Source organism: Hamadaea sp. (genome assembly GCF_013362815.1).
Taxonomy (GTDB): domain Bacteria; phylum Actinomycetota; class Actinomycetes; order Mycobacteriales; family Micromonosporaceae; genus Hamadaea.
Genome location: NZ_JABFVK010000026.1, coordinates 1 through 115,343 on the forward strand (window position 1 = coordinate 1; position 115,343 = coordinate 115,343).

90 protein-coding genes and 1 tRNA gene (1 of these 91 running past the window's edge) are annotated in these 115,343 nt (G+C 68.9%); 40 read left to right on the forward strand and 51 right to left on the reverse strand.

All coding sequences use genetic code 11. The annotated features are described in order from the left end of the window. Positions 1-630, forward strand: coding sequence for an alpha/beta family hydrolase (locus HOV77_RS14565; protein WP_290862435.1), 630 nt, complete (start codon positions 1-3; stop codon positions 628-630). On the opposite strand, the gene HOV77_RS14570 is transcribed toward HOV77_RS14565, so the two are convergent. Continuing rightward, positions 627-1,298 (reverse strand): class I SAM-dependent methyltransferase, encoded by a 672-nt coding sequence (locus HOV77_RS14570; protein WP_290862437.1) that lies wholly within the window; start codon positions 1,296-1,298, stop codon positions 627-629. The genes HOV77_RS14565 and HOV77_RS14570 overlap by 4 nt on opposite strands. Before the next feature lie 28 nt (positions 1,299-1,326). Further along, the gene (locus tag HOV77_RS14575; protein ID WP_290862653.1) at positions 1,327-3,279 is read right to left on the reverse strand and encodes an amino acid permease; all 1,953 of its coding nucleotides are present in this window, start codon (positions 3,277-3,279) and stop codon (positions 1,327-1,329) included. A 155-nt stretch (positions 3,280-3,434) separates the two neighbouring features. Here HOV77_RS14575 and HOV77_RS14580 point away from each other — a divergent pair, with 155 nt between their 5' ends. From HOV77_RS14580 to HOV77_RS14590, 3 genes are all read left to right on the forward strand, one after another. Next, a complete protein-coding gene (locus HOV77_RS14580; protein WP_290862439.1) occupies positions 3,435-3,980 on the forward strand; it encodes a hypothetical protein in 546 nt (181 codons plus the stop codon). An 81-nt stretch (positions 3,981-4,061) separates the two neighbouring features. Continuing rightward, positions 4,062-4,730: a hypothetical protein gene (locus HOV77_RS14585; protein ID WP_290862440.1), complete on the forward strand. Its 669-nt coding sequence runs from the start codon at positions 4,062-4,064 to the stop codon at positions 4,728-4,730. Next, positions 4,727-6,391 (forward strand): right-handed parallel beta-helix repeat-containing protein, encoded by a 1,665-nt coding sequence (locus HOV77_RS14590; RefSeq protein WP_290862442.1) that lies wholly within the window; start codon positions 4,727-4,729, stop codon positions 6,389-6,391. Before HOV77_RS14585 ends, HOV77_RS14590 begins: the two co-directional genes overlap by 4 nt. A gap of 3 nt (positions 6,392-6,394) precedes the next feature. Here the strand turns inward: HOV77_RS14590 and HOV77_RS14595 are convergent, their stop codons facing one another. The 5 genes from HOV77_RS14595 to eccCa all read right to left on the reverse strand — a co-directional run bounded on the left by HOV77_RS14595 (position 6,395) and on the right by eccCa (position 17,848). Continuing rightward, the gene (locus tag HOV77_RS14595; protein WP_290862444.1) at positions 6,395-6,937 is read right to left on the reverse strand and encodes a dihydrofolate reductase family protein; all 543 of its coding nucleotides are present in this window, start codon (positions 6,935-6,937) and stop codon (positions 6,395-6,397) included. Between the two features lie 115 nt (positions 6,938-7,052). Further along, positions 7,053-9,335 (reverse strand): WXG100 family type VII secretion target, encoded by a 2,283-nt coding sequence (locus tag HOV77_RS14600; protein WP_290862446.1) that lies wholly within the window; start codon positions 9,333-9,335, stop codon positions 7,053-7,055. A 65-nt stretch (positions 9,336-9,400) separates the two neighbouring features. Next, positions 9,401-11,827, reverse strand: coding sequence for a hypothetical protein (locus HOV77_RS14605; RefSeq protein WP_290862448.1), 2,427 nt, complete (start codon positions 11,825-11,827; stop codon positions 9,401-9,403). Beyond that, the gene (locus tag HOV77_RS14610) at positions 11,820-13,829 is read right to left on the reverse strand and encodes a hypothetical protein (protein ID WP_290862450.1); all 2,010 of its coding nucleotides are present in this window, start codon (positions 13,827-13,829) and stop codon (positions 11,820-11,822) included. Before HOV77_RS14610 ends, HOV77_RS14605 begins: the two co-directional genes overlap by 8 nt. A gap of 29 nt (positions 13,830-13,858) precedes the next feature. Next, positions 13,859-17,848 (reverse strand): type VII secretion protein EccCa, encoded by a 3,990-nt coding sequence (eccCa, locus tag HOV77_RS14615; RefSeq protein WP_290862655.1) that lies wholly within the window; start codon positions 17,846-17,848, stop codon positions 13,859-13,861. Between the two features lie 86 nt (positions 17,849-17,934). On the opposite strand from eccCa, the gene eccD reads away from it, so the two are divergent. The 4 genes from eccD (at position 17,935) to HOV77_RS14635 (ending at position 21,430) form a co-directional block, all read left to right on the forward strand. Then, positions 17,935-19,311: a type VII secretion integral membrane protein EccD gene (gene eccD / locus HOV77_RS14620; protein WP_290862452.1), complete on the forward strand. Its 1,377-nt coding sequence runs from the start codon at positions 17,935-17,937 to the stop codon at positions 19,309-19,311. A gap of 2 nt (positions 19,312-19,313) precedes the next feature. Next, positions 19,314-20,714, forward strand: a complete 1,401-nt coding sequence (gene eccB, locus HOV77_RS14625; RefSeq protein ID WP_290862454.1) for a type VII secretion protein EccB — start codon at positions 19,314-19,316, stop codon at positions 20,712-20,714. Positions 20,715-20,777: 63 nt separating this feature from the next. Next, the gene (locus tag HOV77_RS14630; RefSeq protein WP_290862456.1) at positions 20,778-21,116 is read left to right on the forward strand and encodes a WXG100 family type VII secretion target; all 339 of its coding nucleotides are present in this window, start codon (positions 20,778-20,780) and stop codon (positions 21,114-21,116) included. 11 nt (positions 21,117-21,127) lie between these two features. Further along, positions 21,128-21,430 carry a WXG100 family type VII secretion target gene (locus HOV77_RS14635; RefSeq protein WP_290862459.1) on the forward strand — a complete coding sequence of 101 codons (303 nt, stop codon included), beginning with the start codon at positions 21,128-21,130 and terminating at the stop codon, positions 21,428-21,430. A gap of 35 nt (positions 21,431-21,465) precedes the next feature. On the opposite strand, the gene HOV77_RS14640 is transcribed toward HOV77_RS14635, so the two are convergent. Both HOV77_RS14640 and HOV77_RS14645 read right to left on the reverse strand, forming a co-directional pair. Beyond that, positions 21,466-22,122 carry an SUKH-3 domain-containing protein gene (locus HOV77_RS14640; protein WP_290862461.1) on the reverse strand — a complete coding sequence of 219 codons (657 nt, stop codon included), beginning with the start codon at positions 22,120-22,122 and terminating at the stop codon, positions 21,466-21,468. Continuing rightward, positions 22,119-23,255: a S8 family serine peptidase gene (locus HOV77_RS14645; protein WP_290862463.1), complete on the reverse strand. Its 1,137-nt coding sequence runs from the start codon at positions 23,253-23,255 to the stop codon at positions 22,119-22,121. The genes HOV77_RS14640 and HOV77_RS14645 overlap by 4 nt, the downstream gene beginning before the upstream one ends. A gap of 99 nt (positions 23,256-23,354) precedes the next feature. Here HOV77_RS14645 and HOV77_RS14650 point away from each other — a divergent pair, with 99 nt between their 5' ends. From HOV77_RS14650 to HOV77_RS14665, 4 genes are read left to right on the forward strand one after another with little or no spacing between them, the layout of a single operon-like run. Then, positions 23,355-23,768, forward strand: coding sequence for a YbaB/EbfC family nucleoid-associated protein (locus HOV77_RS14650; RefSeq protein WP_290862465.1), 414 nt, complete (start codon positions 23,355-23,357; stop codon positions 23,766-23,768). 4 nt (positions 23,769-23,772) lie between these two features. Further along, positions 23,773-24,093 (forward strand): hypothetical protein, encoded by a 321-nt coding sequence (locus HOV77_RS14655; RefSeq protein ID WP_290862467.1) that lies wholly within the window; start codon positions 23,773-23,775, stop codon positions 24,091-24,093. Positions 24,094-24,118: 25 nt separating this feature from the next. Beyond that, complete coding sequence (locus HOV77_RS14660; protein ID WP_290862469.1) at positions 24,119-38,167, forward strand: hypothetical protein; 14,049 nt, start codon at positions 24,119-24,121, stop codon at positions 38,165-38,167. Continuing rightward, positions 38,167-38,475, forward strand: a complete 309-nt coding sequence (locus tag HOV77_RS14665; RefSeq protein ID WP_290862471.1) for a hypothetical protein — start codon at positions 38,167-38,169, stop codon at positions 38,473-38,475. Before HOV77_RS14660 ends, HOV77_RS14665 begins: the two co-directional genes overlap by 1 nt. A gap of 4 nt (positions 38,476-38,479) precedes the next feature. Here the strand turns inward: HOV77_RS14665 and HOV77_RS14670 are convergent, their stop codons facing one another. The 5 genes from HOV77_RS14670 to HOV77_RS14690 all read right to left on the reverse strand — a co-directional run bounded on the left by HOV77_RS14670 (position 38,480) and on the right by HOV77_RS14690 (position 46,078). Further along, positions 38,480-40,570 carry a transglutaminase domain-containing protein gene (locus HOV77_RS14670; protein WP_290862473.1) on the reverse strand — a complete coding sequence of 697 codons (2,091 nt, stop codon included), beginning with the start codon at positions 40,568-40,570 and terminating at the stop codon, positions 38,480-38,482. After that, a complete protein-coding gene (locus tag HOV77_RS14675; protein ID WP_290862475.1) occupies positions 40,546-41,706 on the reverse strand; it encodes a DUF58 domain-containing protein in 1,161 nt (386 codons plus the stop codon). Before HOV77_RS14675 ends, HOV77_RS14670 begins: the two co-directional genes overlap by 25 nt. Continuing rightward, entirely contained in the window at positions 41,703-44,372 is a 2,670-nt protein-coding gene (locus tag HOV77_RS14680; RefSeq protein ID WP_290862477.1) for a fibronectin type III domain-containing protein, read from the reverse strand. Before HOV77_RS14680 ends, HOV77_RS14675 begins: the two co-directional genes overlap by 4 nt. A gap of 96 nt (positions 44,373-44,468) precedes the next feature. Further along, positions 44,469-45,068: a hypothetical protein gene (locus HOV77_RS14685; protein WP_290862480.1), complete on the reverse strand. Its 600-nt coding sequence runs from the start codon at positions 45,066-45,068 to the stop codon at positions 44,469-44,471. Continuing rightward, positions 45,065-46,078, reverse strand: a complete 1,014-nt coding sequence (locus tag HOV77_RS14690; protein WP_290862482.1) for a hypothetical protein — start codon at positions 46,076-46,078, stop codon at positions 45,065-45,067. Before HOV77_RS14690 ends, HOV77_RS14685 begins: the two co-directional genes overlap by 4 nt. Before the next feature lie 97 nt (positions 46,079-46,175). Here HOV77_RS14690 and HOV77_RS14695 point away from each other — a divergent pair, with 97 nt between their 5' ends. The 4 genes from HOV77_RS14695 to HOV77_RS14710 all read left to right on the forward strand — a co-directional run bounded on the left by HOV77_RS14695 (position 46,176) and on the right by HOV77_RS14710 (position 49,141). Then, positions 46,176-47,504, forward strand: coding sequence for a hypothetical protein (locus HOV77_RS14695; RefSeq protein ID WP_290862484.1), 1,329 nt, complete (start codon positions 46,176-46,178; stop codon positions 47,502-47,504). Positions 47,505-47,508: 4 nt separating this feature from the next. Continuing rightward, complete coding sequence (locus HOV77_RS14700) at positions 47,509-47,973, forward strand: MarR family transcriptional regulator (protein ID WP_290862486.1); 465 nt, start codon at positions 47,509-47,511, stop codon at positions 47,971-47,973. A 152-nt stretch (positions 47,974-48,125) separates the two neighbouring features. After that, a complete protein-coding gene (locus tag HOV77_RS14705) occupies positions 48,126-48,533 on the forward strand; it encodes a MarR family transcriptional regulator (protein WP_290862488.1) in 408 nt (135 codons plus the stop codon). Then, the gene (locus HOV77_RS14710; protein WP_290862490.1) at positions 48,530-49,141 is read left to right on the forward strand and encodes a PH domain-containing protein; all 612 of its coding nucleotides are present in this window, start codon (positions 48,530-48,532) and stop codon (positions 49,139-49,141) included. Before HOV77_RS14705 ends, HOV77_RS14710 begins: the two co-directional genes overlap by 4 nt. Here the strand turns inward: HOV77_RS14710 and HOV77_RS14715 are convergent. The 4 genes from HOV77_RS14715 to HOV77_RS14730 form a co-directional block, all read right to left on the reverse strand. Beyond that, complete coding sequence (locus tag HOV77_RS14715; RefSeq protein WP_290862492.1) at positions 49,104-50,369, reverse strand: hypothetical protein; 1,266 nt, start codon at positions 50,367-50,369, stop codon at positions 49,104-49,106. The two genes, HOV77_RS14710 and HOV77_RS14715, sit on opposite strands and share 38 nt — an antisense overlap. Positions 50,370-50,391: 22 nt before the next feature. Continuing rightward, entirely contained in the window at positions 50,392-51,033 is a 642-nt protein-coding gene (locus HOV77_RS14720) for a class I SAM-dependent methyltransferase (RefSeq protein ID WP_290862494.1), read from the reverse strand. A 65-nt stretch (positions 51,034-51,098) separates the two neighbouring features. Next, positions 51,099-53,198, reverse strand: coding sequence for an EAL domain-containing protein (locus HOV77_RS14725; protein ID WP_290862496.1), 2,100 nt, complete (start codon positions 53,196-53,198; stop codon positions 51,099-51,101). Between the two features lie 16 nt (positions 53,199-53,214). Further along, positions 53,215-54,021 (reverse strand): SAM-dependent methyltransferase, encoded by an 807-nt coding sequence (locus HOV77_RS14730; RefSeq protein ID WP_290862498.1) that lies wholly within the window; start codon positions 54,019-54,021, stop codon positions 53,215-53,217. A gap of 131 nt (positions 54,022-54,152) precedes the next feature. Between HOV77_RS14730 and HOV77_RS14735 the strand changes: the two genes are divergently transcribed. Continuing rightward, entirely contained in the window at positions 54,153-54,995 is an 843-nt protein-coding gene (locus HOV77_RS14735; RefSeq protein WP_290862501.1) for an LLM class flavin-dependent oxidoreductase, read from the forward strand. A gap of 3 nt (positions 54,996-54,998) precedes the next feature. Here the strand turns inward: HOV77_RS14735 and HOV77_RS14740 are convergent, their stop codons facing one another. Continuing rightward, positions 54,999-56,327 (reverse strand): FAD-dependent oxidoreductase, encoded by a 1,329-nt coding sequence (locus HOV77_RS14740; protein WP_290862503.1) that lies wholly within the window; start codon positions 56,325-56,327, stop codon positions 54,999-55,001. A 339-nt stretch (positions 56,328-56,666) separates the two neighbouring features. Between HOV77_RS14740 and HOV77_RS14745 the strand changes: the two genes are divergently transcribed. Then, a tRNA-Val gene (locus HOV77_RS14745) sits at positions 56,667-56,738 on the forward strand. Between the two features lie 766 nt (positions 56,739-57,504). On the opposite strand, the gene HOV77_RS14750 is transcribed toward HOV77_RS14745, so the two are convergent. Continuing rightward, positions 57,505-59,226 (reverse strand): hypothetical protein, encoded by a 1,722-nt coding sequence (locus tag HOV77_RS14750; RefSeq protein WP_290862505.1) that lies wholly within the window; start codon positions 59,224-59,226, stop codon positions 57,505-57,507. A 278-nt stretch (positions 59,227-59,504) separates the two neighbouring features. After that, complete coding sequence (locus tag HOV77_RS14755; RefSeq protein WP_290862507.1) at positions 59,505-61,955, reverse strand: hypothetical protein; 2,451 nt, start codon at positions 61,953-61,955, stop codon at positions 59,505-59,507. Between the two features lie 412 nt (positions 61,956-62,367). Between HOV77_RS14755 and HOV77_RS14760 the strand changes: the two genes are divergently transcribed. Beyond that, positions 62,368-63,852 carry a hypothetical protein gene (locus tag HOV77_RS14760; RefSeq protein ID WP_290862509.1) on the forward strand — a complete coding sequence of 495 codons (1,485 nt, stop codon included), beginning with the start codon at positions 62,368-62,370 and terminating at the stop codon, positions 63,850-63,852. Positions 63,853-64,094: 242 nt separating this feature from the next. Here the strand turns inward: HOV77_RS14760 and HOV77_RS14765 are convergent, their stop codons facing one another. Further along, on the reverse strand, positions 64,095-64,865 hold the full coding sequence (locus HOV77_RS14765) for an RHS repeat-associated core domain-containing protein (RefSeq protein WP_290862657.1): 771 nt from the start codon (positions 64,863-64,865) through the stop codon (positions 64,095-64,097). Positions 64,866-64,888: 23 nt separating this feature from the next. Here HOV77_RS14765 and HOV77_RS14770 point away from each other — a divergent pair, with 23 nt between their 5' ends. Next, positions 64,889-65,140 (forward strand): hypothetical protein, encoded by a 252-nt coding sequence (locus HOV77_RS14770; protein ID WP_290862510.1) that lies wholly within the window; start codon positions 64,889-64,891, stop codon positions 65,138-65,140. Positions 65,141-65,165: 25 nt separating this feature from the next. On the opposite strand, the gene HOV77_RS14775 is transcribed toward HOV77_RS14770, so the two are convergent. Both HOV77_RS14775 and HOV77_RS14780 read right to left on the reverse strand, forming a co-directional pair. After that, positions 65,166-66,722: a DUF4419 domain-containing protein gene (locus HOV77_RS14775; RefSeq protein WP_290862512.1), complete on the reverse strand. Its 1,557-nt coding sequence runs from the start codon at positions 66,720-66,722 to the stop codon at positions 65,166-65,168. A 460-nt stretch (positions 66,723-67,182) separates the two neighbouring features. Beyond that, on the reverse strand, positions 67,183-68,067 hold the full coding sequence (locus tag HOV77_RS14780) for a hypothetical protein (protein ID WP_290862514.1): 885 nt from the start codon (positions 68,065-68,067) through the stop codon (positions 67,183-67,185). A gap of 54 nt (positions 68,068-68,121) precedes the next feature. Between HOV77_RS14780 and HOV77_RS14785 the strand changes: the two genes are divergently transcribed. Beyond that, positions 68,122-69,324 carry a hypothetical protein gene (locus HOV77_RS14785; RefSeq protein ID WP_290862516.1) on the forward strand — a complete coding sequence of 401 codons (1,203 nt, stop codon included), beginning with the start codon at positions 68,122-68,124 and terminating at the stop codon, positions 69,322-69,324. A 90-nt stretch (positions 69,325-69,414) separates the two neighbouring features. On the opposite strand, the gene HOV77_RS14790 is transcribed toward HOV77_RS14785, so the two are convergent. After that, complete coding sequence (locus HOV77_RS14790; protein ID WP_363260288.1) at positions 69,415-69,879, reverse strand: HAD domain-containing protein; 465 nt, start codon at positions 69,877-69,879, stop codon at positions 69,415-69,417. Positions 69,880-70,502: 623 nt separating this feature from the next. Here HOV77_RS14790 and HOV77_RS14795 point away from each other — a divergent pair. From HOV77_RS14795 to HOV77_RS14815, 5 genes are all read left to right on the forward strand, one after another. Then, positions 70,503-70,718, forward strand: a complete 216-nt coding sequence (locus tag HOV77_RS14795) for a hypothetical protein (RefSeq protein WP_290862518.1) — start codon at positions 70,503-70,505, stop codon at positions 70,716-70,718. A 61-nt stretch (positions 70,719-70,779) separates the two neighbouring features. Then, complete coding sequence (locus HOV77_RS14800; protein WP_290862520.1) at positions 70,780-71,079, forward strand: hypothetical protein; 300 nt, start codon at positions 70,780-70,782, stop codon at positions 71,077-71,079. 279 nt (positions 71,080-71,358) lie between these two features. Continuing rightward, complete coding sequence (locus HOV77_RS14805; RefSeq protein WP_290862522.1) at positions 71,359-71,946, forward strand: hypothetical protein; 588 nt, start codon at positions 71,359-71,361, stop codon at positions 71,944-71,946. Between the two features lie 256 nt (positions 71,947-72,202). Then, positions 72,203-72,904: an SMI1/KNR4 family protein gene (locus tag HOV77_RS14810; protein WP_290862524.1), complete on the forward strand. Its 702-nt coding sequence runs from the start codon at positions 72,203-72,205 to the stop codon at positions 72,902-72,904. 234 nt (positions 72,905-73,138) lie between these two features. Continuing rightward, the gene (locus tag HOV77_RS14815; protein WP_290862526.1) at positions 73,139-73,552 is read left to right on the forward strand and encodes a DUF4240 domain-containing protein; all 414 of its coding nucleotides are present in this window, start codon (positions 73,139-73,141) and stop codon (positions 73,550-73,552) included. A 558-nt stretch (positions 73,553-74,110) separates the two neighbouring features. Here HOV77_RS14815 and HOV77_RS34785 read toward each other — a convergent pair. From HOV77_RS34785 to HOV77_RS14830, 3 genes are all read right to left on the reverse strand, one after another. Then, positions 74,111-75,706 (reverse strand): UTP--glucose-1-phosphate uridylyltransferase, encoded by a 1,596-nt coding sequence (locus HOV77_RS34785; protein WP_363260265.1) that lies wholly within the window; start codon positions 75,704-75,706, stop codon positions 74,111-74,113. Between the two features lie 171 nt (positions 75,707-75,877). Next, positions 75,878-76,336, reverse strand: a complete 459-nt coding sequence (locus tag HOV77_RS14825) for an SMI1/KNR4 family protein (protein ID WP_290862528.1) — start codon at positions 76,334-76,336, stop codon at positions 75,878-75,880. A 276-nt stretch (positions 76,337-76,612) separates the two neighbouring features. Continuing rightward, the gene (locus HOV77_RS14830; RefSeq protein WP_290862530.1) at positions 76,613-77,491 is read right to left on the reverse strand and encodes a LysR substrate-binding domain-containing protein; all 879 of its coding nucleotides are present in this window, start codon (positions 77,489-77,491) and stop codon (positions 76,613-76,615) included. A gap of 109 nt (positions 77,492-77,600) precedes the next feature. On the opposite strand from HOV77_RS14830, the gene HOV77_RS14835 reads away from it, so the two are divergent. Next, positions 77,601-77,945 (forward strand): nuclear transport factor 2 family protein, encoded by a 345-nt coding sequence (locus tag HOV77_RS14835; protein WP_290862662.1) that lies wholly within the window; start codon positions 77,601-77,603, stop codon positions 77,943-77,945. An 8-nt stretch (positions 77,946-77,953) separates the two neighbouring features. On the opposite strand, the gene HOV77_RS14840 is transcribed toward HOV77_RS14835, so the two are convergent. From HOV77_RS14840 to HOV77_RS14860, 5 genes are all read right to left on the reverse strand, one after another. Beyond that, the gene (locus tag HOV77_RS14840; RefSeq protein ID WP_290862532.1) at positions 77,954-80,443 is read right to left on the reverse strand and encodes a hypothetical protein; all 2,490 of its coding nucleotides are present in this window, start codon (positions 80,441-80,443) and stop codon (positions 77,954-77,956) included. Between the two features lie 305 nt (positions 80,444-80,748). Then, a complete protein-coding gene (locus HOV77_RS14845) occupies positions 80,749-83,478 on the reverse strand; it encodes a hypothetical protein (RefSeq protein ID WP_290862534.1) in 2,730 nt (909 codons plus the stop codon). Continuing rightward, complete coding sequence (locus HOV77_RS14850) at positions 83,475-85,991, reverse strand: carboxypeptidase regulatory-like domain-containing protein (RefSeq protein WP_290862536.1); 2,517 nt, start codon at positions 85,989-85,991, stop codon at positions 83,475-83,477. The genes HOV77_RS14845 and HOV77_RS14850 overlap by 4 nt, the downstream gene beginning before the upstream one ends. A gap of 23 nt (positions 85,992-86,014) precedes the next feature. Further along, entirely contained in the window at positions 86,015-86,161 is a 147-nt protein-coding gene (locus HOV77_RS14855) for a hypothetical protein (RefSeq protein ID WP_290862538.1), read from the reverse strand. 95 nt (positions 86,162-86,256) lie between these two features. Beyond that, positions 86,257-89,211, reverse strand: a complete 2,955-nt coding sequence (locus HOV77_RS14860; protein ID WP_290862540.1) for an AAA family ATPase — start codon at positions 89,209-89,211, stop codon at positions 86,257-86,259. 183 nt (positions 89,212-89,394) lie between these two features. Between HOV77_RS14860 and HOV77_RS14865 the strand changes: the two genes are divergently transcribed. Then, positions 89,395-89,826 (forward strand): hypothetical protein, encoded by a 432-nt coding sequence (locus tag HOV77_RS14865; protein WP_290862542.1) that lies wholly within the window; start codon positions 89,395-89,397, stop codon positions 89,824-89,826. Between the two features lie 135 nt (positions 89,827-89,961). Here the strand turns inward: HOV77_RS14865 and HOV77_RS14870 are convergent, their stop codons facing one another. Together HOV77_RS14870 and HOV77_RS14875 are read right to left on the reverse strand one after the other, a co-directional pair. Then, positions 89,962-92,553, reverse strand: a complete 2,592-nt coding sequence (locus tag HOV77_RS14870) for a tetratricopeptide repeat protein (RefSeq protein WP_290862544.1) — start codon at positions 92,551-92,553, stop codon at positions 89,962-89,964. Then, a complete protein-coding gene (locus HOV77_RS14875; protein ID WP_290862546.1) occupies positions 92,546-92,716 on the reverse strand; it encodes a hypothetical protein in 171 nt (56 codons plus the stop codon). Before HOV77_RS14875 ends, HOV77_RS14870 begins: the two co-directional genes overlap by 8 nt. A gap of 81 nt (positions 92,717-92,797) precedes the next feature. Between HOV77_RS14875 and HOV77_RS14880 the strand changes: the two genes are divergently transcribed. Both HOV77_RS14880 and HOV77_RS14885 read left to right on the forward strand, forming a co-directional pair. Beyond that, positions 92,798-93,745: a hypothetical protein gene (locus HOV77_RS14880; RefSeq protein WP_290862548.1), complete on the forward strand. Its 948-nt coding sequence runs from the start codon at positions 92,798-92,800 to the stop codon at positions 93,743-93,745. A 144-nt stretch (positions 93,746-93,889) separates the two neighbouring features. Beyond that, complete coding sequence (locus HOV77_RS14885) at positions 93,890-94,390, forward strand: hypothetical protein (protein ID WP_290862550.1); 501 nt, start codon at positions 93,890-93,892, stop codon at positions 94,388-94,390. Between the two features lie 165 nt (positions 94,391-94,555). Here the strand turns inward: HOV77_RS14885 and HOV77_RS14890 are convergent, their stop codons facing one another. Further along, entirely contained in the window at positions 94,556-95,134 is a 579-nt protein-coding gene (locus HOV77_RS14890; RefSeq protein ID WP_290862552.1) for a TetR family transcriptional regulator, read from the reverse strand. A 95-nt stretch (positions 95,135-95,229) separates the two neighbouring features. Here HOV77_RS14890 and HOV77_RS14895 point away from each other — a divergent pair, with 95 nt between their 5' ends. After that, a complete protein-coding gene (locus tag HOV77_RS14895) occupies positions 95,230-96,273 on the forward strand; it encodes an NAD(P)-dependent alcohol dehydrogenase (RefSeq protein WP_290862554.1) in 1,044 nt (347 codons plus the stop codon). An 85-nt stretch (positions 96,274-96,358) separates the two neighbouring features. Here HOV77_RS14895 and HOV77_RS14900 read toward each other — a convergent pair whose 3' ends face one another. Then, the gene (locus HOV77_RS14900; protein WP_290862556.1) at positions 96,359-98,299 is read right to left on the reverse strand and encodes a M4 family metallopeptidase; all 1,941 of its coding nucleotides are present in this window, start codon (positions 98,297-98,299) and stop codon (positions 96,359-96,361) included. Between the two features lie 111 nt (positions 98,300-98,410). Between HOV77_RS14900 and HOV77_RS14905 the strand changes: the two genes are divergently transcribed. Beyond that, entirely contained in the window at positions 98,411-99,172 is a 762-nt protein-coding gene (locus tag HOV77_RS14905) for a helix-turn-helix transcriptional regulator (RefSeq protein ID WP_290862558.1), read from the forward strand. A 20-nt stretch (positions 99,173-99,192) separates the two neighbouring features. Here the strand turns inward: HOV77_RS14905 and HOV77_RS14910 are convergent, their stop codons facing one another. Continuing rightward, complete coding sequence (locus HOV77_RS14910) at positions 99,193-100,128, reverse strand: hypothetical protein (RefSeq protein WP_290862560.1); 936 nt, start codon at positions 100,126-100,128, stop codon at positions 99,193-99,195. 268 nt (positions 100,129-100,396) lie between these two features. After that, on the reverse strand, positions 100,397-100,813 hold the full coding sequence (locus HOV77_RS14915) for a hypothetical protein (protein WP_290862562.1): 417 nt from the start codon (positions 100,811-100,813) through the stop codon (positions 100,397-100,399). An 80-nt stretch (positions 100,814-100,893) separates the two neighbouring features. Between HOV77_RS14915 and HOV77_RS14920 the strand changes: the two genes are divergently transcribed. Further along, positions 100,894-101,505, forward strand: a complete 612-nt coding sequence (locus HOV77_RS14920; RefSeq protein ID WP_290862564.1) for a TetR family transcriptional regulator — start codon at positions 100,894-100,896, stop codon at positions 101,503-101,505. A gap of 9 nt (positions 101,506-101,514) precedes the next feature. Here HOV77_RS14920 and HOV77_RS14925 read toward each other — a convergent pair whose 3' ends face one another. Both HOV77_RS14925 and HOV77_RS14930 read right to left on the reverse strand, forming a co-directional pair. Continuing rightward, entirely contained in the window at positions 101,515-102,768 is a 1,254-nt protein-coding gene (locus HOV77_RS14925) for a serine hydrolase domain-containing protein (protein ID WP_290862566.1), read from the reverse strand. Positions 102,769-102,784: 16 nt separating this feature from the next. Further along, positions 102,785-103,915, reverse strand: coding sequence for a DUF4185 domain-containing protein (locus HOV77_RS14930; RefSeq protein ID WP_290862568.1), 1,131 nt, complete (start codon positions 103,913-103,915; stop codon positions 102,785-102,787). A 142-nt stretch (positions 103,916-104,057) separates the two neighbouring features. On the opposite strand from HOV77_RS14930, the gene HOV77_RS14935 reads away from it, so the two are divergent. From HOV77_RS14935 to HOV77_RS14955, 5 genes are read left to right on the forward strand one after another with little or no spacing between them, the layout of a single operon-like run. Continuing rightward, the gene (locus tag HOV77_RS14935; protein ID WP_290862570.1) at positions 104,058-105,101 is read left to right on the forward strand and encodes a DNA polymerase IV; all 1,044 of its coding nucleotides are present in this window, start codon (positions 104,058-104,060) and stop codon (positions 105,099-105,101) included. A gap of 32 nt (positions 105,102-105,133) precedes the next feature. Then, positions 105,134-105,970, forward strand: a complete 837-nt coding sequence (locus HOV77_RS14940; protein ID WP_290862572.1) for a helix-turn-helix transcriptional regulator — start codon at positions 105,134-105,136, stop codon at positions 105,968-105,970. 24 nt (positions 105,971-105,994) lie between these two features. Continuing rightward, complete coding sequence (locus HOV77_RS14945; RefSeq protein ID WP_290862574.1) at positions 105,995-107,320, forward strand: FAD-binding oxidoreductase; 1,326 nt, start codon at positions 105,995-105,997, stop codon at positions 107,318-107,320. A 17-nt stretch (positions 107,321-107,337) separates the two neighbouring features. Further along, complete coding sequence (locus HOV77_RS14950) at positions 107,338-107,940, forward strand: dihydrofolate reductase family protein (RefSeq protein ID WP_290862576.1); 603 nt, start codon at positions 107,338-107,340, stop codon at positions 107,938-107,940. Then, a complete protein-coding gene (locus HOV77_RS14955; RefSeq protein WP_290862578.1) occupies positions 107,937-108,320 on the forward strand; it encodes a PPOX class F420-dependent oxidoreductase in 384 nt (127 codons plus the stop codon). The genes HOV77_RS14950 and HOV77_RS14955 overlap by 4 nt, the downstream gene beginning before the upstream one ends. Before the next feature lie 22 nt (positions 108,321-108,342). Here HOV77_RS14955 and HOV77_RS14960 read toward each other — a convergent pair whose 3' ends face one another. Both HOV77_RS14960 and HOV77_RS14965 read right to left on the reverse strand, forming a co-directional pair. Then, a complete protein-coding gene (locus HOV77_RS14960; protein ID WP_290862580.1) occupies positions 108,343-108,717 on the reverse strand; it encodes a hypothetical protein in 375 nt (124 codons plus the stop codon). Between the two features lie 228 nt (positions 108,718-108,945). Further along, positions 108,946-109,359 carry a PPOX class F420-dependent oxidoreductase gene (locus tag HOV77_RS14965; RefSeq protein ID WP_290862582.1) on the reverse strand — a complete coding sequence of 138 codons (414 nt, stop codon included), beginning with the start codon at positions 109,357-109,359 and terminating at the stop codon, positions 108,946-108,948. A 197-nt stretch (positions 109,360-109,556) separates the two neighbouring features. On the opposite strand from HOV77_RS14965, the gene HOV77_RS14970 reads away from it, so the two are divergent. Further along, on the forward strand, positions 109,557-109,709 hold the full coding sequence (locus HOV77_RS14970) for a hypothetical protein (protein WP_290862584.1): 153 nt from the start codon (positions 109,557-109,559) through the stop codon (positions 109,707-109,709). Here the strand turns inward: HOV77_RS14970 and HOV77_RS14975 are convergent. Both HOV77_RS14975 and HOV77_RS14980 read right to left on the reverse strand, forming a co-directional pair. Then, a complete protein-coding gene (locus HOV77_RS14975; protein ID WP_290862586.1) occupies positions 109,696-110,349 on the reverse strand; it encodes a hypothetical protein in 654 nt (217 codons plus the stop codon). The genes HOV77_RS14970 and HOV77_RS14975 overlap by 14 nt on opposite strands. A gap of 131 nt (positions 110,350-110,480) precedes the next feature. Beyond that, positions 110,481-110,825 (reverse strand): YciI family protein, encoded by a 345-nt coding sequence (locus HOV77_RS14980; protein ID WP_290862588.1) that lies wholly within the window; start codon positions 110,823-110,825, stop codon positions 110,481-110,483. A 182-nt stretch (positions 110,826-111,007) separates the two neighbouring features. On the opposite strand from HOV77_RS14980, the gene HOV77_RS14985 reads away from it, so the two are divergent. Further along, complete coding sequence (locus tag HOV77_RS14985) at positions 111,008-111,802, forward strand: DUF899 domain-containing protein (RefSeq protein ID WP_290862590.1); 795 nt, start codon at positions 111,008-111,010, stop codon at positions 111,800-111,802. Between the two features lie 114 nt (positions 111,803-111,916). Here the strand turns inward: HOV77_RS14985 and HOV77_RS14990 are convergent, their stop codons facing one another. From HOV77_RS14990 to HOV77_RS15015, 6 genes are all read right to left on the reverse strand, one after another. After that, entirely contained in the window at positions 111,917-112,243 is a 327-nt protein-coding gene (locus HOV77_RS14990; protein ID WP_290862592.1) for a DUF1048 domain-containing protein, read from the reverse strand. Position 112,244: 1 nt separating this feature from the next. Further along, on the reverse strand, positions 112,245-112,601 hold the full coding sequence (locus tag HOV77_RS14995; RefSeq protein WP_290862594.1) for a DUF1048 domain-containing protein: 357 nt from the start codon (positions 112,599-112,601) through the stop codon (positions 112,245-112,247). Continuing rightward, positions 112,598-112,906 (reverse strand): PadR family transcriptional regulator, encoded by a 309-nt coding sequence (locus HOV77_RS15000; protein WP_290862664.1) that lies wholly within the window; start codon positions 112,904-112,906, stop codon positions 112,598-112,600. The genes HOV77_RS14995 and HOV77_RS15000 overlap by 4 nt, the downstream gene beginning before the upstream one ends. Positions 112,907-113,006: 100 nt before the next feature. Continuing rightward, entirely contained in the window at positions 113,007-113,411 is a 405-nt protein-coding gene (locus tag HOV77_RS15005; RefSeq protein WP_290862596.1) for a hypothetical protein, read from the reverse strand. A gap of 213 nt (positions 113,412-113,624) precedes the next feature. Continuing rightward, positions 113,625-114,305 carry a response regulator gene (locus HOV77_RS15010; RefSeq protein ID WP_290862598.1) on the reverse strand — a complete coding sequence of 227 codons (681 nt, stop codon included), beginning with the start codon at positions 114,303-114,305 and terminating at the stop codon, positions 113,625-113,627. Continuing rightward, positions 114,302-115,343 carry the end of an ATP-binding protein gene (locus HOV77_RS15015; protein ID WP_290862600.1) on the reverse strand. 1,502 nt of this gene lie beyond the right edge of the window, so only the last 1,042 of its 2,544 coding nucleotides appear in the window; its start codon lies off the right edge, out of view; its stop codon occupies positions 114,302-114,304. The genes HOV77_RS15010 and HOV77_RS15015 overlap by 4 nt, the downstream gene beginning before the upstream one ends.

Genomic DNA, 115,343 nt, shown 5'->3' on the forward strand with positions numbered 1-115,343 from the left:
ATGACCGAGGACGTCACGATTCCGCTGCCGACCGGCCAGGGCGAGGTCGCCGCCACCCTCACCGTCCCGGCGCAGCCTCGGGGCCTCGTCGTGTTCGCGCACGGCAGCGGCAGCTCGCGCCACAGCCCGCGCAATCGCCAGGTCGCCGAGCTGCTCCAGGCCCGCGGGCACGCCACGCTGCTGCTCGACCTGCTCACCGTCGAGGAGGAGATCGAGGAGAAGTCCCGCTTCGACATTCCGTTGCTGGCCGCGCGGCTCCAGACCGCTTGTCTATGGATACGCGAAAAGCCCGACCTGGCAGCCGTGCAGCTGGGCTTGTTCGGGGCCAGCACGGGGGCGGCCGCCGCTCTGATCACGGCGACGGAACCCGGGATCGAAGTCGCCGCGGTGGTGTCCCGAGGCGGCCGGCCCGACCTGGCCGGGCCTTATCTGCCGCTGGTGTCGTCGCCGACGTTGCTCGTCGTGGGCGGCGACGACTCGACGGTGCTCGATCTCAACCGGCAGGCGGCTTCGTTACTGTCCCAGTCCCGGCTGGCGATCATCCCCGGTGCGACGCACCTGTTCGAGGAGCCGGGCGCGCTTCGTCAGGTCGCCGAACTGGCCGCCGACTGGTTCGACCAGCACCTCTAGGAACGGTGGAACTCCGCGACCCAGCGGCGTACGGGAGGATCTTCGTCATCCAGCACCTCGTCGACGGCGATCGGACTCAGCCCGTCCGCGGCGAAGGCGTCGATCTCCGCCCGGGTCAGCGGCCAGGGCATCTGCCCGGGGTCGCCGTCTTCGTCGCGGGCGCGGGCCAGCACCAGCAACGTTCCGCCCGGCCCGACGAGCGCGGCGCTGTTCGCGATCGCCGTACGCCGAGCCTCGTCGAGCAGCACCTGGACGGTGTAGACCTCGAGGACGAAATCGAAGGCCCCGATCCAGTCCGGGGGCAGATCCAGCAGGTCGGCGACTCGGTAGTCCACTTCGGACGACGGGAACCGGCGGCGGGCGGCCGCGACCGCGGTCGGGGCGACGTCGAAGGCGACCACGGCGTACCCCAGTCCGGCCAGGTACTCCGCGTCGTCGCCCAGTCCGCAGCCGATGACGATCGCCCGACCATGGCCGGTAGCGCGACCGGCGGCCGCCCAGCGTACGAGGAACGGGTTCGGCTCCAGGTCGGCCCAGGGCACGACGGCTTCGCCCTGCTCGGCGGCGGCGTACAGGGTCTCGAACCAGGCGGTCGGCTCCCCGGCGGCCACTGATTCGGCGGCCAGACGGCGGGCGGTGGTGCGGTCGGTCATGCTGCGTTCGATCATGGTCGCAAACCCTAACCAACCGAGGAAGTCAGCCGCCGACGTGGATGCCCGGACGCTGGGCTGGGTCGGCCTCAAGTTTCCGGATGATCTCGCGGACCACCGGCGGCGTGTCGCCCCGGCCCAGGATGAGGTACCGAAACAGGTGCAACAGCGGCGAACCCTCCGACCACTCGAAATAGCAGTGCGGGCGTACGCCGGTCGCGTCGCGCAGGCTCAGGAGGATCGCTGCGATGGCGTTGGGCGCGGCCGGGCTCTGCGCCCGAAGAATCCGGTGGCCGCCGATCTCGACGCCGTGCACGCGGAGCACGTCGCTGAACTTGGACGGGTCGACGATGTCGATCTCCAGGAACAGCACGTCGGCCCGGCCCGGCACCGGGTTCATCCCGCGCTGTTCGGACTCCTTCGCGGCGTACTCGGCCGGGTCGCCGTCCTGACGGCGGTTGGCGATCAGGTTCAGCGCCCCGTCGTACTCCAGCGACTCGGTGATGAACCGCCGGGCTCGGTCGTCGAACTCGATGCTGTCGGCCCGCAGTTCCGTCGTCCGGCTCACCCGCGAGATGAGCGAGACGGCCACGATTCCGGCGATGAACAGTGCGGAGATGGCGATGCCGTCCGGCTTCTCGCGAATGTTCTCGCCCAAGGCGTACAAGAGGATGAGCGTGAGGAGCGCGAAGCCGGCGGAGGCCCACTTCTGCCGGTAGCGGACGGCCGAGATGGTGACCGCGACCGCGCCCGAGACCATCATGGCCAGGATGCCGGTGGCGTACGCGCCGGCCTGCGCGTTGACGTCGGCGCCGAACGCGATGGTGATGATGATCGAGATGACGGTGTAGACCATGACCACCGGGCGGACCGCGCGCCCCCACTCGGGTGCCATGCCATAAGACGGCAGGTAGCGCGGCACGATGTTGATGAGCCCGGCCATCGCCGACGCCCCCGCGAACCAGAGGATGAGGATCGTGGAGATGTCGTAGAGGGTGCCGAAGCCCTCGCCGAGATACTCGTGCGCGAGGTACGCCAAAGCGCGGCCGTTGGCCTCCCCACCCGGCTGGAACTCGTCGGCCGGGATGAGGATCGTGGTGACGAGGCTGGTCGCGACCAGATAGACCGACATGATGACGGCAGCCGTCGTGAGCAGCTTACGGGTGTTCTTGATCCGCGACCGGAGACGAGCCTTGGGGTCCTCGCCGGAGGCCGCGATGAGCGGCATCATGCTGACCCCGGTCTCGAAGCCGGACAGACCCAGCACCAGCAGCGGGAATGCGAGCACGGCCGGGCCGATCAAGCCGGTCCAGCCGCTGTGGCTCGAGGTGAGCGCGTCGGTCCAGTTCGCCCACGCGCCGCCGGTCGTGAAGATCTTCACGAACCCGACGACGACCACGATCGCGTTCAGGCCGAGGAAGATCGCGACGAGCGGGATCGCCACGCCGACCGCCTCGCTGAACCCGAGCAGGAACACCCCGCCGAGGATGAGCAGCAAGACCACGGTGATCAGGACGGCGTGACCGTGCAGGAAGCCCGGCGCATGCGGGTTCTCCAGCAGGTGGACCGAGGCGTCGGCGGCCGACAAGGTGATCGTGACGATCCACGACGTCGCCACGAAACCGAGCAGGACCAGCACGAACACCTTGCCGCGCCAGAACGGCAGCAGGTCCTCCAGCATCGCGACCGAGCCCTGCCCGTGCGGGCTCTCCTTCGCGACGCGGCGGTACATCGGCAGCATGCCGAGCAGCGTCAGCGCGACGATCAGCAGCGTGGCCAGCGGAGACAGCGCGCCGGCGGCGAGGGCGGCGATGGCCGGCAGATAGGCCAACGTTGAGAAGTAGTCCACGCCGGTCAGGCACATGACCTTCCACCAGGACTGCGGCTTGGCGTGGCCTTCCTCAGCCTCGGGGCCGACGACCGCCTGCACCCGGTGCTGGAGCAGCCAGCGGCCCAGCGATCCCCGCGGGCCGGACCGGGGTCCGGGCGTCTCCACCATCGCGGGGATCGCGAAGTCGTTGGTCGGCTGGCTCTTCGGTTGGGTCTCACGCGGCACTCGATCACGATAGGGGGTTTGCCCAAACCCGCGCAGGGAACCACGGCGTTATGCGTCGACAGTCCCCGTTCGCGAAGTATCTGATTGTTGAGAGTGGCGTGCTGCTGATCGTGGCGGTCCTGGTCGGCGGGCTCGCCGCCGTACGCCTGCCCGCCGCGCATCCCGGCCGGTCGGCGAGCCAATACCTGGTCGCGGCGCTCGTCACCCTCGTCGCGTTCGGACTGTGCGCCGTGGCACATGAGCTTGCTCACGTCGTCACCCGTGGCGAGCTTGCCGGGGCGGCGGCGGGGCCGCTCGTGAGCCTGGGGCTGGGCGGGCTGCTCGGCGTGACGACGGTCGTCCTGACCGTGACCGGCGCGGGTGGGCTGAGCGTCTCGGTGACGGCGTACGTCGGATTGGCCAACCTCGCGCTCGCCGCCGTCACCCTCCTGCCCGGCGAGTCCTCGGACGGTGGGCGGATGCTGCGCGCTTGGATTTGGCGTACGACGGGTGACGCGCGCCGGGCGAGCCGAGGAGCCACCCGGGCCGGCCATGCCATCGGGTACGCCTTCCTGCTCGGTGGCGTCGTGAGTCTCGTCGGCGGCGCGGCCGTGGTGGGGATCTGGCTCGCCCTGACCGGCTGGTTCGTCGCCGCCCAACTGTGACCTCTTGTCTCCCTTCGCTTCGGCTTCGGCGATCTTGTCGCGCCTCGCCCCGGAGCGGGTCGGCGTGACAGAATCAGGCGCATGTCCAAAGTCACCTGTGTCGTGTGTGGGCATACGGAGCACGGCGACAGCTCGTATTGCATGAATCCCACGTGCGGCGAGCTTCTGCCGACTGCGGTGCGTACGCCGTCGCAAGTGGACTTGCTGGAGACGTCTACTGAAGACGCCCCTCCGTCGCCGCCGCCTTCCGAACCTCCGCCCGTTCTGCCGGCTCCGCCCGTTCCGCCGGTTCCCCCGGTACGCCGCCGGAGCGCCGTCGCCGCGGTCTCCAGCGCACGCCGGTGGCTGCTCGGTCTCGGGGCGGCCGTCGTCCTCTTCGCGCTCGCGGTGGCGTTCAGTCGCGGCACGGCCCGTCCCTCCCCCACGACCTCGCCGGAGGCGCTGCCGCGTGCATCGGTGGTCGCCGCGATGGCGCCTCAGGTGACGTTGGGCAAGGACGAACGGGTGGCGGTCACCTTGATGCTGACCGACCACAGCGAAGGCAAGGCCGCGTTCTATGTGGTCGGCGGGCCCATCGGCCGTGATCCGACCACCTTGGCCGACGGCCAGCGCGGGGCGGCAACCATTCGGGTTTACCCGCTCAATCCCGAGGTCGAGTACTGTTTCGTCGTCGTCGCAGTGCTCTCCGTCGACGAATTCGCCCCCTCCGCGCAGGTGTGCACGAACCGATTTGGGACCAAGAAGCCATGAGCGAAACGCTGCACGTCTCGCCGGATCTGCCGGGTGCGTACCCACGGGTTCAGGATGCTCTGACGATGGCGCGCCCCGGTGACCAGATCGTCGTCGCCCCGGGCGAGTACGCCGAGAACGTCCGCCTCGACAACCGGACGGTCAGCATCATCGCCGCCGAGCCGGGCACCGTCACATTGGTGGCCGCTGATCCACTGTGGCCGGTCCTCGAAGTACGCGGTGGCACGGTCGAGCTGCGGCATCTGCGCTTCGTCGGCGCGGAGGCGGCCGCGGTGACCGCCGGGCACGCCACCGTGAAACTGCTGGACTGCGAGATGTCGGCCGCCTCGGGCGCGGGCGTCCACCTCGGCTCCGGCTGCCAGTTCGAGCTGGACCGGTGCCGTGTCGTGGGGGCGCAGCTGGGCGTACAGCTCGACGGGTGCGCGGGGACGATGACGAACTGCACGATCTCGGAGATCGTCTCCGACGGCATCCTGATCCGGTCGGCCGACCCCGTACTGCGCAACTGTGTGGTCACCGACACCGGATACCGCGGCGTCTACATCTACGACTATTCGCGGCCGACCATGGAGAACTGCGGCATCTCGCGTACGGGGGACATCGGGATCGCGGTCGCTCAGCAGAGCAACCCGATCCTGCGCCGTTGCCGGATCACCGAGGCGGGCGGCGTCGGCATCAGCTTCGCGGCGGGCTGCGGTGGCCAGATATCCGGCTGCGTCGCCGAGCAGACCGCCGCACCCGGCATTCTGATCGCGCCCGGCAGTACGGTCGAGATCGTCGAGGCCGGCCGGCCCCCGGCGGCCAAGATCGAACCGGTCCAGGCGGCCGGGCGGCAGGATGTGGCGCGCTCGGAGGACCTGCTCGCCCAGCTGGACGCCCTCGTCGGGCTGCCCGGCGTCAAGGCCGAGGTGCACGGCATCATCGACGAGCTGCAGGTGAACGAGTGGCGGCGCAGCGGCGGGCTCTCCGTCGCCCAGTCCACCAACCACCTGATCTTCGCCGGGTCGCCCGGCACCGGGAAGACGACGGTCGCCCGGATTTACGGTCAGCTGCTGGCGGCCCTCGGCATCCTGCCCCGGGGTGACTTCGTCGAGGTCTCCCGGCGCGACCTCGTCGGGCAGTACCTCGGGCACACCGCCGAGAAGACGTCGGCCGCCTTCGAGAGAGCCCTCGGCGGGGTGCTGTTCATCGACGAGGCGTACACCTTGTCGCGTACCTTCGGGTCGGGCGGCGACTTCGGCCAGGAGGCGATCGACACCCTGGTCAAGCTGATGGAAGACCACCGGCACGAGATCGCCGTGATCGCGGCCGGGTACACCGGGGAGATGAACGACTTCCTGGACGCCAACCCCGGCCTCGCCTCGCGATTCAACAAGACCATCGTCTTCGAGGACTACGAGGCGGACGAACTGGTCGCCATCCTCAACACGATGGCCGAGGCCAACGAGTACACGTTGGACCACCAGTTGCTGGCCGCGATCGGCGGCTACTTCTCGGCCCTGCAGCGCGATCGCAACTTCGGCAATGCACGCGAAGCCCGCAAGTTGTTCGACGGTATGCGGAAAGCCCAAGCCCAGCGACTGCGGCAGCTGCGCCGGGTTCCTTCCGGAGACGAACTCCAGTTGCTCGTCTTCGACGATCTCGCCACCGTTCTGGCCTGATCGTCACCGGCGGGCCGCGAAGACGTGAGCGACGGCTCCCCCTGGGAAGGCGGTCGTGCTCGACGGCTCGATGGCGAGCGGCGCGGGAAAGATCCGCTCGCCCGCGCCGAGCACGGCGGGGTGAACCAGAAGGCGGTATTCGTCGATCAGGCCGGCTTCGACCAGCGCTCGGGCGAACCGCGTACCGCCGTGGGCCAGCAGATATCCGTCGCCGTACTCCCGCTTGAGCCGGTTCACGCCTTCGACGAGGTCTCCGCGTACGATCGTGGTCTCGCTCCAGTCGGCTGACGTGAGCGAGTTCGAGAAGACGGCCTTGGGGATCTCGTTCATCGGTTGGGCGAACGGGCTGGCGTCGCCGGGCCAGTGGCCCGCCATGACTTCGTAGGTGTTGGCCCCCATGAGGTGTACGCGGGCCTTGCTGATCGTTTCGACGGTCCAGGCGAGGGCGTCGTCGGAACCGCCGGTGGCGAGCCAGTCAGTGCTCCCGTCGGCCGAGGCGACGTAGCCGTCGAGCGAAACGGACATCTTCAGAACCAAGGTAGCCATGCTGCTTTCCCCTTCAGGCGGGCGTGTTCGCTTGTCGGGGGGGTAGACCGGCGGTCATCGCGAAACTCATCGGTCTGTCGCATTATCGGTGAAAGATCGATCACCGCGGGCCGAATCAGGCCGAGCCGAGGACGCGGGTGACCGGCTGCTCCTCCTTCTCCGGCTGCGACGGCACGGTCCAGCCGTCGGCCTCGGTCGACACGACCTGCGGTTTGGCTTCGTTGGCATCCTTGCCTCGACCGCTCAACGCGGCGGGACCGTTGCCGACGCCGGGATCCACCAGCTTGGGGCCGCCTCGGCGTACCGGGCGGGGGCCGCCTCCTCCGCCACCACCGCCCGCGCCGCCCATCGGCGGCATCATCGGTGGCAGGTACGGCGTTTGTTCCGCTCCGACGGCTCCGGCGTTCGTCCCGATCGTCGTAGCTGCCGTGCCGGCCGGGCCTGCGTCGCCCGGCGGGATCGGGGTGACCGGCGAACCGCCGCCTCCACCGCCGCCTCCGCCACCTGGATCGGCGTTCCGGCCGTCCAGCGACACCGGCGAGTCCGGCTTGTCCCAGGGGTTGTCGTCCCACCAGTCCGGACGATTGGCGTTGTTGGTGTTCCCGGTACCGCTGCCTGGCGTGATCGGCACGGTCACCGGGGGATTCCCGCCACCGCCGGAGGGGCTCGGCGTCGAGCCGGTACCCGTGCTGGGAATCGTCGGCACCGTGATGCCGCCACCACCGCCTCCACCGCCTCCACCGTTGGTGGATCCGTTGCTCGAGCCGGGGGCGGTCGGGAACGTCGGGATCGTAGGCACCACGATGCCACCTCCCGTGGTCCCGGTGTTGCCGTTGGTGGACCCACCGCCGAGGTTGGGAATGGACGGCGCGGTCACGCCACCGGTGGTGCCGTTGTTCGTGCTGCCGTTGGTGCCGTTGTTCGCTCCGGTGTTGCCGAAGGGGCCACCGGTGTAGGGACTTCCGTCGAGATTCCCGCCGATCTTCGTACCCTCGGCGAATGGATTCCCCTTGCCGGTCCCGTGCTCTATCGCGGTGCCGTCGGTGCTCGGGGCGTTGTTGTTCTTGTTCTTGTCCGGGTTCTTGGCCGCAGCGGCCGCCGCAGCCGCCATGGCAGCCGCCACCGCGGCAGCGACCTCGTTCGGATCGATCGGCGGACCGGGTATCCAACCCTCGCCCGGCACCCACTGAGTGTTGGGCGGCTTCTGGGTCTTCGTGTTCGGTGGCTTGACCCTAGGCCCGGCAGTTGGCCCGGTGTTCGTGGGGCCGTTGGACGGGGGCTTCGTCGGCTTGCGTTCGGTCGGCTTGACGGGCTTCAGCGCCGCCTCCAACATGATGCCGGAGTACGCGTCGGGCAGCGGTCGCCAGACCGAGTTCGCGACGATCCCCTCGCTCATCCCCCGGCCGATCTCCCGCAGTCGCTTGGTGAAGAAGTGCTGGATGCGGTCCACTTCGCTGTGATAGCCGTAGATGAGGTCCTGCTCGGTATGGCCGGATTGGTCGTTGTCTATCCACTGGTTGCCATGCGCTCGGGCATAGGCGATCCGGTTGTTGTATTCGATCGTCAGGTTGTCGATGTCGGTCCGGAACTTGGTGAGCTCGCCTTCGGCGGTCTCCTGCGCGCTGCTGATCGCTTCCGCCGCACGACCGAGCGTCTGCGACAAGGTGTGGAGTTTCGAGCTCCAGTCGGCCATCGACCGGACGGCCTTGTCGGACGCTAGTTCAAAGGCATCAGCGGCGTCGCCCGACCAGATCTTGGGGTTCGTGACCTGACCGACGCGCTTCTGCAATCGTGACGAGTAGGTGAGCAGGTGCTTGCCGATCACGCCGAATCCGGTGGCCAGATGCTTCAAGGGTTCCGGGCGTACGCCGAAGATCGTCCATAGGACCTCCGGATAGCCGATGTCGCCCCAATCGCTGGCGGGTGGCGAATCCGCCGTCGGCAAGGTGCTGCGCTTAGCGACGTCGTCCTCGGCCGCGATGCTGAGATACGTATCGACATACATCCCCGGGTGCAGAAGCTCGACTCCGGTCTTGTGCAGGATCCGTTCGTCGATCTTGTCGAACTCCTTCTGACCGTAGACCTCGTTGTTCCCGTACTCCGCCGCAGCGACCTCGACCATCTTGCGATGTGAGGCCAATCCGTCGCCGACGACACCCAGATAGCCGAGCACGCCCGTCGCCGGCCCGCCGAGGTACGCCGACGCCGTCTGCAGGAGGAAGGCCACCTCCGGGAGGTTCGCGCCACCGGTCCACCCGTTCTTCGCCTGGGCCAGGTATTCGGTGATGTTGTCGTTCGTCCCGTATCGCACATGTTTGCCGGCGCCGGAGACGATGTCGCCGGTGTCGCCGCTGAAGCTCTTCTCGAAGCCGATGAAGTCGTGAACCCAGTCCAGCATGTCGCCACCGTGGACGTGCACCTCGCCTGCCACTGCGTTCCTCGCTTCCGCTGCGTACGAGCCTGCTAGAGGGGCGACTGCCGACGTATCGCCGTTGTGGCGTCGGGCTCCGAGCTGACCACGGGAGTGGTTTCGGCAGCGGCGGTCTGATCCGTCAGCCACGGATCGGTCATCTGCTCGATCTCGACAGTCGTCTCCGGAGCCCGGCGCTTCTTCGCCCGGCCGGAGAGGACCGACTTGTCGATGATGCCTTGGGAGTCGACCAGCCTCGGAGCGCCTCGACGGGTGGCTCTGGGACCGCCGCCCCCACCGCCGCCGCCCATGCCGCCCATGCCCGCGCCGCCCATCGGCGGCATCATCGGCGGGTAGAACGGGCTCGAGGTGCCGTCGCCGCCGCCCCCGCCGATCGCACTGGTCGTCAAGCCGCCTTCGACACCGGGCTGGATCGGGGTGACCGGAGTTCCCGTGAACGGCCCGCCCTCGCCGGACCCCCCGGCTCCGCCCATTCCGCCGCCGAGGCCGGTGCGGCCGTCCAGGGAGACGCCGGGGACGATCGGCTCGGGCGTCCAGGGTTGGTTGCCCCAGGATGAACCGCCGCCCGTGCCACCACCGGTGCCGCCACCAGGCAGGATCGGGACCGTGCCGGGATTGCCGCCGCTGCCCGAGCCCGTCCCTCCGCCGGTGCCGGAGCCGGTCCCGCCACCGGTGCCGGGAATCGAGGGTGGCGTCACGACCGGTCCGCCGCCGTTGTTGTTCCCGGTTCCGCTGCCCGAGCCGGACGACCCGGGCAGCGTCGGCACCGAGGGCACGACGACTCCGCCGGAGCCGGACCCCGTGCCGCCGGTTCCCGAGCCCGTTCCACCGGTCCCGGTGCCCGGGATCGACGGCGGGGTCACGACGGGGGTCGTGCCGCCACCGGTGTCACCGCCGCCAGGGCTGCCGCCGCCGGTATTGCCGCCGCCGCCCGGCACGTCCGGAATATTCGGTGGGGTCACGCCACCGGTGTTGCCGCCACCCGGGTTGCCGCCGTTGCCGGTGGCCGGCGTCGTGGGAATGTTCGGCGGCGTGGTGTTTCCGTTGCCGTTGTTGTTGCCCCCGTTGTTGTTGCCCTTGTTGTTGTTGCCGACGGGCTGCCGCGCGTTGTCCTTCGGGACCGTCGGCTTTTTCACATTGGGCTTGGGCTTGGCACCGCCACCGGGAACCTTGGGACTGTTGACGTTGGGAGCGCCACCCGGACCACCGGGACCTCCACCGGGGCCGGTGCCGCCGATGTTCGGAGCCCCAGGAGTCTTCGGCCCGGTCGGCACGGTGGGCGCGGTTCCGTCTTCGAGCAACATGCCCTGATAGGGCCCGGGCATCTTCCAGGGCGCCTTGGTGTGCACCGTGTCGCTGGTCGCCTTGCCCAGTTTGCGGATCTTCTCCGTGGCCTCCTTGCGGAGCCGGGCGATCTCGTCCGCGGCGTTGTTGGCGTTCTGCTCGATGATCGCCTTCTGGGTGTTGTAGTTGTCCTTGTAGAAGGACTGGTCCACCCGGTCGAGGCTGTTCCACCAGCTCCAGAGCGCGTTGGCGGCCATTCGCATTCCGTCGATCATGCCGAACTGCTTGCCGACGGCCTCGTCGCGTTCGGTCATGATGCGGTCGGCCTCGTCCCAGGCGAGGCTGATCGTCGCGGCGACCTTGTAGAGGGCCTTCGACCGATCGGCCAGCCCGGAGATCCACGGGGTGAACGAGTCGTAGGTCCGCTCGGCCTGCATGGCGTACGCCTGTGATGCGGGTCCTTTCCAGATCGGCCCGTCGCCGTCCGTCGTCGCCAGTTCGCCGACCTCACCCCAGAACGCGGACCGGGCCTTGGTCAGCTCGTCGGCCAGGAGGTCCAGCCGTCGCGCCGCGTCCGAGATCGGCATCCACGGGCCCGACTTCAAGGTGCGCATGGCCTGTTCGAAATCCATGTTGTCCCAGGTGGTACGCCCAGGGTCGGTACCTTTGGTCGGCGTACGCTCAGTGGGGTCCTCAGCCGGGGTGGCGTAGTCCACGCCGAGGTAGTCGCCGTACTGCTCGACCTTCATGCCGAACTGCCCGCCGAGGACCTTGTCCACTGTGGTCAGCTGCTTCTCGGAGTCGATCTCGTGGGACTGATACTGCTGAGCGACCGCATCCGCGGCCGTCGCGTACGACCTGATCCCCTTGGCGGCGGTGCCGAAGAAGCCGATGACGCCACCACTGCCGACTCCGCCGATCTGCAGCTTCATGCTGCTGGTGAAGTAGCGGTATTCACCCCAGTAGCCGACCTCGGGCGCGGGGTTCTCGGGCACCATCGTCTCGGAGATGTCCTCCATCGGCCCGTCGTCGCCGTCCCGATACGGGATCTGGGTCCCTGCGAGCACCCCGCCGAACGACTTCTCGAAGCTGCCGGCACGCTTGCGGATGTTGCCCGCGGCGGTGGTCATCTCCGGAATCGTGTGCTGGACCATGCCCCCGATGCCGTCAGCCATGGCGCTCACCTGCCCGGCGAGCTCGACGCCGCTGGTCCGCCGAGCCGCCGGCAGAGGCGGATCGCGGCGCACTGCCCGGGGTCCCGGACGGTTCGGTCGGCATCGTGGGAACAGGTTCGGTCCAGCGCGGCCCACCCCGGCTGACCGTACGGGTGCGGAGCACATCCGGCCGCGGTTGCGTCTCGACGGCCTCCACGATCGGGCCGGCGAACGCGCGCGACGACGCCGACCAGCGGCCGTCGAGGCGTACGCCGGGCGACGGCCGGCGGCCGAGCGCCATCCCGGGCGGCAGGTCTTCGTCTCCATGCGTGGTCACGTGCGGTCGAGCCGCGCGCCCGGTCACGAGGCCGGAGCGGTCCACAATCGACCCCGGTTGCAGCGACGTGACCCCACCACCCGCGCCCGGCAGACCGCCCAGCCCGGTACGCCCGGCCAGCCCGGGCATCATCGGAAGTGCGCCGTCGTCGAGCCGATGGACGGGCGGCGGCTGAGCCGAGTTCCGGTCGAACGGGTCGAGTGCCTCGACGGATGCGCCCGGAAGCCGGGTGACCGGCGGCCGGGCGCCGGACGGCCGGGCGGTTCCGCGTCCGTTGATGGACGGCGACAGCCCACCCCGCCAGCTGATCGGCAGCCCGCCACCGGTTCCGGGAGCACCGTCGCCTATGGACGGTGGCAGCACCGCGATCGGCGGACGGCCGCTGAGCACCGGCGCGCCCCCGGCCCCGACGCCGGGTACGCCGAAGCCCGGAATCAGCGGTGGCGTCGCCGAGACGGCCGCCCCGCCGACACCTTCTTTCTGCGTACCAGGAAGTGATGGCGGTGAGACGCTCGGACCGGAACCGGTCGGAGCAGAGTCGTCGCCAGGCTTGTCGGGACCGGACGGACCGGGCGGACCTGGAGTAGGCGGACCGGGACTGGGCGGCGTGGGCCCGGGTACGTCAGGCGGGCCGCCGTTAGGACCGGGAACCTTCGGCGGAGTCGCCGTCGGTCCGTCGCCCGGCGTGTCGAGCCCGGCGGTGGGCGGAGCCGGATCGAGACCGAGCAGGCCGCGGTAACGATCGGCCGGATCCCAGACGTCGCCGGTGAGCGCGAGGGCGTTGCCGAGGGTCTTGGCGATGTCGCGCGCCGAGTCGGCCGCCTCGGTCTTGGCGTCGTCGATCTGGTCGAGCACGTTCTGTTGCTTCTTCGGCGTGTCCGCTTGGGCGTAGTCGAGCTTGAGACCGTCCGTTGTGGACTTCAGCGTGTTCGAAACGTTCCGGATGGCGGTCTGGGCGTTGGCGATGCGGATCGCCGTCTGCTCATAAGCTGCGGCGCGTTCGTCTGCGCTCGCGCGCCACCGTTTGGCCGAGGCGATCGTCTTGTCCACATTGCGGTGGAACTCCGTGCCGCCTTCGCCATACCAATGGATGCTCTTGACGTCGGAGCCGAAGCGCTGCTGAGCGGCCGCGATGGCGTCGGCGACGCGACGCCACCCGGCGGCGAGGTCGGTCACGGCGGTCACATCCACGCCGAGGACCAGCGCCTTGATCTGCTCCAGGCTCAGGTTGTCCCAGCCGGTACGCACATCGTCGGGCCGGGCGTAGCCGTAGTCCTTGGGGGCGGCCGGTGGCGCGGCCGGGACGGTCACCTCGTCGCCGTAGTCCGGACCGGGCGCAGTGCCCGCGACCAGGGCATCCTCGATCTTCTGGAGGGTCTTCTTCCCCCGCTGCTCCACCTTGGAGTACCAGCCCGCAGCGAGGTCGGCGGCGTACCCGGTGCTCGACAGGCCGTCGCCGAAGTCGAGGCTGAACGAACGCAGCACCTTCAGGTCGGCGAGCGCGACCCGGCTGAACCGGCCGATCTCCAGGAAACCGGGCGGGTTCCCGATGTCGTATGCGGCCGCTTCGATGTCGGGGAGGGTTTCGCCGGCGACGCCGGTGAAACCGAGGGCCGCCTTGCGGGCATCCCCGCTGAAGGCGCGCAGACCCTCCAGTTCCGCCTGGAGAAGGTCACCGTCCCCCACGATCAGCAGCGTACCGGCTGGAAGAGCTCCTAGGAAGTGCCATGTGGACTGTCCAGCCAGGACGCCTGAATCAGCCGCGCGCCGTCCTTGCGGGTGACGAGCCAGGCTCGACCGGGCGGCATGTGACTGGCCCGGACGTTCGCCAGGATGGGACCGTCGTTCTTGTCGCCGGACATCACGAGTCCGGGCGTCGTCACCTCCTTGAGGCGTACGAGGGTCTGGTCGAACGCGCTCCGGCCGCCCCCGCCACCCCGCTTGGTGATGACGAGGTGCAACCCGACCTCGCGCGCCGACGGCAGCAGGTCCTGGAGGAGGAGCAGCGGATTCTTGTCGCCGGCCACGAGGTCGAAGTCGTCGACGAGCACGAACAACTCCGGTCCGGTCCACCAGTCCCGGGCCCGCAGTTGCTCCGGCGTGATGTCCGGGCCGGGCAGGCGCTTACGGAGCGACGCGTATGCCTCGGTCAGCATCTGCTTACCCTGGTCGGCGCTGGTGGCATAGCCGATCAGGTGGCTCGCCGGGATGGTGCCGAGCAGACTCCGCCGATAGTCCAGCGCGATGATCCGGGCCTGGTCCGGCGTACGCCGATCGGCGATCCCCCGAGCCAGCATGCGCAGGAAGGACGACTTGCCGCACTCGGTCTCGCCGTAGACGAGGAAGTGGGGATCGGCGTCGAGGTCGAGGTAGACCGGGCGGAGGTCGGCCTCCCCCAGTCCGATCGGCACTTCCGGGCGGTCGGCGGCCGCGAGCACCTCGGCGTACTCGATGCGTTCGGGCAGCAGCCGCACCTTCGGCGCGACCCGGCCGGTCCAGGCGGCCCGGATCGCCGTGACCGCCTCGTCGGTCGTAGGCCCGATCGAGCTGAGCGCCTCGTCGGTCGTAGGCCCGATCGAGCTGACCCCCTCGTCGGTCGCGGGCCCGATCGAGCTGAGCGCCGGAAGCGCGCCGAGGAACTGATAGGACTCCGCGGTGATGCCCCGGCCCGGCACGTCCTGGGGGACGTTGGCCGCCGCCCGCCGACCGATGGCCGAGTCGGAGGGGTCGCCGAGCCGAAGCTCGACGCGCGAGCCGAACAAGTCCCGGACCGACGGGCGCAGGTCGAACCAGCGGTTGGCGGCGGCGATCACGTGGATGCCGTAGGTCAGGCCCCGGTTGGCCAGGTCGTGCACCTTCGGCTCGAGGTCTTCGAAGTCGTTGCGCAGGGTCAGCCAGCCGTCGATGACCAGGAAGACGTCGGCGCAGCGCTGGTCGCCGAACTCGCCGTCGGCGGCCCGTCGCCGGAATGCCGCCACCGACTCGATCCGGTGGTCGGCGAAGAACTGCTCCCGTTCGCCGAGCAGCGCCACGAGTTCGGCGATCGTCCGCCGGAGCAGGTCGGGCTCACGCCGGCTGGCGACGCTGCCGACGTGCGGCAGATCCGCCAGTGCGGCCAGGCCGCCGCCACCGAAGTCGACGCAGTAGAACTGCACCTGGTCCGGCGTATGCGTCAAGGCGAGACCCAGGATGATCGAGCGCAGCAGGGTGCTCTTGCCGGTCTGCGGCGCGCCGACGACGACGATATGCCCGGCCGCCCCCGAGAGCTGGAACCGCAACGCCTCGCGACGCTGCTCGAACGGGCGGTCGACGACGCCCGCGAGCGCATCCAGGGTGCCCCGGCGCGTGGGGTCGGCGACGGTCAGGCCGAGCCCCGGCACGGTGGTCACGTCACCGAGGACGGCGTCGATCGGTACCGAGTCGCTCAGCGGCGGCAACCAAACCTGGTGGGCGGGCGAGCCGTGCCCCGTCAGCCGATCGGTCAAGATGTCGAGCAGAGTGTCACCGGTCGCCGACTCCAGATCGTCAGTGTCCACGAGCGACTTCGCCTCCTCCGCGGCCGACTTGGCGACGTATCCGGAGACGAACGGCGTGACCGAGACGGCGGCGTCGGAGACCGCGGCCGTCTGCGTACGCCGATGGACGCCGGACACGTAGGCGGCGCGGAACCTGGTGAACGCCTCGACGCCGAACTTGAGGAACCCGTGGCCGGGCGCCCGGGGCAGCTCGTACGCATCGGTCACCCCCAACACGGCGCGGCTCTCCATCGGCGAGAAGGTCCGCAGGCCGATCCGGTAGGACAGGTGCGTGTCGAGACCACGCAGCCGCCCCTCCTCCAGCCGCTGGCTCGCCAGCAGCAGGTGTACGCCCAGCGACCGCCCCAACCGTCCGATCTGGACGAACATGTCGATGAAGTCGGGCTTGGCCGACAGCAGCTCGGAGAACTCGTCGCAGACGATCAGCAGACTGGGCACGGGCTCCAACGGCACCCCCGCCAGCCGGGCGCGCTCGTAGTCGCGCAGTGAGGCGTAGTTGCCCGCCCTTCTGAGGAGCTCCTGACGGCGTACCAGTTCACCGTTGATCGCATCTGTCATGCGGTCGACCAACGGGAGTTCGTCGGCCAGGTTGGTGATGACCGCGCTCGTGTGCGGCAGCAGATCCAGCTTGGTGAAGGTCGCGCCGCCCTTGAAGTCGACGAGCACGAAGTTGAGGATCTCCGGCGGATGGGTGACGGCCAGCGCCAGCACCATCGTCCGGAGCAGCTCGGACTTGCCCGAGCCGGTTGCGCCGATGAGCAGGCCGTGCGGGCCCATGCCGTCCTGCGCCGATTCCTTCAGATCCAACTCGATGCGCTCGCCGTCCGGGCCGACGCCGATCGGCACCCGCAAACGCTGCCGGTTCGGCCGGGGTTGCCAGGTCACCTCGGGATCGAGTGCGTACGGGTCGGGGATGTCGAGCAGATCGGTCAAGTCATGGGTGAACGTCATCGCCTGCTCGCCGGTGCTCGCGCGAGCCAGCCGCAGCGGCGACAGCTGGTGGGCGAGGCACTCCGCGACCACGACCGGCAGGTCGTCGGCGTACCCGAGCACTTGCGATCCGGCGTGCGTAGTGGCGGTGAGCTTGCCGTCCGAGCCGACCTTCACGACCAGCGTGCTGCGGTCCGGGTGCCGGGGCGGTTCGCCGCCGATCCACACGACCGTCGCGCCCTCGACCCCGCCGTCGGCGGCCAGGTGGTCCGACCCGGCGGTCTCGGCGCCGTCGACGACGACGAGCACATGCGGGCCTTCGATGCTGATCTCGGTGGCGGCGGGGTTGAAGCGCGGCCGGGTCGACAGCGTCTCCTCCAGCATCGCCTCCAGGGCGGCGACCGACGTCGTCACCAGCCGCAACGGGCCGAGCGCGTCGGTGTTCTCCGGATGCGCCGCATGCGGCAGCCACTTGACCCACTCCCAGAGGTAGCGGGACTTGTCGCCGGCGCACGCGCCGACCAGCAGATCGTCGGGTGCGTGGAAGAACGCCGCCTGCGCGACGATCGCCCGGGCCAGATGCCGGGCCTGTTCCAGGTCGCCGTGCAGGTGGATGGCGGCGAACCCGTCGAGCGCCACGACGATGGGCAGCTGATCGACCTGCCGGTAGGTGGTCAGGAAGCGGCGCAGCGCGCCCGCGCTGACCGGCTCGGCCTTCTCCACCGGGACGAACGGCGGGGGGACCAGCGGCGTCGCGAGGTCCCGCGCGCCGAGGCCGAGGCGTACCTGGCCGAAGTCGGGATCGGCCGGGCGGCGCTCCCACAGCCGGGAACTGTCGACAAGCGACCACAACAGACCCGGTTCGGGATGGCGGAAGTACTCCGCCGCGCGCTGCGTGCGGATCGCCGAGCGGACCGTCCGGCGTACGCCCGACAGCTCGAAGAGGTAACCCCGCCGAAGCTTGGTCATCTCACCTTTGCTGCTCCCGGCGAACCGGGAGAACTGCGTACCCACCATGCCCAGCATCGCCACGCCGAGCAGCCCACCGGTGATCATCCGCAGAAGGCCGCCGGAGTTGCCCGCGAACAGCAGCATCATCGCCACCGCTCCGGCCATCATCGGCAGGATCATCATCAGCCGGGAGCCCATCCCGCCTTCGGGCTCGGGGATCTCGGACGGGGGTTCCAGGACGATCTCGCCCGCGGGGAACGGCGGCGCGTTCCGCCGCGGCCGGCGCATCCGGATGGTGGTCGCCACCGGCACATGATAGTGACGAGGAGACCGATCTTGTCTATTGTGAACGCCGTCGTCGGGGAGGACGGTCCATGGTGGAACAGACAGGACTGGCTCGGATCATCGTCATCGCCCCGCATCGCCGGGTCGAGATGGCCGTCCCCGAGCACGTTCCGCTGGCGGGCGTACTGCCGGCGGTGCTCCGGCACGCCGGGCGGACGCTGGCCGAGGACGGCGTCGACCACGGTGGCTGGGTGCTGCGGCGGATCGACGGCGGACGCCTCGACCCCGCCCGATCACTGGCCGCCCAGGAGATCTTCGACGGCGAGACGCTGGTGCTCGCCCCCCGCGACCAGCACTGGCCGGAGCCCGCGTTCGACGACGTAGCGGAGGCGATCGCCGAGCGGGCGGGGCGCCTCGGTCTAGTGTGGAGCGCCGGAGCGACGGTGCGCACCGGCTGGTGGACGGCGGCTGTCGTGCTCGCGGCCGGACTGGTGCTTCTCGCGTCCACTCCGGCGAATTGGCTCACCGGCCTCACCTCTCTTCTGGTGGCGGCGGTCCTGCTGGGCACAGCGGTGATCGACGAGCGGATCGACCCCGGACTCTCCGCCGCCCGGCTCACCGCACCGTTCGCCATGTTCTACGCCGCCCTCGGCGCAGTGCTGATCAGCGCGCCCGCTCCGGGAGAGCTAATGCGGCCGTGGCCGCTGACCGCCGGGCTCGCCGGGTTGCTCCTCGCCGCCGTCGTCGGGCGGGCGCTCGTCCGGGACGACGTCTTCTTCACCGCTGGTGCGACCTTCGGCGCCTGCCTCGCCGTGGTCGCCGTCCTCGCCGCGATCGACTGGGCCACAGTGGAGGGTGCGGCCGCCGTCGTGGGTGGAGTCGCCGCGCTGGCGCTCATGACCCTCCCCCGGTGGGCGATGGCCGCGGGGGGCGTGCCGACGCCGCCGGTGCCGACCCTGACCGGCCAGGCGGAGGCGGCCAATCCGCCCGCCGATCTACTCGGCTCCGCCGTCCGCCGCTCCGATCGGCTGCTCACCGGCCTCCTCGGCGGGGCCTGCGCCACCCTCGCCACCTGCGCGGTCCTCCTGGCCATGCACGCGAGCGGCGCGGGACTCGGGCTCATCGGCGCGATCGGGCTCATCTGCGCGTTGCGGTCACGAGCCTTCGCCACGGTCCGCCACCGCGTCCCGCTCCTGGCCGTCGGGCTCCTGGCCCTCGTCAGTCTCCTCTGGTACGCGTGGAGCAGCCTGAGCGGCTCCGTCGGCGTGACCACGGCGGTGGTGGCCGCGGGGCTGGCCGTGGCCCTCATCGCGCTGGCCGCCGGTCGCCGGTTCGCCCGGCGTACGCCGTCTCCGCAGCTCGGGCGGCTCGGCGACTGGGCGACCTTCCTCGCGACGGCAGCGGTCCCGATCCTGGCGGCGTTGGTGCTGGGACTGTTCGGCTTCATGCGCGGACTGGGTGGCTGACCGTGCTCAGCCGACGCGACCTCATCCAGTCCCGGCAGTACCTGCATCAGCGCCAGATCAAGGCGCTCGTGTCGCATCGACCGGATCCGCTGGACTGGGCGGGCCGGCACGCGGGCGGGACCATCTTCGCCGGAATCATGCTGCTGGCCATCGCGCTGGGCGCGACCGCCGTCATCGGCTTGGTGTTTCCGAGCGGCAGCCGGGCTTGGCAGAGCTGCGAATCGGTGATCGTCGAGAAGGAGTCGGGCGCACCCTACGTGTGCGACGCCACCGCGCGAACGCTGTATCCGACCGCCAACTACACCTCGGCCGCGCTGATCATGGGCGGCACCGCCTCGGTGAAGGTCGCCCGCGCCTCGCTGACCTGGCCGAAGGGTGCCCTGCTCGGGCTGCCGGGTGCGCCGGGCGACCTTGTTCCCGCGAAGAACTACCTGTCCGGGGCGTGGAGCCTGTGCACCGTGCTGCGCCGGGACACCGCCGGGCGGCCCACGCCGGTCACGGTCATCCTCGCCGGAACCCAGCCGGACACACCTACCGAGCTGGCCGAGCGCGCCATCCTGCTGGCCGGGCCGGACGGGACGCGATACGTCCTCTGGTCGGGCCGCCGTTACCCCGTACGCGAGCCGCAGTACGTCCTGCCCGCGCTGGGCTTCTCCGTCCAGCAGGGATTGGCTGTCGGGGACGCGTGGCTGGCCCCGATCCCGCTCGGCGCCACGCTCGGCCCGATCGCCGTGACCGGACTCGGCGAGCCGGCTCCGAAGCTGGACGGCGTCAAGGTCGGGCAGATCGTCCAGGTCGGCGATCGTGCGTACGTCGTCCGGCGGGAGGGCTTGCAGGAGGTCACCCCGCTGCAACGCATCCTCGTCCGCCGTACGCACACCGACCCCGTCACGCTTGATCAGGGCCGGCTCGCCGGCGTCGACATCCTGCCGCCCATGACCTTCGCCGGCAGCGCCCCGCCACCGAACGTGCCCGAGTTCGCCGCCGCGGCCGACGATGGCATCGTCTGTGCCAACATGCTCGCCGATCAGTTGACGATCACCACCGGTGGCGGATTCCCGGCCCGGATCGCGACCGTGGTTCCCCGCCGAGCCTCCGGCCGGGGCGGGATGCCGCTCGCCGACGCAATTCTCGTCGAGCCGGGGCACGCCGTGATGGTCCGGTCGATGGCCAGCTCAGGGGCGACCGGCGGACCATTGATGTTGATCAGCGATCTCGGCGTACGCCACGCGGTCCCCGATGACCGGACGGCCGCCGCCCTCGGGTACGCCGGAACACCCGTCCTCCTCCCGTCGTCCCTATTGGACCGATTGCCCGAAGGAGTGGCGCTGGATCCTCAGGCCGCCCGCCAGGCTGCGGTAACACCAATGTCACCTGTGGACACTTCTCGGCTCCGTCCATAGCAGATATCGTTTACGGCACGATCGAAGCTCTCCACCCAGGAGCGCCCCGAACGGGAGGCAGAGATGTCACACACTCAGTTCGAAGGGCCTCAGCTGGCCGTCGCGGCCACCAAGGTCCATGCCGCCTACGGTGATCTCAACGACATCCAGACGAGGCTCAACTCCACCCTTCAAGGTCTGTACGCCGAAGCGTGGAAGGGCGGGGCGAACAACAAGTTCAACCTGGTCTGGAACGCGTACGACGTCGCCCTCGAGAAGATCTACTACTCGCTTCAGCTGCTGGGTGAGCTGATCCAGCGCTCGGGCGGCACCTACGAGCAGACCGAGCAGGAGCGCCAGGCGCTGGTCGAGCAGTCCCTGAGCGACATCCCGGCTTCGCCCATCACCTCGGCACTGGGCTAAGGAGGCAGACCATGGCTGATCTGGTTCGTTACGAGTTCGGCACCATCGAAGAGGGCGTACGCGCCATCGACAACGCCGCCGGCGAGGTCGAGAACGTGGTGACCGGCCTCCAGCGCGATCTCGCCGGTGTGCTCGCCACCTGGCAGGGCCAGGGCGACGACACCTACCAGGAGATCCAGCAGCAGTGGCAGCAGGCCCACGAGCTGCTGGAATTCGTCCGCCAGTCCATCCAGGGCAGCGTCATCAAGGTCAACAACCACATGCAGGAGACCGAGGCGAACGTCGTCAAGATCCTCGGATCCTGGTCGGCCTGAGCAGCGGACCGTTGCGTTCCCGCCTGGCTGAAGAGTCAGGCGGGATGACCGAGGACTCGGGCCAGTGCCCGGTCGAAGTCGCCGCCGAGCGGCTGGATCGTGTCGCCGTCGCGCCGGTAGACCGCGCCGTTCTCGGCCACGATCAGATCCGCCTTGCCCGCCCGAGCCACCACCAACGCCGTACGCCCGTCGACGTCGAGCAGCCGGACCGGTTCTTCCGCCGACGGGGACTCCGGTTCGAAGACGAGCCCGATCGCGGTCATCCGTAGCGCGGCGAACTCCCGGAGCACTGTCCGAATCGGATCGGGGAGCGGCGTACCGGGCGGGGTGCACCGTGTCCACCATCTGTCCACAGCGGAGGCCGCGTCCCGGCCCGGTCGCCAGCCGGCGAGCCGCAGGAGCGCCAGCGTCTGCGGCGAGAACCGCTCGGCCGCACGGCGTACGGCGCGATAGGCGTCGGCGACCGCCTCCGGTGGCAGCGTCGACCACACCGTAAGCGCTCCGGTATCGCCGTCGACGATCGCCCGCACGTGCGCGTCGAGGACGATCCCGTCCTCCGGCCCGTACTCCGGCGTGTCCCGCCCGACCACATATCCCAGATCGAACGGGTGCAGCCACACCTGCGACTCCGGGTGATGACCGCGGGCCCACTCCTCCGCGATGTCCCGGGCCTGCGCCTCGGTGATCCTCATACCTGCCTCCGCTCGCCCCACGCCATCCGGCGGCGCAGGCGCCGCAGTCCCATCCCGACCATCACCAGAACGGTCGCGGCCACGCACGTCGCTGCCACGATCGGGCCGACGCCGGTCACCCGCCGCGGTTTGGGCTGCGGCGACGGCATCCGCTCGACCGGCCCCGGGGCGGCCTCGGTCAGCGGCTCGCTCAAGGCGCGCACCGCGTTCACGATCCCTTGCCCGTACGCCGAACCACTGCCCATGGCCGGATCGGCGGTCGCCCCCAACCGGGTGGCGACCTGCGCCCCGGATAGGTCCGGCCGCTGGGCCCGGACCAGGGCCGCGACGCCACCGACGACGGCAGCGGCGAGGTCCGAGCCGCCGTCGTACACGGTGTGGCCCCGCGCTGGGGCGGCCGTCGTCATCTTCGCCCCCGGCGCGGCCAAGTCCACTATCGACCCCGTACGCGCCTGGTCGCTCACCGCACCCGCGGAGTCGATGGCGTTGGCCCCGATCACTCCGTCGTACGCGGCCGGAAACCGTCCGGCGTCACCCTCCCCGGCGGCGGCGATCACGACGACGTCCTGCGCCACGGCTCGGGCGACTGCCGCCTGCAACGACGCGCTCTCCTGGCCCACGGAGAACGCGATCACGATGACGCGGGCGCCGTTTGCCACCGCCCAATCCACCCCGGCCCCCACCGTCACCGGGTTGATGTCGGCTTGAATGCGGTCCGTTACGCGTACCGGCAGAATTTGCGCCTGGGGCGCGACTCCGGCGAACCCCACCGCGGCATCGCGCCGGGCTGCGATCAGGGCCGCCACCCCCGTGCCGTGACCGGTGCAGTCGACGCGGCCGTCGGTGCCGTCGACGAAGTCACGGCCGGGCAGCACCGCCGAGGCGAGCTGCGGATGGCGGCGGTCCACCCCGGTGTCCAGGACGGCGACGCGGACGCCGGCGCCCTCGGACGCCAGCGGCCAGGCGTGTTCGAGATCGAGCCAGCGCTGGGCCCAGGGCAGGGCGGTGACGGCCTGAACCCCTTCGGCTCGACCGTTGGCGCAGGGCGCGGCCTGCGCGGCAGCGGGCGTGGCGACTCCCACCGTGATCCCCAGCAGACCGATCGCGGCGACACTGTGGATGGCTCGATGCACGGAAGACCTTCCCTCCGGATTCCACCGTCCATGATGGTCTGGAGCTTGTGGACGATCAAGGTATCGCATTAGAAACAGATCGCGGTTACCTTTGTATGCATGGCGGCCGATCGGGAGATGGTGGAGTCTTTGCGATCCCGCGCTGAACTGTTGCGCGGGCAGGTCGAGCGGGCGACCTCCAGCTTCAGCTCGGTCCTGACGCAGCTGCGGACGATCGAGGTGACCGCGGTGTCGGCCGACCGATTGGTCACCGTGGTGGTGGGCGCCGACGGCAAGCTTCGCTCGCTGCGGCTCGACCCCGGGATCTATCACCAGCCGGACTCGGTCGAGCTGGCGAACACCATCGAGGAGACGATCCGGGTCGCCGCCGACGCCGCCCAGAAACGCATGATCGAGTTGTGCGAGCCGTTGCTCCCACCCGAGCTCGCGGGCCGGCCGGAACTCGCCGGCAGCCCGGAGCAGCTACTGGAATCGATCACCGGCGGGTTCGCCGACATCCTGCGGAAGGGCTGAAGCGATGGCTGACCTGACCAACGTTCCCGACCCCGAAGGCGCCAAGACGGCGGCGCACCGGCTGAACTCCGCGTTGAGCAACCTGGACGACGTCGTCTCCGACGCGTTGGACCTGGTCAAGACGATGGAGGCGCAGTCTCCGTTGTTCGGCGACGATGAGGGCGGGCGGAAGTTTCGCTCCAACTACACCGATTCGTCGACCAAGATCACCGAGTCGACGCGTACCTTGGCCGAGGGACTCGGCACGGTGGGCGCCGCCGTGAACAAGGCGATCAACGGCACCACGACCGCCGAGGACGACAACACCCGCGCGATCCCGGCCTGAGTCCCGGCCGGACCGGGGCAGCGCCGTGATCGAACTCTGGGACTTCGGCGAGCCGTGGAACCGAATCCGCGACGCGCTGATCTGGCTGGGCTCCGGTGGCAGCAACTGGCCCCAGGCCAACGAGGACCAGATCCGCGAGCTCGCGACCGCCTGGCAGGCCGTCGGGGAACGGCTGCAATCCGGGCTGAGCGAGGCCAACAGCGCCGCCGCCGACCTCATGGCCGCTTGGGGCGGCGACGGCGGCACCACCTTCGCCCAGCAGTGGCAGCACCTGGGCCACGAAGCCCCGCAGATGCTGGTCGACATCATCCTCAACGGCTACGACGGAAACCCCCCACTGGTCGGGTCCCTCGAACAGTCTGCCCTCGACATCGAATACGACAAGATCTCGACGCTGATCGAAGTGGCCGTCGTCATCATCGAGATCTTCGTCATCATCGTGACCGCCTGGCTGGCCTTCTGGGCCGCCTGGGGGGCGGCCGCCGCCCGGATCGCGGTCGGCCGCGCCACGATCTGGACGATCATGCGGGAGCTCATCGCCAACGCGATCCGCTCGTTCGGCCAGCGTGGCCTCAGCGAGGGGCTGAAGGAGGAGCTCAAGCGCTGGGCCAAGCACACCATCAAGTTCGAGGTCGCCAAGGAGATCGGCGCGGAGACGGGCGTCGACATCACCGCTCAGCTCGTGCAGAAATACGGCCTGCATACCCGCACCGGCTGGGACACCAAGAAGACCGTCGCGTCGGGCCTCGGCGGCGCGCTCGGCGCCGGCCTGAGCTTCGCCACCCCGATCGGCGAGAAGATCGCCGGAAATGTCGCCAACAAGGTTGGCAAGGGCCTCGTCAACCTCGGAACCCGGGCCGTCGACGAGTTCGTCACCGAGATCGGCGCGGAATTCGGCGCGAACGGGATCGTCTACAACAACTGGCAGCCCAACTTCAGCAACCTCGGCAACCGCATCGGTTCCGGCATGGTCCGCGACTACACCAGCGAGAAGGCGAACCTCTCGGGCTTGGCCCTCGACCTCGGCAAAGCCGCTCTCGGCTTGGAGACCAGCACCCAGGCCACCGCCAACGCCGCCCGCCAGGCCGCCCGGACCGCCGCCACCCAGGCCGAAACCGCTGCCCAACAGGCCCGCCAGCAGGCCACCGCCGCCCAGAACGCCGCCGCCACCGCCACCCAACAGGCCCAAGCCGCCCAACAACGAGCCAACGATGCGAACGCCGCCGCGAACGCCGCCGCCGCCCGCTACGGAGTCGACTTGCCCGAAGCCGCCCAGGCCCGCCAAGCGGCCGAAGCCGCCAACCGCCAGGCCGAGATCGCTCAACGCGGTGCGGTGCAGGCAAACGCCGCCGCCCAAGTGGCCGGCACCTCGGCGACCCAGGCGGAGGAGGCCGCCCGTCAGGCGCGCGCCGACGCCGATCGGATCCCTGCTCCTGCCGGCGCGCCGCCCACCGCTCCGCCCAACGGCGCTCCGCCGGAAGGCGCCCCACCGGAAGGCGCACCACCTGTCGCTCCGCCGCAGGGCGCACCGCCCGAAGGCGCACCACCGCAGGGCGCACCACCTGTCGCACCACCGCAGGGCGCACCACCGCAGGGCGCACCACCGCAGGGCGCACCACCTGTCGCACCACCGCAGGGCGCACCGCCCGAAGGCGCACCACCGCAGGGCGCACCACCGCAGGGTGCACCCCCCGCCGTACCACCGCAGGGCGCACCACCCGCCGCGCCGCCGCAGGGCGCACCACCCGCCGCACCACCGCAGGGCGCACCGCCGACCGGATCGCAGCCGGGCGGCCAGAGTGGACAACCGAGTGCTCCCCCACAGTCGCCCGAGACGGCGCGATCCGAGCCGGGCGGCCAGTCATCGACGGCTCCCGACGACGGGACCGCCGCACGAACCGAAGGTCCTCCTCGGACGGACACCCCGCCGACCGCGGACGTCAACGGTGGCCAGCTGGGCGCTGGACCTAACACCGTCGGCGGTAACGCCAGCACCGTCAGCGCTGCGCCGCAGAACACGGCCGACACTCGCGGCCGACGCCGAGCTGACGAAGCCGGTCGAGACGACGGCGAGAGCACTGAGCCCGACGAGTCGACCCGGCTCAGCCCGGACGACGAAGAAGGCTTGAAGCTAGGTGACGAGCCCGAGGTCAAGCCGCGGAACGAGCTGGACGACACCGGCGAAAATGACCAGCACGAAGGCGACCAGCACGACAATCCCGACGACGAGGGCGAGACGGCTGGGCCGCCCAAGAAGGTCTCCGCCCGGCTGACGATCGCGATCGCGCAGCTCGTGCTCAACGCGTCGGCCGAGGCGCAGGCGGCTGCGCATACGGCGACCCGGGCCAACGCCCTCGCTCAGGCGCTGGCGTCGCCGGACGGACAGGTGCAGATCATCGGCCCGGACTCATTGACGTTGGGCGACGATCTGAACTCCGACGAACCCGACGTGCCGCCCGGCCGGCCTCCGATGGGATCGCTGCCGTTGCAGGGGCTACTCCCGGACGGAGCGATGATCCCGGCCACCATGGCGGATGTTCAGCGGCATCTGCAGGCGTTGGGCGTACGCCCCGGCGAAGCTCCGCCGGTGCATCCGCATCCCGGTGGGACCTGGATCGGTACGAGCAACGACGGCGGCCTCACGGTGCCGGGCCGGAGCATCAACTGTCTATTGTGGGCGCCGAGTGTACACAGTACCTACTACGGTCACCCTTCCGTCGCACCGGCCAACGGGCTGAGCGTGGGGCATCCGGCCGCCGTGCTCCAGGCCTGGGCCGGCGCGCCGTTCGGCACCAGCGACCCGACGCAGGGTTTGGCCGAGGTGGAAGAGCGGCTCCGGCAGGCGTTGACCGGTGACGCCGACGCCGGGCCGATGGCCTTCGTGGCCGTCGTCGATCCACGCGACACGAACGCGGCCCACATGTACGCCGTCTTCGTGCGCCGCGAAGCGCATCCCACGAATCCCGGCGAAACGCAGATCGTCTTCTACTACGCCGATCACGGCAGCACCACCGCCGAGCCGAATCGGCCCGACATCGACCCCAACAGCGAGATCAGCTCGATCATCTTCGACCACACCGGTGCGGTGGTGCAGCCCGACACCGAGACGCGCAAGGACTCTCAGCTGGCGTACACGCTGGTGGCCGGGCGGCCCACCGGCGACGGCAAGGCGAGCCTCCTGGCCCAGGTCACCACATTGCTCGCTCCGGACACCACCGCCATCGGCCGCCGGAAGGCGCTCGACGCCATCGAAGACGGGCTGCGCGCCATGGGCCTGGAGCCCGGCGGTACACCGGTTCGCTGGTCCAATTTCCGCAAGCTGGCGACTTCCGCGAACCCCGACGCCGAGCTCTTCCTCCAGCTGATCCAGGAACCGGATTGGCGAGCGGCGTACGAGCGGGCGCTTGGGGCTTCGGCCGACGTCGCCCAGGCGTTCACCGGCGTCCCCACGCAATCCGCCGCGAGGACGATCGCACTCGCCACGATCTTCGCCACGAACGCCGCACCGACCTACGCGGGGGACCCGGCGACGGTGGCCTTCGTCAGCGCGATCGCGCAGAACGACTTCCAGTTCCAGACCCAGCCGGACGTCTCCTTCGACGGCAACGAGGTGCACATCACCTTCGAGGAGATGTGGCCGCGAACCGTCCGGGTCGAGTACGGGCTGCTGCCCGGAGACACCGAGGTCGAGCTGCTCCTGGACGGCGACGAGTTCCGGCTGGTGCTACGGCACGGTCTGAAGCTGAGCGACGTCGCCGTCCAGGCTCGACTGCGGGTGATGATCGCCCACGAACTCACCCGTGTGCGGCACGGCGAGACCGAGTACCGCTCGAACCGCCCGGATGTCCGTGAGGACTACTACGACGTCCTGCAGGACTTCAGCTACCGGGCCGTGTCGGACATCGGCCAGGCGTTGGCGGCGAACCGGCCGGACGGGGCCAGCACAGTGCGGGCCGATCGAGTGGCGGCTCATCGTCTGGCGGAGGCGGCCCGCGCCGAGAACGACAGGATGATGAGGCTTCTGCTGGCCGCGGTCGCGATCGACCCCGATCTGGCTCCGGTGGTGGCACGTCTCCTCGCGACGGAAGCAACCTCGGGCGCTGCCAGGTCGATCGCCCGGCTGACCGGAGACCTGACGTTCCCGTCCGGCCGCGGCCGGACGGCGCAGCGGCAGCGGACGCGCACCGCCCAGTTGCTGGCCGCTTCCCTGCGCATCGCGGGCGAGCACCTGGCGAACGAGCTCTCCCAGCAGCCCGGTGACAACGAGCTGGCGAGCATCCTCGACGAGGCGGTCGACCGTGCGCTGTTCATCCGCAACGCCGCGCAGGCGCGGATGAACGCTCAGAACGCGGACCCCCGAGGCGTGCTGCCCACCAGCAAAGCCGACTTCACGTCGACCTTCGTGGCCGAGGCGACGCAGAACCGTCAAGAAATCCTCGACGAACTCGACCGCCGCCGCAGCGAGGCCGCCGAAGGCCAGGCGGAGCCGTCCGAGGTCGTCCTGCCCGGACTACGCGGCAGCGGCGCGACACTGGACGCCTCCCTGCGGTCGGCCATCATCGCTGCCGCCGCCCGGCTGGGCTTCGCCGCACCGGGCCGGGAAGCGGCGATGCTCGCCCAGCTGGGTGGGGCGCTGGCCGCGCTCGGCGGGCTCACCGGTGATCCGTCCACTACGGACATCGTCGACGCCGCCCGCGCCATCATCCGGGACACGCTGGCCCGTCCGGACCGGGTGTCGCTCGCCGACCGCGCCTCGGGCGACGCCGATCTGCTGTTCCAGCGGCAGATCACCGACGCGCAGGGCAACGCTCAGGTCGTCGCGGTCACCGTGCACGTCCTCCGCTCCTTGGAGCATCGAGTCGCCTACGTGTCGCAGGTGCAGCTCACGTCGAGCTTCGCCGAAGACTTCGGCCGGCCCACGACGGGCGAGACCCCGCGGCGCGTACGCGTCACGACGCAGCGGCTGGCTCACCGCCCGACCGATGTGGGGGACGATCTCGGCCTCACGACGCCGGCCAGTGCCGAGGCTGCGGTTCAAGCCGCCGTCACTCAGGTCGCCTCGGCCCTCGGTCTCTCCGTGGTCGAAGTGGGGCACGGCAACACCTACGAGATCACCCTCCCCGGCGGGACCGGCCCGATCCGCGTACACGTCCGTGCCGGGGGCGTACGCGGAAACGCCGCGGCCGAGGTCCGCCCGCCGCGCGGACGCTCCGGGACGTGGGAGGTACGCGTAGCGACCGCCGAGGTCTCGCGGACCGGCCTGGTTCTGGGGGTCGCGGAGGCGCTCGGTTTGACGGTGGCGACCTATCTGGATCAGACGACCGGCCGTCCCGATCCGGAGCAGGCGCGCCGCATCGCCTTGGCGGCCCGGCTGGCCGTCGTCGCCGCCGCCCGCACGGCCACTCCGCCCGGAACGGTCAACCCTCGTTCGGATCGGCTGTCCGCCGAGGCCCACAGCCTCATCGAGGATCTGGGCCTCCGGCTGGATCAGCCCGGCTACGGGGCGCGCCGGGCCGAGATCGCCACGCTCCTCAGCCAGGTCTTCGGCCCGAGCGCCGCCACCACCGTCGACGATCTCCTCACGGAGCTGGGTCGACCGGCAGCCGCCCTCACCGACCCGCGGGAAAATCAGCACGCGGAGGCGGCCCGGCGCGCCACCGAACAGCGGGCCGAGCGCCAGGCGATCACCGACATCCTGCTCGACCAGCAGCAGTCGGGACTGGTCACGGGTCTGCCCGCGCTCACCCAACTACAGGCGACCGGGCCGGCCCTCACCGGCGCCGAACTGGCGGCTCACCTGGCGGCCACACTCGCCTCGATCGAGCGCGGATTGACCCTCACCGCGCACGGCCAAGACGGAAGCACCACCTTCGTCACGGTCACCCACAGCGCGTTGAGCGGCCCGATCTCGGTACGCGTACAGCCCGGCGTCCTGCCCGCCGGAACGGGCGCGCATCTGAGCATCGACCTCGGTACGCGCACCGTGACGATCATCGTGGCCGAGGGAACGACCGCCGATGTCAGTTCGCTGCACCTCGTGGGAGCGCTGGCCCAGGCGGTGGAGACCGTCGCCCGCAGCGACAACGGCAAGCACACTCGGCCGGCCGACGTCCTCGGCCGTCATCCGCTCACCCGCCGGTCCCGGCGGGAGCTGGACGGCGTCAGCCCGGCCGACGTCGGACTGGCCGCCCAGATCGAGTTCCAGGCGAAGCTGCTGATCGCCGATCCCCAGTCGCACGCCCACCAGCGAAACTTGCTGATCCTGCTCGCCCGGGCGGGCGTGACCCCGCTCGACGCCGGTCATCAGGCTCGGCAGGCCGTGCTGCGGAACCTCCTTCAGCACAACCTCGCCCAGCGTATCGACGCGATGCTCAGCCGGCCGGACAACGTCTGGGAACGAGTACGCGAGGCGCTGCTCCCCGACACCGTGAACGCGCCGACGCCCACGGTGTCGCAGGGCCGGCGCGGGTTCCGGGTCGTCATCCCGGCAGCCGCCGAGTCCACGGGTTCGCTGTCGACGCCGCCTCATAAGCCGCTGCATCCGTTCGTGGCCCGGCGACTCGGCCCGCGACGGGCACGCCGTTTCGAGCGGCGCGTCGCGGCGTCGCGTTTCTGGGTCGATCGGTTGCTCACCGACCGGATGAACGACTGGCCCAGCCGGACGCTGGCCCACGCCGCGCGTACCGCCCTGTGGGTGCCGAAGTTCATCGTGAAGCGAACGCTGTCGTTGTTCACGACCAAGGTGCGCCATCAGCGCCCGTGGCGGGTGTTCGCCGTCAGCTCCGTCAGTGGAGTGACGCGCGTCCAGCTGCCCGACGGCACCAAACGATTCGTCTGGTATACGAAGACCACGGCTAGCAAGGCGGTGAATCGGCTCGGCGGGCTTCGGTTCTCCTCGTACACCGGGGTCCCCGAGAAGGGTCCGCGACCGGGCGAGCACCGGCCCGGGCCGGACGGGCCGCCCCCGATCGTGCTGTTCCCGGAGAGCGGCCGCATCGGACTCGACGCACTGAACGCGCTGGCGAGTTTCCTGCAGCATTGGGTGCCGTTCACGACCTTCTCGGTCAAGAACAGCAGCGGAATCGGCACTCCGATGCCGATCGGCAACTCCGACAGCGAGGCTGGCCGGACGGTCGTCCGAGCCCACGTCGTCGGCAACGGCGGCACCGTCGTCCGGTCGAATCCCTCGCACGAGCAAAGCCACCGCGTCAGCGCGACGCTCTACGTCTTCGTCGGGACGTTCATCAACGTCTCGATCAGATTGCCCAACGGCGAGGTGAAATCGTTCTACCTCTGGCTGGGTGGGCAAGGCACACCGGTCTCCGGCAGCTTCGACTACGACAAGATCATGGCCGAGGTGAACAAGTTCCTGGAGGCGTACCGGGACGAGCGAGCGACCGCCGATCCGGTCCGAGCCGCGTGGCGGTTGCGGAAAGCACTCGTCCGCCATTTCCGCGACGCCGGTCTGGACCTCAACTGGACGATTCAACCGCTGGTGTTCGAGGCCGGATACTCCCACCGGTACCTTCCGATGGGCGACCTGCCGTCCAGCGTCGGCGACGACATCGAACCGCACGGCCCGTTCACGCAGACCAACGACCAGATCGGCGTTCAGACCAACCCGAACGTCTCCGCCAGCGTCATGGCGGTCTCCCTGAAGTGGCTGGGGCGCATCCTCGCCAGCCCGTTCCGTCCGATCTCGACGGTGCGGGCCATCCGGGCGGGTTTCGGCCGCAGCGTGTTCCGCAGCTGGGTGGTGCGTCAGGACGTCGGCCAGTTCCTCGATCCGGCGAGTTTGACGCCGACGGTGGCCCCCGAAGCGGCTCGCCCCGGTTCCGACCCCGATCTCGAGCTCGACGTACAGCTCTCGCCGGACGAAGTCGCCGACCTGGCCGATCGCTATCGCGTGCTGCACCACACCCGCGTACGGGGTCTCGCGCTGGCTTCGGAAATGGCGCGCATCGAGGCGCTCGCCGAGGTCAGTCCCGAACTGCGCGCCGCGCTCGAGGCCGCCCGCAATCAACCACCGCTCCCGGCGGCGGCACCGCCGACCACCTTAGGGCCCGATCCGGTCGCGGTCCTGCTCGCGGGAGGCCAGGTCGCGCCGCCCAGCACCGTCGACACTCAACGTCACCTGCAGAACCTAGGGGTACGCCCCGGCGACCGCCCGCCGCTGCATCCGCATCCGGGAGGCACCTGGCTCAACACCTCCAACGACGGCGGGCTCACCGTTCCCGGGCGGTCTGACAACTGCCTGACCTGGCTGGTCAGCGCGTATCACACCTACTTCGGCCGGCCTTCCGTCGCGCCGGCCAACTTGACCGGACAGGGTTTCGCCGCTCGCATTCTCGAGACTTGGGCGGGCACGGCCTTCCAGGCGCAGCCCGACGGCGTGCAGGGGCTGGCCGAGATCGAGGAGCACCTGCGGCAGACCCTTCCGCCGGACGCCGAGGCCGGGCCGATGGCGTTCGTCATCGTCGCCGATCCGCGCGACCGCACCGCCGCGCACGGGTACGCCGTCTTCGCCCGGCGCGAGGCCGATCCGGACAATCCCGGCCAGACCAAGATCGTGTTCTACTACGCCGACCACGGCAGCACCACCGGTGATGTGAACCGCCCGCCGATCGACCCGGACGCCAAGATCTACTCGATGATCTTCGACCAGACGGGCACGGCGGTGCAGGCTCCGGCCACCACCCGGACCAGCGGCCGACGACTCGACCACGCACTGGTCGCCGGGCGGCCGGACGCCACTGGAGCCCGCACGCTGGTCAGGCACATCCGCACTCTGCTGTCCACTCCCGACACGCCGCCGGCCGCAGTCCTCGCCGACCTCGAACGGCAGCTCGGCGACATGGGGCTCGAACCGGGTGGCACCCATCGGCGCTGGCGACGGCTGGCGGGATTGACGACCGGGTCCACCCCCGACGTCGACGCCTTCCTCACGCTGATGCGCGAACCCGCCTGGCGGGCGGCGTACCTGCGGGCGCTGGACACTCCGGACGAGGTCGCGAAAGTCCTCACCGGCCTGCCGGACGGCGATCCCCAGCTGCGGATCGCGCTTGCGGCGATCTTCGCGGCCGACCCCGCTCCCGCGTACGCCGGACGGACCGACCGCGAGGCGATCGACCTGGTGACGCAGCTGGTCGCGGGCGACTTCCGGTTCGAGCACCCCACGACGGCGGCGGTCTCCGGCAACGAGGTGCAGCTCGCCACCTCACCGACCGTGTCCAGAACCGTCCGAGTCGAGTACGCCGTCCTCCCACCCGGCGAGCACACGCGCCTGAGCTGGGACGCCGACACCCGAACGTTCCGGCTGGCCATCGCGCACGACCTCGACGTCACGACGCCGGAGGCACAGGTGCGGATCGCCCGGGAACTGGCCCGGGTCCAGCTGGGCGGGGCGGACTTCCGTTCCGAGCACTCCGCTGCCGACGACATGTTCCTGGATGTGCTTCAGGCGTACAGCTATGTCGGCATCGCGGACGTCGGCCACGTCCTGGCGGCGAACCGGCCCCCGGGCCTGACGGGCGCGGAGGGTGACACAGCCGCGGCGGCGCGCCTGGTGCAGCGGAGCCGAGCCGAGGCGGACCGGGTCCTGCGCGTTCTGCTGGCGGCGGTGGCGGTCGACCCGGCCGCCGCCGCGACGATCGTCCGGTTGCTGGCCGCCGACGCGACCAACGGTGACCAGCCCGGACGGCATCTCGCACGCTTGGTCGGCGATCTGGACCTTCCGCCGGGCCACAGACGCGGCGTCGACGAAAAGCGACAGCAAGTCGGACAGTTGGTGGCGGCCACGCTGGCGGTCGCGCGGGCCGATCTCGACCGGGCTCTCACCGGGCAGGTCGCGGAGAACGAGTTGCCGAGCATCGTCGTCGCGGCGATCGATCACGCGCTGTTCGTCCGGTTCGCCGCGCATGCCCGGCTGGCCACGCCCGGAGTCAGCCGGGATTCGGTGCTTTCTGCCACGACAGCGACGTTCGACGCGACCTTCCTGACCGACGCCGAGGCCCGGCGAGCGGCGATCCTGGCGAGTCTGGCTGGGCGACCGAACAGCCCGGATGCGGTGACCTTGCCACGGTTGGCCGGCACTGGTGGAGCGCTGGATCTGGCTCTGCAGGCGGCATTGCGCGCGGAGGCGGCGACGCTCGGCTTCCCCGATCCGTCGCGGGAGGCCGCCGTGCTGGCCCGCTGGGGGCCGGACCTGCACCGCCTCGGCGGGCGGGGAGCCAACCCGTCCGTGGACGATCACGTGGAGGCCGAGCGGGACCTCGTCCGGCGTACGCTCGCCGACCCCGATCGGGTGTCCATTCAGGACGGCCCGAATGGTGACGCCTTGGTGTTGTTCCAGAAGCGGTTCACCGGCCCCGACGGGCGTACTCGGGTCGTCGAGGTCACCATCCACGTGCACCGGTTCCTCGCCGACCGGGCGGCGTACATCGCCGACGTTCAGGTCGCCACCGACATGCGCATCGACTTCGGCCGGCCCATGTCGGGTTCGCCACCTCGCCGCGTCCTGGTACGCACGCTGCTGACCGACCGGGTGCACGTCGACGACTCGGCCGACGACTTGATCGCGCACAACCTGGATCAGACTACGCAGCACGCCCGAGCGGCACTACTGCAGGCGGCGACGGCCCTCGCCGTGACGCTCACCGAGGACGGGGACGGGTATCGATTGACCTGGCCGACCGGCGAGGGGCCGACCCGGGTGGTCCTCACCGTCGCGCCGACCCGAGGCTCCTCGATCGCCGAGGTACGCCCGCCGCGGCCGGGCAGCGAGACGTGGGTGATCCAGGTCCCGCCCAGCCGCATGACGCATACCGGTTTGCCGCTGGACCTCGCCGAAGCCCTGGGCATGGCGCTGGGCCAGCATCTCGCGCTCGCCGCCGGCACGCCCTCGGCCCATAAGCCGACGACGATCGCGCGCGCCGCCCGGCTGGCCGCCGTCGCAACCGCATTGGTCACGGCGTCGCCCATGCCGTCGGCCTGGACGACGCGGGCTCGCGCCGCACGGTTGGCGGCCGAGGCCCATACCCTCATCGAGGGGCTGGGACTACGCCAGGACCAGCCGGAGCACGTCGCCCGCCGGACGGAGCTGACCCGGCTGACCACCGAACTGTTCGGCGATGACGCGGCCACCCGAGTCGAGTCGGCGCTGTCCGAGCTGGGCGGGGCCGTCGAGGATCTGACCGACCCCACGCAGCGGGCGTACGCCGAAGCGGCCCGTCGCCGGGCGCGCGCCACCGAGCGGGGCCGCCTGATCAACGACATTCTGCTGGAGCGGCACCGGCCGGGGCTGACGGCCGACGTCGCGACGCTCTCAGACCTGCTGACGGCCGGTTCGCCGGTCACCGGGGAGGGTCTGGCGAGGCGGCTGTTCACCGGAACGCGAGACATCCTGCTCTCCCGGGGGTTGACCGTGGAGGCCCACCGGCGGCTCGGCGGCGACACCGTCGTCACCGTTCGGCACGACGGTCTCACCGGCCCGGTGACGATCACCGTACGCTCCAGCCCGCTGGCCGCTGGAACCGCGGCGCATCTGCGCGTCGATCCCGAGAGCCGGACCGTCGTCATCACCGTCGCGGAGGGGATGACGGCCCCGAACGTCTTGCTGCACTTGGCCGGAGCGCTGACCCAGGCGCTGGAGACGATCGCCCGCACCGATCACGACCGGCAGACCGCCCCGGCCGACGTCCTCGGCGATCACAAGCTGACCCGCGCCCTGCGGCGCGACACCGACGGGCTCAGTCCGGCCGACATGGCGCTCGTGGCGCAGATCCAGCGGCAGGCGGGGCAGCTCGACGCCGACACCCGCCCGATGGTGCTGGCGAACCTGATGATCCTGCTGCACCGAGCGGGCGTACGCGACGGTCAGCAGCACTCGACGCTGCGACGGCGGCTGCTGCTCCAGGCACTGCCGCCGTCGACCGCGCGCCTGGTGGAAGCTCTGCTCGCCCAGGACTCCCGGCTCACGGCCCAGCTACGAGGCACGCTTCCGGGGCAGCTCGGCGTACCGACGCCGACCCGATCGGTCGGCCGGCGGGTGTTCACCGTCGCTCGCCTGCCGACCCTGGGACTGGAGTCGTCCGGATCGCTCAGCACCCCGCCCCATCAGGCGCTCCAGCCGACCGTACGCCGCATCGCCGGTCGGCGGGCCACGCGCCTGGAACGGCGGATCGCCGCCCGGCGCTTCAAGATCAACCGAATGGGGTCGGATCGCATCGACGCCATGTCCAGTCCGGTCGCCGCCGCGCTGAGCCGGTCGATCCTGTGGCCGGTGAAATTCGTGCGAGGACGTCCGTGGGCGTTGCTCACCGGCAAGGTCCGCTACCAGCGTCCGTGGCGCGTGTTCGCGTTCAGCAACACGACGGCGTACTCCCGGCTGCGGCTGCCCGACGGCAGTCACACCTGGGTGGCGTACACGAAGACGACGGCGACCCGGGCGGTCAACCGGCTGGGTGCGATCCGCTTCTCGACTTTCACCCCGTGGAAGGACAACGCCGACCCGCAGCACGGTCACGACAATCCCTACGGGCCGACCGGCGTGCCGCCGGGTTACCTGTTCCCGTTGACCGGCCGGGTCTGGATGGACACGATCGCGTCCATCCTCAACGCGTTGCCGTTGATCTCGGTCAGCGCGGAGAACGGCAGCGGCATCGGCACGCCCTTCCCGTTCGGCAACAAGGACGCCGAAACCCGGCCCACCACCGTGCGATCGCTGGCCAACCTGGGCGACGGCGTGACCGGCTTCGTCGGGCGTTCGGAACCGTCCGGCACGCTGAGTCAGACCCACTCCTTCACCAGCTACGCCTTCATCGGCACGTTCCTCGACGTGAAGATTGGCGGCGTCAAGCAGTTCTACATCTGGATCGGCGGCCAGGGCCTCGTCGTCAGCGGCAGCGAGCAGTACGACAAGCTGATGTCGGATCTCGCCGAGATCCGCCAGGACGCGCAGAGCCGCCCGCGCGGCCTCCGCGGCCTGGTCCGGCTGTTCCGGTCGATCAACCGCTACCGCAAGATCTTCGCCGACGCCGGAATGGAGTTCCAGCCGTTCGTCTTGGAGGTCGGCTACTCCCACCGGTACACGCCCTACCTGGACGCCCCGGACGAGCTGGGCTGGGACGTCGAGAACGTCCACGGCGACGACGACAACTGGCACGGGCCGTTCACCCAAGGCAACGACCGCGCCGGGTTGCAGACGAATCCGAACGTCGCGATCTTCGTGGGTGCGTTCTCCCCACGCCGGCTTCTGCGATTCCTCCTCAACCCGGTCAACCCCAAGGCGTACGCACGCGGAGCCCGGCGAATCCGAACCTGGGTTCAGCGGCCGGACCTCGACGAGACCCTGGGTCTCAGCACGGCGCCGCCGGCGCTGTCGGCCGGCCAGTCCACTGCGACGGCGAGCACACGCCTGCCCGACGCGGTCAACCGGGCCCTCCGCGATCGATATCGAGAACTGCTGACCGCGCGCCCGCGTACTCCGGCGGAGGCGAACGAACTCGACGGTCTGCTCCGCCTCGCCGCCACCAACCGGCGGCTGAACCACCTCTTCGAGCAGGCCCGCAACCGGCTGGCCGGCGGCCCGAGCCGACAACCGCGCGGGCCGAACAACCCCGGCGGTCAAGCCCCCGGAAACCCGGGACCGGGCAACCTTGGCGGCCCGACCGGTGGGTCGCCCGGGAATCCCGGCCCGCGGACGGCCGCGGCGGAGGCCGCCCGACGGCAAGCCTTGGGGATGGATCCGGCCACCGGCAAGTTCCGGCAGGCCGAGGCGGAGACCGCCCGGCGGATCGAAGAGCTGCTCGGCATCGAACTCGAGCGTTCGACGAACCCGAACGTGGACTGGGTCGACCCCGTCTCCGGCTTGACTTACGACGCCGTCGGCAACTTCGACGCCGCGTACTTCGATCGGCAATGGCCGAACCTGCAGATCAGGATCATCGATCACCTGCTCAAGGCGGACCGCGTGCCGATCGACGTCTCGCGGTTCACCCCCGAGCAGATTGCTACAGTTCAGCAGTTCCTCACCGACAACGGGCTCGGCCCGCGCGCCTTCCTGGTAGGTGACTGATGTCCGGGACCATCGAGGTCTCCCCGCAGCGGCGCTGGTCCGCGGCGAGCTGGCTGTTCGACTGGACCGTCGGCTACCTCGCCGATCAGGTGACCGACGAGAAGCTCGCCGCCGAGCTGCGGGAGATCGTCGACGAGAACCTCGGCTGGCTTGGCCTGGACGACTACGGACCCGACGCCCGCGCCGATCTTGTGGCCATCCTCCGGGATCGGATCGTTCCGGCTGCGGCCGTCGATCTGCCGGGCACTGTGGACGATCGGCCCGCTGTGCTAGCGCTGCTGCGAGAATTGGCTGACGCCACCGGCTAGCGCCTCAGCGCCACCACAATGGACGCGGGTCGAGCCACCAGAACAGGCGGCGGCGTCGGTTCGCCTTCCGGCGTACCCGGTGGATCAGGTCCGTCGCCTGCGCCACGGCCGGTCCGGCGGCGAGGTCGGCTTCCGGCTCCGCGAATTCGGCGCGGTTCACCGCCTGTGCGAGGTCGTCACGCGGCTCGACCTGCACTGCGTCGCTGACTGCGGCCACGACTTCGGTTGCGGTCCAATGTGTTCTCAGGGGTACGCCGCCCAGCCGAGCGCCGTCCCTGAGTTCCGCCCAAGCTCCCCGTACGCGTTCGGCGTCACCGGCGACGGCCAGCCGGGTGCGGCTGCGCCGGATTCGGAGAAGCGCCACGACGGCGAACCCCAGCGGGAACACTGCCGTGATCCGGGCCAGCCAGAGCCACGATCCGCGTACGCCGTCGGCCGGTTCCGCCTCCGGCGTCATGATCTCCACGTCCGGGGCGGCCGACGGGTCCGCGCCGGGATCGGCGGAGTCCTCGGGGACGGCCGACAATGACGGCCGGGGCGACGCCGACGGAGCAGTCGTGCTGGTCACGGGCGGCGCGGTGACGTCGATCGCGACCCAGCCGACCGGTTCCAGGTAGATCTCCGGCCACGCCCGGGCGTCGGCGGCGGTCACGGTCACCGGGCCGGTGCCCGTGGCGGCGGTGAATCCCACCACCACCCGGGCGGGGATGCCCAGCGCACGGGCGAGGACGGCGTACGCGGTCGCGAACTGCTCGGAGGTGCCCCGGCCACCGCCGGCTGCCGGAGCGCCGGTGAGGAACCGGACGATGCTCGGATAGCCGCTGCCGCCCGGGGCTCGGGGATCGTAGCGATACGTCGTCTTGAGCCACCGCGCCAGGTTGAGCGCCTGGGCGTAGGGCAGGCCGTCACCGGCGGCCGTCAACGCCAGCTCCGGTATGCGCCCGGTGTTGCCCGACGGCAGCTCCCGATACCGGTCGAACTCCGCCGAGCGGGGCAATTGCGCCGTGGCCAGCTGAGCCGGGGTCGGGGCCGGGACGGCCGCGTCGACGGCGTACGCGAGACCGGGGCGGAGCCCGTCGGTGACGGCGACCGCGCCGGAGGCCTCGTCCACCGCGATGGCGACGCCTTCGACCCGGCGAAGTCCGTCCGGTACGGGGAGCCACGTCCCGCTGAGCTCGGCGACGGTGATCTCGGCGTGCACGTCGTCGGCGGCGATCCCGGAGTCCCGTACGCCACCCCGCTCGCCACCGGCCGCCCGATACGTCGTGGCGGGCAGCCAGCTCGTGCCGTCGAAGTCACCGAGCACCGCCCAGCGCAACGTCACGGGGCGGTTCGCGGTGACCCGCAGCAGCGGCTGCTCCGGGTGCACTCCCCAGCGCCCGACGAGGCTCAACGGGTGCGTCTGCGGCGGGGCCTGCACCGGCGCGACCACGTACGCCCGCAGATCCGGTGGAGCCGCGGTGACTCCGGTCAGCAACGGTGGCGTCAGGAGCAACGTGCCACCGGCGAGCGCGACGGCGACCGCCACCGCCCTGGCGAGCCGCAGCAACCGGGGCACTGCTCTGCGCGTATAAGCCGGAAGTGGACGGACCACCACGAGCAGCAACGCGAGCGCGGCAACGAGCACAGCGGTCCGGCGGTAGTTCGTCCCGGCGTGCGGGCCGGCGAGCACGAGCATCGTCGCAGCCAGTGCCACCAGGGGCAACGCCGCCGCACCCGGACGGCGGCCCCGGGTCAGCGCGGAGCCGGCCGAGACGGCGAGCCAGGTGGCGGCGACCGGCAGGGCCAAAGTGTCCACTCGCGACGGAACCGGCGTGGCACTCGTGAGCAGACGGGCTCCGGCGTGGGTGAGCGAATCGGTAAGCGTGCCCGGGCCTGGGAGCCAGCGGCTCAGTCCGAACAGGACGCCGCCGAGCGCTGCCGCCGTGACGACGACGTGCCACCGGCGTCGCGGAATCAAGCCGAGCAGGGCCGCGCCGAGGGCCGCTCCGACGATCGCGAGCACCGCCTCGCGTCCGATGTAGAGCCCGGCGATCTGGCTGCCGGCGGCAGCTCCTGCCAGGGCCAGTGCTACCGCGACGACGATGCGTTCCACAGCCGCTCCGGCAAGGCGGTGACGAGCTCTGCGGCGGTCGGCGCGAACACCGCCCCTTTCAGCGGGTCCTCGGGCGGCGGGCCGACCACGGCCGCCCCCACGCTGCGGTAGCGCGCCGACAGCGCACCGAGCAGGGTGAGGTCGGCTTTGGCCCCGGTGACCAGCAGAACCGCGTCGCCCGAGGTATGCAGAGTCAGCCGCGCGCGCAGCTCGGCGACGTCCCCGCCGCCGATCGTCAGCCGGACCGCGGCCAGCTGGTCGAGCCCGGTCTGGGTCTGACCGATCGACCGCTCTCCCCCGATGCCGGACGCGAGCAGCATCCGCAGTTGGCGGCCGCTGTCCACAGTGGCGACGACGACCGAGGCCGCTACCTCGACGGCTTCCTCGAAGGCAGCGGAGTCCGAATAGGAGGCGAGCCGGTCGTCGAGGACGAGCACGAGCCGGGCGACCGCCGCGTCGACGTGCGTACGCACCATGAGCGTGCCCGCCCGCGCCGAGGTACGCCAGTGGATGTGCCGCAGGTCGTCGCCGGGGACGTATTCGCGCAACGCGTGGAAGGTGATGCTGCCCGCGTCGACCAGGTCTCGTTCGCCTTCGATCTCGGCCGCCGTCCCGCTCGCACCCCGGTCGAGCCGATGCCAGGCTGGCCACACGGTGAACGTCTCGACCGGACCGGCCGGGCGGGTCACCGACCACAGCCCGAGCGGATCGTCGCGGCCGACGCGTACGGGTCCGATGTGGAACACGCCACGACGGCCGGTCGGCAGCGAGAAGCTCACCCGCGCGGGCAGGCCCGGATTGGCGTGCACCGCCGCGCGTCCCGACGGCAGATCGTCGCGATCGCCGCCCGCTTCGCGCACGGGATCGGTGAAGGTGAGCAGCCGCCGGAACCGGCCGAGCACCACGACGTCCGCTGTGGCCATGGCCGGTTCACCGCGGCGTACGCGACGCGGCTCGACCAGCCGGTCGACGACCACCCGGGGCGGCGACAGCGCCCACAGCGAACTGAGCGCGACGGCGGCCAACCCCGCCGCGCCGAGCATCACCATCTCCCGGTACGCCAGCAGCAGCCCGGTGGTGAGCAGGGCGGCGGAGCAGACGGCCGTCGTCAGCCCCCGCGCGGTCGGTCTGGTCAACAGTTCGGCAGCGCTTCCACGTCGTCACCGTTGTCGAACCGCAGCCACACCCAGGAGATCCAGTTCCCGTCGGGTAGCCGGAGCCAGTGATCGCCTTCCTTGTTGTTGTTGTAGGGACCGGCGTTCTGGTTCTCGCCGTGGACCTTGCAGACCACGGTGATGTGCGAACCGTCGGAGACCCGGCGGACGACCGAGCCGTTGTCGTTGCTGTCGCCGTAGACGGGCAACCCCTTGGAGCAGAACGACGGGTCCGGGTTGCTCGCCGAATCCGTGCAGGTCACGGTGGCTCCATAACCGCTGGGCGGGGCGTCGGTCCTCTGCGAGGCGGTGTCGGTGGCCGATCCGGCGAACGTCGTGATCTTCGCCGTGACCGTGTACTGCGTGTCGGCCGTCAATCCGGTGATCTTCGCCGGCGAGGAGCAGTCGGAGACCGTCTTGCCGCCCGCGCTGAACGTGCAGGTCGCGGCGACTCCGTCCCCGTCCGCGGTGAAGTTCACCGTGATCTCCGTCTGGGTCGCGCTCGTCGACGAGATGGCGATCTTCGGCGGGTCGGGCTGCGCGATCGGCACCTCCACGATCGGGCCCATCCCGTCCGCATTGATCGCCGCGACCTGGATCTTCGTCAGGCCGGCCGCCGTCACCGTCGCGGTGCGAGCGTTCGGGCCGGCCGTCGCGATGCGGTTCTCGTTCTGATCGCAGATCGCGTACGCGGTGATCGGCGAACCATGTGCGTCCGCGGCCGACCAAGTGATCACGTAGGTGTTCGGGCCGGTCTGCTTGGCGACGACGTTTCCGGGTGCGCCCGGGGCGTAGTGGACGGTCACCGCGTTGCTCGCAGGACTGTCGTCGCTGGCCGCGCCCGCCGAGTTCCGGGCGCTCACCGTGAACGTGTAGGACGACCCGGCGGTCAGGCCGGCGAACCGGGCACTGGTTCCGGTCACGGTCTGCGGCGGATTCGCCCCGGCCGCGCCGTCCTTGCGTGGGGTCACGACGTAGTCGGCGGCGTCGGCCACCGTCGGCCAGGTCACCTGGACCGCACCGGTCGGTTTGCCGTCCGAACCCGTCTCCAGCTGCGCCGTCGGCGCGGCGGGAACGGCCGGCGGCGGGGCGGCGGCCGGAGTCACCGGCTCCGACAACGCGGGCGGGCCGTCGCCGACCTTGTTCGTGGCGTACACGCGGAAGCGGTAGGACGTGCCGTTGGCGAGCCCGGTGATCGTCGTCTGCACCGTCGTGCCGCCCACCTGCACCCGGCCGCCGCCGCCTTCCTCCCAGGTCACCGTGTACGCCTGCACCGCCGCCGAGCCCGGCTTCGCCTTGCCCCACGACAGGCGTACGCGGCCGTCTCCGGCCAGCGCCGTCACCGGCACCGGCGGCCCCGGGCGCTGCGGCTCGGCCCGCACCGTCGGCGATGGCCGCGGACTGGCCGGATGCTTGGTCGGCTCGCCGCCCGGCTTGTCCGACGGCTTGCCCGTCGGCGGTTGCTGCGGCTCGGGCGAGGTCGTCTGCGCCGGTTGGGTCGTCGGCGTCGGCGTGGTCTCCGGAACCGGGTCGTACTTGTCCACCTTGGACGTCTTGCCGTCCTCGTCGACCATCACGGCCGTCGTCGTGTCGGGCGAGTTGATGAACAGGTGCTGTTCGCGTACCTCGAGTTCGACGGTGGTCTGCGGGGAACCGACCTGGATGCTCCCGGCCGGATCGCCGTCGGGGGTCACGACCCGGACCGAACCGGTCGCCTGGTCGGCGATGTAGACCTTGCCGGCGAAGCTGACGGCGGGCTGTTGCGCCGCCACCTGCGCCTCGGCCGGAGTGAGCGCCACCGTCGCGACCGGTGTGCCCTTGGCGACGTCGCCGATGGTGACGATCTTCCGTTCGGCCGGAAGCGTGATCGCCACCGTCGAGCCCACGGTACGCGCCGGCACGATCGCGCTCGCCAACGCCGCCGGAGAGGTCACCTTGCGGGTCGGCGTCGCGCCGACGACGGCGATCTGGTTGCCGCTGCGATCGACGACGACCGCGCCGTCGTCGAGTACCGTCAGCGCCTGCTCGTGCCCGGGATCGGCGACGGCCTCGGTCCGCTCCACGACGATCTTGCGGTCCCGCACGGCGAGCGCGATCGCGATGCCCTGGCTCGGCACCCCCAGCCACAACCGGCCGGACTTGTCGAACGCGCCGCCGACCAGAGGGCCGGGTAGCCGCAGCTGGTCGCCGATCGCCTGCAGAGTCCCGGCGTCGACCGGGCGTACGAAGCCCCGCGTCCGGTCCACCACGATCGCGGTCGCCCCGTCGAGCAGCACCGCCGTGTCCTCGACGGTGCCGAGGTCGAGCGACCCGGAAAAGCCCATCCGGGTCAAGTCGATGGAGGTCACGCGACCGGTGAACAGATCCTGGAGGATCACATACCGATCGCTCTGGGTGACCCTGACCTGGTGACCCTGGGCGTCGATCATCGGCTGGCGCAGCGAGACGTTCCCGGAGACCGCGTTGACCTGCGAGGCCTCACCGACCTGCTTGCTCCACAACCACGAGGCGCCGTCGGCGACCGCAGGCCGCTGGCCGGTCGCGCCCAGGGCGAAGACGGTCGCGCCGAGCGCCGCGACGACCGCCAGGACGATACCCGTCGGGTAAACCTTTCCGAACCTCTTCGAGTGCCGCAGCCGCATCATCATCGTCCCGGTGCCTCCACGGTCTGATGTTGTCGAAAGATGTGGATCCGCCGCACCCACCACAAGCGACGACAGCGTATCGCGCGGGTGTTTCGCGCGCTATACGCACCAAGCAGCCAAGCGCAACAAGGCACGGCACGTCGCAGGCTTCGCCCGTTCGAGGAGATCGGGCCCGAGCTGGGAAAACGCTTTGTCGGACGGCACGACGAAGCGATCCGGACCGGACTGTCCACTCCGGCCGATCGTCGCTCGTCTGGTGGCGGCCGCGGCGGCGTGCACCCGCGCCAGTGCCTTCGCCTCTCCTCTACCGTCCTCATCGGTCACGACAAGAATCCGGTCCGCTGTGGACAAAAGCACCCTCATGGTGCGGCTCGCATGGACACCGAGATCCAGCAGCAGAACGCTGTGCCGCTTGCGCAAATCCTCGACGGCCTCCAGTGTGACCTGGTCCGTCCACATCGTCTCGGCTGCCACGTGTACGCCCACGATCGGCGGTGCTTCGAGCAGTCCCGCGTACGCGATCCGGCCGGGCCACAACGCGGCCAGGGTCGCACCGATCCCGGCACACACGGAGGTCACTCCGACTCCCCCGGCTCCGGCGCAGACCGCCACGACGCGGCAGCTCGCCGGGAGACGCCGGAGCGCCGCCGCCGCAGCCCGTTCCTCGGCGACCTCGTCCGGATCGGTGAACCACTTCACGGTTTCGCCAGCGGATCGGCCAGGTCGGCCAGCCCGGTCGCCGCCACCACGACGACCACGGTGGCCGCGGCGACGAGGATTTCGGCGACCCGGAGCAGGCGACTGCGACCGGTGCGGCGACTCCGGGAGCCGAACGCGATCGTCAGGACCAGCACCGCCCCCAGCCCGGCGGGCAACGCCCACTCCTCGCCCAGCAGCAGTACGCGTACCGCACCGGCCAGGACGATCGCAGCAGCAGCCGCCCGCAGCGGGAGGACCTGACGCGTACGCGCGAACAACCGCGAGCGCAGCCACAACAGCAGCGCCACGCCGAGCGCCAGTGCGACGTCCCGGTGGTCGCCGGTGCCGATCAGGACGACACCGCACACCCCGGCACCGGCTCCGAGTCCGGCGAGCCCGCCGACCAGATGTTCTCCGGCGACGTGCAGCGATCGATCAACCTGCTCGGGTGGGATCGCCTGCGCCGCCGCCCGAAGGCGGAACGACGCCTCCGCCAGGCCGCCCGCGCCGAGGGCGAGCCGGGGCAGCAGCCCGATGCCGAGGACGATCGCCAACGGCACGACCCGCAGCGGTTGCCGGACGTCCGAGCCGAGCGCCGTCCAGGCTGCCACCGCAGCCGCCACCATCGCGAGCACCAACAGAGCAGTCGCAAGTGGACGGCCCACGCCCAGCAGCCGCCCGGTGAGGGTCACGATCCCGGCCGCGCAGACCGTGGCGGCGGCCACCGCGACCACCGGCACCCGGTCGAGCAGCACGGTGCCCAGCCACCCGGCGAGCGCGGCCCAGAGCCCGGCCACCGCCAGCAGCGCGGTCACCGGGCCCGCCCCGGTACGCCGTCGGCCCCACCAGGCGAGCACCAGCGCCACGACGACGGCGAGACCGGCGGTGGCAACGGTCGTCCAGCTCGCACCACGGGCGGTCGGCAGCAGGATCGCTCCGCCCAGGACGGTCGCGGCGGACCAGAGCGCGAAGGCCGGTTGCAGCGTCCCGTCCTGCCGGTCCTCCGTCACCGCCACATGATCCGGCCTCGCCGGTGACGGCGCAACCCTATGCTGTGCGGGACGGATGCAACCAGATGCGCCGCAGAAGCGTCGGCAAGGTGTGACCGTGATCGAGCTGGGAATTCCCGAGGACCACGAACCGGGGTCGGCACCCGCCCCGCCCTGGCTGCGCGGCTGGGGCGTACGCCGTCCGCTGGTGGCGCTCGCCGCCGCCGCGATCTGCCTCGCCCTGCTCGGCGCGGCCGCACCCGCCGCCCCCGGTACGCCGATCCACCGCGTCGACGGCATCGGCGCGCAGGACGCGTACCAGGTCGTCGGGGATGTCCTGGTGACCTATCACTGGGGACCGAGTTCCCGGCTGACGGCGTTCGACCTGGCCAGCGGCGTACGCCTTTGGCAGCGGGACCTGCCGCTTCCGCTCGGCGGCACCGAGTCGATCGGCGACCTCCTCATCGTGGTCACCGCGCCGGAGATGCCCGACCCCGAGTCTCCGACACCGGCGGAGGAAGCGGCGAATCTCGCGGCCAGCACGGTCACGGCGTACGCGGTCGGGTCGGGCGAGGTGCGGTGGAGCCGGCCGGGAGCGCTCTACGGAAGTATCGAGAGCGAGCTCCTGCTCATCCGGCCACCCGGTCCGCAGGCTTGGCTGGAGGCGGCCGAACCGGCGACCGGGACCACTCGGTGGCGGCGACCGTTGGCACCGCCGGGCAACTGGATGGTCGCCTGGTACCCCGCGAACGGCTTCGGCGGGTACGCCGACAACCTCGTCGAACTCTCCGCCGACGGCACGGTGACCTTGATAGACGTCAAGAACGGCGGCCCGACCGGCGCGGGTCACGTCCCACCCGGCGGCAGTCTGGCGTTCGCCTGGAACGGCGTCCTCGGCATCCGCTACGGCCCGGTGACTCCGGCCGACGGCGGCGGCGTCGAGCGGCGGCTGGACATCTACGACATCAAGACGGGCTTCACTCGACTGTGGACGGCGCAGATCCCCACGAGCGACATGTCCCCGTGCGGCCCCGATCTGCTGTGCGACTGGTCGTCGTCCGGCGAGAAACGGTTCGTCCTGCGTACGGGTGAGGACGTGACGGCCCGGGAGGCGACCCGGCAATCGGTCCTGGACCGGCTGCAGAGCGCCCGGATGGCCATCTGGAACGTGCTGAGCATGGACGACGACCGGTCACTGGTCTTCATCTCGCCGAGTCCCGGGCAGGCCGGCTGGCTCGGGCAGTTCGACGCGAACGACCCCGAGCTGCAGGTGACTCCCTTGATCCACCTGCCCGGCCCGATCGACCAATGCTCCATCAGCGAGCTGTGGCTGGTCTGTTCCGACAGCAACGAGGGTCGCGCCATCGGCGACGGTCACGCGTACGCCATCCGCCGCGCCGACTTGGCGGCCGCGCCAGGACTGCGGCCGACGCGTGACGCAGACTGAACTCATGAGCGACCTCGACAGCCGCTGGCGGCCGGTCCGGCTGCTGCTGGAAGCCGTCGACCAGCAGATCGCGTCCGTGTACGCCGACGCCGGAGTCGACGGGATGCGTACGCGGTTCGTCGGGCCGCTGATCCAGTTGGGCCGCCGCGGCGCGCTGACCGTACGCGAGCTCGCCGACTCGGTCGAAGTCACCCATTCGGCCATGAGTCAGACGGTCGCCGCCATGCGCACCGCCGGCTTCGTCACCGACGCCGAGAACTCCGATGGGCGTACGCGTCGAGTGAAATTGAGCGACCGCGGCCGCGAGGTGATCCCGCTGCTGGAGGCGGAGTGGCGCGCGACCGAGGCGGCGATCACGGAGCTGGAGGCCGAGGTCGACCACCCGCTGACGCGCGCCGTGGCCGAGCTCACCGCGGCCCTCGCGCGGCGGCCGTTCCGCGAGCGTCTGGACGCCCACCTGCGTCCTTGATCATCGCGTTTTCCGGGATGACGTCGTTATTTCGCGCCGCAAGGGGACGTTTTCCCGGGATAACGTCCCCGCCGAAGGACCTGGTAAAATAGTGAGCGTGACTCACTATGAATAGGCATCACGAAGCGCTAGGCCGCTTGATCGAGTTCTCGATGCTCCTGAACGAGGACATGGCCACCAGCCTGGGGCGGGCCGGCCTCACGCCGTCGCGCACGCATCTGCTGTGGGAGCTGGCGGCGCACGGCCCGATGAGCCAGCGCGATCTCGCCGAGCGGCTCAAGGTCAGCGCCCGCACGGTGACGGGCCTGGTCGACGGCCTGGTGGCGACCGGTTTCGTCACTCGCGAGCCGCATCCATCGGACCGCCGGGCGTTCCTGGTGACCTTCACCGAACGCGGCACGGCGACGGCCGAGGCGCTACAGAAGGGTCAGGAGCAGTTCGCCGAGCTGCTCTTCGGCCAGATGGACCGGGAGCTGTTCGACAAGTTCTCGGCGGGCCTCGCCGAGGTCCTCGACCGGTTCAAGCATGGGCTCGCGACGCAGACTTGGGAGGCGCCATGAGGTGGATGATCGGCTACGAGGTGCGGATGTGGCACGCCTTGATCCGCTGGATCGCGCGGCGACCACCCAAGGGCGGGCGGCCGTTCCGCTATGCCGCGCCGGTGGTGCCGATCATCTGGACCTTCATCGTGCTGTCCGCTGTGGAGATTCCGATCGTGGATCTGTTGCTGCCGTGGAAAAGCGTGCGGATCGTCATGCTGGCGCTCGGCGCGTGGGGCGTGACGTGGATGGTCGGGCTGCTCGCGAGCATGTACGTCAACACGCACGCGATCGGCGACGAGGGCATCACCGTCCGCAATGGACTGACCGTCGACTTCTTCGTGCCGTGGGAGGCGATCGCGGAGGTGCGCGTGAACAAGCGCCCGCTCCAGTCCTCCAAGACCGTCCACTTCGATCAGACGAGCGCCGGTCCCGCGCTGAGCGTGGCCGTCGGCAGCCAGACCGCCGTCGACCTCGTTCTCGCCGAGCCCCATGTGGTACGCCTACCGTCGGGTGACAGCGAACCGCTCGCGGAGATCAGGATCAACGCGGACGACCCGGCTGCCTTCGTCGCCGAGGCCCGGGAGCACCTCAGCCGGCGTCGCGCGGAGTCCGCTCCGGCGCGCTGACGGGAGCCTGGCGCTGGCGGGGAATCGTCGGCCGCCGCAGCCGCCCGCGCTTGCGTGCCTTGGGCCGGGTGAGGATCGCGCCGACGACCGAGACCAGCGTGAGCACGAGCACCACGATGCCGATCTCCGGCCGGGGCGAGCTGCCGGTGGCGGTGGAGTCCGACGTGATGAAGTCGTACCAGACGAGGATCGACTGGATCAGCGTGATCGCCGTGAAGACGAAGACCAGCCGGTTGCGGCGGTCGTCGCGGTCGTTGAAGATGCGCTCGCGATGCAGGCTGAACAGGTCCCGCAGAGCGGCCGTACGCTCGTCGAGCGTCTCCGCCTCGGTCGTCGTGCCCCACGCCTGCGAGGCCGCCTGGCGTACGCGGAGCCGGCTCACCGTCAAATAGCGGGCTTCCTGGCCGAGCAGCAGGTTGCGCATGGTGACGTCTTCGGTCAGCGCCAGTACGTCGACGTACTGCGAGTCGACGCTGACCAGGCTGTTCTCCTCGCCCTGGCTCAGCGCGACCAGGTGATCGGCGATGTGGCGCTTGGCCTCGTCGACGACGATCCACTCCTGAGTGGCGACCAGCAGCCCCTCCACCGTGTCGTGCACGAGGTCGCGCCGGCCCATCGTGTGCAGGTTGCTGACACCGACGGTCACCTGCGCCACCGCGCCTTGGGCGAGCTCGGCGGTCACCCCGTACCAGCGGGCGGCGGGAAAGTCGAGGGCGGGCTGGGCGTCGACGCAGACCCGGTGCCACCACAACAGCGTGCCGCTCTGCATCGCCGACGGCGGCAGCGGTCGCAGAATGGCGGGATCGATCACCTCGACGATGCGTTCGCTCCATCGGGCGACGAACGGCTCGACGGCTTGGGTGACCGGCTCCTCGTAGGACTTGAAGCGGTCGCAGTCCTCCGGGATGTCGAGGTCGAGCGACATGTCGTCGGGCAGTTCCAGCTCGGTCACCACGAAGCCGACCGCGAGGCTGCTGACGTAGAGCCGGACGCGGCCGGCACCCTCGATCTCCATGACGCCGGTGAAGACCATCGTCTCCATCCGCTGATGCATCGAGTCCCTGATGTCGAAGACGAGACCGCCGCCGTCGGCCCGAGCACGCGGCTGGAACTCCGTGAGCCCGGTGCTGAGCATCTCGGCCAGCTCCTCCCGGCCGCCCGGCTTCATCAGGGCGCTCAGCGAGAACCGGACCGGCAGCAGGAACGTGCCGATGTTGACGATGCGCAACTCGCGCCCCTCCCCAGGGTGATCAGCGCGTACGCACGGCGAGGATCCAGTCGCCGTGACCCGCCTGGCCGGCTTCGGTCGTCCAATCGGGACCGAGCATATCGGCAACCCGGTCGGGCGGTAGATACAGCGGGGTGCCCTCCCCGAACGACGTGCACCACAACAGCTGACCGCCACGGCCGATAATCCGGTTGAACTCCCGGAAGTCCGGTACGCCGTTCAAGCTGACCAGCAAGGGAACCGCACCGCGATGGAACGGCATGTGGCGCACGTCGGCGGCGACGTAGCTGACGTTGGCCAGGGCGGGTGCACCGCGCAGCATGGAGACGTTGATGTCGGTCGCCACCACCGGTACGCCGACCCGGCTGAGCAGCTCGGTCGCCTGCCCGGTGCCGCAGCCGATCTCGGCGATCCAGCCGACCGGGCGCGCGTGCTGCAACCCGGCCGCGACCCCGGCGGCGTACCAGGGCTGCTCGACGGCCCACTCCGTCCACTCCGGAGCCATCTCGTCGTACGTGGTTTCGAGTTCTTCCCACGCCTTGTCGTCGTCGGGATCGGTGAGGACCCGTTCGAGGGCGAGCCGGCTGCGATGGGTGGACGCGTTCAGCTCAGGCGGCGGGGCGTCGGGGATCTCCACGGGTTCGTACCACAGCTGCACGGGCATACCCGGCAGCGTACTCACTCAGTTCACCAGGAGCGGGTGGCCTCAGCCCACCCGGAGCAGTGGTCTCAGTTCACCAGGAGCAGGTGGTTGATGCGGTCGGGCGGACCGGGTGCGCCGAAGTGCCAGCCCTGCGCGAGGTCGCAGTCAAGCCCGGCCAGCAAGGATGCCTGCGCGGCCGTTTCGACTTCCTCCGCCGTGACGGTGAGTTTCAGGGTGTGCGCCAGCCGGACGACGGTGGCGAGGATCTCGATGTCGGCCGCGCTCGGCCCGGCCGGACGGCGGAGGGCGGAGACGAACGGCCCGGCCAGTTTGAGCGCGTGGATGGGCAGGTTGCTCAGGTACGCCAGATTCGAGTACCCGGTGCCGAAGTCGTCGATCGCGATGCGTACGCCGAGGTCGGCGAGCCGATGCAGGACGGCCAGCGGTTCGCCCTTGGTCGCCATGAGCGCGCTCTCGGTGAGTTCGAGTTGCAGCGCGCCGGGATCCATGCCGGTCTCGGCGAGGATGCGCTTCAGGTCGGCGACCAGACCGGGCTCGGCGACCTGCCGGGGCGACAGGTTGACGCTGATCAGCGGCTGCCAGTCCGGATGCTCGGCCCGCCAGCGGCTCGCCTGCGCGCACGCCTCGCGCAGCACCCAGCGGCCGAGCCGGACGATCAGCCCGCTCTGCTCGGCCATCTCCACGAAGCGATCCGGGCCGAGCAGCCCGAGTTCCGGGTGCTGCCAGCGGACGAGCGCCTCCACTCCGGCTGGCACGCCGTCGTTGAGGTCCACCAGCGGCTGGTAGTCGAGGAAGAACTGCTCCTCGTCCAGCGCCCACGGCATCTGCGCGGAGAGGCGATAGCGGCTGACCGCTTGGGCGTGCCGATGGTGGTCGAAGACAGCCGTCCGATCGCGGCCGTCGCTCTTGGCCCAGTAGAGGGTGGTGTCGGCCGCCTTCATCAGCTCGGCGGCGGTGGTCCCGGCGGCGGCCCGGTCGACGACGCCGACACTGGCGGCGACGCGCAGCGTGTGGCCGCCGAGGATCACGGGTTCCCGGACGACCGCCAGCGCCTCGTCGGCGATGCGTTCGAGTTCGGTCTCCCCCGGCGACTGTTCGAGGAGCACCACGAACTCGTCGCCGCCCATCCGGGCGACCAGCCGGCCCGGCCCGGAGAGGCGTACACGTAGCCGCTCCGCGACCGACCGCAGCAGCTCGTCGCCGGCGTCGTGGCCGAGCGTGTCGTTGATCATCTTGAAGCCGTCGAGGTCGAGGTAGCAGACCCCGACTCGGGCGTCTTCGCGGGTGTCGGCGAGAGCGGCGGTGAGCCGTTCGAAGAACATGGTCCGGTTCGGCAGCCCGGTCAGCGGATCGTGATTCGCCTGGTACGCCAACTCCGTGAGCAGCCGGTGTTGCTCGGTGATGTCCTGCACCATGCCGACGGCGAACCGGGGCGAGCCGTCCTGCGCGCGGATCAGCGAGACGGCCAGCTCGGTCCAGATCTCCGTGCCGTCGCGGCGGTAATAGGCCTTCTGCGTACGGAAATGGCTGGTCTCGCCGTTGAAGAGCTTGGCCAGATCGGACCACACCGCCGGATCGTCGGACGGATGGACGAAGTCGAGCGCCGACCGCTGCCGCAACTCGTCGAGGCTGTAGCCGAGCATCTCCGACAGCGATTCGTTGACCTCCATGATCCGGCCGGTGAGGTCGCCGATCCCGATGCCGATCGCCGCGTCGGCGAAGACCGCCTGGAAGCGTGCCTCGCTGTCCCAGCGCGCTCGTTCGGCGGCCGCCCTGGCCTGCATCGAGGCGATGTGGATGCGCTCCTGTTCGGCCAGGGTCCGTTCGCGCAACGCGTCGGCGTAGCCACCGGCGAGTTCGGCCAGAATCCGGCGCAGCCGATCGCCCTTGTGCACGCTTTCGGCGTACGCGGTCAGCCGGTCGCCGAGCGCCCGCAGTGTCCCGGTGACCGAGCCGACCTCGGTGAAGTGCGAGGAGACGAGGGCCGCGCCGATCGACCGAGCCGGGCCGAAGTCGTCACCGGAGGCGTCCAGCAGCGTGAGGATCTCCTCGACGCGCGTGGTGAGCCGGGCGGCCAGGGCGGTCCGTCCGATCACGACATAGCTGGTCTCCGCGATCGCGTCGGTCCACGCTCCGGCGACCTCGGACGGATTCGGCGGTTCCACGATCCCCGCCCGGCCGTCAGCGAACCCGGCCGACGCCCGCGTACGCGGGATACTCGTACGCCTCCGGCCCGAGCTCACCCGGGACGTCGGGCCGCCACAGCGGGGTCTGCACCACGCCGGGCTCCAGCAGGTCGAGGTCGCCGAACAACGCCTCGATCTCGGCCTGCGACCGCATGGTCACCGGGCTGGCCGTCTTCTGGTAGAGGTTGGCCGCCTGGCCGATCTGCTCCGCCTGCCGCTCCGGACTGGCGTGCGAGATGGCCACGTGGCTGCCCGGGGCGAGCAGGCTCGAAATCTGCCCGATCAACTCGATCGGCTTCAGCTCGTCCGGCACGAAGTGCAGCACGGCGATGAGCAGGATCGCGGTCGGCCGGCTCGGGTCGATGAGCGCCTTGACCCGCTCGTCGGCGAAGATCGCCGCCGGCTCACGCAGGTCGGCTCCGATCACCGCGGTCCGGTCGTTGTCCTCCAGGATCGCCTCGCCGTGTGCGACCGCCACCGGATCCCAGTCCACATAGACCACACGTGCCTTGGGATCGAGCTCCTGCGCCACTTCGTGCACGTTGCCGACGGTCGGGATGCCCGAGCCGAGGTCGATGAACTGATCGACGCCCAGCGCCGACATCGCCCGCACCACCCGGCGCAGGAAGGCGCGGTTCTCCCGGGCGAGCTGCGGCACGTTGGGCATCGCCTGCAGCACCTGCTGGGCGAACTCCCGGTCGACGGCGAAGTTGTGCGAGCCGCCGAGGTAGTAGTCGTAGACGCGAGCGACGCTCGGGCGGTCGAGGTCGAGATCGGCGGGGGCCCAGCGAGGACGTTCCATGGGGACGACTCTTTCGACTGTCGAGAGGGGACGCGTTGAGGGGAAGGCGCGGACACGACGGGAGAAGCATATGCGGTATTCGTGCAAGGTGCACCCGGGCGATCGATCGTTCGATCGTTACCGTGGGAGGCATGAAGATCTCCATCGGGCTCCCCAATCCCGTCCCGGGAGTGTCCGGCCGCCTGCTCGTCGACTGGGCCCGCCGGGCCGAGGAACGCGGATTCGCCGGGCTGGCCACGATCGACCGGATCGCATACCCGAACCACGACTCGCTCACGACGCTGGCGGCCGCCGCCGGCGCGACCACTCGCATCGAGCTGATGACCAACATCCTGCTCGCCCCGGTCTACCCGGCTCCGCTGCTCGCCAAGGTGGCGGCCAGCGTCGACCAGCTGTCCGGCGGCCGGCTCACACTCGGCCTCGCGCCCGGCGGGCGCCCCGACGACTACGACCTGACCGGTGTGCCCTGGAACCGGCGCGGGCGGATCTTCGACGAGACCCTGTCCTACCTGCGCGACGCCTGGGCGGAGGGTTCGACACTGCCCACTCCCGTCCGCGACCGTCGCGTACCGGTCCTCATCGGCGGCACCAGCGACAAGGCGGTCGAACGCGTCCTCACCTGGGGCGACGGCTGGACTGCCGGTGGCGCCCGGCCCGAACAGGTCAAACCCTTCAACGACCGGGTACGCACAGCGTGGACCGAAGCGGGCCGAGCCGGTGAACCGCGGCTGGCCACGTTGGCGTACTTCTCCCTCGGGGACGACGCCGAACAGGAATCCCGCACGTACCTGAACCACTACTACGCCTTCACGGGGGACTTCGCGAAGATCATCGCCGACGGCGCTCTGCGTACGCCGGAAGCGATCCGGACGGCAGTGACCGCGTTCGAGGACGCCGGCTGCACCGAGCTGTACTTCGACCCGACCGCCGCCCGGCTCGACCAGGTCGACCGGCTCGCCGACCTGCTCCTGTAGCGATCAGCGGGTCTGGTCGGCCGATTCCCGGTCGATCCCCATCGTCAGCAGGTGCAACGCCAGCGCCCGCGCCTGTTCGCGGATCTCCGGCGCGGCGGTCGTCTCCCACAGCCGCCCGCGCCGGGCCGACCCCAACGCGAACAACGCGGGCGCTCGGTGACTACGCCCCAGCACCGCGCCATGTTCGTCCACGGCCAGGCCCAGCTCATGCGGCCCGGGCGCGGCCAACCCGTCCGCCACCAGCGACCGGACCAGCGGATCGCGCTCGGTCAACCGGCCCGGCCCGGTGCAGTTCACCACTGCTGTGAAGGCCCTCGTCTCGAGGCGAGTCCCCTTGATCACCGCCTCGATCCGGCCGTCCGGCAGCGGCCGCAGGCCGCACACCTCCCCCGCGCGTACCCGCAGGCTTCCGTCCTGCCGCCGCTCCTCCACCGACGCGGCCACCTGCGGCGCCATCCGGTGCCGATGAACCTCCCAGTAGCGCGCCACATGTCGCAAGAACCGCCGCTGCTCATGCTCCGGCAGGCCGCGCCACATCCGGTCCCAGTGCGGTCGCAATCCGTCCATCACGCCGCGCCAATCGCCCGTGGCTGCGGCTTGATCGCGTACCCAATGAAGCAAAGCAGCCACACTCGTAGCCGCCGGCGGCACGATCTCCCGGCGGACCGACGGAGCGTGGGCTCGCGGCAACAATCCGTGGCGCGACACCGCGGTGATCTCGCGGCCCGCGAGGCTCAGAGCCACGTCGACCGCGGTCAGGCCGGTCCCGATGAGCAACACCGGGCCGTCGCCCACGCGCGCCAGGACGTCCTCCTGCCAAGGATCTTGGATGTACGCCGAAAGCTGCCGGACGCTTTCGTCAGCAGCCACCGGGACGCGCGGAGCCGCATTGCCAACGGCCAGCACAACCGCATCGGCAGTAAGCACGACACTATCCGTGAGCAGCACAGTCAGCCCGGTATGCGACGCCTCGAAGATGCGGCCGACCGTCCCACGATGGACGGTGAGCTTCCCGGGAGCGACCTCGTCGACCGCCCGCAACGCCTCAGTCAAATAGTCGCCGTACCACCCACGCGCAACGAAGTCGCTACCCTCAGTATGCGAATCCCGGCGTCGACACCACTCCAGAAAATCGCCGGGCCGATCCGGGTCGACGCTCATCGCCGAAACGGGCGAGTTGAGCAGATGCCACCGCGCCGCCGTGGAGTACGCCACCCCCCGCCCGGGCCGCGCCTGCGGGTCGACCATGATCACGGACCACCCGGTCCGGACGAGCTCCCGAGCAGCGACTACGCCGCTGAACCCGCCTCCGACGACCACCGCAACGGCCATGACGCGCCCCTTTACCTATAATTCCTATCGACACCATAGGATATCTCGCACCCCTGGCGCCACCCCTGCGCTCCCGCGGCCCCCTTTATCCCGCCGCCTTTCCCGCCGCCCTTTCCCGCCGATCATGAACTACCGGTCATGCTCGACGGCGTGTCGGTGCGCAGAACTCCATGATCGCTCCCCCGAGAACGTGATCGACTTCGGCCCCGAGCAGCGCAAGCTTCGCTCTGCGGAACGTCGTGAAGGCTCTCCTGAACCTCTCTTGAACCTCGTGAGGGGCGACACGGGATACCGAGATGCGCGCGGCCCTCCGGATCGGGTACAGTCTGAACCCGTCCCGGGCGATTAGCTCAGCGGGAGAGCGCTTCGTTCACACCGAAGAGGTCACTGGTTCGATCCCAGTATCGCCCACCGTTTGCGCAGCTCAGAACCCCTCTGGAGGATCTTCTCCAGGTGGCTTCTTCGATATTGGTGGGCAAAGGTGCTCCACGCGTAACGCGCAGGATGCCAGGCGGCCCTTACCGTCGAACAAGTCTGCTGAGGTATGAGAGTCAGCGATAGCGGCGATCCTGGTCGCCGGTACGAAGAGGTCTTAGAGCGTAATTCACGGGACGTGCGTCGATATTCGGTAGATCTCGACGTCGTTCTGGGGCAGCGGTGAGGCTGGGCGGTGCGCATGATGGGGCCATGCAGTTCCGGCTGAGCGATGACGAACTTGTGCGTGCGGTCCGAGACTTCGAGGAACGTAGCGCTGCCAGCGCCGGCGGAACTGTCCGCTGTAGAAGAAGCCGAAGCCACGATCGGGTTTGCGATTCCTCCGCTGTTGAGGCGGTTTTATCTGGAGGTTGCCAACGGCGGCTTTGGGCCGCGCGGCGACGTGGTCGGTGTGCGCGGTGGAGACTCTCGGGGACTGTTCGCTGACGTCGTCGAGGGCTACGGGTTGTTCTGGTCCGACCTCCACCACCCCGGGCCCACCAGGCATGGTGCCGGTACTGGACTGGGGCTGCGCGTTGTCTGCGCTCATCGATTTCACCGATCCAACGGGGCCGGTGTGGGGCTGGGATTGGGATCCAGACACCGAGCAGGGCCTGATCCCGATGGGCATCGATCTTACGACCTGGCTCAGCGACTCCCTGCGCGGCGAATGGGTGTTGCCCCGGTGGACGGGGCGCCGTCGTTAGGAGTCTCCTGGCACAAGCTCCTTTAACTCGTGGGCAATCGCATCCGCGCGGTCGTCGCACGCAGCGAATGGGTCCGCGTGGAGCTCGAACCACCATAGCGGCGGCTCGGCAGACCATTGGTCCAGACGCTCGATCCGGCGGGTGGCGAGCATGTCTTGCAGGCGGCCGATGCCGGCTAGCCGGGTGAGGTGCCCGGCTCCGATGAGGTTTCCCCAGTAGACGCCGCGGGTCATCGAGTCCAGACGCTCACCGCGCCATTGGACGAGGTTGCGCCGCTCGTATTGGGACTCCGCGGTGTCCCCAGGTGTGACTGCGTGCATGAAGCCGCTCGCCACGCCGAAGCTTGTCGTGGCGTCGTGGACCAGTCGGCGTACCTCCGACAAGCCGTCCCCACCGAGGATCGCGATCAGCGACCGCGCGATCTTAATCACGATCGTGGCCGGGTGGCCGTCGGGGATGGGACCGCTGGGGTCGGTGAATTGGTCGCGGAGCTCGACCTCGATTGTGACGCCACCGCGGTAGCGCGAATACATGCCTTTTCCGTTGAGCTGCTCCAGCTCGAGCTGGAGGAAATGCAGTTCGCCTGCCCGCAGTCGGGTCATTGTGCGGTCCCAGCCTGTTGTGTCTGCACCGATATGTGACCAGCGGCCTCTGGCTGACTTCATGCGGACTCGGGCTGCGACGCCGTACGGCAGGCCGCTGTCGTAACCCGACGGGTAGCATGCTCGGTGGCCGTAGGCGGCGATGACCGGGGCGGCGAGCAGCCGTCTCGCCTTGTCCAGCCACGCCGCCAGCGCGTCACGACGTTGCATAAGATCTACATAGGTATAGAGCTGGCACACCAGGTTAGGATCGCCCGCCCGGCTCATCGCCACCCGGGAGGGAGCACCAACACCGAATGGGCCAGAAGCCCGTGCCTCGAGCCGTTCCCGATCTGGCGACGGCGGTCGCCGGCACTCGCCGACATTCGAGCGGGCCCATACCACCGCCGAGTGCACGTCATCGTACTCTGCTGGCACGACGTGCCAAGGTCCGGCGATGGGCATGAACCCCTCCGCCCCGCCGAGCGATCCCCGCCAGGAGAACAAGCTGACCGCGGGATCGCTGCCGAGGATCACATTCCAGGTGCCGTGACTGGTCAGCCCACCAGCCGCAACCTCGTCCGAGGAGCTTACGACAAGGCAGGACGGGCTTCCCCAGCGTTCCAGTTCGTGCTCCACCACGAAGTCTGCCCATCCGGCATCGCCGTGCTCGATCGCCGCTGCCAGGAACATCACCGCCGGCTGACCCGGTAGCCCGACCTCATCGCCGCCGACCACGTCGAGCGGGTACGGGTCTGGCCGCCGCAATCGCTCCACGTCGATCGAGACGTCTTTCGGCTGCTCTGCCGGGATCAGTCGACCACCTGGTTCGATCACACCCATATGCGCCAGCAGCGCGAACAAGCCTTCCTCGGCGAACACGTAGCCAGAAGAAAGGATGTCATCGACGACTCGACGGTCCGCGTCGATGCTCGATCGAGCGGCCCACCACAGAATCGCTTCAACTACTGGACGCCTCTCGCCGGCCGAAACGTCCCTGTCCGGCTCTTCGGTCCGACCGGATAGGCCATACGCCGGACCCGATTCCTCGTTGAACAGCCACCGGAACCGCTCCCGGCCACCGTCCCACCCGACCAACATCGCCACATCGCTGTCCATCACCACCGCGGTCAGCATCGGGCCGTCAACCTGAGACCACGGCTGCGGCCGCAGCCGTGGATCACCCGCCCGAGTCACGTACGCCGACCAACCGTCTGCCGCACCCCGAGCATTATCCCAGCCACCCCGCACGACAGGCGATTCACCAGTCAGGCTGATGACGTATGCAGCCCACAAACCCACAATGCTCTCCTCGCGACCGTGCCCTCATGGCCCGCCGCCGCACGCGCCCGCAAGCCCGTCCCTGTGATTTCCACCCGTGGTGGCGATGCCCTGAGCGAATCGTAGATAGGACGTTATGGAGCTGTTGCCAACGCGTTGTGCAGGTTTCGGGCGGCCGAGGCGAATTGGCTCCCGCCCCCACGGCCGGCGGCGGCGTCGAGCCCTTCGACATGGTCTCGGCGGCCGAGGGTGCGTGCGCATTGTTCGGCGAGCTGGAGGATGTCGGTGGTGCCGATGTGGGGCTTCGGTGTGGCCAGCAGTGCGGGGAGGGCGCCGAGGCAGATCTGCCAGGCGGTGTCGACGGCGCCTGCCTCGGCCGCGTCTCGGAGGACTCGGGCCGCGCGTGTGAGGACGAGGGAGCCTGCGCAGACGGTGTCGCCCAGGTGCCCACCGACTGCGCGCCAGTCGACCTCGTTTCCGAAGGCGAGCAGCGCGTCGACGGCAGCGACCCGATCGGCGGCGTCGGGGACGGTCATGCCGTAGACGATGGCAAGCTGGGTGGCCGGGCCGGTCGGCCCGTGGTTCTCCGCCAGCAGCGGCAGGAGTTGCGTGTGGTCGCCGACGCCGCCCCGACTGTCGGCGGCCACGGCCAGCCCTGTCACCGCCCAGGCGGCCACCACTTCTCGGTGCGAGGGGAGGGCGGCTGCCCATAGCGTCTCGTTGGATATCCAATGTGATTGCGGCTGTTCGTACCGTGGCAGCGTGAACAAGGCGGTCTCGATCGGGCTGACGTTCTGGGGCGGCTCGATGGTGACGGCGACCCGGCGTTCTGGCAGCGGAGCCATCCACCGGTAGCGCCCGCCCTTGCCGTGTTGTGCGTACGCGATCACGACCGGGTCGACGTGACCTTTCCGCAGTTGTCGTGCGACCATTTGCCCTGCGGGGCTGGTCAGCTGTTCTGCGCGGCGGCGGACGTCGCCGCCGGGGTCTTCGCGCGGCAAGCGCAGGAGCGCCTGGCTGAGGTCGACTCGCCACGGTTGCCAGCCGTCCCGTTCCGCTTGTGACATCCGGTCGACGAGAACCGCGGGATCGAGGTGGCCATTGCATCGCGTGGGCGTGGCCACCAGTCGTGGCACTGGGCTTCGCCGAAGGTACAGCTGGGTGGCGAGTAGGCGCATCTCCATCAGTGTCGCCGGTGAGCGTTCCGGGTCATGCAGAGGCTGAGCGAGGGGGTGGTCGTCGTGCAACCCGCCGAAGGCTTCCTCGAGCCGCATCGGTGTCCGCAGGGGCGGCTCCAGCAGGTCGAACAGCATCATCCCAAGTCGAAGCCAATACCCGTTCGCCCAACTGCTTTGCAGGCTGTCGCGGCGGCACTCGACGACCGGCCGAATCGCGGATCTCAACGCTTCGTGGTCGCGTCCGTACATCTCGATCAGTGCAGCGAGGACGCGTTCCATCGTGGCGACCGAGCCGTCGCCGCTCAGCATCGCCGCGAGTTCTTCGGCGGCCGCGGCCGGGGTGGTGATCGGTGGTGGCATCTCCGGCACGATGGGCCCGACGGGCGGCGCGAGGGGCAAGGGCGCCGGCGTCGCCGGCTGTGCGAGGGTGGCGAGCAGGTCCGCTTTCCGTTCCGGATGGCACCTGGCCGCCTGGCGTACCCAGGTCGTTTGGGTTTTGACGAGGCCCTTTTCCTTGCGCTGCAAGATGGTTGCGGCGATCGCGAGGAGTGTGTCGGTCTCAAGTAGCCCGGCCTCGTCGGCCTTACGCAGGCAGCGTTGTGCCATGGCGACTACGGTGCCGAGGTCGGCGGCGACCAACGCCGTGTAGTCGGAAATCCGGATACCGATCTCTTGTGGTGTGACCGCGAGTTCGTTGTGCAGGGTGATGAACGGGCGGAGGTTGCCGGGCCGTCCTCCGCGCAGCAGCAGAGCCACGCAGCCGTCGATGAGCATGGTGCGGATGGCGGGATCGTTCGAGGCAAGCTTCAGCAGCGCGGTGTTGAAGCCGGTTCCGAAGAATGTGAACTCCAGCTCTGAGCCCAGGCCGTCGTCCTCGAACAGCATGGGCAGCAGTACGGGGGCGTACGAGCCGGTGGTGATGGCGTCGTAGGGGTCCTTCTCGGAGCGGACCCACGCGATCCAGCCGCGGGCGAAGCCCGGTGTTTGCGGCAGCTCGATCCCGGCCGCACCGGCGATGTCGTCGACTAGTAGCCATTCCTCGGCCGTGTTGAGTTGCGAGGTCTGTGCCCACAGCCGGGCCAGCTCCGCCAGCCATGGGACGTTCCGGTGAACGAGCAGGTCGAGCGTCAGCCGGCGAGGGATGAACCGGCGTTCCCATCTCATGCTTCCGCGGTTGATGGCCGCCATCGCCCGCTTGGCGCTGGGCGCGCAGCCCAGCAGCGCAAGGCCGGCGACGGCCGTGATGCCGCCGCGCCAGTCCATCAGGTCAGCCTTCGTATGCGCGACGACGGCCGGGAACGCAGCCTTGCGATTCTTCTCCGGCAAGGCCTTGAGGTATGCGTACACCTGCTCGATGGACCGTTTGTCGATGGCGCGCGCCAGGTCCAGGTCGAGCTCGTGGATCATGCCGCGAGCTCCTCGACGGAGGTCTGCAGATCCAGACCCGCCTTCGGATGGCTCCGACGGCTGGGCGTACGCGTGGCTCGCAACGGGCATGCGGGCAAGATAGCCGAGACCGCCGACAAACCCCGGCCGCCGCAGTTCGGCCGCTGCGGCGCCAATCTTGCGTGACGAACCCGGTAGGCGACGGAGTCGACTGGTCGCAGGCCGAGCACGCGTGCAGTCCGGCCGCCGACATGCGATGGCTGCTGTGCGAGGCGCCGTGTGAAGATGCCTAGGCGGCCGGCTGCGGATCGACAAGACTGCCCCTGTACTTGACGACCTGTGGTAATCCGGCTTGCCTCGGCGGACTTGACGGGTGATCCTGGAGCCAGTGCCGCGACTGGCGTTGCTGACCCGTACGAGTGGCAGGAGCGTTGTGTCCGATCAGCAGATCTTGCTCGCCCTGGCTGGTAATTCGGCTTTGCGGCCCGAGCACGTCGACGAGCTCATCGCCGTGAACGACCTGGCGGTCTTGCGCGAGTTGGCTTCGGAGCAGCGACTAACACCGGCTCAGGTCGAGCTCCTGGCGGCAGGCGGGCACCGGGATGTCGTTGAGGCGTTGATCAGGTCGGGAAGGCTCGCCGTCGAGCAGGTCCGGAGTGATGTTCCGTGGATGCTGCTCGCCGGCATCGATCGGCCTGACGCGCCTGACGACTGGTTACAGGTGCTGGCATCCTGGCCGGATCCCACGGTACGCCGGGCGTTGGGTGACCACGTGTTGGAGCGACTCGACATCGCCGCAGTGTTGGCGGACGATCCCATTTGCTCGGTGGCCGCATGCGCGACCCGGCCCTGGGAACTGCCCGAAGAGCTAGCGCTTCGGCTGGCGGCCAGGCCCGAAGCCTGTATTAGGGTCGCGTTGGCGTCGAGCCTTCACGCCCCTGCTCGAATCCTCGCCGATCTCATCGAACACGGTGGGTCGCCACCGATGAGCCCATGCCCGCACTGGCCCGACGGATCGGCGGCCGCGGAGGAGTTGTGTCGCGTCGTGGCAGGCAATCCAACGACACCAGTTGATGCCGTCGCGCCGTACATGATCACGCTGAACCCGCAGATAGCGTCGGCGCTCGCGGGCCGTCCTGACCTCGCGGAGGAGGCTTACGGGCGACTGCTGGCGTTGCAGAACGACGAAGTGACCGGTCGAGTCGCCACCAACTGGGCGGCACCGCCCGGACTGCTCCGCCGGCTCTATGACACCGATGCCGGGCGTTGGCGGGGCCATGTCTTGGCCAATCCGAGTATCCCGCTGGACCTTCTGGTGCGGCACAGCTGCAGTGGCGGAACACCCAGTACGGACAATCATCCCGATCTCGATGGGCTGCTTAGCCTTGCCGTAGATGCCGACCCGCGGGTCCGGCTAGTCGCGGCCGCCAGCCATCGGTTGCCCTCAGAGGTCCGAGCAATGCTCATCGATGACCCCGACTTCGCGGTCGCGCGCCGGGCGGTCATGCACGTCTCGGTGCCGCCCGAAAGGATCAGAGCGACTGCCGCACGGCAAGGACCGCCGATCTTCCCTGCGTTGGCTGCCCATCCATCGTGCCCGCCCGACGTCCTTCTCGCGATCGCGACGCACCCTCAGGCGCCAGCTGAAGCTGTCACAGACGTCGCCTGGCAGGAGGCGTCACCGCCTACAGCGCTTGCCGCATGTCTGCGGAATCCAGCGAACGCAGTGTATGTGGCCTGCAACCCGATGGCCCCCGCAGACATGTTGACCGAGTTGGCATCCCATCCCGATCCAGACGTGGTTGTCGAGGTTGCCCGGAATCCAGCCCTTCCCCCACAAGCCTTCCAGCGCATCTTGACGGGCATTAGGCACCAACTCGCCAAGGTTCCCGCGCCACGCGCGAAGCCCTCCAGGTAGACAGAAACGAAACTCAAGAATGCAACCCCCGCCAGGTAGATCGTCCTCCGACGACCCCGGTCGGGCCGCCGAGTGCGGAGCGCGGTGCGGATCCGGCTGAGCCGGCGCGATCGGCCTCGCGGCCAGCTGCAATTGGCCCGCTCTCACGTCACGCCGATCCAGACACCCAACTCGCGCCGCAGCGGTCGCCGTGTTCCCTGCGGCGCCGGCTTACGGAACAAGCGGGATGCCGAGGGCCCTGCTTACAGCGTCATCGATGGTGCGGTAGCTACTAAGCACGTAGGAGCCGCACGGCTCGGAGGGCTTGTCGATCTCGTTCCGTGGAGATCCAGGTAGACCCCGGGGCGAGGTAATTCCCGGCAGCGGTGTTCCTTGAGCCGGTCACCGTCGCCGATCGGCTGGGCATGAACCGTTTCGAAGTAGCCCCTCGACCAGGGCAAGTTGTTGATGAATTTGGGCGCGAAGAGCAGATTCTCTGGGACGAGGTCCCCCATCGTGTAGTCCGATGCATCGATCATGCGCTGGTGTTCGGCGGCTTCTCGTCGCTGGTTGCGCTCGGCTGCCTCGTATTGGTGCTGCTGTTGTTGTGCTTCGAGGGTGGCGTGCCAGGCGGCTCGGTTGTGGCGGACGCGGCTCAGATTGTACAGGTCGCTGTGGGTGACGTTGCCGTTTCCCTCAGCGTCGCCGCACTTGTAGCACTCGCCGGGCCGTTTGCCGGTGATGATGTCCAGTGTCGTCTGGCTGACGCTGCCGTTGGCGACATCGTCGAGGACCAAGCCGGTGGGGTCGCTGAAGTCGATGGGGTTGTTGTTGCTGTATGCGTAGCCGTTCCACGAATGTGGATCTTCGGTGTTGAACTGTGGATCGAGGCTGACGAACTGTCCGGCGAGCGGGTCGTAGCTTCGGGCGCCGACCTGCACGAGTCCGGTGTTGGTGTTGTCGACCTTGTTGAGGAATCCGCGGTTGTCAGCGTGACGCCAGCCTGCACGGCCGCGTCGAGATACCCGCCGCAGCCACCGCGACCGGCCGCCCGCTCGTGGTCCTCGTCAGCAACTTCGGGGGCCTGGCGGTCCTCGCCGTGGACAACCCGGGTGTCTGGACCGATATCGAAGCCACACGACTGCTCCATCCTCGCGACCGTGACCGGATCACCACCGCGTTGACACAGAACGACTACACCCTGGTCCCCGAGGAACCGCTATGGCAGACCTACGATGGCGCGTGGGATCCTGACGTCTTCGCACCAAGCGGCGGGACATGGTGGATCCGCTTCTTCGATTACATATGAGTACCAGGCAAACGCTTGATCCTGGCTAACGCCGATGGCCTCGATGCTCGTCGGCCGCATCGAGGTCCGACAGCCGTCCGATGACGAGGTCGTCGATGTTTCCGCCGTTGTCCAGGGCGGAGTCCAGAATCAGCGCCAGGGACGTGCCGTACACCGGGATGTCAGCTGGGTTGTCGAGCAGGTGGCTCTCCCTGATGGTGAGCTGGGCCGCGGTCAACGGAAGCGTGCCCGCAGTAGCCGGCCGGGCCTGCTCAACTCGGCATACGATCCAGTGGACGTCTTCGAAGCGATGACCGGCGACCGCGCAGAGCGTGCGCCCGTCTGCAAGCTCGAATGCCGGACGGATCGAACGCAGATGCCCGCCTCGATAGACGCTCGGCAACGGCTCTTCGCGGATGCGCCACGCGCCGACGAACAGACTCGCGGTGCCGATCCGGTCGTAGATCGCCGACATCTCGGCCGGCTGGTCGAGCACGGGATGCGATCTGGCCGGTGGAGTGGTCTCATGTTCGGCGATGATGCGGTCGATCACCTCACCGATCTCGACCCGGCCCGGCACCACATGCCACCCAGCGACCGGGCGGAGTGCGCCGTCGCGGTCTTGAGTCACCGCGGCGACTCCCCCATAGACCGATACCGCCCGATTGTCGCCACTCGCACGATCATTGATCTTGATGCTGGCGCGGGAGAGCACAGCAGGCACCATGCTGCTGCGGATGCCCGGTCCCCGGTAGGAACGGCCCTCCACCGTCAGGTCGCAGGGTTCGTCGATCGGCAGCTGGAGCAGTTCGTTCGGCAGATTTTGCGCGCCCTCGGCCGACAGATAAGGATAGAACCGAGCGGCCCAGCCGGTGATGAGCTTGCCGCCGTATGCGTCGACCGGGTTGTAGATACGCTGCCAGAACGCCAGATCCACGTCACCGGCAGCGGCCCGCACGAACTGGTCGAGGATCGCGGCCAGAGACCGGCGCCAGTCCGCGAGGCCGAACCGGGCGAGCTCGTCAACGCGTACGCGGATCCGGGACCAGTCTTCGACCGTGCCGGTCAGTGTGATCGAAGGGATGCCGCAGACGGCGACCATCCAGTAGGAGAAGTAGGGCGAGTACGCGTCCAAGAGAACCACCTGGCCGGCGATCCGGTCGACGTCGGTGCTCGTCGAGAAATCGCACGCGAACAGGTCGGCGTCCTTGACTTCTTCCGCGAGGCGGCACCGGAACCGGCCGACTGCGTCGCCCCAGTCCGCCGTGTCCTGCGGCACCGGCCCATCGAGCTCGATCGTCAACCGTTGACGACCTTGGTGGGCGACCAGCATCGGGCGCAACTCATCCGAGTGCAACCGGATGTGCTGGGCGACTCCCTGGGTGATGGTCAGCCAAACGGCGTCGGGTGAAAGCACCAGCGGCCGATGGTCGGCGAATGCCTGCCCGACCGCGCGCAGCAACGGATGCACGCCGTTCGACGGCAGAACAAGCAGGTCCGGGTCACCACCGACGGCCAGCGCGTCCGGGAACGCATCACGCAGCGGCTTCGTCGGCAACGGCTGCGCGGCAGGCGTGACATCGTCCACGGCGAAGGTGATCATCGCGTCACCGTAGCGCCTCCGGGCGAACCCGCGCGTGCCCTAACCTACTCCCGAAGATGCCGGGCAAATGAGACATCGCCCGCTGTAAATCGGAGAGCACAAAGCCCAGCGAGCGACCACCACGAGCATCTGGTTCGTCGAGCAGTTCAGGTCGACCGCAGACCCATCGCCGTCTGCCAAATTGCTGAGACAACGTGTACATCGCGTTAGCGACCGAGGCGTGCACAGTTCCCTCCACCGTTACGACCAACCAGCCGATTGGGTGATCCTCTCGCACGATGGCCTCCAACACCTGGGCTATCGCCAGCCGTACGTCGACACCTTCGGACCAGCATCGGCAGGATTGTCCTGCCCGCATGATCAAGCGCTGTCCCGCCGCAGGGTCAGGGCACCTGACCCACCAGCCGAGCAATCGTTCACATCTCGATGAAGGATGTACCGCGCCGTCATGCGGACATTGTCATGACGCCGACGTCCTCGGCCCGCGTCGCCAGGGCAGCCACGAGCGCTTCGACGACCGGGCAGCATCCGAGCCGAGGAGACTGGGCATCGAGGCCACCAAGAACACGTGCCCGCCGATGATGTTGCCCGGTTCGGGCACGGCGCTGGTGGCCGGCAGGCACAGATCGACCTCGAAGCCGACCGTACGCACCCGTGTGGTGATGAACGACTGCCCGGTAAGCTGCGTGGTCCGCGTCTGCGCCGTCAGCACCGTGCCGTATAGCCAAGCGTGGGCCTGTGCCTGCTCGGGAGGTCCGAACACCCCGTAGGACATGAACGATTCCGCTGCCATCCGCGGCGGCCAGGACATACCGAGTTCGGCCACATGCGCGGGCGGATCACCGGCATCCTTGCCCGGGCTGATCAGGCTGGCGTCGGAGTTCGCGAAACTGTCCTTATCAGCGAACACGCTGACCTCGTTGCCGAGCGCCACAATGCTGGCAGCGCCACCAGCTGGAGCCGCGCCGGCCAGCATCCGGCGCTGTTCCAGCTCGATGGCCAGCATGGTCATCGTCTCGCCTTCGTCGTCGACCACCTTGCCGACGGCCACCTCGTCGTTGGCGACCTTAACGCCAGACAGCAGCGCACCCACGGTACCGGCGAACGATGGCAGCAGATCGACGATCTGGCGGTCTTCGGTCGAGATGACCAGCCGGGCGCCGCTGGGATCCTGCCACGCGTACACCGACGTACGGTTCACCTTCGCGATCAGGTCAGCCGAGGACAGCGTCTGCTCTATGAGCCGCGCGAACTCGGCACGGTCGCCGGCAGCCAGACCGATGCACTCCATGTTCGATGCCACCGAGAGAGGGTAGCCACGCCCAGACCGCGGACGCAGCATCATTTCCGGCTGGCCGCCGGAGCCACCGGGCCGCAGTTCGCGCGAGGATGTGGGATCGTGTCGCGTGTGATCGACTCGCTCGCGCTGGCATCGGTGCAGTGGCCACGCCTTCTGCACGCTTACGGCTCCGCCGCGGATACGCCCGAACATCTGCGCGCGCTGCGCTCGTCCGACGGGCAAGAGCGGCGCGAGGCGCGGTCCGAACTGATCAGCTCGATCGTTCACCAGGGCAGCCGGTACGAGGCGTCAGCGATCGCCGTGCCGTTCCTTGTGGATCTCGCGGCCGACCCCGAGGTGGCCGACCGTCACCGCATCGTCGAGTTGCTCCTCAATCTCGCCGTCGGTGCGCCGTATCGCTGTCTACCCGGCGGCTGGCCGATCGCCGCCAACCGGGCCGCGCTCGCCGTGTCCCCGCCTGATCTAAGCCTCTTGGAAGCTGTCCGCGCCTACCTGCTCACACCGCGGCATGAACGCCAGGGACGTTTCCCGCTCGACCGCGACCAGAACCGCCGGTTCGAGGCTCATTTCGCGATCCAGACGTATGACGCCGTCCGCGCCGCGCTACCCACTGTTCGCGGCCTGCTGTACGACACCGACACCCAAGTGGCCACGGCTGCCGCCGTGACGCTGGCCTACTTCCCCGAGAACGCCGAGGCCAGTGTGGCCGAGCTGGTCGCCGCCGTCGGGGACACCGAGAATCTGATGTTGACGGCCAACGCGATGCTGGCCATCGCGCTGCTAGGGGGACCCGTGCCTGAGGCTGGACTCGACCGATGCCTGGCTGACGAGGATGAGGTGATCCGGTGGGCCGCCTCATGCGCCACCGTCATCCGCCACGAGGTCAACGCCCCAGCCACGGCGGTTGCAACGCTTCAGGAGATCGGCCGTCAAGACTCTGACCGCGAGGCACCGTACTGGCAGCAGTATCCACCGACCAGCGCGCTGGACGCGCTCGCGGCCTTCCACCAGCCGGCTTTCGAGCAGCTGGCCGACGAATTGCTCGACGTCTACCTACGCCCGCAATCCGAACGTCGCCAACTGGAACAGGCGCTCACCCTGGCCTGGCGGACCCGTCCAGCACATCCCGTGCCGTTCTCGCAACTGACAGCCCCGCAGCAAGCCGTCGCTCGATGGCTGGCCGGGCACCCCGAACAATGGATGGGCGACGGCTTCACCGCCGGAGCGTTCCGAGTGGAGTTGGATCGCTACGGTTTGCCCACCGCCCCGGAACAGCTCCTGCTCTACGTCACCGCAGGCTAGAACTCATCGATAGCTCATCGATTCGGATTACATCGGGATAGCCGCGACGAACCCGACCATCAGGGCATCCAACCAGCGGCAACCGTCCGCCTAGTATCCGTCGGCTGGTGGTGTTTCGCTTCTCGTCAGCCATTGCTCGATGGCGGCGTAGTCCGCATCTACGAGGCCGCACCGCGGATCAACACGGTGCACAAGCGCGGGCGACGTGTGATTCGCCATGATCCACGTCCGGTCGGCGTCGGTGATCTCGTCGTCGACCCAGACGAACGGTCGTCCCATCGCCCACTCGACGAGGTAGCGGGTCTTCCAATGCAGCCGATCGTGGTCGTCATCTTCGTCCGGAAAGTCGACGATCGGCAGCTGCGGCAGTCCGAGCCGTGGTGACAGCACCTCATTCGCCTCGGCCATCCAGGTCGTCGCCCAGACAAGATCGCACGGCAGCGCGGCCAGACGACGACCGTGCCCGGGGTCGAGCCCGGCAAGCAGCGGGTTAGCGCTGTCGCCCGACCGGTGCCTGGCCCCGGCGAACGGTAGCAACGTGCCGTCGACGTCCAGGAACAGCAGAGGACGCGCTCCGATGCCATGCTTCGCCAGACGGCGTACGCCGACCGGGCCGAAGTCCTCATCCGGCCAGATCTGCCCGGCCGCCCAGTCCAGCCACTCATGCGGCGGTTCGTCGTTGCGGAAGAACGTGATCCTCGCCGCCTCGTCCATCCCGGCGGACTCCCACCAGTGCCACCAGATCGTCAGGTGCCACTCGCCGCCACCCATGCGCCAGCCGATGCTGCCCCGATCAATCTCCGGATACGCGCGCAACGGCGGCAGCACACAGCCATAGGCCTCAAGCTGCTCGCGTACGGCGGCGTCACGAAGTCCACGTACCCGCTCATCCACTCCGCGCTCCCCTTCTATATCTGCCTCGTCGCCCACGGCATCGCACCATCATCAAACCGGCGTACGACATCGGCGACGCACCTTTGACGGCGCCAGGGCACATGTGAGAGGTGACCGCTCGGGGCCGAAGGCAGTATGTCAGTCCCGGCTGGTATGAACTGGCCCATGATCACCGACCACGCTGATCCTTCAGATCTTGAGGCAATTCGCCTAGCTCTGTCCATCGACGATGACGGCGCCTCAGCGTTGGGATGGGCGGCGGTACACCGCCACTGCTAGGCCCGGTGTTCGATCACGGGTCGGTCCTGCTCGGCACCGACGGCTGCGGCATGTACTGGCATCTGATCGTCACCGGCGAGCACCGCGGCCACATCTGGCTCATCACCGGCGAAGGCGCCACCCCGTTCGGCGCCCAGTTCGGGCACACCACCGGCGAGCCCGGATTCGCCGGCTGGGTCAAGCACTGGGCAGCTGGCAAGGAATGGTTCGACGCCTCCTGACGCCGAGATCCGGTTCATCAGAAGGGTTGTCTCGCAAGGGCGGCGTGTGGATGATCATCGGGTGCCGTTCCTGAACCCAGAGCTGGTCACGTTCGAGTTGCGTGACGGCGTACCGGTTCTGTCGTTGGCCGTGGAGGTCCCCACCGGGCCGGATGAGGGCTGGTCGTTGATGAATCGGCTCACCGTCTGCGTCGTGGACGGACCCGGCGAGGCGGGATACCTATTCCCCAGGCTTGGCGGGCCTGCCGGTGACAAGGCCCCACGGGGCTGGGACGAGGCCGTCGCCCGCGCCGGCGGCAGCACCGTCGTGTTCGGCACCGGCGTCCAGACACGCACGCTGTTCGCACCCTCGGTGGACTAGCCAGCGTCAAGGGACGAGCAACGGAGGCGACGACGGAGAGCGCGGCACCGACGTCACCGTACGCCGAGTGGCAGATCCACGCCACGGTAGGAGCGGAACGTCTGCACCCCGACGACGTCCCGCCGACCGTCGAAGCATGAGCTTGCCCGACTGCCCGTCCCGCATCGTCATATTCCACGTAACCCTGCTGGAACGATGTGACAAGACCGTTGACGCGGCCGGTCAGAGTCGGTCGTTGCGCATGTTGGCTGCGACGCTCGCTCCTTCTACGATGCCGTCGTGAGCGCTGAAAACGGCATGCGGTACTGGGATCCCATGCCACACCTCGACGCGGTCATCGACTCACTGCCACAGCACGGGCTACGGCCCTCGCTCGACCAAATCTGCCAGGGCAAATGGGACGAACGCAACTGGCGCAACGTACCAGGACCCTTCTACGGCGCTATGACGGACAACTGCTGGGTGGGGCGGCTCCACGCACCCCATCACGTGCTGTATGGCGACGACATCGAGTACGAGCAGGAGTTCCTATACCGGCAGCCGCGGACGTTGGCGGAGCTCCAGGACGTGCTCGTCGCCATGCAGGAGGACCCCTGGGCGGGCTGGGCATGCGACGGTGATTCCCACTGGAGCCTGAACCTCGTCCGGGAGTGGTGGCGCGAGCGTGGGCGCCTTCGCGAGTGGATCACCGCGAAGCACCGACGATGGATAGTTTCAGAGCGCGCTGACGAGCGGGAAGCGGCGAGCGGTCTCGCGGACTATCTCGCCTACCTTGATGGAGACCTCGCCGATCATCTGCGGGGCTACATGTTCTTCCTAGACAATGGTGTCAGTCCCGCTCCCCTTGATCGCGTTCCAGCGTTGTGAGAGAATGCGCGGCGTTCTGGCCGAGTGACACGTTCGCTGACAGACTCGGGCGGCACGGGTTCCTCGGCTGGTCCGCGAGATCGGCCGTGACGCCGGGATGAGCCGCCGAGCCTGTTCTTTACGTTGCTGGATGAGTTCCGGGCGCACCGCCAAGACCAGTCGGTGGGCAGTGGCGACGTGCGGTGATCTGCGTTGCGCGAGGCGCACGCCTTTTCCGTAAACTGCGATGCTCGACGCGACGAGGGAGGCGGACGGCATGACTCTGCCGGGAACCGATTGGCCCGGGATACGCCAGCGTGTCGAGGCGCTGCGCGCCCACGCTGATCATGGGAAGGTCTTCGGAGCCGCCGTATTCGGTGTTGGGCACGGATTCGTCCTAGAAGCTGGTTTGTCCAGCGACGAACTCCTGGCCCTGGAATCGTGGCTTGGCGTGAGCCTGCCGGACGACTACCGCAGCTTCCTGACCGACGTCGGCGCCGGCGTCGCCGGGCCCGGATACGGCGTGCTCCCCGTCCGGCGCCAGACCGTTTCCGGATGGGCATGGCATGGAGACGGCGCCACCATGACCGATCCATCGCGAATAGCCGACCCGTTTCCCGTCGCACGCACGCTGAACAGTCGCATCGACAGCCTCGGTCCACGCCCCGAGAAGCATGACTTCGCCGGCGAGGAGGAATGGCATCAGGCTTACGGCGTGTGGCAGGCCGAGGTGGACGAGATGCTCAACGACCCAGACCTGACAGCTGGAGCGATCTGCCTGTGCCATCACGGTTGCGGCATGTACGACTGGCTCATCGTCAGCGGCCCTGCCCGCGGCACCATGTGGTCGGACCTGCGCTGCGACGACGTCGACCTCGCCCCGATCCTTCACGACGACAAGCCAGTGACGTTCCGTGATTGGTACATCGACTGGCTGACCGACGCCGAAGTCAAACTCGGCATCCACCCTGACCGCTAGCGGCCATAGACCGTCGACGCCTCCGCCCCGCCGATCAGAACCCAGCCCGGGCGCCAACGCCTGGCATGAACCAGTGCGAACAGGGCTGGGACGTGGCGGGGAGCGTGACTTGGCGTCCTACATTCGCCCAGATCGCGAAGCGCTCATCCGCTCTCCTCACCCGGGAGCGACGACACGACAAGCCATCCCGCTAGCGATCCCCCACGGCCTCCATGATCATGTCAGACTCCCCGGGTGGAACTTGCTGATTTCTGGGCGCTCATCGATCAAGCACGCACCGAAGCCACCACCAAGAGCAGCTGGGCCACCGCGCACGACGTGGGCAACGCACTCAAGCAAATACTGGCGGAGTGGACGCCCGAGCAGATCATCGCCTTCGACGACCAGTTCGCGAGGATGAGCGGCTTGGCCGACGAGTGGGAGCTCTGCGCGGCCTGCTTCCTGATCTCCGGCTACCTGTCCGATGACGGCTTCACCGACTTCCGAGCGGGCATCGTGGGACTCGGCCGTACCGATTTCGAGCAGGTCATAGCCGACTCCGAGAGCATTGCTGAGTTGCCGATCGTCCGCGGCATCGCGGAGGGCAGTGTCTCCCCGTTTCGCGTTACACAGGGAGTCGATTTATCTCGCCGCCTCGTCTGCCTTTGAGGCGGTCACGGGCGACGATGAGGCGTTCTGGGCCCGGAGGCAAATGTTCAGCGGGTTAGCCCGCTGCATCCGCCTTCGCGTGCAGAGAAGTGAGTTCCGGGAGCGCGCCATTAGCTTCGTCCGATCGTCGGCGGCGGGCCGCGTGGATCGTCACTGCGGACCGGCGCCGGGTGATCCGTCACGTAGGCGGCCACCTCGTCACTCTCGTCGCGCAAGTGTGCCGCGAGTTTGGCGCCGAAGTCCTCCTCGTACAGGGTCGTGTAGAGGTGGTCATCGGTGCCGATGGGCGGTCGAGGCCATGCTCGCGCACGAAGAGGTCTCCACACTCGATCGATGGCCTTCGCTATTTGCATCCCGGTCGGGGCGGACAACGCGCTCCCCTGAACGACTCAAGTCGGCGTCTAGCTAGCGACGACTCCGCCAGTCGCTACCCACGGTCGTTCCGCGTTAGACACCGTCCGGCTTGGCACCGCACGCAGCCAGCGGAGCGCTGACGTGACTCGCGGCCGGAAGACGACCACACAGCTGGTCTGCCGGGCTCGCCGCCAGACCAGACGCTCACTCCATCTCGACGACCGCACTCGCCAGGGCAGCCAGCGCCTGGCGCGGCTTCATCTGGATCTCCGGAAACTTGTCCAGCGCACGCATTTCGATCTGACTGAGCGACCTCACAACGAGCACGGGCCCCTTGCCGTCGTCGTACTTGACGAGAAGGATCGAACTGACCCGCATGCATGCCTGGGGAACTTCGTGAAGCGAAGCAATGAGCTGGGCGACCGCCTGACCGAGCTTGAGATCGACTTCGGCCTGGCGATTGTCTATGTATTGAAGTTCGAAGGCTCGTTCCAACTGCAGCTGACGTTGCGCGACTTCTTCGGATGACACCCACGAGGCGATCCGCGCTTTTGCCCGCCTGAATACGGATCCCCGTCGAAGCTCGATGTCCTCCGCCTGCCGATATCCGATCAGTACGGCAATTTGATCCAACGCGTCGAATATCTGCTCGGCGGCACTCAGGTCGTCTGTGTCAAGGTACGCATCCAACCTGATCGCCTGGGCCACGGCCGCACGATCGAACGTTCGGGTGCCCAGAACCGCCGGAGCGGCGACATCCACGACGAGCTGCCCGCCGGCTCTCGCCCACGCCTTGACCCTGTACGGACGAACTGCGCGCGACGCGCGAGACTCGTCGGGCAGGTCCCACGAGACCTGGCCGCTCAACGCTTGCAACGTTTCGGCCAACCACGGACGAAAGTCGTCACCGAGCTCGCCGTCGCGTATCGCGTGATCCACTACCGCTTTGAGATAGCCCAAACGCGTTCCCGTGTCATGGCGTTTGCCGCGGTAGACCAGCCCGTGCACGGGAATTCCATCATGGAGAAGCCGCACAAGGGCGTCGGTCAGCTGAATTTCACCGCCTGCTCCGGGCTTGGTCTCCCGAATCGCGCTGAATATCTGCGGCGGCAGGATATAGCGGCCCGCAATCGCCAGGTCACTCGATGCAACAGCGGGATCTGGTTTCTCGACGAGTTCTGTGATCCTACAGATCAAGCCATTTAGGCCAGCACTCTCGACGGGCTCCTGTAATGCGGGACCTGCTGGCTCAACTGAGGCAATGCCATACCTCTGGCTCTCGCGCACATCGACTTCGCACAGAGCAATGACGGCACCGCCCGTGAGCTCCTGAAGATCCAGCATCGCCGGTAGCAGTGGATCATCTGGGTCGAAGAACTCGTCGCCCAGCAACAGCGCGAACGGATTGTCGCCTACGAACGTCTCGGCGTGCGCCACAGCGTGCCCAAGGCCCAGCGCCTGGCCTTGAGTGATCGTGAATATCTCCGCTAGTTCGGACAACCGGCGCACAGCGTTCAAGCGCCTGGATTCACCCTTGGCCTCCAGGTAGGACTCAAGGTCCGGATCCCGATCAAAGTGCGAGATCACATCGCTCTTGCCGGGGGCGACGACGAGTAACAGATCATATAGCCCTGCGTCCGCGGCCTCCTCGACGACGAACTGCAATATTGGACGGTCGACCACCGGCAGAAGCTCCCGCTGCACCACCTTCGTCGCCGGCAGGAACTCGATACCAAGACCCGCTACCGGAATGACAGCTTTATGTGCTCGCACGGGCTCCTCGCTCACGTCGAACTGCACAACCCATTGCTCGGCGGCATCCTGGCCGCGACCCGGCAGACGATAGGGGCACGTTATGGCCGCCGCTGGTGTATAGCCATAGCGGTCGCTGACGGATCAACGACAGGATTGTGCCTATTGCATGCCGCTTCGTCACCTCGGGTCGAGTGAACACGAAGGCGAGAAACGTTCCTAGAGTTCGTGGCGAACCCCTACCCTGACCAGGAACGTCAGAAAGTCTTCGTCGGTCACTTCGAAGTCACCGGTGTCGCGGTTGTACTGAAATACTTGATCGCTGCATCTCCCGTCGATGACGAGGAAGCCCCACCAGTCGCCCGTTCCCGGATTGGAGATCGGGAGGAAGTTCCCGCTGGGGAACTCCTCCGTACATGCCGATAGCAGGTCACTGATCCTCGGGTTCGTTGAGACGACGGGCAGGAGGTCCACCCCGACGACCAGACCTCCGCCAACAACCTCCATGAACTCTTTGTATTTTCTGGGGAGTTCTGCGTTCACTGCTTCTTCGGCTCTGTTGAGATCATCGTCGCTGGCCGCGATCGCATCGATGATACGTACGCCCTCGGGTACATCGAGCTCCGCTTGCTTAGTGAGCTCAGCGCGCAAGATCGGTTCAAACTCGTCAAATTCCATGCGTGGACGTCCTCGTCACTCATACCACCAACCTACTGGCAAGTTGCCCCAGCCCATCTCCTGCGACCGGTACCACCAGTGCAGCCGGGTGTCCTCGGTCCGGCAGCTCAAGCAGATGACCAAGACGGTCCTCGAAACGGCACAGAGCGAGGAGATCACCGAGCGTCCGGGATACGATAAACGTGACCCGGTCGCAGCCGGTTCGGACAACATTCGCAACGGCACGCAGCAGTCGGACTGCGCCACCTCCGCGGCTGGCGGCGAACTACGCGCGGCTCAGCGTCCGGCACCGAAAGCTGTGCGTGTGTGCGCCACGAACCGGCGTACTGCGGGCGGCGGCGAGGCTCGCCAAATCAACGCCAGGACTGCGGGCGTCTCGATGTCCGCGACGACTCGGGCCGTGAGCGGATACCGCGTGGCCATCGACTGGCTGAGCACCCCGACGCCCAGCCCGCGCGTGGCCAGGTCCGCGATCGCGTCGGCCGCGCCCGCCTCCACCACGACGCTCGGTGCCAGACCATGCGCGGCGCAGGCTCCGTCGAGCACCGCGCGCAGGCCGGTTCCCTGGGGCATGCAGATCAAGGGGTACGCGCACAGCGCGCGTACACTGAGTTTCCGCTGGTGCGCCAATGGATGCTTCGCTGGAACGACGGCGACGAGCGGCTCGCTGACGACCGTCAATGACTCCACTCCGGACGGTGGGGCTCCGGCCGCGCCGATGAGGGCGGCGTCGAGTTCGCCGGTGCGTACGCCGTCGGTCATGCGGTCCGAGGAGTCCTCGGTCAGCGCTAGCTCCACGCCGGGATGCGCTCGATGGAAGGCGGCCACGGCCTCGAACAACGGTGTGACGGTGCAGCCGACGACCATGCCCAGCCGCAGCCGTCCTCGCAGCACGTCGCTGACCTCGCCGACGGCCTGACCGACCGCGTCCGCGGCCGCGAGCGCCGCTCGCGCGTGCTCCAATGCCGCCTTACCCGCCACCGTGAGGGTCGCCGTACGCCCAGAACGGTCGAACAGCTGCGCGCCGAGACCCTTCTCCAACTGCCGGATCTGGGCGCTGATCCCGGACTGACTGACGTGAACGCGGTCGGCGGCCCGGGTGAAGTTCCGCTCCTCGGCGACCGCGACGAAGTACTCCAGCTGCCGAAGTTCCATAACTGCTGATTCTAGTTCACAGAACAACCAGCTGTTGGACTTCTAGATCCAGGTGCGTAACGCTGGAGTGGACGGGAAGGAGATCGACATGACGCAGTATGAGAAGGCGATGACACCGGAGGACCTCACCCGGCTGTTCGTGGAGCGATCCAACGCCGGGGACGCTGCCGGCGTGGCCGCCCTGTACGAGGAAGACGCCGTCATGGCATACCCTCCGGGTGGGCAGACGGTCGGCCGGGCCGCGATCCAGGCCCTCTGGGAGAAGATTCTCGCCAACCGGCCGCATTTCGAGCCGGAAACTCCGCTGCCCACGCTCGTGCGGGGAGACATCGCGCTGACCGCGACACCGCCGAAGGACGCGGCCGGGGCACGGGCCCAAGTCGCCCGCCGTCAGTCCGACGGCAGCTGGCTACGCATGCTGGACCGGCCGGAGTTCCTGCCGGTCCAGCGATGATCCAGCAATCAGCGCGTGGTGAGGACCACGCCCGAGATCCGGTGCGTGTCGGTGTCCCCGCCAGTCCCGCCGGTGAAGCCGACCAGCACACTGCCCGGCAGGGTCACCGTTGCGTCCAGGATGGACACCCCGTCCATGGCAACCAGCACATGGCCCTGCTGTACGCGTACCACGAAATGATGCGTCGCGGACCGGAGGCTCGCGATCGCCGCCGCCGTCGCCGCGTAGCTGATGACGTCGCCCGTGCCCGCTGTCGCGACCCCTACGAAATTGCCGCTGGGGTCCGTGCCGTTCTGATGGGTGTCGAAGGTGATCGCGACGCCGGTGAGCCCGCCGTAGCCGAGGCCACCGCCCGCCGCGCCGACCCGCGCCGTGGACGCGGGATCGAGCAGCACCATCGTCATTCCGTCGCCCCCGGTCCCGCCGCCCAGGTACGCGTCGAAGCTCGCAACGAGTCCCTCGGACGCCTTGGCCGCGCCGTAGACGACGGACCCGGCGGCGAACTGCTGACCCGCCGCGGTCAGAGTGGCAGACGCCGCGGTCTTGGTCGCGGTGCCATAGAGCACCCACCCCGCGTCGCCGAATCCCGGGATCGGTGTGCCCGTCGTGACCACGACGTTGCCCACCTGGTGGGTGTCGGCGCTGCCGCCGGTGCCCGCGGTGAACGCGACGATCACCTGGCTGGGCAGAGTGACGGCGGCGCTGAGCGTCACGACGCCGTCGACCCGGACGGTCATCGTGCCGCTCGCAACGCCGACCTCATAGTGATGAGTCGCCCGCAAGGCCGGGACCGCCGTCGTCGACGTCACGTACGCGAAGGTCGATCCGGTGGCGCTCGTGGCGATCCCCATCAGATTCCCGGCGGTGTTGGTGGCGTTGTCGAAGGTGTCCAGGGCGACCGCCGCACCGGTGAGCCCGCTGTAGCCGAGCCCGCCGCCGATACCGCCCACCCGTGCGGTGGACGCCGGATCGAGCAGAGCCAGCGTCATGCCGTCACCGCCCGTGCCGCCGCCGATCGTCGCGTCGAAACTCGCGCCCAAGCCGTTCGACGGCACCGCGTCGGAGTAGTAGACCGAGCCGGCCGAGAAGGTCTGGGCGGCGGTCGTCAGGGTCGCGGTCGTCGCAGTCGTCGTGGCGGTGCCCTGCTTGACCCACTTCGCGTCGGAGAAGGCGGGCAGTACGGCCGGGGTGGCGGTCTCCCCTGCCGTTCCGGTCACGACGAAGGTCGTGATCGACATCGCGGGCAGGCTCGCCGTCGCGTGGCCACCCGTGATCGTGACCGTCGCCGTCTTCACCGGCGTATGGATGGACGCGATGTCACCCGCGCTCTGCCACACGTCCGCATTTCCGGTGGCGATGCCAGTCAACGCCAGGTCGGCGGTCGTGGCGTCGCCGGTGTTGACGACCACCACGTTGTCGGCGTTTCGCGAGGCGTACGCGTAGACGGCGGAGTCGCTGGTGGACGACTGCACCACCTCCGTACCGAAGTGGCGGATACCGCCGGGCCGGCCGGTGAACATCTCCATCCCGATGTAGCTCGCCTTCGGGGTCCCGCCGGGTCCGATGAGGCCCATCGCGTTGTTCTTGTCGGCGTAGATCAGCCCTCGGGCGTTGTTCGTGATGATGGTGCCGAGCGCGTTCGCCACCCAGACGCTCGCGAAGTGTGTGTTGTTCTGCGACTCGTCGCCCCAGTTCATGTTGAACTCGCCGACTTGGATCCCGACGGACGCGTCGCCGATCCACGTGCGCAACTGCTGGATCTGGGTCGCATACCGGGTGGATTCCGCGATCGTGGCGTTGACTCCGGCCCCCGACCCGTACGCATGATAGTCGATGAAACTAGCGCGCTGTGTGCCGGTCGCGTTGGTGACGATGCCGGTGATGATGTCGTGCAGCCGCCCGTCCTCGAAGTACGCGGGCGCGGGCCCGCCGATCTCCAGCCCCGGCGTCACGGCCCGCATCGCAGCTGCGATCTGCCTGAACTTGGTCACGTAGTCGGCCGCGGAGACATCGGACTTGCTGTTGGCGTCGAACTCGTTGCCGAGGATGAACCGCTGCACGGTGTGCCCGGTGGCGTTCACGTAGTTCAGCACAGCCAGCGCGTCGGCCTGGTCGAGGTTGACGATGACGGTCGGCTGCGCCCCGATCTGCTCGATCGTGTCCAGCCACACGTCGCCGGAGATGCTCGTGTCGCCGCTGTCCGCGCCGGTCACGATGTTTCCGTTGGCGTCCGGCTTCAAGTGGACGCGGATCGAGCCGGGAGCGAGGTTCGCCAGCGCTGCGATGTCAGCGGGATGCGTCGCGGTCGGCCCACCGTCCACCCCGAAGGTCGAGAAGGTCACGCCGAAGTTGCCCGCCGGCGACGGCGCGATCGGGCTGGTGAAGTCCACCGCGATCGTCGTGGTCGCGGCGGCCCGGGCGGGTGCCGCCGTCAGCAGTCCTGCCCCCAGCAGTAAGACGCCCGCGGTGGCGAGGGTGGTACGTGTACGCAATGCCATGGTGGGACATGATCGCAGCGTCCCTCCATTTCGGACAATATCGGTGATCACGTCCGGCGGTTACGTTCTCGTGAACTCCAGCCGAGCGTTGATACGCCTACGGCTGGCCGCCTTCCGGCTTATCCTCGGCGCCGGCTCGTCGCCCCCGAACAGGTCATCCATCGCGATCGCGCCGGTCAAGAGCACTGAACGCGGCTGATGACGGTGCCGTTGCTCCGGCCTCGATGGGTCTGCTGGTCAGCGTGGGCGGAGATCCGCTTGGATCAGGGACGGATCGCCCTGATCCAAGCGGGGTCATCAGATCCTCAGGCGAGGGTTGCCTGGAGGATCGTCTGCTCGACGCGGTTGCCGGCCGCGTCCACCGCCACGACGCGTACGCTCAGCGCACCCGTCCCGGTCACTTGCGGCGTGACGGCGTAACCGTCGCGGGTAGTGTGCACGGTTGCCGGTGTCCAATGTGTGCCGTCGTCGGTGCTCGTCCACACCTGCACTCCGGTGATCTGGGGCGCCTGCGAGTCCTCGTGGTACGCCTCGACGGTGAACCCTCGCGCCGGCGCGTCCCCGAGGCGGTACGCGATGAACACGAGCGGATCGGCCGCACACGGGTCGGTCGACTCCAAGACGAGGGTGCCGATGCAGATCGCCCCCGTGCCTGGGCGGTTCTCTGTGGGGGCGGCCGAGGTGAAGTCCCACTGGGTGTGCACCTCGCCGTAGGACGGCAGGCGATAGTCGGTCGTCAGGCGGTACGCCGAATTCTCCGCTGGCAGCGCGTACGCGACCAGCCCGGCGACCGAGCTCTGGGGCATCTCCACGCCATCGCGGTAGAGGTGCGCCGAGGCGGCGTCGTAGCCGTAGAGCCCGCTGGACAGGGAACGGTCGGATTCCAGGTAGCCGATGGGGTAGAACGTGTTCCCCTGCCGGCAGTAGGAGCACAGTTGCACCGGGTTCAGCGTCGTCCCCCAGCTGTCCGGCTGGGCGGCGAGCACGTCTGGCACTGCGGCCGGACTGCCGGGTACGAGGGGGCGGGCCGCCCATTCCTGCGTACGCCGGCTGGTGTCGGCGTAGACCCGCAGGGAAGTCTGGAACAGGCCGGGGCTTTGGAGGTCGTCCTGGTGGACGAGTTCGGGTGAGATCGGTCCGGTGTACTCGATCCGGGTTGTGGGTGCCGCGAGCGGCTCGGTGACTCCGCCGGTGAGGTACTCGCCGGGCTGGAAGGCCGAGGTGTTCCGGCTGTCCAGCACGTCGTCCCCTGTGTCGGTCCGGTACACGGCCCGGGTCGGCGTGAGGTCGGCGGACCGGACGGTCAACCGCTGGTCGGCCGAGATCTCGCCCTGCTCGTAGAACTTCAGGTCGTAGATCTCCGTGGCCGTGCCTGCGTCGGCGTACGCGATGCTCACCGAGCCTTTCGCCAGCCGGGCCCGCAGGGCGGCGGCGTCGGACGGTGTCACCGAGACGAACGGCATTGGCGGGGTCGGGTCCACACCAAGGATCCAGTCGCCGCGCAACGGCAGCGAGCAGAACTCTCCCGGCGTCGCCGACGGCGTCTGCGGGTCCATGAGGACGCCGACGGCACCGGCGCGGATGGCGTTCTGCAGTTGCCAGTCCATCACCGCGCCCAGCGAGCCGCCATAGCACTGCAGGCCGGTGCTGTTGGCGACGGTCAGCAGGACGAGCTTGCCGCGCGCGTCCACCTTGGCGAAGTCCGCCTCGGTCCCCTCCCCCGCCGCGACCACGCCGGCGGTCCCGCGACCGGCCAGCCGATACATCGGGTAGCCGGGGAAGGAGGCGAACGTGGGATAGATCGGGTGCAGGGCTTGGCCGCCCTTGCCGGCGATCGCCATGGTCACCGGGATGGCCCCACCCACCCAGCCGAGCTCCAGCCGGAACTGCCCGGTCGAGACCCGGTCGGTCGGCGTCACCCAGTACTGGTGGTTGCCGTAGGAGCTGAACATCAGGCTGGCGGCGTAACGTCCGTCGGGCAGCGTACGGGTGTCCTGCAGCATCGCGTTGTAGGTGCCGGTCGGACGCGGTGTCTGCACGGAGATCTGCCGGGCCTGCGCCACGTCGAAGGACACGTCGGTGGCCCCGGCGACGATCACCTCCGGCTTTTCCAGCCAGACGTTCTGGTCCAGCGCGTCGTCGTAGAACGACACCCAGCCGCTGACGGCGTACGTGCCCGACGGGACGTTGGCCTGCAATCCGTACGTGGTGCACGGGTCGACGTCGGCACAGCCGAGCAGGTTCGCCGTGAAGCTCTGCCCGGCGGCCGGACCCGTGACGCCCAGCAGGGTCACGCCCATCACGCACATCGTCGTCCGCATCCCGTCGCAGGCGAAGACCTGGTGGTCCTTGTCCGCGGCCAGATGCACAGTCACCGTCACGGGATAGGTCGCGGAGTACGCGGGGCTCGTCGCGTACCCGAGGATGTGATCTTTGAGCCAGATGCGCGCGATGCCGGAGCCGAGCCGTCCGCCGGGCGCGAGCGCGGACCAGAAGGAAGCGGCCTGGCCCAGGTCGAGGGCGAGTTCGGCGGTGTGGTCGGCGGTTGTCTTCGTGATGGTCGCGCCCGGGAAGCGGGTGTTCGGGTCCGCGGTGCTCGCGTATTGGACGATCACGGGGAGGCGGGCGTCCTTGGCCGTGTAACCGTGGGCGGCGAGCCAGGTGACGTCGAACAGCCCGGGGTCGACCGCCGCGCCGAGCCGGGCGACGTCGGCGGGCAGCGCGCTGATCCGCTGTACGCCGCCGGCCGACCCGGTCGCGGTGATCTTGATCGCGGGGCCGCCGGGGCGCGGCTCGGCGGTGGCGGTGACCCGTGCACCGGCCGCGGTGAGCTTGCCGGCGGTCCTCAGCCGCACGGAATCGCCGGTGATGAGCGGTACGGTGACCGGCTGTACCGCTTCCAGCTGTTGCGGCGCGCCAGATCGGGCGGCCGCGGCGGGCGTGCCGCTGATCGTCATGGCGGTGACGTTCGCCAGCATCGCCGACGCGACCAGAGCGACGCCCACCCTCCTCATGGCTTGTCTGCGGTGGTTCATCGGGCCGCTCCTTCCGTGAGCGTCCAGTCCTTGCGGGTGACCGTGTCCGGCGCGGCCGTGATCGGGCCCGACGCCGTCGTGTAGCCCTGCGCGCCGGCGGTGTAGGTTCCCGTGCCGACCGCGAAGAGCCAGTAGAAGCCGTGCGGCAACCCCGGATCGTCGGATGACGCGCTCAGCGCCCGGCTCGTCGGCCCGGCGATGGTCGCGTTGTCGATTCCTGATCCGTCCGGGTTCTGCACGACCCCGGCGATCAATCCGCCCGATGCGGGCACGCAGGTGTGCGTACCGAGGAAGACGTCGTCGACGCCCCACCACCAGCCGTCGCGGGCCTCGTAGCGGAACCGGACCTTGACCTGCGTACGCCCCGCGGCCTGGGGCAGGGCAACGGTTTGCGCCCCGAGCACGTTGGTGTCGGCCGCGCGCCAGACGGTCGTCCATCGGCGGCCGTTGTCCACGCTGAGGTCGACGGTCGCATGCTGCCGGGCGGCCTTGGCGTAGTACGCGCTGTCGAACCGCAGTTCCGGCGCGGATTGGCCGGCCAGGTTCACGGCCGGTGACGTCAGGTACGCGTCCCCACTGCCCGACGCAAGCGCGAAGGTGTCGTCGCCGCCGAGCGGAGGCGACCGGTCGGCCGGGTTGTCGAACACCCAGCCCTGCGCCTTCCACCCGGAACGGTTCGCGAAACCGGTCTCGTAGCCGTTCCACCGGTAGCCCGGCGCGGTGCACGCCGTCAGGTCGGCCGAGATGCGTACGTCGTGCCGCAGGTCGGCCCCGCCGAGGTGCACCGGAGTCGCGTCGGCGGTGTAGCCGGGATAGACGGCTGCCACGTGGACGGTGTAGTCCCGGTCGTTGACCAGCCGGACCGCGTACGCGCCGGTGAACGGGTCGGTGTAGACGGCGTCACCGGGGTAGCCGTCGATCGTGATCCGGGCGTAGACGGGCCAGCCGTGGCCGCTGCCGTCCACGACGGTTCCCGCGAGCATGCTGCTGTCGACCGCACGTAGCTGCGCGTCCGCGGCCGCCGTCTGTCCTTCCGCGACGCTCACCTGCCGGCCGGAAACCGTGCTGTAGCCGTACTTGTCGAAGGTCAGCGTGTAGGAGCCGACGAGCGCGCCGTCGATCGCGTACGTGCCGTCGCCTGCGGTCGTGGTCGCGTACGCGCCGGGGTCGGCTTTCACGGTGACTCCCGGAAGCGGCTTGCCGTCCCAGTCCGTCACGCGGCCCGCGATGCGCCCGTGCGGGCCGCCGGACAGCGCACCGACGCCGTTCGGGCTGCCCAGGCCGGTCGGCCCGTCCCAGCCCGGCCCGGCCTGGCACAGCTGCGTGCCACAGTCGGCCACCGCGCCGTCGGTCACGTCGAACAGGTGCGCCGCCTGCTGCGGGTCGTGGTAGGGGAACGTCACCGGGTCGCTGTCCGCGGCCGGGCGGCCGGCCAGCGCGTACATGGCCGCCGTCAGCGGTGCCGACAGGCTCGTCCCGCCGATCTGCAGCCAGCCGCCGTTCGTCGTGTCATAGACCCCCAGACCCGTCGCCGGGTCCGCGACGGCCGAGAGGTCGGCGATCGCACGCTGGTCGCATCCCGTGTTCACACCGTTCTGGTACGCGGGCTTCGGCTCGTAGATCGAGCAGCCCGACCCGGCTCCGGGGCCGCCGGCGGGGCTGCCCCAGGCGGCCTCGTGCCAGCCGCGTGCGGAGTCGTCGCGGGTCAGGCTGGTTCCGCCGACCGCGACGACGGCCGGGCTGGACGCCGGGTAGTTCACGACGTAGCCGGTGTCCCCGGTGGACGCGGTGATGACGGTCCCCGGATGCGTGTAGTGCTCGTCGATCTCCAGCTCCTGCCCGAACTCCCCCGGTACGCCGTAGGAGTTCGACACGAAGCCGGCGCCGAGGCGTACCGCGGTGTCCACGGCGGCCGCGAGGTCGTCGACCGAGGCGGTGTCGCCCTCGACGAGCAGAATGTGGCAGTTCGGACAGGCGGCTGAGACGGCGTCGAGGTCGAGCGCGGTCTCCAGCCCCCAGCCCGGGTCGTCCGGCGGGTACGCCGTCCCGCCCCGCTGGTCGACCTTGCGGAAACAGCCGTTGGCGGTGGTGCACGCGGGCAGCCCGTAGTGCGCCCGGAACACGGCGAGGTCTTCCTCGGCGTGGGAGTTGCCGAGGGCGTCGACGATCGCCACGGTCTGCCCCTGCCCGGCGTCTGGCAGCTTGTACGCGTCGCGGATGTCCGCCGGTCCCAGCGCGGTCGCGGGCGGACCGTCGGCTGCGGCGGCCCGGAGACTGTGGTCGGCGCCGGTGAGCACCATGGCGTAGCACTGCGCGGTCCGCGGGGCGGTGCGCTGGTTGCAACCGGCCGGGGTGTAGCGGTCGCGCACGCTCGGATCAGCGGACAGGCCCGCGGTTCCGTGGTTCCCACCGGGTGCCGCGGTGGCGATGGCGGAGGCGGCCGCCGAGGTCAGAGCGAAGGTCAGGGTCGCCACGGCGACGATCCATCGCCGCGCGGAGAGGGGTGGTGACATGGGGGTACGCCTTTCGTCAGCCATTACAGGGGCTCGTACTCGTCCTCGTGCTCGCCCTCGTCCACGAAATCCACATCGGACACCGGTGGATCCGACGCGGGTGTCTGCGGGGCGGGTGCGTCGGCGAGTGGCGGCGGTGAACCGTCCGCTGGTTCGTCGTCGGTGCTCACGCACTGAGTCTTGGGCCGCGATGCGCAGGTGACGAGACGGCAGATGCCGGGTTTAATTCCGCCGCTGCCCCGAAAAATTAGGCGCGACAGCCCTTCTACGCAGGCCCGAGAAGATCTTGTTCCACGGCCGCGACTGCCAGCGCCGTACGCGACGACACCCGCAGTTTCCGCATCGCCGACTCGATGTGCCCGCCGACCGTCTTCACCGACAGCGTGAGCGCCTCGGCGATCTGCGGGTTCGTCTGCCCGGCCGCCACCAGGCGGACGACCTCCACCTCGCGCGGTGACAACCGATCCCCGTACCCAGGCCGCCCCCGGCGACGTGGTTCGGCAGACGTCTTCCCCGCGACCGTCTTCCCCACGACGGTCGACGCCGTGTTCCGCAGCCGCGCCGCGTCCGCCGAAGCGCCCAGCGCGCCCAAGCCTTCTGCGGCCTCTGCCAGCAGCGCCAGCCCGGCCGACCGCAACCCGGAGGGCCCACGATCGAGGAGGCAGGTCGCGTGTCGCTCCCGGGCCAGCAAGGCGTCATAGGGCCGCGCTGCGATCGCGTACGCGTCGGCTGCGGCGGCGAACGCATCGGGGTCGGGTCGCAGGATCGCCTCGCCGAGGCGGAGTGCCGCCGCCGCGCCTGGGGCGTCGTCGGGTATCCCGGCCGCGTACAGCGCCAGCAGCCGCTCGGCCTCCGTCGACCGGCCCGCGGCGACAAGGGCGTCGAGGCGTACCGGAAGCAGCTCGGCGGCCCACAGCCAAAGCCCTGTTTCCTCGATCATCTCGGCGGCCTCGCCGGAGATCCGCAGCGCCTCGTCGACTTCCCCGGAACGCAGCAGCAGCCGGGCGGTGGCGGCCATCGGCTCGACGAGGTGATCGACCGCGCCCGCTTGCTCGGCCAGCTCGATGGCGACCGCGAACTGCGCCCGCGCGGTCTCCGCGTCGCCGGTCGCCGCGGTCAGCTGTCCGATCACGACAGTGGCCTCGCTGCGCGTGAGCGGCTGCAACGCCGGGTCACCGGCCAACGCGACCACCCGGGGCAGCAAGCCCGCCCAGTCCTCGCCGGTGAACCAGTCCACGTGCGCCCGGGTGGTGACGATCATGTCATGCAGTAGGAGATGTTCGTGCTGCTCCGCCAGAATGCGCGCGCGGTCGAGACGGGCTCGGGCATCGGCGTACCTGCCCCAGGTGAGGGCGGCGTGCCCGAGGTTGAGCTGCCCGGCCGTCACCAGCGACGCGAGATCAGGTGTGGCCGGCGCGTCCGGAATCTCAGCCGCCGCCGCCCAGCCCGCCGGGTCGCCCAAGGTCAGCCGCGCGGTCACGCTCGCGATCACCAGCCGCAGCCGGTCCGGCGGAGCCAACGCGTGGGTCAGCGGCGCCGCGCGTTCCAGCCACCGGCGGTGCATGCTCGCCGGCACGCCGCGTCCGCGCGGCCGGGCCAGCAGCATCATCGCCCGCGCCGCCTCGGCCGGCCGGTCCACCAGGCCCGGAATCGCCGCCTCCAGCGCCGCCCGGCCCGCGTCGTACTCCTGCAGATAGAAGAGCACCTCGCCGGACAACGCGAGCGCCTCCGCCCGGTCCCCGGCCGTGTCCGCGCCCTCTCCCTTCTGCAGTACGCGGGCCAGCTCCCGATAGCGGGCCGGATCGGTGACGCTGCTCAACGGGATCATCCGGACGAGCCGCAGCACCACCGGCACCGCAAGGTCGGCGTGCAGCAACAGATCGAGCAGGAGCGCCACCGCCCCGTCCTCGTCACCGGCGGCGAGTGTGCGCTCCGCGGCCCGCTCGGCGTACTGGCACCACGACGCGGTGTTCCCGGCTTCACGATGGTGGCGGGCGAGGCGGAGCAGCGGCTGCGGCTCGACAGATTCGAGCAGCCGCGCGGCCCGGGCATGCGCTCGGCGACGCCACGGAACCGCGATCGCGTCGTGCACCGCCCGCGCCGCGAGCTCATGCCGGTACGCGAGCCGCCCCCGTTCGTCGGCCACGAGCAGGCCGGAGTCGAGCACCGCCAGTGTCGCGTCGAGAGCGTCCTCCTCCGACAGTCCGGCGACCTCCGTGAGGACGGCTTCCGTCGCGGGCGCGGACAGGACCGCTGCCGCGTACAAGAGCTGGCGAGCCTGCGGATCGAGCCGGTCGACGCGCTCGCCGACCGCCTCCCGGACCGTCGTGGACACCGCGATGCCGGTGAGCCGGCGGCGAACCCAGCGCCCGCCACGGCGCACGAGATCGGCCCGCGCGTGCATGAGCCGGACCGCTTCCTCGACCGACAGCGGCACCCCCTCCGTACGCTCATGCACGAACGAGGCGAACCGGTGCGAGACCGGCTCCCCGCCGAGCATCGAGGAGATCAGCCGGGCGGTGTCGGCGACGTCGAGCGGCGCAAGCTCGATCCGCAGCATCGCGCGCCCGGCCAGCCGGCGCAGCAGTGAGTCGGCGGGCACATCCTCGGGCCGATAGCTGACGACCATGGCGACTTCGGCGGCCGGTCGGGCAGCCAGGAACATCAGGAATTCCAGCGTCGCCGGATCGGCCCAGTGGACGTCCTCCACCACCAGCACCCGTACGCCCAACGCCACCAGCAGCTCAGCCAGCGCACGCAGCAGGCGATGCCGGGCCGCCAGCGGATCCGCGACGGGCTCGGGAGCGGGCGGCAGGAGATCGGTCCACTCGGGGAACACGGGCCGCAGCGCGCCGGCGAGCGGCGTCAGCGCCAGCCCCTGCGGCGTATCGACCGCCTGCCGAAGTGCATCCACGATGGTGCCGAGCGTCAACGGCTCCCGGAACGGCGGGCAGACCGCGTGCAGCACGTGCGGCCGGTGCTCCTGATCCGCGCTGTGCGGCCCGTCAGGTCTCCGCGCCTCATCGGGTCGGTCCGGGCCGAGGGCAGCGCGGATCAGCCGCGACTTTCCGACCCCGGCCTCGCCCTCGACCAGCGCGACCCCCGAACCACTTACCGCATCGCCACGCGGAATGCCCTCGTGGATGAACGCTCGTAGCGCCGCCAGCTCGCGGTCGCGGCCGACGAGCCGGGGCGCGGCGATCGGAGGGGAGCCCGCCATGATCCACAGCTTGCCCCGTGATCACCGCCAGCGGAAGCCCCTCCTTCGCACCGGCGGACGCATCACCCGTGCGGCGGCATCGGTTCACGAGTCGTGGAACGGGGACCGTGTCGCCTGTCCCGGTGTGTCCAGGGCTGTCCCGGTCGCCCGCTGCAGGCATCGGCCGCTGCCACGATGACGGCCATGAAGTCTCGTATCGCCATCACCGCGGTCCTGTCGCTCGTCGGCATTTTGCTGTCGGCCGCGCCAGCCGACGCCGCGACGAGCAACGACGAGTACACGGCAGAGATCATCGGGTACGCCAGCGGCATACCGTTCCTGGTCTGCCAGGCGCACCTGAACGTGCGCAGCAGCGACGGCTACGTCCAGGGTGGATTCAGGTCCTACGACAACACGGAAGTCAACCTGGGGATTCACCGCTGCATCGGCTGGTTGGAGCGGCGCAGTATCAAGCCTGGCAACAGCTACGGCTGGACGAAGGTCAGCAACTTTTACGAGGTGTACAACGGCTCCCGCTGGACCGGCTGGCACTGGAACGGAGATGACGCGGAGTCACGGGTGTGCATCTCCGACATGGACGGTCCCGACGCAGTTTGCTCGACTGGCCACTGGTAGAACCATTCGGCCGGCCAAGCCGGCTGCCGTCCATGTTCGCCAGGCCTGGCGAACATGGACTCTTCGCGTCCCAACGGTACGAGGATGTAACAGCGCGTGGCGGAGCTGCCGGAGACGATGCCGATTTTGCTCGAGTCACCTGGCAGCGCGTTCGGAGTAGCTCAGCCGTTGTTGCAGCGGATGTTCCGCGCCAAACCCCATCGTCGACATTCCCGCGGCTGCCTCGGCTGTGAACGCAGCTGCCTGATCGCCATCTGGCGTGGTTATCGCGAGCCCGACCGCCGACCGGACCTGGTCGTATAGCAGTCCCGCAGCATGGGCGATCTCGTGCGCAGCGGTGAAGTCGGCGATCGCCGACTCGACGGCGCCGACGTCGAGGTGCGCGTAGGCGCGGTCGTTGAGGCAGCGGCATTGCAGTTGAGGGTCGGACATTTCTCGGGCGAGGGCGATCGCCTGCGCGTACGCGGACGTGGCCTCGGCGGTGTTTCCTGACCGCGCTTGGTGTAGTGCGGTCAAGGCAAGCCCAATGGCTTCGAACTGCTGGTCGCCGGTCTCGCGGGTCAGCGCCAGGCCCTGCTCAAGATAGTATGTGGACTCGGGGTCGCGGGTATGGAGGCCGACTTCGGCGAGAGCCGTGCAGGCGACGCCCTGAGTATTCAGGTCGCCGAGATCTTGGGAGATGCTCAGGGCCCGACGAGCAGCACGCGCAGCTTCTACGAAGTCGGCTTGGTAGATGTGCATTGTGGCAAGGTTGGTGAGCAGTATCGCGAGGTTGCGGGTTTCGCCGATGTCCTCATAAATTGCCATCGCCCGGCGACGGCTGCGCAGCGCCTGCGCGAAGTCGCCCCGGATTTCCCACACGCACGCAAGGTTTGCAAGGCTTACGGCCTCGCCCCGGTGGTCGCCGAGTTGCCGGTAAAGCATGCCTGCGGCCTGATAGCAGGCGATGGCATCGTCGGCACGGCCGCTCATGTCGTATGCGACGCCGAGGTTACCCATCGCGGTGGCGCGGCCGTGTGCGTCGCCGACGTCGGTCCAAACCGATAGCGCTCGGCTCAACTGATCTGCGGCCTGGTCGTATCGGCCGATGTTGTTGAGCCCGACCCCTAGGCTGCTACGCACCTCCGCCTCGCCCTGGCGGTCGCGTCCGTGCATGCAGGCCTCGAGAGCCTTCTCGTGAGTCGCCAGCCACCGACTCGTCCGGCCACGTAGTTTCAGATAGGGCGACATGATGACAGCCAATTGCCATCCATATTGGTAACCGCCGGTAATCGCCGCGTTCGCAGCCATGTCGCATGCAGCCGTGATGCCATCGCGTTCGAGGTCGAGCCAAGCCATCGCGTGGTCGTAGCCGTCGAATTCTGCTACGGACGCCGCGGTGGGCAGGGGGACGGGGCGCCGGCGCGGGCGGATGACGCTCATCGCCGAGCTGGCTGTGAGAAGGTAGCGATCCAGTATCCGCTGCACTGCTGACTGGCGTCCCTGACGATCGTCGTCACAGTCAAGGAGTTCAGAAGCGTAGGCCTTGAGCAAGTCGTGCAATGCATACCGGTCAGCGGTCGGCCGTTCCACGAGGTGCGCACGCTCGAGTGTTTCCAGCCGTGCGGCGGTCCGGTCAACCTGTGCGCCATCGAGCGCTGCGGCCGTAGCGGTGTCGAAGCTTGTCGTGGGGATGAGGCTAAGCAGGCGAAAGAGTCGTGCACAGTCCGGCGGGAGGACTTGATACGACCAGGACAGTGCGGCTCGGACGTCGGCGAGCGGATCGCCGTCAGCGGTCAGCAGGTCAAGGGTTCGGGCTTGAAGTTCGGCAATCAGCTCCGCGATGGCCACGTTGGGATAGCGGGCGATGCGCTCGGCGACCAGTCGTAGCGCCAGCGGGAGCCCGCTGCACAGCTTGTTGATCGCGGCTGCGTGGTCGTCCAAGCGCTGCGGCTCGATCAGCCGGGGCAGCAGCGCGGCGGCTTCGTCGACAGTGAACGGCTGCAGTTGCAGGCGCCGGGCACCATCGCGGGCGACGAGTCCCTGCATGCTGTCGCGGCTAGTGATCAGTAACGTCGCGGGCCCCGGGAGGACCAAGTGCCGCAGCTGCTCCGTCGAGCGAGCGTTGTCGAGCATCAGCAGGAGACGTTTCCTTGACAGTTCGGTCCGGCATGCGCTCCAAAGGTCTTCGCCTTCGGCGGTGTTCGATGTCTTGGTAATGGTATGCAAGACGCATTCAGTCAGGTCGTCGGCAGTCATCGGAGCTGCGCCGTCGTACCCGTGCAGATTGATGTAGAAGGTGCCATCGGGGAACCGTGCGGCGAAGCGATGCGCCCAGTGAAGGGCCAGTGATGTCTTGCCGACACCGGCGGTTCCCGTGATCACGATTACCCGATGGTGCTTCAGCGCGTTCAGGCTGGCTAGAGCGTCTTCGCGGCCGACGAAATCCGGTGGTGCGGGAGGGAGGTTAGCCGGGATTGGCCGGTCACTGTTCGCGCGCTCCCATACATCGGCCCATCGGCGGGCCTCAGCCGGGGGCACCCCCAGGGCGATGATGATCGAATCGAGGACGTCGATAGGCATTTTCGTGGCGCCGGTGAGGTAGCTCGACAGACTGCTTCGTGGAATCCCGGTCAAGGACTCCAACTTTCGCAGGGACACCCTGGCGCTTCGTTGCCCTCGCGCCGCCTGGCTGCGCAGCCGATCCAGCGCCCGCAGCAACTCGGGCACGGTGGTCACCTCATCCATGGCAAGCAGTCTGCCAGCTGCGCATTGCCCAACCCGATACGCGATACGCGTCCTTGACCGCCGCGACCGTGCGTCGGGTGCGCTCGCCGCCGTCGAAACCCATCGCCGTCAGCCGCTCGTGCAGCACATCGGCGCGGACCTCGCAGTTCGAGCGTTCGACCACCTCTTTTTAAGCACAGTCGTGTTAGCATCCGGGTTATAACACGACCGTGCTATTAAGAATTGCGGCAGGAAGGCAGCCCTCATGCCCCGCACCGCCCGGATCACCGCCGTCGCTCTGCTCGCGTGGGCCCTCGCCAACGCCCTCGTTCTCTTTTTCGGCCGACTGCCCGCCGGCAGACAGCTGGCCGATCTCAACCTCCGGGCGGCGGAGGCGTTGCTGATCATCGTGTTGGTCCGAGTCCTGACACGCCGACGCCCGGCCAACCCGTCCTCACAGGCTCCGGCCGACCACGCAACGGCCCGCCGCGAGACGTTGTGGCTCATCGCGTACGGGGGGAGCGCTCTGGTCGGCGGGCATTTGCTGGCCAGGGCGATGGGCTGGCACCCCTTCAGCCTGCACCTCGCCGGATCGGTCGTCGCAACGCATGAACACGTCGCAGCGGCCGAGGCCATAGCATGGGCCGTCTACAACCTCATCGCCTACGCGATCGTTCCACTGTGGTACTTCCGGCGCCGCTACAGCACCCGGGACCTGAACCTGACCTCCGTGGACCGGCGCGGCGACGCCCAGCTGATCGCGATCGTGCTGGTCGTCGAAGCGGCAGTTCAGATCATCCTGCTGCGGCCGGAAATCTTCGACCTCAATGGGCGGCAGCTCGTGCTCGGCCTGCCCCTGACCTTCGTCCTCTTCCTGGCCGGTGCCGTGCTTCCCGCCATGGTCTTCATCTACTGCCTGCTCCTGCCACGATTCCTGCGCCTGACCGGATCACCGGCGGTGACCATGCTCTTAGGCGGGCTCGCATACGCGGTGATGCACGTCTGGGACGCGTGGATGGTCTTCACCACGCCTAGAGACACGGTCCTCTCGCTCGCCCTGCTTCTCCTGACGTATGTGCCGCCGGGGATGGTGAAGGCGACACTGACCCTACGCACCGGCAACGCATGGGTGCACGTCTGGGCGTATCACGCGCTGGCCCCGCACACGCTGCTAGACACCCCAAACATCGTCCGGACATTCGGCATCCGATAAACCAACCGCCGCGGCATCCACCGCGTAGTCACGTCGATCCGCCGCCGTCATCCGAAGTCGCAGCCTGGAACTTTCCATTGACAAGATTGTGTTCCCGCGTTAGTTTCGGTCATATCTTGTCGATGACTAGTTAAGGGGGTCGCCATGACCGTCCTCGTCCTCCTGGTCGCGCTGGTGGTATTCCGTGGCCTCGGCGCCGCCGGCGTACGCCGATTCGCCGACTGGCCGGCCGCCGCGGCCCATGCGCTGGCGGTCATGCTGTTCATGACGGCGAGCGCACATTTCGTCCCCGGCGACGTGACCGTGATGCCCACTCACGAGGACCTGGTGGCGATGGTGCCACCGGCGGTGCCCGTTCCCTCCGCCATGGTGTACGTCACCGGCGTACTGGAGTTCCTCGGCGCCCTCGGCCTCATCCTCGGCCGCACTCGGCGCGCAGCGGGCTACTGCCTCGCGCTGCTGTTCGTCGTCATGCTCCCGGCGAACGTGTACGCAGCCACCGCCGACATCCCGTTCGACGGCGCGCCCGCGACCCCGCTGTGGCAACGCATTCCCGAGCAGATCCTCTACATCGCCACGGCATTGTGGTCGACCCGCGGCGCGCTCCCTCTCCCGCGTCCGAGGCGCTCGGTTCGCGCTTCGTAGTTCAGGACACCGCCTACCCTCACGTAGCCGAGCCGCGTACGCCTGGACGATCAGCCGCGGTCGAATCAGTGCGGGCGCCCGGAGCGCTCCGAAGGATCCCCTCGCGGAGGAATGCGCCGGCTTTCGCCTGGCGGACTCACCGTTGCGGCATTACCTACAGAGGGCTCATGGTGCAACGGCGCGTTGCACGCTTTCGCGTAGCAGGGCCCGACGGCGGTCGTGGTCGGCGGCGGGCTCGTCGGCGGTGGCGGCGTATGCGCCACTGGTCGGTGACCACGCGGACGCCATGGCGACGACCAGGGCAAGCAGGTCGGCCGGATCGCCGGGGCGAATCCGCCCAGCCGCCTGGGCCTGGGCGACGGCTCTGAGCTTCGGCTCGAGGGCGAGATTGGTGAACAACAGTCCCGCTGGGCGCTGTTCCAGCCGGATCCATCCCATGAGACGGACCAAGGCGGGATGGCGCAGGTTCTCGTCGTACATCGCCACGGCCCAGCCGGCCAGGTCGTCGACGTCGAACGCGACGGCGTTCGCGCTGCGCTCCAAGCAGTCGGCCAGGACCGCGTCGAACAGGCCTTCCTTGTTGCCGAAGTAGCCGTAGAGCTGGGCTTTGTTGGTGTTCGCAGCCGCGGTGATGCGTTCGATCCGGGCGCCGGCGATGCCGCGGGCCGCGAATTCCTCCGTGGCCGCGTCGAGGATGCGCCGACTGGTTGCGGCGCCGCGGGTCGTGGTGGGCAACTCGGGCATGAGACCAGCTTAACAGACAGACCAGTTGGTTTGCCTGCGGGGGCAACCACGGCTACTGTCAGAGACAGACCGAATAGTTTGTCTGGGAGGATTCCATGCGCACCACAACCGGCTGGCAGAGCACCGACCGCTCCACCGCCTTGAAGCAAGTTCGGGTCGAACGTCGAGACCTGCGTGCGGACGACATCGCGGTGCGCGTCGACTACTGCGGCGTCTGCCACAGCGACCTGCACGCGATCCACGGCCTGATGAACAAGCCCACCGACAACCTGGTTCCCGGCCACGAGTTCACCGGCACCGTCACGGCGGTCGGCACCGCGGTGACCAGCTTCACCCCGGGCGAGCGCGTAGCGGTGGGGACGGTCGTCGACTCCTGCGGAGCCTGCCCCATGTGCCAGGCGGGGCAGGAGAACTTCTGTTACCAGGGACCGGTCAGCACCTACGGCGGGATAGACCGCGTCGACGGCACCACGACCAAGGGCGCCTACAGTCGCGAGTACGTGCTGCGCGACAAATTCGCCTACCGGCTTCCCGACGGGCTCGACCCAGCCGCCGCCGCCCCGCTGATGTGCGCCGGCATCACCATGTGGGAACCGATGCAAGCCGCCGGGATCGGAGCCGGTAGCCGGGTTGCCGTGGCCGGACTCGGCGGCCTCGGTCACCTCGGTGTGAAACTTGCGGTCGCTCTCGGTGCCGAGGTCACCGTGTTGAGCCGTACACCGGAAAAGGCCGACGACGCCCGCAAGCTCGGTGCCGCCGATCTGCTGCTCACCACCGACGAGACACAGATGAAGCAGGCACTCGGCCGGTTCGACCTCATCCTGGACACCATCGCCGCCCCACACGACCTCACGCCGCTGCTGCGCCTGCTCACCCTGGACGGCACGCTCAGCGTCCTCGGTGCCCCAGTCGAGACACCGGTGCGAATCATGGAACTGACCTTCGGCCGCAAGAAGCTGACCTCCTCCGGCACCGGCGGCACGAAACACACAGCCGAACTGCTTGCCTTCGCCGCCCAGCACGGCATCGCCGCCGACATCGAACTACTCCCCTCCGCCCGCGTCGAACAGGCCCTCACCCGCCTCGAAAAAGGCGACGTCCGCTATCGGTTCGTGCTCGATCTGTCCGATCTCGACTAGCTTTCCCGTACCCGATGAGCACCTATGGGTTGGAGCACCGTCTGCCGCCGGTCTCGCGTCCGGCGGCGGGCGGCGCGGGTGGGACTCACTTTCGCGCGAGGATGGTCAGGTCGAGCGTCACGGAGTCCAAACTGTCCTTGGACCGGGCGGTGATGGTGATGGGATAGGTCCCGGGCTTCGCGTAATCCGCCACGGCGACGGACATCGACGCCTTGTCGCCGGCCTGGATCCGCTCGGGCCGGAACGTCGCGCTTACGCCCTCCGGCAGGCCCGTCACCGAGAACTCGATCGTCGCGGGCTCGGTGCCGGGGTAGGTGATGATCGATACGACGCCCGAGTCCGCGGTGAAGACGACGAGGTGGTCGAGGTCGACTTCAAGCTTGGAGCAGATGAAGGTGCCGGGCACGTTGACCGACAGCCACGCGGCGTTGACCGCCTTGGCCTGCGGCGAGCATCGGCCGTACAGGTCCGACGCCGCCTTGATCGTGTACGCACGCGCGGTGTTGGCCGGGTTCGCCTGGTCGCTGTAGCCGGTGTTGGCCACGAAGTACACGTTGAGCGCTCGGAACCAGATCTGTTCGGCGGCTTGGCGGCCGATACCCGTCACGGACAGGCCGGTCTGGCACAGCGGCGAGTAGCCCCAGGGAGTTTCGCCGTTGCCTTCGGCGAGGTTGAAGAAGAAGTGGTTGGCCACTCCGGAGGAGAAGTGGACGGGGAAGGTGTCCGGAAACTTTCCCCAGTAGCAGGAGTAGGAAAGGCCGTCGCCACCAGGGTTGTACAGGTAGCGGATGGCGCCGCCCGCCGGCGGAGTGTCGTCGATCTGCTCGCCGATCTCGTACTCGCCCGGGTCGGCCGGGTTGGCCGCGTAGAACTCCATCGCTGCACCGAAGATGTCGCTCGTCGCCTCGTTCAAAGCGCCTGACTCGCCGCCATAGATCAGCCCGGCCAGGGATTCGGTGACGCCGTGCGTCCACTCGTGACCGACGACGTCGAGCGTCGTGAACGGATGCTGATTGCCGTAGCCGTCGCCGAAGGTCATGGTTCTGGCTCCGCCCCACCAGCTGGCGTTGGAGTGCTGGTCGCCGAAATGGACTCGAGCGGCCACGCCTCGGCCGTCGCCCGAGATTCCGTACTGTGCGTGCACATTCCGGAAGTAGTCGTACGCGACTCCCATGCCGTAGTGGGCGTCGGCGGCGACCGTCTGGCGGTCGGCGAGTGTGCCGTCGCCCCAGATGTTGTCTGTGTCGGCGAAGGGGGTGCAGGAGGTCGTTCCGTTTCCCATGTCGCAGGTACGCGAGGCGTCGGCCGGCTGGTCGATCAACCGGTACCGCGGGCCGGGATAAAGGTCGGTGTAGGTGGTACGAAGCTGGACCTTGCCGGAGTAGTACGTGTTGCCGGTGCCGATCTCGGGGCTGAAGATGATGTGCTCGATCTCGTCGAAGGATCGGATCACTTCGCCCTTCAGCGCGTCGACGAACACGTGCAGCATTGAGGGCGTCTGCTCGTCGGCGGTCGTCCCGGACACCACCGACTCGTACGCGAGCCGGCCGAATCCGTCGGAGGCGTCGATCACCAGCACCGGATCGGCCACCTTGTCCACCTTGCCCGCGAAGGCGCGTCGGGCGATCTCGACGGCGTCCTTGCCGGCGATGCTCGGCCGGATGTCCAACCGCAATGGCGCGGCGAGGCCGACCGAGCTGCCGTCGTAGCTCCCGTCCGGCCGGTTGTGCACGACGATGTCGCCGCCGTGGACAGGCAAGCCTCGATAGGTCCGCGAATACCGTACGTGCGATGAGCCGTCCGCATCCACGATTGTGCGTACCACTTGGAATTCGTCGTCCTGGGTGGCCGCCACCGTCTCGCGCTGCTTGTCCAACACGACTTCGGCGCGGGCGATGGCGGTCTTTTCGGTGACCGCCGCGGCGGCCGGAGCAGCCGCGGCGGGCATGACGGCGGTCGCCGCCAGCGCAGCGGTCAGCACGCCGACGCTCATCGACGCGATTGTTCTATGTAGATGCCGATCCATGGAGTGAGTGTCTGGCAGCCGCTGGGGCGCGGCCCATTCTCATTTCCGACCATGGCGCGGCTGACGCATTTGTGATTGCCACGGCTCGACCCGCGCTTCTACGGTCGGCTCGTGAAGGCCGCCGATCGGGATCTGCGCGCGATGCGCCGCCTCATCGTCGAGGGCGCGCAGCATGGCTGCGAGCCGGAGTTGCTGCTGCCTTCGGCGATGCTCGAGGGACTGCGGTCGCTGCTCGGCTGCGACGCGGTGTCGGTCGGTGTCATCGACAGCACCCAGCGCTCCGCCCGTCCATGGCAGGATCTGCCCGTCGAGACGGGTGACGGCGATCCGGACCTGCTCGCCGTGTTCTTCCAGCACTATTGGGACTGCGTACCGTGCGCGTATCCCGATCGCAGTGGCGACTTGGACAGCGTCGTCAAGATCTCGGACTTCTACTCGGCTCGGCAGTACCGCGACACCGGGATGTGGTCGGAGTACTTCGCACCGGCCGGGATCGCCCATCACATGACCGTGTGCCTGGCCGGGGCGCCGGGGCGTACGCTGCGGCTGGCGGCCTTCCGCGACACCGGCCGCGACTTCACCGATCGTGATCGAACGATTCTCTGGCTGCTCCGGCCGCATCTGTACCAGATGTATCGGCAACGGCAGGCGGCCCGATCCGGCGCGGCCACCCTCACCCAGCGCCAGCGGGAACTTCTGCGCCTCGTCGCCGCCGGGCATACCGACCGCCAGATCGCACGGCGACTCGGCATCGCGGAGTCGACGGTACGCAAGCATCTTCAGAACGTCTTCGAACGCCTGCAGGTCGCCAACCGGGCGGCCGCCGCGGCAGCGGTGCGGGAGGTCTCGGCGTACGAACTGCCGAGGGAATGACCGCCCGGCCTGGCCGCGCCTCAGGCGAGTTGGAGGAGCGTCTCCAGCAGGAAGTAATCGCCCCAGATCAGCTCGTGGCGGATTATGCCGTCCGCGTTCTTCAGCGTCGTGCAGCCGTCAACGAGTACGCCGTCGGCATTGCGATGGGAGGTCATCAGGGCTTCTACCGTCGCCCGGGCAGCATCTCGGTACGACCCGCCGAGCCGGGCCAGGGCGGCGGCCGCGATGGCGGTGGCGGAGGTGTCCCGAACGGCGGTGGACGAGAAGTCCCAGTATGCGACACGGTCCGCGGGGACGTTGGCAAGCCACCAGTCAGCGGCGACGGCGGCCAGATCGGTCAGGCCGGCCTGGACGAGACCGAGCATGCCCCAGGCGTGGCCACGCGACCAGATGCTGTTCGGTGAAGCCCCGTTCACGGAGAACGCGCCGTCCCGATCGGCACATTGCAGCAACCCTCCGTCTGGGCGTACGCAGAGGCTGTAGGTGTTGCGGGCGTGCGCTTCGGCGAGATCTGCGTACCCGGCGAAGCGGAGTAGTTCGACCGTGCCCGGCATCGCATCGACGCAGGCGCCCGGGCGGGGCCAGGCGTACTGCGTCACATCGTCCGGGCCGGGTGGCACCACACCCAGTCCGGCATCGAAGTCCGCAGCGACCAGCGCGCCCGCTGCGCGGGCGGTGTCTGGGTGACGGGCCAAGGCCGCGCCGTACCAGAACAGGAATCCGCGCATGACGGTTGGCGATGTGATGCGCGGCGCGAGGCGGGCGGCGTACTCGTCGGCCGCTGCGCTCAAGCGACGGCTGCCGGAAACCCGCGCTGCGAGTTCGAGCAGACCCACCCAGAAGCCGCCGCACCACGCGCCGTCGTCCGACCAGGTCCATTCGCCCGTTTCCGGGTCGGCTGTCATCGGGAAACGACCTGCGGACTCGTCCAGAGTGCGCTCGACACGACGGATCACCTCGTCCATTCCGAGCGCATGCCCACGGATGGTCGCTGCCGAACATGATGGTCAAGCGGCCCGGGCCGTCGTTGCCGAATTATCCGAGTTCCATGATCATGGTCAATTCTCGGCTGTGATAGCGACGCAGAACTAACCCTGATCATGGGCGGTCATGATCAGCGGAAGATTCGCGGTGCCATGACCCCGCAAAAACTCCGCTGATCTCCGCCACCAACGTCGGAAGCCGACGATCAACGCACCGAGAGAACGGGGCTGCGGCCGGTCGTTACTTCTGCGCCGCGGCCGAGGCGGCGGCCATGATCTGGATGAGGTAGGTCAGGTCGTCGTCGAAGGTGAACTCGCGCAGGATCGTGGTCGGCTTCCCGTCCGCCATTCGCCAGGTGAAGGCGTAGAGGGTCGGCTTGCCGTTCTTCTCCCGGCGCATGATCACCGTGCCGAAGTCGCCGAAGAGGGTGGTCGCCGGGAAGGTCGCGTCGTCTGCGGGCTCCATCGCCTGGCCCTGGGCCTTCATGGCGACGAACCGACTCATGAACTGTTCCTTGGTCAGCCGCACGACTTGGCCGGCCTGGTCGACGCGGAGGTTCTCGAACTCGTCGTCGTACCGGGCGTCGAGTCGGTCGAGGTCCATCGTCACGCCGGCGTCGAGGTAGTCACGCATCGCGTCGATGAGGGGCTGGTACATGGCGGTTCTCCGTCTCTATAACAGCGTTACAGGCTGACGTGGTTGAGGCTATCTGTAACGGCGTTATAGAGTCAATGACTATGGCGCTCGACACGACATCGATCACCGACGCCGCCCTCGACCTCCTTCGCGAGGAGGGCGTCGACGGGGTGACCTTCCGCAAGCTCACCGCCCGGCTGGGGGTCAAAGCCCCCGCCATCTACTGGCGTTTCGCGAGCAAACAGGAGCTGCTGGAGGCGATGGGCGAAGCCATCCTCTCCGGCCCGCTGGGCGATCTGGCCCCGCACGAGGGTCCCGAGCCGTGGCGCGAATGGTTCGCCTCCCGGCTGCAGCGGCTGCGTACGGCGATGCTCGCGTATCCCGACGGCGCCCGGGTGGTCACCGGCGCTCGGCCGCTGCGTACGCCGACTCTCGGCTATCTCTCCGAATACGCCTTGCGGGCCGCCGAATCCGCCGGCGAGGACCCCGCCCAAGCGGCGACCGCCATCTACACCGCGCTGCACTTCACGTTCGGCCGGGTCATCGAGGAGCAGGACTCGACCGGCGCAGCCACCATGGACGAGGCCACGCAGGCCGACTTCGCCGCCCGGTTCCCCACCGTCGCGCGCCTCATCGCACGCTTGGGCGACGTCCCCGATCCGGCTCAGGCCACATTCGACGCCGGGCTAACGTTGATCCTGCGTCTCCCGTGACCTGATTTCTCAGAGGATCGGGACGATGTGCGCCTCGATGGTGGTGGCGACGATGTCGACCAGGGGCGTCGTGTCCGGGCCAAGCTGCGAGTTCATCAGCAGGGCGAAGGGCAGACCGCCGGGAAGCAGGCCCGCGACGGCTTGCTCGAGCTGCTTGTTGCCACTCTCCCACCGGCCCGCTTTGAGGAAGTAACGGCCGGCCCTGGTCGGCTTGCCGCGATCGACTCCCCACCTCGACTCGAACATGGCTCGCGCGTCGGCGCGAGGCACAATCTGACCATACGTGTACGCGTGAAGCAGCCGGACGAGTTCGTTTGCCGTCACGTGCCAACCCGTCGTGGCCGAAGTGGCCGAGAGGTCGCCCGAGTCCCATCCCGTGGTCGGCATCGGCCACCGGTAGGCCAGGGCGTTGCCGGGGACACTCATGGTGGCCGCGCCGGAAATCTGCACCGGGCCGAACACGTGCTGCTGGACGTAATCGTGATAACCCTGAATCGTCAGGGCGTCCCACAGCTGGTCGTGGTCGTCTTCTCGCCCACTGGGCGCGGTCAGCGAGACCTTGACGGCTCCCGTGACCACCGGGATCAGGATGCGGAACAGGCCGAAGTTGACGTTCTGATAGGCGGCGTTGCCCAGCGGTACGCCGAGCAGCGCTCCCCTCGCGATCTGCCCCTTGAGGTCGCCGTAGAGGGCGAAGTCGGTGACGGGGTTGTAGAAGCCCGAACGATGGGTGAGCAACATGTCGAACGTGATGTCGTCCACGCTCGGACCGCGTCGCCAGTACAACGGAAGGAACGGGTAGATCGCGGTCCCCGGCGGAACACCGGCGTCGGCCAGCGCCTTGCGGGCGGCGATCGCGGTGATCAGCTTACTGACGCTGGCCACGTTCATGCGTACGTCGGAGGACCAGTAGACGTCGCCCTCAGCGAGGTTGCGGGCTTTGCCGCTCTGCATCGTCAAGCCCGTCCCGTCGGGCTCCGACAACCGCAGGGCGTACCCGTTGCACTGCCCGTTGAGCTGGGTGGCCAAGTCGGTGCCGAATCCGCCGACGTCGAGCCGGTGGAGCGTACGCGACGGCGTCTGCGGCTCGTCGGAGATCTCCACTCTGAAGGGTCGCTCGCCGAGGACGTCCTCGAAAACCCTCCGCTCGCCGTGCGGCCGGCCCAGTCGGGCGGCAAGGCGGTCGAAGTCGACCGAGTCCTTGAGCGCCTCGCCGAGTTCGCCGCTGAGGCTCTCCCGCAGTTCGAATCCGTTGCCCGGCATGGCGAATCACTTCCCTTCACAGCGTCCCGGCGTACTGCGACACGTGGTAGGTGCGCGACGTGCCAGGCGGGTCCTGAAGCCAGGTGCTCACGGTCAGGTGCAGGTCACCGACCGCGCTAGTGGAGTAGGGATGGATGAACCCGCCGTAGAGGGCCGGCAGTTCCACGTCCGTCAGCTGCACCTTGGGGTAGCTCCAAGGGCCCTCAGGCCGTTCGGCCCGGCGGGAGACGATTCCGCGGGGAAGCGAATACGTCATCGCCCAGACGCCGTCTCGGAGCAGGCGAACGGATGGCTCCCCGAAAGGCGCCTCTTGAAGAACAGAGGTGCACGGTTGGCCCCACCGCCACCCCGTCTCCTTGCGCCACCCGAACGGCTCGTACGCCTCCGGTTCGAGAATGCGTTGCCACGGAACGCGCCGCAGCATCATCGGCCCCTGTTGCCGGCCGGCGCGAACCGAGAACACGTATACGAATCTGCGGTCTCGTTGCATCGTCCACATTTGATAGGGATCGACATTGGCCGCATCATTGGGCCAGGTCGCGGCCGGGACGTCGTGGAAGTCGTTGCCGTTGTCGGAGTACGCCAACCCCGCCCGGCCGGTCAGCCACGGCTGGTTCGGCGGCCAGTCGTAGACCGCCATGTAGGACAGCACCTGCCGTCCCGTCTCCGGAAAGGAGACTCCGTCGTTCGGAATCCTGGTGATCTCGGCATCGCGGTTGGCAAACGGCTTGCGAAAATGCATGTAGTCCATCAGCTGCGGCGCCCGGCCGTCACCCTGTACGCGAGCGGCCGAGTCGAACACGATCCCGCCCGGAGCAGCGGGATGAACGTTCGACCGCAACATCACCGGCGAACGCCAGTCGTCTCCGTCCTCCGGCCAGGCCGACGCGAACGTGTCGCCGAACAGGAAGCCCACCGACCCGTTCTCCAGCAGATACGGGATGCCGAGATCGGTGCCGGCCACCCGCCACCGGCGCGTCGTGTCCAGGTTCGCGCCGGTCAGCTGCTTCACGCATACCGCGGGTTGCTGTGTCAGCTCCCGCCAAGCATCCCGGACCGGGGGCTCCGGGCGAAGCCGGTCCGCGCCGCCCGTGACGATTTCCCGCCAGGGCCGGTCGGGCTCCCAGCCTCCCTCGCCGCCAGCCATGAGCACCAGCCCTTTCGTCGCGGCCCCGAAGGGCGGCCACCACACCAGGCTATGCCGGGAACAGGGTGGGAGCCGCCGAAATCGCCCTTCCGAGTGGCGGGCAGCCGCTCGAAGTCGTCCCGATTCGGGCGACAATGGGGGTATGCCCGACTGGATCCTGCACCTGGATCTGGACCAGTTCATCGCGGCGGTCGAAATTCTGCGTCGGCCCGAACTGCGAGGGCGTCCGCTGGTCGTCGGCGGGGACGGGGATCCGACCAAGCGGGGTGTGGTCAGCACGGCCTCCTACGAGGCTCGGGCTTTCGGCGTACACTCTGGGCAACCTCTGCGGACCGCGGCCCGGCGGTGCCCCGATGCTGTTTTTCTGCCGGTGGACCGGGCGGCGTATGAGGAGGCCTCGGCCCAGGTGTTCGCGACCTTGCGCGACTCGGGCGCGGTGATCGAGCCGCTGGGCTGGGACGAGGCGTTCCTGGCCCACCCGGCGCTGCGGCGGGTGCGCGATCCTGAGGTGTTCGCGCAGGAGATTCAGCGTCGAGTACGCCTTTCGACGCGGCTGGACTCCAGCGTCGGCATCGGGCACACGAAGCTGCAGGCGAAGACGGCGACCGGCTTCGGCAAACCGCGCGGCGTCTTCCGGCTGACCGCGGAGAACTGGTTCGCCGTCTTGGGTGATCTGGGCACCGATGCGTTGTGGGGCATCGGCCCGAAGACTTCCCGGAAACTCGCCGAGCTCGGTGTCCACAGTGTACGTCAGCTCGCCACGGCGAGCGATGTCGAACTGGCTCAGGTGTTCGGGCCGACGACCGGGCCTTGGCTGGTCCGGCTGGCGAACGGCGGCGACGAGTCGCCGGTAACCGGAGCGCCGTGGGTTCCGCGGTCGGCCGGGCAGGAACACACCTTCCAGGTGGATGTGGCGGATTGGGCCGAGGTACGCGACGAGGTCGCCCGCATGGCCGCCGACGTCGCCCGGGCCGCGCTGGCCGACGGGCGTGGGATCGCCCGGGTCGTGGTGAAGGTGCGCTTCGCGCCGTTCTTCACGGAGACGCACGGGCGGGTGCTTTCCGGAGACGCCGATGACGAGACTGCCGTGGTGGCGGCCGCGATGGTCGCGCTCGACCGGTTCGAGCGGCGTAAACCGGTCCGATTGATCGGCGTACGCGCCGAGTTCCGGTCCGACGACGCCTGACCCGGGTGGTACGCCGTGGCAGGATGGCAGAGATGGAGTCTTACGTCGAACGACCACCGATTCCGCAGCTCTCGGGAGTGGTCCGGACGGTCTGGGTGCAGCGCACCGGACCCGAGGCGTACGTCCAGCGGCACCTTCCGACGGGCGGAGTCGAGATCCACTTCCCGATCGGGGGCCGCCCCCAGCTCGTCGGTCCGCTGACCGGACCGCAGATCGAGGTCATCCCGGCGTACACGACGATCGTCGGTGTGCGGTTCCTGCCGGGCGCGGTGCCGCCGCTGCCCACGTTGCTCGACGACCTGGTCGACCAGCGCGTCGGTCTGATGGATCTGTGGGCGGCTTCGGCGAATCGGCTCATGGACGCGATGGCGGCGTCCGAGACTCCCGAGCGGGCGCTGATGCGCTTGCAGGCTCATGTCCTGAGCGAGTTCCGTACCGAAGTCAGAGCCGATCCGCAGGTGTCGGCGGCGGTGACGGCCCTGATGCCCTGGTATCCGATCGACGTCGACGCGGTCGCCGGTCACGTGGGACTGTCCGCCAGCCAGTTGCGACGCCGCTGTCTCCGGACGCTCGGGCTGACCCCGAAGGTGCTGCAGCGGACGCTGCGGTTCCAGGGATTCCTCGCGCTCGCCCAGGCCGGTGCCACGCCCACGGGCCGCCGCGATGCCGACGGCGTGGCCGGGCTAGCCGTCGACGCCGGGTACGCCGATCAGGCGCATCTGAGCCGTGAATGTCTCCGCCTGACCGGTCTGACACCGGGGCAGTTGCTGGGCGGCAGCCTCGACCGGTGTGCGTGCGGTCACGATCATTCGGCCTCGTACCGGCCGTTCCTGGCCGGTCGGCATGCGCGATTTGTTCAAGACCGGTAGTCCGGGCCCCCATAGATTCGATTCGTGCCCGACCTGACCAGATTTCCCGACGGCGTAGCACTCCAGCCGGAGTCGCCGGATTACGACGCCGTTCGCCGTCCCGTACATGCGGCGTACCAGGACGTGCGACCTCGACTCATCGTCCGGTGTCGTTCGGTCGACGACGTCGTCGCCGGCTTGGCGTACGCGGCCGCATCCGGTGACTCCGTGGCGGTGCGCGGCGGCGGGCACTGCTTCGCCGGGCGGTCCTCTACCGACGGTGTCCTGCTCGACCTGGCCCGCCTCGACGGCATCACCGTCACCAGCGACGGGCTCGCAACGATCGGTGCCGGTGCACGTCTGGCCCACGTGTACGCGACACTGCACGCGTACGGCCGGACACTGCCCGCCGGATGCGGCCCCACCGTGGGGATCACCGGGCTGACTCTCGGCGGCGGCCTCGGCCTGCTCGGCCGCAAGCACGGGCTGACCTGCGATCGGCTCGTCGGCGCGCAAGTCGTACTCGCCGACGGCACGGTGGTCGACTGCGATCAGGCCCACGAACCCGATCTGTTCTGGGCACTACGCGGAGCGGGAGGCGGTCAGTTCGGCGTGGTCACGGCTCTCCGCTTCGAAACCGTCCCCGAGCCGGCGACCACCCGTGTGGAAGCTCATTGGTCAGGCGACGGAATAGGGGATGTCGTCGTTGCGTGGCAGACCTGGGCACCGGACGCCCCCGACGACCTGACGGTCAACCTCACCGTGGACGCTCAGCGAGCCACCCTTTTCGGCGCGGCGACCCTCGATGAGCAGACGACTCGTGAGCTCCTCCAGGAGTTCACCAAGTACGCCGGTGTCGCCACCACGGTGGAGCTTCTCCCGGATCTGCCCTACCACCGGCTGAAGCAGACGTTCACCGAGCCCGAAGCCGGTGACGGAAACAATCGCCCAGACCGTATGCGGTCGGAGTTCTTCGCCCGGGCGTTGTCCGACGGCGTCCTCACTTCGCTGCTCGCGAATCTCGCCTCGCCGCTCGCGAGTCTCGGCGAACCGGGAGCGGGCGGGCGGCGTCGGCTCAGCTTCACCGCGATGGGCGGGGCGTACAACCGGATCGCCGAGAACGCCACCGCCTTCGCCCACCGCGGCACACGCTTTCTCCTCGAGCACATCGGCGAAGCGACCGACCCATGGGTGGACCGTTCCAGGGCGATCGCGCACGAAGACGGCACGGGACGGGTCTACCCGAACTTTCCCGATCCGGCGCTCGACGACTGGGCAACGGCATACCACGGGAGCAACTATGCACGATTGGCCGCGGTCAAGAAGGCGTACGACCCGCACCGATTCTTCGACTTCCCACAAGCGATCTAGCACCTTTGGGGGCTCACATGAGCAAAGTTATCTGCGCACACGCCGTCTCCGTCGACGGCTACATCAGCGGGCGTACGCCGGTCGGCCAGGAGGAGTTCGGACGAGGCCTGGGTGATGCCCCGATGCTCTTCGACTGGTATTTCCACGGCGACACCGCGAGTGAGGTGTTCGACGGGTTCAAGCTCAGCGAGCGAAGCGCCGAGTTCTTCGACACGCAGGCCGCCCGGGTGGGCGCGATCATCGCGGGCCGCACGACGTACGAGCACTCCAGCCATTTCGGCGGAGGAAGTCCACACCCGACGGCACCGCTGTTCGTCCTGAGCCACCGGCCTTTGCCTGAGGACAGCGCAGCGCAGACCCTCGTCACGAGCATCGAGGACGCCGTCGCCCAGGCCCGCGCCGCCGCCGGTGGCAAGGACGTCGGCCTTATGGGAGGCGGAGCGGTCACAGCGGCGCTCAACGCCGGACTCGTCGACGAGGTCATCCTGCACCAAGTGCCGATTCTGCTCGGCGAGGGCCGCCCGTTCTTCCAGACCCTGCCCGACCACGTGAGTCTTCGTCTGGTGGACGCCATCCCCGCCCCAGGCGTGACCCACCTGCACTACGAGGTGATCCGATGATCCGCCCCGACGTACGCCGCGTCCTCGACGGCACGCCGATCGCCCATCTCGCCACCGTCAGCGCCGACGGGTCGCCGCACTCGGTTCCGCTCTGGGTCGGCACGCACGGCGACCGCATCGTCTTCCTCACCGGCCCGGATACGCGCAAAGCCCGCAACCTGCGCCGCGATCCCCGCCTCACTCTGTCCATCGCGCCCGCCGACAATCCCTTCGAACCGGTCGTCATCCGGGGCCGGGTCGTCGAATGGCTCGACGGCGACGCCGCCTGGCAGATCATCGACGGACTCGCCCAGAAGTACATCGGCGCGCCCTACTCGCGGGAGCTCGACCGGGTCGTGGCGGTCGTCGAACCCGGGCGGCAAACCGTCGGCATCGCCTGAATCCGCCGCCCGACTGACCTGTCTACGGTGCGAAGAGTTCGAGCGTGCCGTACTCGGTGTCGCTGGTCAGTCCAGCGGTGCTCAGGCATACCAGCACATCGACGACCGGACCGGTGAGGACCTCCACCGTGGTGGCACCGGAGAACCGGCCGGCGGTGACGGTTCCCGTCTTGGTCACGACGGTCTGGCCATCGGCGATGACGACAGTCGCGTGAACGTGGATCTCACTGGTGGTGTCGTCGTTCCAGGTGACGAGATAGTCGATGTCGGGGGTGCTGAGCGTCAGGCAGTTGCGATCCTCCGTGACCACGAAGCCGGTCGTTCCTGACTGGACGCCACCGATGCAGGAGTACGCCAGGGTGCCCGAGGTCGTGATCGTCTGGGTGTACAGATGCATGCCCGGCGAGTACGTGATCTGCTGTGTCGCAGTGCAAGTGACGCTGGCTGTGTCGGCATGAGCGGTGGCGGGCGCGGCCATCGCAAGCGCCGTCACGCCGATACACAACAGCGACGCCCAAGTTCTACGTTTCATGCCTCTCATCCAGCGGCAACCACACCGTATGCACAACCCGGTGTTCCGCTTCGCGGAACACCGTTCTCACGTATGTCGGATGCTGCCGTGCCGTTAGTGGGATTTCTTGCTCTGCGACGTCTGGTGCTCGATGACCTTCGTCGGCGTCACACGGCATACGACGCGCGTCTCGTCCGGACGGACCTTCCAGGCGACGCCGTCGTACGCCCGGGAAAGCTCGTCGATCAGCTCGACTCCGCCTTCCTCGACCATCGACACCGTGCCCCGGATCTCGACATAGAAGTACGGGTCCTCCGGGTCGTACGCGCAGAGGCTGATCCGCGGGTTGCGCTCCATGTTGCGCGCCTTCAGCCGCCCGCGGATCGTCGAGAACAGCACCTCGTCGCCGTCCGTACGCACCCAGATCACGCTGGACTGCGGCGCGCCGTTCGGTCCCACCGTACTCAGGATGGCGAAGACCGGCTGGTTGAACAGCCGCCGCGCCTCGTCGCTCAGCTTGATCGTCACGCGGCCAGCGTAGTCGGCCTCCAGCCCACCGTCCGCGCCACGGTGTGCGATCATGGTCGCCTCCGACCCGACGGAGCACCCGATGAACCACCGGTCGAGATCAGCAGCTTCGTGGCCAGCGACCGGTTCGCCAAAGTCTTCGTCTGCCGGGACGGCAACGGCGTACAAGCGTCTACCTCGCCGCGGCGGCCGCCTTCGTGCCTCAGGAGGACCCCGGCCAGGTCATCGTCGAGGCGATGGCGGCCGCATTCCTCGGACTGTCCGGTCTGTTCGGCGTACTGCGCCGGCGGATCATGCGCCGCCGACAGATAGGGCAGCTGACGCCGTCGGAGGCGGTCAAGCGTTCCTGAGCGAGCGGCTGAACCGCAGCATCCCGACGACTGCGCCGGCGAGCCACAGCGCGAATGCCACCGATGCCGCGCCCATGCTCCAGTACCCGGACACGCAGACGAGGGCGAGCACGTAGGACACCCAGACCGCCCGCGTACTCGCAGCACGTGTCTGTTGGGCGATCCGCGCCGTGACGGCGACCATCACCGCGCCGCCGATGAGCCCGGTGAACGCGACCAGTCCTCCGGCGGTCCCGAGGAGACGGGCGAGGTCGGCGTCGGGGGCGTACTCGTCGGACATCACGGTCGTGATCGCGCTCGACACGTCGAGCGACACCCCGGTGATCGTCAGACCGCCGAGCAGCGCCGCCGCCGGGACGATCGCGTGTGCGAGCGAGTCGCCGCCGGACAGCCGGTCCAGCACGCGCCGCAGGCCGGTGGCGAACCACAGCAGCAGCGCGACTCCGACGCCGAGCACCGGCAGGCCGATGCCAGCGGCGGCCTGCCGCGCACCGTCGTCGACCCGTACGAGGATCGAGGCATCCGAGTTCTGGGGCGCGTCGACGCCGACTTGCGCGCACAGGGCGATGCCGGCCGCCAGCAGCACGATCGAGGCGACACCGGCCCAGGCCGCGCGCTGGAGCGTTCGTGACTCGTCCATGTCGCAGTGTGGCCCGTACGCACGCAGCCGGCAAGACGCCATGCGGTGCACGACGCGTAGCATGATCGGCCGGTGCGAAACCGGCACTTCGGGCGCGACCGGTCGAGCCGCGCCCGAAGCCCGAACTCGCGTCACCCCTTGAACTTGCGAACTTCCTGAGGCCAGCCGCACGCGACCGCGATCTTGCCGGCCCACATCCGGGCGGTCTCCTCGTCGGGCACGTCCACGATCGTCAGCCCGCCGAGGAACTCCTTCGTCTCGACGTAGGGACCGTCGGTGAACAGCACTTGCCCGCTCGTGGCGTCGGCGCTGAAGACGGGGCCGTCCGGTTCCTCCAGCCCGCCGGCGAAGACGTACGCACCGGCGGCCTTGATCTCCTCGACGACCGCCTTGGCGAGCGGGCCGCGTCCGTTGAACCATTCCTCGCTGTGGTCGCCCACCCACTGCTGGTTGAAGTAGATGAGGTATTCGGCCATGTTCGTTCCTCTCCTCGGCCGGACCCGGCGTCCGGCCCACCATCGCTACGAACGGCCTCGGACGGATCCGACACATCAGCTCGAAGATAATCCAAGATTTCTTCCGCGCAGGTGTCCGGCTCGGCGGGGCTCGTTCGTCGGTGAGGTGAGAGTCGAAGAAGAGAGAACCCGAGGAGGACCCCATGAGCCTGCCCGACATCGTGTCGCGCGAGGAGTGGCTGACCGCCCGCAAAGCGTTCCTGGTTCAGGAGAAGGAGGTCACGCGGCGACGCGACGCGCTCAACGCCGACCGGCGGCGGCTGCCGATGGTGCGGGTCGACACCGATTACGTCTTCACCGGCCCGGACGGCGAGGTACGCCTGGACGACCTCTTCGGCGGCCATTCGCAGCTGGTCGTGCAGCACGTCATGTTCAAACCGGAGTGGGAGGACGCCTGCCCCGGCTGCACCGGTGCGCTGGACGAGCTGAGCGCCCCGTTCCTGGCTCACCTGGCACACCGCAACACGGCGTTCGCCGCCGTGTCGCGGGCTCCGTATCCGAAGCTGGCGGCGTACCGGGATAAGCGTGGCTGGGACTTCCTGCCGTGGTACTCCTCGTCGGCTTCCACGTTCAACTACGACTACCACGTCACGCTCGACCCGGCCGTCGCCCCGGTCGTGTTCAACTACCGCGACGCGGACGAGCTGCGCGCCGCCGGTATGGCGGACATGGCGGACGAGCCGTCGGAGATCTCCGGGATGAGCTGCTTCCTGCGTACGCCGGACGGCATCTTCCACACGTATTCCACCTATGCCCGAGGAACCGACCACCTCGGCGGGGCGTACGGCTTCCTCGATCTGACGGCGCTCGGCCGTCAGGAGGAGTGGGAGGAGCCGAAGGGACGCTCAGCCGCTGTGTTCGGCAACTCCCCGTTCTTCACAGCGGAGAACACGGCGACCGAGGAGAACACGGCCAAGGCCTGCGACTGCGGCTGTTGAGCGCTGGAGAATCAGCCCAACCGGACCTTGCGTGCCCACATCGACAAGCGCAGCCGCAGGACGCGTACCCGCCGACGGCCGGCGCGCTGACGAAGCAGCAGCAAGGTCCGGGCATCACTTCTCATCGCCGGCCTTCTTCTTACGCAGCGACTCCTGATAGATGTCCGCGTAGGTTGGCGAGTCCTTGATCAGGCCGTCGCAGAAGGCGGCGACGTCGGTGCCGATGAGTTCCAGTACGCCTTTGCCGCTGGCGGCGCCTTCCTCGAAGAAGTCCACGATGCCCTGGAGGAGGTTGCCTTCGGCCAGATCGACCGGGCCGACCTTGAAGAGGTACTTCTGCATCTCCTCGTAGACGATCCGGTAGTCCGGCGGCAGCGCCTTGACCCGGGCGACGTGCTCCCGCCATTGCCGCTTGCCTTCGATGATGTCCTGGAATCCCATGTCAGCCTCCCAGCCGGCCGAGTTTGCGGGCGACGTTCCGGTTCAACTGCTCACGCCAGCGATCGCGGTAGGTCCGCGCTCCGTGCCCGCCGGCCAGCGCGGTGCAGAACCCGGCGATGTCGTCGCCGAGCACGTCGCCGACGCTCTGCCCCTCCGCGTACGCCTCTTCGAGAAGCGCCAGCGCACCGTCGACGATCGGCGTCAGGTTGCGGCCGCTGAAGTCCCCGTACGGAAAGAGGTGGCCCTTGATCTGGGCCCAGGCCGCTTGATAATCACCGGGCAATGCCGAGGCGCGCGCCTCGAACGCTTTCCATTGCCGCGTTAGATCGCTGCCGGTGATGGTCTCCCAGAAGTTCATCTGCCGCCCTCCTTCAGGCTGTCGATGCGCGACGAGACGTACTGCCACTTGGCCCAGAATCTTTCGAGTTCCCGGCGTCCGGCGTCGTTGAGGGCGTAGAACTTGCGAGGCGGCCCGACTTCGGACGGCCGTTTCGTGACGTCGACCAGTCCGTTGCGTTCCAACCTCAGCAAGATCGTGTAGACCGTGCCCTCGACGACGTCGGTGAAGCCGAGATCGTTCAGGCGGCGGGTGATGGCGTATCCGTAGGTCTCCTCGCCGCCGACGATGTGCAGCACACAGCCTTCGAGCGTGCCTTTCAGCATCTCCGTCAAGTCGTCCACCGCGCGCCTCCGGCTTGCCTCTACCTAGTGCTACCGAGTACCACTATACAGTAGCACTAGGTAGAGGCAAGGGGGAACGCCGTCAGGCGGCGTCGAGCGCTGCGGTGATCTTGCGGGTCATGTCGGCCAGGACCGGGCTGGGTTGCCGGTCGCCGAGCGCCGATTCGACGGCGACCAGGACGATGCCCCGGTAGTTGTCGGCTTCGGCCGGAGCCTGTGCCTTGAGCAGGCTCATCGACGCGGTGAGCGCCGGCAGGACCTTGTCGGCCAGCTCGGCGACCGACTTGCCGCTGAGATCCATGCCGCCGCGCTTCTCGGCGAGCACGTGCCCGACCGGGCCGGTGGCCGAGGCGAGGGCGAGCGAACCGTTGGTCGCGATCTTGTGGGCGGAACCGCCGACCGCGCCGGCCGCCGCGAGCAGCGACACCGCGCCGTACGCGCCGGAACGCAGGGTCAGCTTGTCCTGAGCGGAGAGGGTGATGGACATGTCGTGCTCCTTCATTGTCGTGCCGGCTTCGTTCTCGATGCGTCTACGATCGGCCGCCGTCCTGTCACGGGCCCGTCGTCGGGCTGTCACGCCGTCTGACACGCTGGAACAGGCGTAGCCACTGCGCAGAACGCTAGGTTCAGCCGGGCTCGGAGGAATGAGTAAGGTGACTCACGACCGCGAATTAGGTAACCGACGCCAGTTGCGACGCGGTCAGGGCAGGAAGCGGTAGCCCATGCCCGGTTCCGTCAGCAGATGCCGTGGCCGGGCGGGATCGGATTCGAGCTTTCGGCGCAGCTGCGCCATGTACTGCCGGAGATATTGCGTCTCGGTCGCGTAGGTAGGACCCCAGACCTGCTGCAGCAGCTGGCGCTGGGTGATCAGTGCGCCCGGGTGCCGGATCAGGGCTTCGAGCAGGAGCCATTCGGTCCGAGTCAGGTGCACCGGATCGCCGCCGGCCGTGTCGTTCACCGTGTGCGCGGTCAGATCCACCTCGTACGCACCGATGCGCGAAGTCGCCGGAACATCCGCCTCGGCGAGCCGCCGGGTGACGGCGCGGAGCCGGGCCAGCAGCTCGTCCATGTTGAACGGTTTGGTGACGTAATCGTCGGCTCCGGCGTCGAGCGCGTCGACCTTGTCGGCGCTGCCGGCCCGGCCTGACACGACGATGATCGGCACCGGCGACCAGGTACGCAGCTTCCGGATGACCTCGACGCCGTCGACATCGGGCAGGCCGAGGTCGAGCACGACGAGGTCGGGGTGCTCGTGGGCCGCCGCGTGCAGTGCCTGGGTGCCGTCGGCGGCGACGATGACGTCGTACTGCCGGGCGGTCAGGTTGATCCGCAAAGCCCGGAGGATCTGCGGCTCGTCGTCGACGATGAGGACCCGGGTCACATCTCCCCCTGAAGCGCGATGGGCAGGCTCACGATCATCGTGACTCCCCCGCCGGGTGTGGTCTGCGGTTCGACACTTCCACCCATGGCTTCGGCGAGCCCTCGGGACAACGCGAGGCCGAGGCCGACGCCGGTGGTGTTGTCGCGGTCGCCGAGCCGTTGGAACGGCTGGAAGACGTGCTCCCGATCGCCGGCGGGGATGCCGGGGCCGTGGTCGGCGATCCGGATCTCCACCCGGTCGTCGTGTTCGCTGGCGTTGACGGTCGGCGGCCGATCCGGTGGGCTGTATCGCAGCGCGTTGGCGAACAGGTTGGCGAGGATGCGTTCGAGCAGGGCCGGGTCGGCGGCGACCTCGGGAAGATCGTCGGACACGTGCATTCGCACGCTCGAAGCCACCGGCCCTAGATCGCGCAAGGCCAGCCCGGCCACCTCGGCGACGCTGGCCGGCTGGATCGCCATCCCGAGCGCGCCCGCCTGGAGACGGCTCATGTCGAGGAGGTTGTCGACGAGCCGGGTCAGCTTGTCCAGCGACTCGTCGGCGGCGGTCAGCAGTTCCCGGCGATCTGCCTCGGCGAACTCCACATCGGGGCTGCGGAGGCTGCCGATCGCCGCTTTCGCCGACGTCAACGGCGTACGCAGATCGTGGCTCACGGCTTGGAGGAGCGCTGTGCGTACTCGATCGGCCTCGGCGAGCGGTGCGGCGGCGGCCGCCTGCTCGGCCAGGCGCTCCTGGCGCAGAGCGGTCGCGGCCTGCGCGGCGAACGCCTCGACCACCCGCTGATCCCCGGCGTCGAGGGGATGTCCGGCCAGGACGAGAGCCAGCTCCTCGTCTACCGGCACGTCGACGTCACCGTCGGCCGGGCTGGCCGAGGGATGTCCGCCGACGCTGGCGGCGACCTGCCACTTCGCCGGATCCCGGCGCATGTCCGGTGACCGTGGCGTGTCCGGGCGCCGTTCCAGCAAGGTGACGCTGGTGAGCGTGAACGTCTCACGCAACTGCTCCAGCAGGGCCGGCAGTGGACGTTCCCCGCGCAGGACA

Coding starts and splice junctions, on each gene's coding strand:
- HOV77_RS14570 (WP_290862437.1), bottom strand. CDS start 1,298: ATGATCGAACGCAGCATGACCGACCGCACCACCGCCCGCCGTCTGGCC.
- HOV77_RS14900 (WP_290862556.1), bottom strand. CDS start 98,299: ATGGATCGGCATCTACATAGAACAATCGCGTCGATGAGCGTCGGCGTG.
- HOV77_RS14985 (WP_290862590.1), top strand. CDS start 111,008: ATGAGCCTGCCCGACATCGTGTCGCGCGAGGAGTGGCTGACCGCCCGC.
- HOV77_RS14915 (WP_290862562.1), bottom strand. CDS start 100,813: ATGTACCAGCCCCTCATCGACGCGATGCGTGACTACCTCGACGCCGGC.
- HOV77_RS14775 (WP_290862512.1), bottom strand. CDS start 66,722: ATGATCACCTTCGCCGTGGACGATGTCACGCCTGCCGCGCAGCCGTTG.
- HOV77_RS14680 (WP_290862477.1), bottom strand. CDS start 44,372: ATGATGATGCGGCTGCGGCACTCGAAGAGGTTCGGAAAGGTTTACCCG.
- HOV77_RS14590 (WP_290862442.1), top strand. CDS start 4,727: ATGAGCGAAACGCTGCACGTCTCGCCGGATCTGCCGGGTGCGTACCCA.
- HOV77_RS14810 (WP_290862524.1), top strand. CDS start 72,203: ATGACTCTGCCGGGAACCGATTGGCCCGGGATACGCCAGCGTGTCGAG.
- HOV77_RS14630 (WP_290862456.1), top strand. CDS start 20,778: ATGTCACACACTCAGTTCGAAGGGCCTCAGCTGGCCGTCGCGGCCACC.
- HOV77_RS14950 (WP_290862576.1), top strand. CDS start 107,338: ATGAGCAAAGTTATCTGCGCACACGCCGTCTCCGTCGACGGCTACATC.
- HOV77_RS14865 (WP_290862542.1), top strand. CDS start 89,395: ATGAAGTCTCGTATCGCCATCACCGCGGTCCTGTCGCTCGTCGGCATT.
- HOV77_RS14740 (WP_290862503.1), bottom strand. CDS start 56,327: ATGGCCGTTGCGGTGGTCGTCGGAGGCGGGTTCAGCGGCGTAGTCGCT.
- HOV77_RS14925 (WP_290862566.1), bottom strand. CDS start 102,768: ATGCCGGGCAACGGATTCGAACTGCGGGAGAGCCTCAGCGGCGAACTC.
- HOV77_RS14635 (WP_290862459.1), top strand. CDS start 21,128: ATGGCTGATCTGGTTCGTTACGAGTTCGGCACCATCGAAGAGGGCGTA.
- HOV77_RS14895 (WP_290862554.1), top strand. CDS start 95,230: ATGCGCACCACAACCGGCTGGCAGAGCACCGACCGCTCCACCGCCTTG.
- HOV77_RS14960 (WP_290862580.1), bottom strand. CDS start 108,717: ATGCATCTGTACACCCAGACGATCACGACCTCGGGCACCCTGGCGTAC.
- HOV77_RS14720 (WP_290862494.1), bottom strand. CDS start 51,033: ATGCCCGTGCAGCTGTGGTACGAACCCGTGGAGATCCCCGACGCCCCG.
- HOV77_RS14880 (WP_290862548.1), top strand. CDS start 92,798: ATGCCCCGCACCGCCCGGATCACCGCCGTCGCTCTGCTCGCGTGGGCC.
- HOV77_RS14735 (WP_290862501.1), top strand. CDS start 54,153: ATGAAGATCTCCATCGGGCTCCCCAATCCCGTCCCGGGAGTGTCCGGC.
- HOV77_RS14755 (WP_290862507.1), bottom strand. CDS start 61,955: ATGATCCACGAGCTCGACCTGGACCTGGCGCGCGCCATCGACAAACGG.
- eccCa (WP_290862655.1), bottom strand. CDS start 17,848: ATGCGCCGGCCGCGGCGGAACGCGCCGCCGTTCCCCGCGGGCGAGATC.
- HOV77_RS14600 (WP_290862446.1), bottom strand. CDS start 9,335: ATGCTGGACTGGGTTCACGACTTCATCGGCTTCGAGAAGAGCTTCAGC.
- eccD (WP_290862452.1), top strand. CDS start 17,935: ATGGTGGAACAGACAGGACTGGCTCGGATCATCGTCATCGCCCCGCAT.
- HOV77_RS14655 (WP_290862467.1), top strand. CDS start 23,773: ATGGCTGACCTGACCAACGTTCCCGACCCCGAAGGCGCCAAGACGGCG.
- HOV77_RS14780 (WP_290862514.1), bottom strand. CDS start 68,067: ATGATGCTGCGTCCGCGGTCTGGGCGTGGCTACCCTCTCTCGGTGGCA.
- HOV77_RS14995 (WP_290862594.1), bottom strand. CDS start 112,601: ATGAACTTCTGGGAGACCATCACCGGCAGCGATCTAACGCGGCAATGG.
- HOV77_RS15000 (WP_290862664.1), bottom strand. CDS start 112,906: ATGCTGAAAGGCACGCTCGAAGGCTGTGTGCTGCACATCGTCGGCGGC.
- HOV77_RS14860 (WP_290862540.1), bottom strand. CDS start 89,211: ATGGCGGGCTCCCCTCCGATCGCCGCGCCCCGGCTCGTCGGCCGCGAC.
- HOV77_RS14920 (WP_290862564.1), top strand. CDS start 100,894: ATGGCGCTCGACACGACATCGATCACCGACGCCGCCCTCGACCTCCTT.
- HOV77_RS14700 (WP_290862486.1), top strand. CDS start 47,509: ATGAGCGACCTCGACAGCCGCTGGCGGCCGGTCCGGCTGCTGCTGGAA.
- HOV77_RS14605 (WP_290862448.1), bottom strand. CDS start 11,827: ATGGCTGACGGCATCGGGGGCATGGTCCAGCACACGATTCCGGAGATG.
- HOV77_RS14640 (WP_290862461.1), bottom strand. CDS start 22,122: ATGAGGATCACCGAGGCGCAGGCCCGGGACATCGCGGAGGAGTGGGCC.
- HOV77_RS14845 (WP_290862534.1), bottom strand. CDS start 83,478: ATGAACCACCGCAGACAAGCCATGAGGAGGGTGGGCGTCGCTCTGGTC.
- HOV77_RS14990 (WP_290862592.1), bottom strand. CDS start 112,243: ATGGGATTCCAGGACATCATCGAAGGCAAGCGGCAATGGCGGGAGCAC.
- HOV77_RS14935 (WP_290862570.1), top strand. CDS start 104,058: ATGCCCGACTGGATCCTGCACCTGGATCTGGACCAGTTCATCGCGGCG.
- HOV77_RS14870 (WP_290862544.1), bottom strand. CDS start 92,553: ATGGATGAGGTGACCACCGTGCCCGAGTTGCTGCGGGCGCTGGATCGG.
- HOV77_RS14835 (WP_290862662.1), top strand. CDS start 77,601: ATGACACCGGAGGACCTCACCCGGCTGTTCGTGGAGCGATCCAACGCC.
- HOV77_RS14710 (WP_290862490.1), top strand. CDS start 48,530: ATGAGGTGGATGATCGGCTACGAGGTGCGGATGTGGCACGCCTTGATC.
- HOV77_RS14595 (WP_290862444.1), bottom strand. CDS start 6,937: ATGGCTACCTTGGTTCTGAAGATGTCCGTTTCGCTCGACGGCTACGTC.
- HOV77_RS14565 (WP_290862435.1), top strand. CDS start 1: ATGACCGAGGACGTCACGATTCCGCTGCCGACCGGCCAGGGCGAGGTC.
- HOV77_RS14975 (WP_290862586.1), bottom strand. CDS start 110,349: ATGGACGAGTCACGAACGCTCCAGCGCGCGGCCTGGGCCGGTGTCGCC.
- HOV77_RS14850 (WP_290862536.1), bottom strand. CDS start 85,991: ATGTCACCACCCCTCTCCGCGCGGCGATGGATCGTCGCCGTGGCGACC.
- HOV77_RS14705 (WP_290862488.1), top strand. CDS start 48,126: ATGCTCCTGAACGAGGACATGGCCACCAGCCTGGGGCGGGCCGGCCTC.
- HOV77_RS15005 (WP_290862596.1), bottom strand. CDS start 113,411: ATGTCCATCACCCTCTCCGCTCAGGACAAGCTGACCCTGCGTTCCGGC.
- HOV77_RS14730 (WP_290862498.1), bottom strand. CDS start 54,021: ATGGAACGTCCTCGCTGGGCCCCCGCCGATCTCGACCTCGACCGCCCG.
- HOV77_RS14980 (WP_290862588.1), bottom strand. CDS start 110,825: ATGGCCGAATACCTCATCTACTTCAACCAGCAGTGGGTGGGCGACCAC.
- HOV77_RS14575 (WP_290862653.1), bottom strand. CDS start 3,279: ATGGTGGAGACGCCCGGACCCCGGTCCGGCCCGCGGGGATCGCTGGGC.
- HOV77_RS14940 (WP_290862572.1), top strand. CDS start 105,134: ATGGAGTCTTACGTCGAACGACCACCGATTCCGCAGCTCTCGGGAGTG.
- HOV77_RS14650 (WP_290862465.1), top strand. CDS start 23,355: ATGGCGGCCGATCGGGAGATGGTGGAGTCTTTGCGATCCCGCGCTGAA.
- HOV77_RS14890 (WP_290862552.1), bottom strand. CDS start 95,134: ATGCCCGAGTTGCCCACCACGACCCGCGGCGCCGCAACCAGTCGGCGC.
- HOV77_RS14825 (WP_290862528.1), bottom strand. CDS start 76,336: ATGGAATTTGACGAGTTTGAACCGATCTTGCGCGCTGAGCTCACTAAG.
- HOV77_RS14930 (WP_290862568.1), bottom strand. CDS start 103,915: ATGGCTGGCGGCGAGGGAGGCTGGGAGCCCGACCGGCCCTGGCGGGAA.
- HOV77_RS14955 (WP_290862578.1), top strand. CDS start 107,937: ATGATCCGCCCCGACGTACGCCGCGTCCTCGACGGCACGCCGATCGCC.
- HOV77_RS14665 (WP_290862471.1), top strand. CDS start 38,167: ATGTCCGGGACCATCGAGGTCTCCCCGCAGCGGCGCTGGTCCGCGGCG.
- HOV77_RS14885 (WP_290862550.1), top strand. CDS start 93,890: ATGACCGTCCTCGTCCTCCTGGTCGCGCTGGTGGTATTCCGTGGCCTC.
- HOV77_RS14840 (WP_290862532.1), bottom strand. CDS start 80,443: ATGGCATTGCGTACACGTACCACCCTCGCCACCGCGGGCGTCTTACTG.
- HOV77_RS14585 (WP_290862440.1), top strand. CDS start 4,062: ATGTCCAAAGTCACCTGTGTCGTGTGTGGGCATACGGAGCACGGCGAC.
- HOV77_RS14750 (WP_290862505.1), bottom strand. CDS start 59,226: ATGCTGACCGCGGTGGTGATGGACAGCGATGTGGCGATGTTGGTCGGG.
- HOV77_RS14830 (WP_290862530.1), bottom strand. CDS start 77,491: ATGGAACTTCGGCAGCTGGAGTACTTCGTCGCGGTCGCCGAGGAGCGG.